General features: G+C 56.1%; 87 protein-coding genes, 1 tRNA gene and 2 pseudogenes (2 of these 90 cut by a window edge). 40 read left to right on the top strand and 50 right to left on the bottom strand.

Annotated elements, in window-relative coordinates:
- The 17 genes from HB393_RS02470 to HB393_RS02390 form a co-directional block, all read right to left on the bottom strand.
- Window positions 1-377, bottom strand: the 5' portion of a protein-coding gene (locus HB393_RS02470; protein ID WP_213803543.1) for a DUF6734 family protein. The gene continues 526 nt to the left of window position 1, outside the view; 377 of the gene's 903 nt are visible here — the first part of the coding sequence; the start codon lies at window positions 375-377; its stop codon lies beyond the left edge, outside the window.
- 32 nt (window positions 378-409) lie between these two features.
- The gene (locus tag HB393_RS02465) at window positions 410-2845 is read right to left on the bottom strand and encodes a DUF6519 domain-containing protein (RefSeq protein ID WP_213803542.1); all 2436 of its coding nucleotides are present in this window, start codon (window positions 2843-2845) and stop codon (window positions 410-412) included.
- Between the two features lie 64 nt (window positions 2846-2909).
- Window positions 2910-5219, bottom strand: coding sequence for a hypothetical protein (locus tag HB393_RS02460; RefSeq protein ID WP_213803541.1), 2310 nt, complete (start codon window positions 5217-5219; stop codon window positions 2910-2912).
- The gene (locus HB393_RS02455; RefSeq protein WP_213803540.1) at window positions 5216-8188 is read right to left on the bottom strand and encodes a putative baseplate assembly protein; all 2973 of its coding nucleotides are present in this window, start codon (window positions 8186-8188) and stop codon (window positions 5216-5218) included. The genes HB393_RS02460 and HB393_RS02455 overlap by 4 nt, the downstream gene beginning before the upstream one ends.
- A complete protein-coding gene (locus HB393_RS25600) occupies window positions 8185-10656 on the bottom strand; it encodes a baseplate J/gp47 family protein (RefSeq protein ID WP_213803539.1) in 2472 nt (823 codons plus the stop codon). Before HB393_RS25600 ends, HB393_RS02455 begins: the two co-directional genes overlap by 4 nt.
- Window positions 10653-11021: a GPW/gp25 family protein gene (locus HB393_RS02445; RefSeq protein ID WP_213803538.1), complete on the bottom strand. Its 369-nt coding sequence runs from the start codon at window positions 11019-11021 to the stop codon at window positions 10653-10655. Before HB393_RS02445 ends, HB393_RS25600 begins: the two co-directional genes overlap by 4 nt.
- Window positions 11022-11028: 7 nt before the next feature.
- Window positions 11029-11346, bottom strand: coding sequence for a hypothetical protein (locus HB393_RS02440; protein ID WP_213803537.1), 318 nt, complete (start codon window positions 11344-11346; stop codon window positions 11029-11031).
- 35 nt (window positions 11347-11381) lie between these two features.
- Window positions 11382-11888 (bottom strand): phage baseplate assembly protein V, encoded by a 507-nt coding sequence (locus tag HB393_RS02435; protein ID WP_213803536.1) that lies wholly within the window; start codon window positions 11886-11888, stop codon window positions 11382-11384.
- A gap of 23 nt (window positions 11889-11911) precedes the next feature.
- A complete protein-coding gene (locus HB393_RS02430; protein ID WP_213803535.1) occupies window positions 11912-13048 on the bottom strand; it encodes a hypothetical protein in 1137 nt (378 codons plus the stop codon).
- A complete protein-coding gene (locus HB393_RS25025) occupies window positions 13041-13406 on the bottom strand; it encodes a LysM domain-containing protein (protein ID WP_255550716.1) in 366 nt (121 codons plus the stop codon). Before HB393_RS25025 ends, HB393_RS02430 begins: the two co-directional genes overlap by 8 nt.
- Window positions 13407-13423: 17 nt before the next feature.
- Window positions 13424-14029 (bottom strand): hypothetical protein, encoded by a 606-nt coding sequence (locus HB393_RS02420; protein ID WP_213803534.1) that lies wholly within the window; start codon window positions 14027-14029, stop codon window positions 13424-13426.
- A 474-nt stretch (window positions 14030-14503) separates the two neighbouring features.
- On the bottom strand, window positions 14504-16456 hold the full coding sequence (locus HB393_RS02415; RefSeq protein ID WP_213803533.1) for an AAA family ATPase: 1953 nt from the start codon (window positions 16454-16456) through the stop codon (window positions 14504-14506).
- On the bottom strand, window positions 16453-17706 hold the full coding sequence (locus tag HB393_RS02410) for a DUF4255 domain-containing protein (protein WP_213803532.1): 1254 nt from the start codon (window positions 17704-17706) through the stop codon (window positions 16453-16455). Before HB393_RS02410 ends, HB393_RS02415 begins: the two co-directional genes overlap by 4 nt.
- Window positions 17703-18410, bottom strand: a complete 708-nt coding sequence (locus tag HB393_RS02405) for a hypothetical protein (RefSeq protein WP_213803531.1) — start codon at window positions 18408-18410, stop codon at window positions 17703-17705. Before HB393_RS02405 ends, HB393_RS02410 begins: the two co-directional genes overlap by 4 nt.
- On the bottom strand, window positions 18407-19141 hold the full coding sequence (locus HB393_RS02400; RefSeq protein WP_213803530.1) for a hypothetical protein: 735 nt from the start codon (window positions 19139-19141) through the stop codon (window positions 18407-18409). Before HB393_RS02400 ends, HB393_RS02405 begins: the two co-directional genes overlap by 4 nt.
- An 86-nt stretch (window positions 19142-19227) precedes the next feature.
- Entirely contained in the window at window positions 19228-19755 is a 528-nt protein-coding gene (locus HB393_RS02395) for a phage tail protein (RefSeq protein WP_213803529.1), read from the bottom strand.
- A 32-nt stretch (window positions 19756-19787) separates the two neighbouring features.
- Window positions 19788-21809 (bottom strand): phage tail sheath C-terminal domain-containing protein, encoded by a 2022-nt coding sequence (locus HB393_RS02390; RefSeq protein ID WP_213803528.1) that lies wholly within the window; start codon window positions 21807-21809, stop codon window positions 19788-19790.
- A gap of 558 nt (window positions 21810-22367) precedes the next feature.
- Between HB393_RS02390 and HB393_RS02385 the strand changes: the two genes are divergently transcribed.
- The 4 genes from HB393_RS02385 to HB393_RS02370 all read left to right on the top strand — a co-directional run bounded on the left by HB393_RS02385 (window position 22368) and on the right by HB393_RS02370 (window position 28160).
- Complete coding sequence (locus tag HB393_RS02385; RefSeq protein ID WP_213803527.1) at window positions 22368-24374, top strand: DNRLRE domain-containing protein; 2007 nt, start codon at window positions 22368-22370, stop codon at window positions 24372-24374.
- A 124-nt stretch (window positions 24375-24498) separates the two neighbouring features.
- Window positions 24499-25041, top strand: a complete 543-nt coding sequence (locus tag HB393_RS02380; protein WP_213803526.1) for a tail fiber protein — start codon at window positions 24499-24501, stop codon at window positions 25039-25041.
- Window positions 25042-25116: 75 nt separating this feature from the next.
- On the top strand, window positions 25117-25659 hold the full coding sequence (locus HB393_RS02375; RefSeq protein ID WP_213803525.1) for a GNAT family N-acetyltransferase: 543 nt from the start codon (window positions 25117-25119) through the stop codon (window positions 25657-25659).
- Window positions 25660-25784: 125 nt separating this feature from the next.
- Window positions 25785-28160, top strand: a complete 2376-nt coding sequence (locus HB393_RS02370) for an Ig-like domain repeat protein (protein WP_213803524.1) — start codon at window positions 25785-25787, stop codon at window positions 28158-28160.
- A gap of 75 nt (window positions 28161-28235) precedes the next feature.
- Here HB393_RS02370 and HB393_RS02365 read toward each other — a convergent pair whose 3' ends face one another.
- Both HB393_RS02365 and HB393_RS02360 read right to left on the bottom strand, forming a co-directional pair.
- Window positions 28236-28622 carry a cupin domain-containing protein gene (locus HB393_RS02365; RefSeq protein ID WP_213803523.1) on the bottom strand — a complete coding sequence of 129 codons (387 nt, stop codon included), beginning with the start codon at window positions 28620-28622 and terminating at the stop codon, window positions 28236-28238.
- 16 nt (window positions 28623-28638) lie between these two features.
- Window positions 28639-30780: a transketolase C-terminal domain-containing protein gene (locus HB393_RS02360; RefSeq protein WP_213803522.1), complete on the bottom strand. Its 2142-nt coding sequence runs from the start codon at window positions 30778-30780 to the stop codon at window positions 28639-28641.
- Between the two features lie 130 nt (window positions 30781-30910).
- Between HB393_RS02360 and HB393_RS02355 the strand changes: the two genes are divergently transcribed.
- Window positions 30911-31864, top strand: a complete 954-nt coding sequence (locus HB393_RS02355) for an NAD-dependent epimerase/dehydratase family protein (RefSeq protein WP_213803521.1) — start codon at window positions 30911-30913, stop codon at window positions 31862-31864.
- A gap of 25 nt (window positions 31865-31889) precedes the next feature.
- On the opposite strand, the gene HB393_RS02350 is transcribed toward HB393_RS02355, so the two are convergent.
- The 3 genes from HB393_RS02350 to HB393_RS02340 form a co-directional block, all read right to left on the bottom strand.
- Window positions 31890-32918 carry an SMP-30/gluconolactonase/LRE family protein gene (locus HB393_RS02350; protein WP_213803520.1) on the bottom strand — a complete coding sequence of 343 codons (1029 nt, stop codon included), beginning with the start codon at window positions 32916-32918 and terminating at the stop codon, window positions 31890-31892.
- A 165-nt stretch (window positions 32919-33083) separates the two neighbouring features.
- A complete protein-coding gene (locus HB393_RS02345; protein WP_213803519.1) occupies window positions 33084-33875 on the bottom strand; it encodes an IclR family transcriptional regulator in 792 nt (263 codons plus the stop codon).
- 14 nt (window positions 33876-33889) lie between these two features.
- Window positions 33890-34966, bottom strand: coding sequence for a sugar phosphate isomerase/epimerase (locus HB393_RS02340; RefSeq protein ID WP_213803518.1), 1077 nt, complete (start codon window positions 34964-34966; stop codon window positions 33890-33892).
- A gap of 266 nt (window positions 34967-35232) precedes the next feature.
- Between HB393_RS02340 and HB393_RS02335 the strand changes: the two genes are divergently transcribed.
- Window positions 35233-36009 carry an SDR family oxidoreductase gene (locus HB393_RS02335; RefSeq protein ID WP_213803517.1) on the top strand — a complete coding sequence of 259 codons (777 nt, stop codon included), beginning with the start codon at window positions 35233-35235 and terminating at the stop codon, window positions 36007-36009.
- Window positions 36010-36074: 65 nt separating this feature from the next.
- Complete coding sequence (locus HB393_RS02330; protein WP_213803516.1) at window positions 36075-36827, top strand: SDR family NAD(P)-dependent oxidoreductase; 753 nt, start codon at window positions 36075-36077, stop codon at window positions 36825-36827.
- 60 nt (window positions 36828-36887) lie between these two features.
- Here the strand turns inward: HB393_RS02330 and HB393_RS02325 are convergent, their stop codons facing one another.
- The 5 genes from HB393_RS02325 to HB393_RS02305 all read right to left on the bottom strand — a co-directional run bounded on the left by HB393_RS02325 (window position 36888) and on the right by HB393_RS02305 (window position 49358).
- On the bottom strand, window positions 36888-39158 hold the full coding sequence (locus HB393_RS02325; RefSeq protein WP_213803515.1) for a PQQ-binding-like beta-propeller repeat protein: 2271 nt from the start codon (window positions 39156-39158) through the stop codon (window positions 36888-36890).
- Between the two features lie 53 nt (window positions 39159-39211).
- The gene (locus tag HB393_RS02320) at window positions 39212-40555 is read right to left on the bottom strand and encodes a Gfo/Idh/MocA family oxidoreductase (RefSeq protein ID WP_213803514.1); all 1344 of its coding nucleotides are present in this window, start codon (window positions 40553-40555) and stop codon (window positions 39212-39214) included.
- Between the two features lie 253 nt (window positions 40556-40808).
- Window positions 40809-42986, bottom strand: a complete 2178-nt coding sequence (locus HB393_RS02315; RefSeq protein ID WP_213803513.1) for a tetratricopeptide repeat protein — start codon at window positions 42984-42986, stop codon at window positions 40809-40811.
- Between the two features lie 550 nt (window positions 42987-43536).
- Complete coding sequence (locus HB393_RS02310) at window positions 43537-47142, bottom strand: TonB-dependent receptor (protein WP_213803512.1); 3606 nt, start codon at window positions 47140-47142, stop codon at window positions 43537-43539.
- Between the two features lie 269 nt (window positions 47143-47411).
- Window positions 47412-49358: an FG-GAP-like repeat-containing protein gene (locus HB393_RS02305; protein ID WP_213803511.1), complete on the bottom strand. Its 1947-nt coding sequence runs from the start codon at window positions 49356-49358 to the stop codon at window positions 47412-47414.
- A 132-nt stretch (window positions 49359-49490) separates the two neighbouring features.
- On the opposite strand from HB393_RS02305, the gene HB393_RS02300 reads away from it, so the two are divergent.
- A complete protein-coding gene (locus tag HB393_RS02300) occupies window positions 49491-50600 on the top strand; it encodes an SMP-30/gluconolactonase/LRE family protein (protein ID WP_213803510.1) in 1110 nt (369 codons plus the stop codon).
- Window positions 50601-50700: 100 nt separating this feature from the next.
- Entirely contained in the window at window positions 50701-52284 is a 1584-nt protein-coding gene (locus HB393_RS02295) for an aldehyde dehydrogenase (NADP(+)) (RefSeq protein ID WP_213803509.1), read from the top strand.
- Between the two features lie 109 nt (window positions 52285-52393).
- On the opposite strand, the gene HB393_RS02290 is transcribed toward HB393_RS02295, so the two are convergent.
- From HB393_RS02290 to HB393_RS02280, 3 genes are read right to left on the bottom strand one after another with little or no spacing between them, the layout of a single operon-like run.
- Window positions 52394-53218 (bottom strand): fumarylacetoacetate hydrolase family protein, encoded by an 825-nt coding sequence (locus tag HB393_RS02290; RefSeq protein ID WP_213803508.1) that lies wholly within the window; start codon window positions 53216-53218, stop codon window positions 52394-52396.
- A 6-nt stretch (window positions 53219-53224) separates the two neighbouring features.
- Window positions 53225-55234, bottom strand: coding sequence for a YjhG/YagF family D-xylonate dehydratase (locus HB393_RS02285; RefSeq protein WP_275951532.1), 2010 nt, complete (start codon window positions 55232-55234; stop codon window positions 53225-53227).
- 25 nt (window positions 55235-55259) lie between these two features.
- Window positions 55260-56582, bottom strand: coding sequence for an MFS transporter (locus tag HB393_RS02280; RefSeq protein ID WP_213803507.1), 1323 nt, complete (start codon window positions 56580-56582; stop codon window positions 55260-55262).
- A gap of 333 nt (window positions 56583-56915) precedes the next feature.
- Here HB393_RS02280 and HB393_RS02275 point away from each other — a divergent pair, with 333 nt between their 5' ends.
- Both HB393_RS02275 and HB393_RS02270 read left to right on the top strand, forming a co-directional pair.
- A complete protein-coding gene (locus HB393_RS02275; RefSeq protein ID WP_213803506.1) occupies window positions 56916-57776 on the top strand; it encodes a HipA family kinase in 861 nt (286 codons plus the stop codon).
- Window positions 57763-58182 carry a hypothetical protein gene (locus HB393_RS02270; RefSeq protein WP_213803505.1) on the top strand — a complete coding sequence of 140 codons (420 nt, stop codon included), beginning with the start codon at window positions 57763-57765 and terminating at the stop codon, window positions 58180-58182. Before HB393_RS02275 ends, HB393_RS02270 begins: the two co-directional genes overlap by 14 nt.
- A 43-nt stretch (window positions 58183-58225) precedes the next feature.
- On the opposite strand, the gene HB393_RS02265 is transcribed toward HB393_RS02270, so the two are convergent.
- Window positions 58226-58684: a hypothetical protein gene (locus HB393_RS02265; RefSeq protein WP_213803504.1), complete on the bottom strand. Its 459-nt coding sequence runs from the start codon at window positions 58682-58684 to the stop codon at window positions 58226-58228.
- Window positions 58685-58951: 267 nt separating this feature from the next.
- On the opposite strand from HB393_RS02265, the gene HB393_RS02260 reads away from it, so the two are divergent.
- Both HB393_RS02260 and HB393_RS02255 read left to right on the top strand, forming a co-directional pair.
- Window positions 58952-59926, top strand: a complete 975-nt coding sequence (locus tag HB393_RS02260) for a glycosyltransferase (protein ID WP_213803503.1) — start codon at window positions 58952-58954, stop codon at window positions 59924-59926.
- 514 nt (window positions 59927-60440) lie between these two features.
- Window positions 60441-61298, top strand: a complete 858-nt coding sequence (locus HB393_RS02255) for an AraC family transcriptional regulator (protein ID WP_213803502.1) — start codon at window positions 60441-60443, stop codon at window positions 61296-61298.
- Between the two features lie 117 nt (window positions 61299-61415).
- On the opposite strand, the gene HB393_RS02250 is transcribed toward HB393_RS02255, so the two are convergent.
- Entirely contained in the window at window positions 61416-61895 is a 480-nt protein-coding gene (locus HB393_RS02250) for a hypothetical protein (protein ID WP_213803501.1), read from the bottom strand.
- 456 nt (window positions 61896-62351) lie between these two features.
- On the opposite strand from HB393_RS02250, the gene HB393_RS02245 reads away from it, so the two are divergent.
- The 4 genes from HB393_RS02245 to HB393_RS02230 all read left to right on the top strand — a co-directional run bounded on the left by HB393_RS02245 (window position 62352) and on the right by HB393_RS02230 (window position 68840).
- The gene (locus tag HB393_RS02245) at window positions 62352-64010 is read left to right on the top strand and encodes an SGNH/GDSL hydrolase family protein (RefSeq protein WP_255550714.1); all 1659 of its coding nucleotides are present in this window, start codon (window positions 62352-62354) and stop codon (window positions 64008-64010) included.
- Between the two features lie 154 nt (window positions 64011-64164).
- Window positions 64165-65133 carry a quinone oxidoreductase gene (locus HB393_RS02240; protein ID WP_213803499.1) on the top strand — a complete coding sequence of 323 codons (969 nt, stop codon included), beginning with the start codon at window positions 64165-64167 and terminating at the stop codon, window positions 65131-65133.
- Between the two features lie 146 nt (window positions 65134-65279).
- Window positions 65280-67748, top strand: coding sequence for a TonB-dependent receptor (locus HB393_RS02235; RefSeq protein WP_213803498.1), 2469 nt, complete (start codon window positions 65280-65282; stop codon window positions 67746-67748).
- Between the two features lie 123 nt (window positions 67749-67871).
- Window positions 67872-68840, top strand: coding sequence for a hypothetical protein (locus tag HB393_RS02230; RefSeq protein WP_213803497.1), 969 nt, complete (start codon window positions 67872-67874; stop codon window positions 68838-68840).
- A gap of 22 nt (window positions 68841-68862) precedes the next feature.
- On the opposite strand, the gene HB393_RS02225 is transcribed toward HB393_RS02230, so the two are convergent.
- The 3 genes from HB393_RS02225 to HB393_RS02215 form a co-directional block, all read right to left on the bottom strand.
- Window positions 68863-69960, bottom strand: a complete 1098-nt coding sequence (locus HB393_RS02225) for a Gfo/Idh/MocA family oxidoreductase (protein WP_213803496.1) — start codon at window positions 69958-69960, stop codon at window positions 68863-68865.
- Between the two features lie 147 nt (window positions 69961-70107).
- Window positions 70108-71781, bottom strand: coding sequence for a chaperonin GroEL (groL, locus tag HB393_RS02220; RefSeq protein ID WP_213803663.1), 1674 nt, complete (start codon window positions 71779-71781; stop codon window positions 70108-70110).
- An 87-nt stretch (window positions 71782-71868) separates the two neighbouring features.
- Window positions 71869-72168 carry a co-chaperone GroES gene (locus HB393_RS02215; RefSeq protein ID WP_213803495.1) on the bottom strand — a complete coding sequence of 100 codons (300 nt, stop codon included), beginning with the start codon at window positions 72166-72168 and terminating at the stop codon, window positions 71869-71871.
- Between the two features lie 361 nt (window positions 72169-72529).
- On the opposite strand from HB393_RS02215, the gene HB393_RS02210 reads away from it, so the two are divergent.
- From HB393_RS02210 to HB393_RS02200, 3 genes are all read left to right on the top strand, one after another.
- Window positions 72530-73528, top strand: coding sequence for an aldo/keto reductase (locus HB393_RS02210; protein ID WP_213803494.1), 999 nt, complete (start codon window positions 72530-72532; stop codon window positions 73526-73528).
- Window positions 73529-73649: 121 nt separating this feature from the next.
- The gene (locus tag HB393_RS02205; RefSeq protein WP_213803493.1) at window positions 73650-74243 is read left to right on the top strand and encodes an Ig-like domain-containing protein; all 594 of its coding nucleotides are present in this window, start codon (window positions 73650-73652) and stop codon (window positions 74241-74243) included.
- Window positions 74244-74250: 7 nt separating this feature from the next.
- Complete coding sequence (locus HB393_RS02200) at window positions 74251-74979, top strand: SDR family oxidoreductase (protein WP_213803492.1); 729 nt, start codon at window positions 74251-74253, stop codon at window positions 74977-74979.
- An 18-nt stretch (window positions 74980-74997) separates the two neighbouring features.
- On the opposite strand, the gene HB393_RS02195 is transcribed toward HB393_RS02200, so the two are convergent.
- The 3 genes from HB393_RS02195 to HB393_RS02185 all read right to left on the bottom strand — a co-directional run bounded on the left by HB393_RS02195 (window position 74998) and on the right by HB393_RS02185 (window position 77921).
- Window positions 74998-75789, bottom strand: coding sequence for a CpsB/CapC family capsule biosynthesis tyrosine phosphatase (locus tag HB393_RS02195; RefSeq protein ID WP_213803491.1), 792 nt, complete (start codon window positions 75787-75789; stop codon window positions 74998-75000).
- Between the two features lie 65 nt (window positions 75790-75854).
- Window positions 75855-76553: a phosphoribosylformylglycinamidine synthase subunit PurQ gene (purQ, locus tag HB393_RS02190; protein ID WP_213803490.1), complete on the bottom strand. Its 699-nt coding sequence runs from the start codon at window positions 76551-76553 to the stop codon at window positions 75855-75857.
- A gap of 21 nt (window positions 76554-76574) precedes the next feature.
- On the bottom strand, window positions 76575-77921 hold the full coding sequence (locus tag HB393_RS02185) for an alpha-amylase domain-containing protein (protein ID WP_213803489.1): 1347 nt from the start codon (window positions 77919-77921) through the stop codon (window positions 76575-76577).
- Window positions 77922-78047: 126 nt separating this feature from the next.
- On the opposite strand from HB393_RS02185, the gene HB393_RS02180 reads away from it, so the two are divergent.
- A complete protein-coding gene (locus tag HB393_RS02180) occupies window positions 78048-78539 on the top strand; it encodes an AI-2E family transporter (protein WP_213803488.1) in 492 nt (163 codons plus the stop codon).
- A gap of 21 nt (window positions 78540-78560) precedes the next feature.
- On the opposite strand, the gene HB393_RS02175 is transcribed toward HB393_RS02180, so the two are convergent.
- Both HB393_RS02175 and HB393_RS02170 read right to left on the bottom strand, forming a co-directional pair.
- A complete protein-coding gene (locus HB393_RS02175) occupies window positions 78561-80336 on the bottom strand; it encodes an ABC transporter permease subunit (RefSeq protein ID WP_213803487.1) in 1776 nt (591 codons plus the stop codon).
- Window positions 80333-81685, bottom strand: coding sequence for a nitrate/sulfonate/bicarbonate ABC transporter ATP-binding protein (locus HB393_RS02170; RefSeq protein ID WP_213803486.1), 1353 nt, complete (start codon window positions 81683-81685; stop codon window positions 80333-80335). Before HB393_RS02170 ends, HB393_RS02175 begins: the two co-directional genes overlap by 4 nt.
- A 195-nt stretch (window positions 81686-81880) precedes the next feature.
- Here HB393_RS02170 and HB393_RS02165 point away from each other — a divergent pair, with 195 nt between their 5' ends.
- Window positions 81881-82264 carry a response regulator gene (locus tag HB393_RS02165; RefSeq protein WP_213803485.1) on the top strand — a complete coding sequence of 128 codons (384 nt, stop codon included), beginning with the start codon at window positions 81881-81883 and terminating at the stop codon, window positions 82262-82264.
- 12 nt (window positions 82265-82276) lie between these two features.
- Here HB393_RS02165 and HB393_RS02160 read toward each other — a convergent pair whose 3' ends face one another.
- Both HB393_RS02160 and HB393_RS02155 read right to left on the bottom strand, forming a co-directional pair.
- Window positions 82277-82912 carry a putative colanic acid biosynthesis acetyltransferase gene (locus tag HB393_RS02160; RefSeq protein WP_213803484.1) on the bottom strand — a complete coding sequence of 212 codons (636 nt, stop codon included), beginning with the start codon at window positions 82910-82912 and terminating at the stop codon, window positions 82277-82279.
- A 26-nt stretch (window positions 82913-82938) separates the two neighbouring features.
- Window positions 82939-84126 (bottom strand): glycosyltransferase, encoded by a 1188-nt coding sequence (locus HB393_RS02155; RefSeq protein WP_255550713.1) that lies wholly within the window; start codon window positions 84124-84126, stop codon window positions 82939-82941.
- Window positions 84127-84406: 280 nt separating this feature from the next.
- Here HB393_RS02155 and HB393_RS02150 point away from each other — a divergent pair, with 280 nt between their 5' ends.
- From HB393_RS02150 to HB393_RS02125, 6 genes are all read left to right on the top strand, one after another.
- Complete coding sequence (locus tag HB393_RS02150; protein WP_213803483.1) at window positions 84407-85825, top strand: UDP-glucose/GDP-mannose dehydrogenase family protein; 1419 nt, start codon at window positions 84407-84409, stop codon at window positions 85823-85825.
- Window positions 85826-86003: 178 nt separating this feature from the next.
- The gene (locus HB393_RS02145; RefSeq protein WP_213803482.1) at window positions 86004-86939 is read left to right on the top strand and encodes a UDP-glucuronic acid decarboxylase family protein; all 936 of its coding nucleotides are present in this window, start codon (window positions 86004-86006) and stop codon (window positions 86937-86939) included.
- Window positions 86932-87612, top strand: a complete 681-nt coding sequence (locus HB393_RS02140) for a hypothetical protein (protein ID WP_213803481.1) — start codon at window positions 86932-86934, stop codon at window positions 87610-87612. Before HB393_RS02145 ends, HB393_RS02140 begins: the two co-directional genes overlap by 8 nt.
- Before the next feature lie 74 nt (window positions 87613-87686).
- Window positions 87687-88166, top strand: a complete 480-nt coding sequence (locus HB393_RS02135) for a hypothetical protein (RefSeq protein WP_213803480.1) — start codon at window positions 87687-87689, stop codon at window positions 88164-88166.
- A 16-nt stretch (window positions 88167-88182) separates the two neighbouring features.
- On the top strand, window positions 88183-88644 hold the full coding sequence (locus HB393_RS02130; protein WP_213803479.1) for a metallophosphoesterase family protein: 462 nt from the start codon (window positions 88183-88185) through the stop codon (window positions 88642-88644).
- A gap of 151 nt (window positions 88645-88795) precedes the next feature.
- Window positions 88796-89968, top strand: coding sequence for a phosphatidylserine decarboxylase (locus HB393_RS02125; protein ID WP_213803478.1), 1173 nt, complete (start codon window positions 88796-88798; stop codon window positions 89966-89968).
- A 34-nt stretch (window positions 89969-90002) separates the two neighbouring features.
- Here the strand turns inward: HB393_RS02125 and HB393_RS02120 are convergent, their stop codons facing one another.
- Window positions 90003-90851, bottom strand: coding sequence for an ABC transporter permease (locus tag HB393_RS02120; protein WP_255550712.1), 849 nt, complete (start codon window positions 90849-90851; stop codon window positions 90003-90005).
- 407 nt (window positions 90852-91258) lie between these two features.
- Between HB393_RS02120 and HB393_RS02115 the strand changes: the two genes are divergently transcribed.
- From HB393_RS02115 to HB393_RS02095, 5 genes are all read left to right on the top strand, one after another.
- A complete protein-coding gene (locus HB393_RS02115) occupies window positions 91259-92524 on the top strand; it encodes a glycosyltransferase WbuB (protein WP_213803477.1) in 1266 nt (421 codons plus the stop codon).
- 441 nt (window positions 92525-92965) lie between these two features.
- Window positions 92966-94051: a GDP-mannose 4,6-dehydratase gene (gmd, locus tag HB393_RS02110; RefSeq protein ID WP_213803476.1), complete on the top strand. Its 1086-nt coding sequence runs from the start codon at window positions 92966-92968 to the stop codon at window positions 94049-94051.
- A gap of 5 nt (window positions 94052-94056) precedes the next feature.
- On the top strand, window positions 94057-95040 hold the full coding sequence (locus HB393_RS02105; protein WP_255550711.1) for a GDP-L-fucose synthase: 984 nt from the start codon (window positions 94057-94059) through the stop codon (window positions 95038-95040).
- 113 nt (window positions 95041-95153) lie between these two features.
- Entirely contained in the window at window positions 95154-95975 is an 822-nt protein-coding gene (locus HB393_RS02100) for a CAP domain-containing protein (RefSeq protein WP_213803475.1), read from the top strand.
- A gap of 240 nt (window positions 95976-96215) precedes the next feature.
- Window positions 96216-96290, top strand: a tRNA-Asn gene (locus HB393_RS02095).
- A gap of 582 nt (window positions 96291-96872) precedes the next feature.
- Here HB393_RS02095 and HB393_RS02090 read toward each other — a convergent pair.
- From HB393_RS02090 to HB393_RS02080, 3 genes are all read right to left on the bottom strand, one after another.
- On the bottom strand, window positions 96873-97049 hold the full coding sequence (locus HB393_RS02090; RefSeq protein ID WP_213803474.1) for a hypothetical protein: 177 nt from the start codon (window positions 97047-97049) through the stop codon (window positions 96873-96875).
- Between the two features lie 339 nt (window positions 97050-97388).
- Complete coding sequence (locus tag HB393_RS02085) at window positions 97389-99410, bottom strand: ATP-binding domain-containing protein (protein ID WP_213803473.1); 2022 nt, start codon at window positions 99408-99410, stop codon at window positions 97389-97391.
- A 1065-nt stretch (window positions 99411-100475) separates the two neighbouring features.
- Entirely contained in the window at window positions 100476-101003 is a 528-nt protein-coding gene (locus HB393_RS02080; RefSeq protein ID WP_213803472.1) for a TonB family protein, read from the bottom strand.
- Between the two features lie 305 nt (window positions 101004-101308).
- Between HB393_RS02080 and HB393_RS02075 the strand changes: the two genes are divergently transcribed.
- Complete coding sequence (locus HB393_RS02075; protein WP_213803471.1) at window positions 101309-102133, top strand: alpha/beta hydrolase; 825 nt, start codon at window positions 101309-101311, stop codon at window positions 102131-102133.
- A 136-nt stretch (window positions 102134-102269) separates the two neighbouring features.
- Here the strand turns inward: HB393_RS02075 and HB393_RS02070 are convergent, their stop codons facing one another.
- The gene (locus HB393_RS02070; protein ID WP_213803470.1) at window positions 102270-102833 is read right to left on the bottom strand and encodes a TetR/AcrR family transcriptional regulator; all 564 of its coding nucleotides are present in this window, start codon (window positions 102831-102833) and stop codon (window positions 102270-102272) included.
- 110 nt (window positions 102834-102943) lie between these two features.
- Between HB393_RS02070 and HB393_RS02065 the strand changes: the two genes are divergently transcribed.
- Window positions 102944-104353 carry an amidase gene (locus HB393_RS02065; RefSeq protein WP_213803469.1) on the top strand — a complete coding sequence of 470 codons (1410 nt, stop codon included), beginning with the start codon at window positions 102944-102946 and terminating at the stop codon, window positions 104351-104353.
- A 1146-nt stretch (window positions 104354-105499) separates the two neighbouring features.
- Window positions 105500-106204, top strand: a complete 705-nt coding sequence (locus tag HB393_RS02060; RefSeq protein WP_213803468.1) for a Crp/Fnr family transcriptional regulator — start codon at window positions 105500-105502, stop codon at window positions 106202-106204.
- Here the strand turns inward: HB393_RS02060 and HB393_RS02055 are convergent.
- Both HB393_RS02055 and HB393_RS02050 read right to left on the bottom strand, forming a co-directional pair.
- Window positions 106184-106395 (bottom strand): annotated as a pseudogene (locus tag HB393_RS02055) (cold shock domain-containing protein). The gene HB393_RS02060 and the pseudogene HB393_RS02055 overlap by 21 nt on opposite strands.
- A gap of 517 nt (window positions 106396-106912) precedes the next feature.
- Window positions 106913-108580, bottom strand: a complete 1668-nt coding sequence (locus tag HB393_RS02050) for a GGDEF domain-containing phosphodiesterase (protein WP_255550755.1) — start codon at window positions 108578-108580, stop codon at window positions 106913-106915.
- A gap of 785 nt (window positions 108581-109365) precedes the next feature.
- Here HB393_RS02050 and HB393_RS02045 point away from each other — a divergent pair.
- The 4 genes from HB393_RS02045 to HB393_RS02030 all read left to right on the top strand — a co-directional run bounded on the left by HB393_RS02045 (window position 109366) and on the right by HB393_RS02030 (window position 114736).
- Window positions 109366-110802: a TULIP family P47-like protein gene (locus HB393_RS02045; RefSeq protein WP_213803466.1), complete on the top strand. Its 1437-nt coding sequence runs from the start codon at window positions 109366-109368 to the stop codon at window positions 110800-110802.
- A gap of 36 nt (window positions 110803-110838) precedes the next feature.
- Window positions 110839-112380, top strand: a complete 1542-nt coding sequence (locus HB393_RS02040; protein ID WP_213803465.1) for a TULIP family P47-like protein — start codon at window positions 110839-110841, stop codon at window positions 112378-112380.
- A gap of 76 nt (window positions 112381-112456) precedes the next feature.
- Window positions 112457-113791 (top strand): TULIP family P47-like protein, encoded by a 1335-nt coding sequence (locus tag HB393_RS02035; RefSeq protein ID WP_213803464.1) that lies wholly within the window; start codon window positions 112457-112459, stop codon window positions 113789-113791.
- A 696-nt stretch (window positions 113792-114487) separates the two neighbouring features.
- The gene (locus HB393_RS02030) at window positions 114488-114736 is read left to right on the top strand and encodes a hypothetical protein (protein ID WP_275951531.1); all 249 of its coding nucleotides are present in this window, start codon (window positions 114488-114490) and stop codon (window positions 114734-114736) included.
- 86 nt (window positions 114737-114822) lie between these two features.
- Here HB393_RS02030 and HB393_RS02025 read toward each other — a convergent pair.
- A pseudogene (locus HB393_RS02025) lies at window positions 114823-115343 on the bottom strand (ISNCY family transposase); it runs 852 nt beyond the window's last position.

The raw sequence follows: 115343 nt of genomic DNA, 5'->3' as shown, positions 1-115343 counted from the left end.
TGTTCGGGCGACTGGGCTACGACCGGGGCCACCTCCAGATGCTGCGGAAGGCGTTTCCACAAGAAGACGTCTGAGTCGATGTGCAGGAAGGGACGGTCCTGAAGGTTATATGCAACCAGTTTGCCGAGAGCCCACCAGCCAATATCAACGTGCTGGAGGCGGTCGAGTTCCGTGCTGACCTCGGTGAAGGACAGACCGAGTTGATCGACAAGAAGGCGTTTACCCGGAGTATCGGTGATAAGGACTGTCTCTGGATAATGCTGGCGAGCGGTGTGCAAGGAAAGTCCCCAAGCGAGCATGTGATGGAGAGGCCGTGCCCATATCTTGCCTTTGTAAGCATTGAAAGGGTGACTCCAGAAGGACCAGACAGCGCGCATTGAAGCATCTCCATTCGTCCTGATCTGTAAGGTTAGCGAGGAATTTCAATGGGAGGAGGTGTGCCGGTGAGGGTGAAGTTCGCTGCCTGACTGCTCGTAAGAGAGACGGCGGAGACGAGACTGGCGGTGAGAGTGAAGGTTAGAGTATTCCCCAATCCGGTGGCACTGGAACCAGGGTTGGCGATGACGTTGATGGGAAAGGAGACTGCCGACTGATTCTGGCCGATCACAACAGAAGGCTGGACGTTGACGATGGAGCCGACTCCGCTCACTCCGGTAAGAGTAAGAGCGACCGTAGTCGCGGCAATGGCGGGGTAGGTGACCTGAAGAGTGGCCTGCAATGTAACAGGCGTCTTGCCTCCCGGTGGTATGAGGGCGATTTTGCCGCCGGTTACATTGACCTGGACGGCGGGGTTATTAATCGTAAGGCTTGTGAGGTTGAGCGTAGGAGCAACGAAGAACCAGCTTTCGAAGTCGCTGGCCTTTTCGTCGTTAGTGGAGGGGAGTTGGAGGTCCATGCGGGAAGTTCCATCGGTACGGGTGGCGGGAGTACCGAGGACTGCGCCATCGAGGTATAGCCGGTCACTGCCATTCCCAGCGAAGATGTTGCGTCCCGCGAGCTTGATTCGGATACGCCCAAACTCTCGGAAGGGAGCGCCGGGGAGCAAAAGAGCATCGAGGAAGAAGAGTGTCTCCCACTGAATGGCGGGTGCGTTGGCGAAGGGGATATTCCAAAAGATCTGGTTGCTCTTGACTGTGATCTGCGAGTCGATGACGGTGAGACTGTGCAGAACGGTCGGTTGAAAGCCCACGCCCGCGCCGACGAAACTCCGAGCTTGGTCGGCGCGGGCAAGAGCTGCTTCGAGGACGACGCTGAAGATAGATGGATCGACAGTGCTGGTAGGTGGTGAATTGAGGGTGATCGTAAGACCTCTTGCGGCGAGCTGATCGAGAGTTATCACGTCGTCGTTGTTCCAGTCGATGGCCGTTACGTGGAGAGCTTTGGATTGCGTGTTGACCAGTTCGGTGAGCGGAGAGAACAGGCTTCGGCAATCCTGTACGACTGGCTGCTGCGATTTTGGGTCCCAATGAATGCAGGCAAGTGGAGCGCGATAGATGGGAGTTCGATGCGGCTGCTGGAAGGCGGCATCATCGGAGCCGCATGGAGGCCAATCGATGGCGCCCGAGGCAGTTCGGGCAGGGATGAGCCAGAAATCACCGGAGGCGTAGTCGCCCTCAGTGAATTGAATCTGGATACCGTTTTCCAGACCGATCCAGGTTCCAGGAGAAAGGGGAATTCCTGTGGCGGTGAGGGTTGCACCGTTCTGATCCCATCGCCGTAGACGGGCGTTTTTCGTTCGATCGACCTTTGAAGCGGGCGCGGTAGTGGTGATGGTGCGCCGCTCGGGAGTAGTGCTCTGTATCTGGAAGAGATCTCCAGGCTGGTTAGGAGCTATGCCGAATAGGTCAAGGTCGTCCGTGAGTTCCACCCATTGACCCGGACTGAAGCCAAGATTGGCATCGGGGCCGAGGCTATCGACTTTTATGTCGGAGCCGAAGACGTCGGTGACCGCTGTGACGACGGAGCCGTTCTCCCGCGACCACTTGAAGGTGGCCTGGGATCCGGTGCCGCCGTGATGGATTTCGATGCGGTAGAGCTGGTTTTCCAAACCGCGAAAGCCCGCGGAGGGGGTAGGCTCGCAGGAGCAATCAGAGCCGCCGTCATTCGTCTGTGCGGTGAGACGACCGCTGGGCTTGGTCTGCGCGGGAAGAGTCATGGAGGCGCAGCAGTCGAGCGCAGCTTGAGTCGTCTTGCTGGACTGCAGGTCAACTGTGGCTCTGTCGGCGAGGGAGACGGAGTTAAGGACAGCGCGTTCATCGACGACCGTAACGAAGCGTTTAATATCTTTGAGAAGCCCCGGCCGGTTCAGAAGATCATCGATCGCGGAACTGACTTGTGTCTGCGGAGCAGCGAGGGAGGCTACGACACGCCAGACGGTCTGGCGACGGACAGTCGTATCAGCCTGTCCGAGCGCAGGTTCTAGCAGACAGGGATCTTCGAGACTTGTAACTAAGCGTTGCCAGACCTCGAGAAAGAGCTGGAGCGACGCGACCTTACCGTTACTGAGTTGGTTGAGTAGATCGGATGCTGAGTTCATAGGACCCAGGAGAAAGGGCTGCGCGCTGTAATCGATCGGTGCCGGGCTTTCGCAGAGGATGCCATGAACGTAGTATCGGCCCGCACCGATAGAGATAGAGCTGCCAGAAGCGGAGATGGCGAAGCCTGCATCGTGAATGGGACCGCCGAAGGGTCCTATCATGTCGATGACTTCGGTGTCACGGATGTGTTCGAGGATAACGCTCTGTTCGTTGGCGTCGGCGTCGAGTGCGACGCGGCCCTGCTGCTCAAGGACGGCAGTGTAGTTTTTTTTCGGATTGAAGCGAATACGACTGAAGTCGCCTTTCATGAGACTTTCTCCTTCTTTCTTAGCGGTGCACATGCAAACGAACAGGCCCGATGGAGATGCAAGGTTAGATCAGTCCTGCGCCAATACCGATGAACCAGACCTCGTCCAAGGCGTCGTCGTCGCAGCAACTGGCCTTTCGCGGCAGCCCGTACGCGGACGGAAAGGGAATGGGATGTATGAGAGCAGACCGGCTAGGCTCAAGGAAGACACCAGACTCCAAGCCGAAGGGAAGGAACTCGGGGGCACGCAGTTGGACGTTGCGGATGGCTTCGGTCTCTTGAAGCATGTTGTATGCGCCCATCTGCGAGCCGTCTGAAGCGCCTGTCCAGATGGCGAGAGGGACATCTCCAGAGAGCAGTCCGTAAGAGGGATGGCCGTAGTGAAGAGTTATAAACTTCGGCTCGAACGCACCCTCCTGAGCGACTGTCTCAGGCAGGCAGCGATAACGGCGTGGGGTGAGCGAGTCAGACGGAACAAAAGAGAAGCGGACGCAACCGCTCTGACGTCGACTGCACCAGACGGCAGCAGCCCATGGGTCGTTACGCGCGCGGCGGGCGATGAAGATGGTGTTGGAGGCGAGCTCCATAGTGTTAGTCCGGACCTTTCCAATGATGGTGGAGTCCTCGACGTGAAGATCGGCTCCCTCGTCGATGAGATCGGAACCGGCGTACGCTGCGCAGCAGGGGCTGTCTGCATCCACGAAGCTGGAGCAGATGCGAGTTATTCCACCGAGAGCAGTAGCTATAGGGCCGGAGATCGAGCGGACGAGTGAGAGGTTCGCTCCAATCGCTTTGTTGACAATGCTGGGCTCTCCGGGCTGGAACTGCGCGCCGGAACTCGTGAGCCCGAGTCCAGGGACGAGGGTGCAATCGAGCAGTGACAGGTCGACGGGATCCCCCGAGAGAGTGATGGAACCAGCAAAGCAGATGCCGCTGAGGAGAACCTGACCAATGGGTTGCTCTTCGCCTTTGGAAGTGAAGCTCCGAGCGCCTTGAACTGCGATATTTCCATGGACCGTGGCGCGGGAGTTGTTGAAGTTCAACATGACCTCGCCGGTGTTTGTGGTGTTGAGGTGAGCAGAAAGGATCATGAGACGGCTGGTCGCCGGTACCGTAACGACGGGAATCTCAGGGCCGGTAAAGAAAGACTCGAATTCGGGAAGGACGATTTGGCCGACCGATCCTCGAGGTGCGAGGTTCCAGGCAGCGATCGCATCAGAGAGCGTGGGTGTCGCGGGAGACCCGACGAACGCAGTGAAGCTGAAGTGAGCCTTGATAAGATCCGCGAGGCTTACCGTGCGATCGTAAGAGCCACCACCGATCTCGGCGGGAAAGCCGTAGTTGAAGCTAAGGCGAAGGTCGGAGGGAACAGGAACTTCTGTACCGAATGCGATACGGCCAAGAATGGGATCAATGGCGATGCGGCTGGCCGGAGTGCAGTTCCACCGCCCGGTGATGGATGCGGGATCGTTGGACAGATCCCGAACGCAGATGCTGGCTCGATCAATAAGGACTCCGTCGAGAAAAAGAGCGAGGCTCTTGTCGGGACCATAGATCTGGGGTGTGTCGCTCTTCTGATCTGCATGAAGTTCGCGACGGGAGATGGGTTGGGGAACGTCGAGCCTCGTGGTGACGCGGCTGAAGGACTCGCGTTTCAAGAGGGTGTTGAAGATCGGCGCATCCTGCCCGAGCGGACTGAATTTGTAACGGCGATCGTCCACCCGGAAGGCTGGTGCATGTGTGACAGGAAAGCTTTGCCAACGCCAGAGGTAGATGCCGACGTCGGGAATATTGAAGCGGCCAGGACCGTGAAGATCCACTTCGAGCGGTGTGGCATCGGGGGTGGGGTGAGCACGCAGGCGTGGAGCGATGCGGCGCACATCGACGGTTCGATTGAGTCTGTCAAAGGCGGAGCCCATAGTTTCGAAGTGCTCGCCGCGACGGAGATCTGTCGTTGCAACGTGGTGTGGCCGGACATTCCGCATGCTCTCCGTCGTGATGAGACGTTGGAAGTACTCTACGGCGGCGGCAGGGCGGCTTGATACATCCATCGATACCTGCTCGAGAGCAAGGAGGGTGCCTTTGCGGCGGCGGTAGCCGATGGTGTTAGCAATCTCCGCGCGACGGCCAGAGAGGACTCCGGCGATCTCGTAGATCGTGCTTGAACCGACGAGGTCACCGATGTAGGGAACGACCCAGGGTGCGCAGGTCTCGATGAACTCGTCGTCATAAAGCTGACGAATATTCTCTTCGAGCACCGCGCCCTGCGCGGCGATGACGGAGAAGAGAGCAAAGAGAGGCGATCCGTTTTCGACATCTCGCGTGCGATAGATGGCGGGAAGAAGAGCATACATCTGTTTGGCATCGAAGCTCATGACCACACTCTCAGGTTGGCGATCGAGGCCGGATCGAGGAGTAGCATCTCGGCGGGGGACGGGACGGTGTTGCTACCGGTGCTGGGTGCGGACGCTCGGAGGACGGGCGCAAGGGGCGTTGTAGATGTGGCGCCCTGCCGGTTGAAGGCGGTGAGCTCAAGCGCGATGACCCCAGGGACTTGCTGGATGATCTGGATGATCTCGCTCTGCGCGACGCCTTGTCCAAGTAAGCGACGTTCGAAGGCGAAGTTGGAAGTAAGGTCGTCCCAGACTTGCGCGAGGACGAGGGTGGGGTCATAGTTTGCGCGGTCTACGCGGATGCTGGCACCGATCTCAAACAAGATCGGATAGAAGGCAGCCGCCTCGATAGGAAGGTACGGATTGCCGGATGAGCGAAGAGCCTTTACGAGGTTGAGCAGCGTCGGATCATCCGCTTTAAGAATGGCACCTCCTGCACCTGCAATGGTGAGGAAGATGCCACGGTTCCGGCCGAACCAAGTCCATGTCGCAAGAGCGGTAGCGATGCCCGCGAAGGCCAGCGCGAAGTTCTGATAGTCCTCGAGCGAAACGACGCGTTCGAGGGTGAGAGTGTGAAGCGGTGCACTCTTGCGGGCTGCTTGTGCAGTATCCGGATCGGCTCCACCGCTTGCAGGATCTGGATTGACAACGGCGCTCAACCCTTGGGGTCGATCGACAGCTTGTGAGAGCTGACCCGCGACGACCATACCCGCCGCGCCGACACCCTTGCGGTAGGTGGTACGGATATTGAGCTGCCCCGTGGGAGGACGTGCGCCTTCGACGCCATCGCCGAATTCGACTACAACCTTGCCGTCATAGCCGATGTGCGTAACGAAGACGCGATCAGCAGGATGAGAAGAGAGAAGATTGTCGACGTTGCCCCACTTCAGATTGTTGACCCACACTTCAAGTGTAGATTGCGCCCCGCTGCCGATAGGTGAACTCAGGAAGGTAAGGGGAGATTGCTTGAGGGCTAACTTAAGGTGTGGATTGGTGGCGTCTCCACTGCCAAGGATCTCGTGCATGGTCTCGCCATGTGTGGCTAAGACGACGTTTGCGTTCACGGTGACGGTCGAGCGGTCATAGATTCGGTCGAGTGGTTCGCTTAGGGTCAGCGTCGTGATAGCGCCGGAGATGGAGGTTTCGCTGATAAGGACGGACTCGCTGACGACACTATCTTTCTTGCCGGCGGGAAGAAGTTGCAACGACGAACTGCCAGGATGGAGGGAACCGGCGACTCCTTCAAGCGTAAGGACCTGCCACGTCGTATTTCCGGCAACGTCGATGGTTGGAGGGAAAGCCTCGACGATGAAGATCTGGCCCGCAGTAACGGGTAGACTGCCTGAAGTGTGATCTGGAACAAAGGAAGCCCCAATGGCGATAGATAGAGTGAGGCGGAGACGCTTGCCTGAGATGGCGATAGCATCGCCAGAGTGGATGCGTTGCCCCCCAACCAGGTCAATGTTGGTGCCCTCCATCGGCCTCAACATATGTTCTTGCCTTGGGTACAAACTACCCAGATCCCAAGAGATAAGGGGCGGCGCCGCAGGGATGAGTAGATTGCTCTGAACATAAGCGGTGGTATTCCGAGTATCGGTGACGATGCTCGCGAGGACATCATCCTGAGAGACCGAGGTGAGGGAACTGACGAGTTCGTCTAACCTGCGTTGCTGTGGGGCGGTAACTTCGCTGACGAAGTCAGAATTATGCCAGCGCAAAGAGTTGAGTCGAGTATCTTCGAATTGACTAATTTTATCGACAAGCCGATTGAGAGACGCGACAGACTGCGAGTTGTTGACGAGCACCTGGCCATCATCCAGTACGAGATGCGATGTCTTGGAGGTAAGGGTATAAAAGTTTGGTCCCGTCTCGGTGGCGTCGGTGATCCGAAATAGAGCGGTGTAGCTTCTAGAGACGAAGACGGCCCATTGAGACTCGCCATTGTGGACAGGTGCTAGACCGGGGATGGAGCTATCGAGATTGATCTCACCACTGTTGCGGGAGTACTGAAAGGTCCAGTCGTCACCTACGTCTTTGACATCGGGAAATCCGGGAAGGGTCTTGGACTGTGCAGGGTTACTGCTGCTGTTGAAGATCGACCAGGGATTCGGAGCTTGTGAGCCGAAGAGCGCAGTCTTCTTACGCAGAACGTAGAGAAACGTATCACTGCCCGAGGGAAAGCTATCGGCGATGGGTTGGTTCCATTGGACGAAGGTGTTTCCGGAGACCGGGTCAAGAGTGACGGCAGAGATCAGATGGAAGTCTGCAGGCCCAGAGGATAGGGATGTGTGAAGGCTGTCGCTGACGAAGAGAAGCGCGTCTCCCACTGAGAGATTATTGGCATTGCCAGCGATCCATGTGGAAGTGTCGCCGGGTGAGATAGTCCATGGCAGAGTCGTCTGCGGAGAGATTGCATTTGCAGCGATGGTGGCGGTGACGTCTGCGGAGGTCTCAAAGGTCTGGGGCTTCTCGCCGGGACCGGGAACACTTTGAACGCGGCTGCCTGCTGGGATGAGAACGTTGTCCGGTGAACCAGGCGCGTCATTGAGCGTATAGGCAAGGTACGCGGATGCCGAGACCCCGGGTGAAGGAACGAATCCGACGAGAGCTGCGAGGGAAAAGACGGAGCGCTGGTCCAACGCAGTCCGTAAGAAGGCTTCGTTCGCAAGCCGCTCCTGATAGAAGCTGAGGATGTCCGCCACGACTGCGTAACTGTCGATGAGAGCGACGGTGAAGTCAGAAGGATCGCGAGTCCGAAGCGCACCGAGAGCGAGGAGTTCAGGATCAGAGAGTGCCGCGAGCATGCTGGCGTTGAAGCTACTGTACGTGCCAACGCGGTAGGCGATGCGGGAGAGGCCGGAGCGATTGAAGATGAGTTGCGGAGTCTCCGGACCCACGCCAGCGCAGCAGCCACAGAGCTGCGGGAGATTTGATTGGCAAGCACCGTTCATTTGCCACCATCCATAGCGAGAGCGAATAGACCGTGGTCGAGGCGATTAGGATCGTTGTCGCAGCGGGCGATCTCAAGACGGCGCATGACCAAAAAGCCCGTTGAAGTGCCGTCGATGGATGGATCGTCCATGCGGCTAAAAGTTGCGAGAGTGACAGAAGTGACCCCTTCGACGGCTTGTGCCGCAGCTATAAGAGGGCTCGCGTAGATGGTTTCCCCAAACGTAAAGTGCTGAGAATTAAGAAGGCCGGACTGTCCGCTGCATTGGTCGCCGGTGATGAAGAGGTGCATCAGCGCGTCGCTTACCTCGCTGCGAAAATGTGTTGGATCAACGCAAACGTTCAGGGTGATACGAAGGCCGACGATGATAGCGCCCTCTATGGCAAAATCTGTACCTGTCATACGGAAGAGATTCAGACGCTTCTTTGTGTCGTGGATGAGACCAGGCGATGGAGCTGCTACAGAGGCGGTATCGATGGAGATGAAGGCGGTGTACCAGCTTCCGGTCCATCGCAAGGTGCCACGAGCTTCGGCGATGGCTGGATCGAGGATGGCCACGGCGGCGTAGTCGTCTTCTGTCACGGCGCGGAACTGCGTCCGAAACGCGAACGGTGCACGCTGGCGAATAGAGACGATCGACTCGGGATCGACACCGCCGGCGGCTGCGAGAGGATTGCGCACAATCTCGATGCCAGGGACATCAGTGAGGATATGGCCGATGGTGTCCCGGCCTATGTTGCCAGCAGCTCCATTTCCAATGCGATAGCGGGCGGTGAACGACATTCCAACCTCTGCGGCAGCGCCATTGACTCCGTCTCCAAAGCGAAGAAAAGTGGTCCCGTCTGCCTCTATTTCGGCGACGCAGCCGCGCTGAGCCTCACGAGTAGAGAGTAGATCCTTGACGACGGGCCAATCGTTAGCTTGGTCGTCCCGGATTTGTAACTGCGGGCGGACAGTTAGATTTGTGGGGGTACTGAAGAACGCAGATGCAGGTGCGGAGGGGTTGAAATCAGCCGCAAAGGTGAGTGGAGTTCGAAGAAGCTTCGGAAAGTAACGCGAACGTGCTGCTTGAACCGGACTATCGGAGTCGCAGGTGCAGCTTGAACCTTCAACCGGCGTGGATGAAAGTGGTGGAACCGCCTGTAGTTCTTCGAGATCAATCCATGTTCCATGGTCGGCGGGAACCATGTTTCCGCGAGCCACACTGATGTCTGAAAGCGGAGGTGCCTTAGGCGGGGCGTCGGCCGTGGAAGAGATGCAGAGCGGAAAAGGAAGAGCATCTTCAGGAGCCCACCACACACGGGTGATCGCAGCGCCGGTAAGTGGATCGGAGAGTACGCGGTTTGCGAAGTCAACCGTCTGGACGGCGGTCAGACGGACGACCCAACGCTTCGATGGGTCCGCATCGTCGGGATCACCGGTGTGGGGGCCAAGAACTTCTTCAAATAGTAAGACGGATCCGGGCTGGAGAGTGTCGATGGTGTTGACGAAAGTTGTCTCCGTTGTTCCTACAGGCAGGCAGCAACCAGAATCTCCCCACGTATAAATTTTAATTTCATTCTGCTGTTGATACAGCTTCGTCTCTTCCATCGTGGCGAAGGCAAGAGAAGAGTCGGTTGTAAGCTGTCGAGCGTGTAAGCTCGTTGGCTCAATGCTGGGAGGGAGACTAGGAATGCGTGGGAAGAGGCGCGTGCCCGCTGGTAGTACAGTGCCGGTGCCTGCGGCCCTGAGATAGATCCATGTGCGAGCATTTGAGCCTTCGCTGATCTGATAGTCGACGAGCTTTGCATGACGACGCATAGAGATGCGGCTACGCGCAGTGCCGATGTAAGCTTCGGTTCCAACGGCGTCCTGCTGGTAGCTGAGACTGTCTGCGGTATAGGCAAGAGTCTCAACCATAGCCATACCTAGATCGGAAGCATGGGTCTCGGTCCACTGCGGCGAGAGGACGGCGAGTCGATCGAGAAAGACCTGGCGGAAGGCCTCGTAGTCTTTCGCAAGATAGTTGATGTCTGGAACAGCTTTGTGTTCTGGAGGACAGCAGTTATCGGGAAGGCAGTCGGAGACCGTGGGGCAGTCCGCCTTAAAGGAGAAGTCAACGGCTGAGAGTTGTGGATCGACTCCGTCGGGAGGATCAGCGGTCGCGGCGTTGGCGTGGAGCGAAAGATTATAAGTCGAAAAGTCTCCTCCGTTTACAAGTTCAACTGTGAGGAGGCGAGGATTGTTCGCAGTAGGTTGTTTGATGGAGACGATGGTCGCGAGCGCCTGAGAGGAAGCTCCTCCTGAAATGCGAATCTCGTCGATGGAGAGGTAAAGAGGGCGAGCGTCTTTGAGAAAGGTAATGAAGAGGAGTTTGCCGCAGTCGCAACTTGGCTCCGCGCTGCAGACCTCTAGGAAGTCGATGCCATTCAGCGTCGGGTGCTGCAGAACTTTGGAACGGCGACTCTTTTGCGAGCAGAAGAAGATCACTGGGCTATACCTCCACCATAGACGAACTGCTCTGTATGCAACTGCTGCGTCTGGATGAGTATGTAACGCACGGTGATGAGAAGGGTCGAGTCAATAGCCTCGACTACGACCTCTTGAACGCGAATGAGATCCGACAGCCACTGCTGAAGCGATGCCTGAATCACCTGTTGCTGCGCAGCAGCGAGGACATCGCTGTTGGGGGAGAAGACGAGCTGGGCAGTGCCGGTTCCGAAGGTCGGACGGTTAACGCGCTCACCCGGCGAGGTGAGGAGGATCTGTTCAATCATGTTCCGAACATGGCCGGGCAGGTCGATCCGTGCTGTCCAGCCGCTACTATCGAATTGGTAAGGGTATCGGAGGTTCATGGCGGACTCACATCGTAGTCACACGCAACTGCATGACGACTGGCAGCAGCGGGGTTCCGTTGGGAATGGAGACGGCTTGACCGGACTGGACAACAAGCGGCTGGCCGAGTGAGAGGACGCGTGTCGTTCCAGTGACCCACTGCGCTGTAACGCAGGGCGGTAGGGGCGGAGGAACCAACGGACAACCCGCGACGACCCACGGAACAGAGATGAGAGCGGTCGGTTGCCCGCTGACGAGGACGCGAGGATTCGGAGCAGTGGGCATGGCCTGACCGCCGTGACTGCATAAAACGGTGGCACCTTGATGAAGTAGAGCTCCTGGCATGCTGGTATCTCCTCTCGTGTTGCTTGTGTGTTCTTTCAAATAACTTGTAGAGCGCCAGCGTTGACGGTGACGGACGGACCGGTCATAACGATGGTGGCTCCCTGTCCGTTGCTGATGGTAATTCCGATGTCGGTGATAGAGATAAGAGCGCCGGTGACGGACTTGAGAAGGATGCCGCCAGTCGGTCCGGGTGTGTCGCAGATCATGACGGTGTTTTGACCTACAGTCTGAAGAACTATGGACTGAAGAGCAGGTGGTGTGGCGAGTGCAAGCGCAGGCACCTCCGCAGCAGAGCCCCAGAAGCCTCCTACCCAGATGGGGTAGTCTGGGTTGCCCTTTTCAAATTCGACCCAAACGCCTGTTCCGATGGTCGGAACGACGAAGAATCCGCTCTGAATACCGGCAAAGGGAACGCAGGGCATGGCCCAGGTCGAAGGCAGAACGTTAGAGACATCCGGAACCTGCACCATGATGCGGCCCATCTGCATAGGGTCGATGTTGTTGAGGACTGTGCCACGATATTTGCCGTAGAAGGTTGCCACAAGATCCTTTCCCGTAAGTGAAGCTAGATAGGGAGCGCAGGTACAAACGGAGTGTTGGAGATAAGTGCGTTGCGGGTCAGGTTGAACTGCTGTTTATACTGCCCACGATGAATAGTATGTGTAACGCTTTGAACGTAGTGGAGACCGTCGTACGCAATGCCCGCACCGCGTACAGCGACGAGCTCGCGAGAACGAAGGATATGGCCGTAGCGAAGAACATCGAGAGATCCGATGCCTGTGACAACGTCCCCTGTTTCGGCAGCTTTCGCGATACCTAACATCAGGGCTTGGGGTATAGACCGATTCGCGGTGTCGTGAAGGAACTCAACATGCTGCGGTGGAGGAACAACGACGCCGAGTGGGGGATTGAGAGGGTTAGCCGCTGGAATTGGAACGGGGATAACGAGCTTCGTCTCTTTGTTCTGCAGGAAGACGATCGGAAGAACCGGAGTCTGTGGCTGATAGCGGAAGTTAAGGCTCTCCACGTTAGTCCAGGTATCCATGTTTACGTTGAGTGCCGGCTGCGGAAGACCTATCTTGATCTGCGGCCCCCAATAGGCCCGGCTCATGCCGGGGAGAGGGCCAGGCGAGATGTAGAAGGTATAGCCGATCTCCCTCGCTAAATGTTTGATGTAGGTCAGATCGGTTCCTTGCTGGATTGGGATCTGATCGATCGGGATGGGGATATCTGGCGCGAGTGCAGGAATCACATTGGGGATGAGTCCGAACATAGCGTACTTCGCAAGCATGGTAAGTACGCGAACGTCCGGACCCATCCCAGGATAGGGAAGACCGGAGAGGTCGATAAGATCCATGACAGAACAGAGGTCGTGTCCGCTGACGCGAAGGGTAGAGGATCCCTGCGAGGCGCCTGGGACAACCTCGTGGTGTTCGATGATGCCGTCCACGATGACCTGTGGAATGCCGCCTATCGTGACCATAAGAATCAGCCGGAGAAGAGGGATCGGAGAGCCCGAAGCGAGAAGAAACAGAGTTTGTAACGGGGATCGGTTCGAAAGGGTGAAGCCAAGCTGGAAGCCGCTTCTGTCGCTCGCGGACTCAGTCACCTCGACAGAGGTGAGGGCGTCAACCAGCGGCTTTGGTGCTGGCAGGGCCTCAATAGGACCTATCAGCAGCGTGAGAAAGAGGCTGCTAGCCATTGCGAGCTCCCGCAGGGATACCAGAGGCAAGAGGAATCTTGATTGTGCGACCAGTCTGTGCAGTAAGCTGTTCTGGATCCGTCGCGGCGTTAACGTCGCAGATCATCCAGAACAGGAGTGGGTCACCAAGATATCTGGCGGCGAGCACGTCGAGCCGGTCTCCTTCAACAACGTTGTGTTCGATGATGGAGGTATAGACGTCAGGCTGTGGAAGGATGCGCCGCTGGAGATAGGCAACCTCCGTGCCGTTAGGGAGTGTGAGTGTAAGAACCGGCGAACCGTAGTAGCGGCTGCTCGGATTGGTGGGTGCGCCTGTGCCGGCAGCGGATTTGACGATCGATGCGAGAGCAGCTTCCATAATCTTTCCTCTTTGTCTCAACCAACGAGAGCGGCGAGCGCTTCTTTTCCAATTTGGTGGACCATATACAGAGCTCCTGCAGGATTGAGGAAACCCACATCATTGACGTTCAGGATGCGCATACCGAGTGAGACGCGAGCGCGAATGGGATTGAGCTGCGGGTCGAAGGCTTCTTCGGTAATCTCGATATCTGTGATGCGGACGGGCGTGATGCGCGATTTGCTCCAGACGAAGAGAGTAAGTGCGGATTCCATAGGTAGGATCTCGATAGTGCCGAGAAGTGTCAGGGCCTCATTGAGGATGAGCTCGGAGCTCGATGGATAGACAAGCAGTTCAAGTGCAGCGAGCTGGGGCTGGATACCGAACTTGAGCGTATTCGCGTCTCCTGCTGCAAGAAGATCTGTAGCGTCGATCTCCGCGACACATTTGATGGTTTCTACGGGTGGGCCTTTCAGACGAAGGACCTCGGAGCGGTCAGGCTCTCCTCCGACCGTCTGTGGATGGAGAGAGCGCGTAATAGACTCCGGGTTGTACTGCAGACTGATCCCGCCGAGCGGGACACCCGTGGTGGCGTCGAGCGAGAGGATTGCACCTTTTTGCAGCCTGGGCGAGATATTCGCCATAGTTATACTCCGGGCTAGATAGAGAGCGTTAGGATTTTCATTCCGTTGCTGTGGAGAGCGGTAATTGAAGCGGGAGTAAGCATTACGGACTGCGATCTTGTATTCGCTCCCTGCGCTCTGCCGAGGAGATCTTCCGGAGAATGCTTTGAGCGAGCTGCGAACCGACCTGCTCGGAAGAGGCATTAGAAGGTAGCTCTCCGCCATCCAATTTGAACGGAGCATGGAGATCGTTTAACGCTCGAAGACTGCCCCAGTCGAAGTAAGGTTGATCACGAGTGAGGTCCAAGAGGTGTCGCTGCATGGATGCAATTACAGCCTTGGGAGCGGCCTGTGTAAGGCCCCCGAGGGTGAGGCGATCGATGCGAATATTGAGAATTGTCGCACTCAACGGAGCAGGAGCATGTGGTGACGTTGTATTCGGACTCGCTGGAGACGTGGAACGAGCGACTGAATGATTTCTTTGTTCCATGCGGTTCATTCCCATCCTCCTATCTCGGATGGTGTGAGCGGCTTTTCAAGCTTTGCGTACTCCGTGCGAGAGGCGCGCAAGATATGATCCATTCCAATGGAGCTATTTTCGTCGGCAGCCAGGAAGGCGGCGCCCGTGGCAATGTTCCGTATGATGCCACCGGGAATATTGAGTTGCGCAAGGCGCTTGTAGTTGAGTTGTGCAAGCGGAGCCTTAGCAGGAAAGATGTGTTGCCAGATGCGCTCCCGCTGCAGTGCTTCGGGAAACAGAAACTGTACGATGAAGCGGATGCGGCGCAGGAAGGCAGTGTCAAGCGCCTGCTTCATATTGGTGGTGAGGATAGCGACGCCACGATAGGACTCCATGCGTTGTAAGAGGTAGCTGATCTCGAGATTAGCGTAGCGGTCGTGGCTGTCGCGGACCTCGCTTCTCTTCCCAAAGAGAGCATCGGCCTCATCGAAGAGCAGAATCGCACCGCTCTCATCGGCGGTGTCGAAGATGCGCCGGAGGTTCTTTTCAGTCTCACCGATGTACTTGCTGACGACGGAAGAAAGATCGATGTGATAAAGGTCGAGAGACAGCTCATTCGCGACAACCTCGGCAGCCATTGTCTTGCCAGTACCACTCGGGCCGGCGAAGAGAGCGGCCATCCCCGAGCCCCGAGAGTACTTCGCAGAGAAACCCCAGGTGTTCTGAACAATCGAACGATGGCGGACCTGAGTGACGATCTGGCGGAGAATTTCGAGCTGTGCATCGGGAAGGATGAGGTCCTGCCATACGGCTTTTGTTTCAATACGCTGGGCAAGACCGTTAAGGGAGCGGCGGGCCTGTGTGCGGCAGGCTGTCCAAACGACGTGGAATATCTCTTGAGCGGAAGCCTCCTCAAGCAAGAGAGCATCCTGGACTAAGGCTGCAGCGGCATGGATGGAAGAAGCGTTGAGAGCAAAGGCATCGACCATGGAATCGAAACTACCGTTCATCTGTGAAGCAAATGGTCCGAGCGTTTGTAACCATAGGGATCTTCGCTGAGTCCCATCCAGAGGTGGAACGTTAAGCCGGATGGCCTTGAGCTGTTCGAGATCTGAGCCTTCGCGGACCTCGATCGCAACGGGCGTTTGTAGTAGAGCAATGAAAGAAGCAATCGTCGCGGTGGACCGGGAAGTATCTGAAGCCTCCGTACCATCAGTACGGATGTAGAGAACTGCACGAGTGAGAGCCGCTTCACGGGTCCAGGCGCGTGCGAGCTGGTCACGTTCGTGAGGAGAAGAGGGAAGATCGAAGGCATCGATCTGGAAGGGATGCAAGTCTCCGGCATCGCCGATTTGCTGAAGAAGTTGCTGTCGATCGTCGGCGCAGCGACCGATCAGAAGAAGAGGCTTAGATGCCTGTGTCGTGCCGGGGATTATGGTCCAGGCGCGAAGTGCTAATGAGACAAGAGGCGCATAGGCCTCAGAAGCGGAGACCAGGACTGGCAGCATCGGTCGTACTCTGAACTGCAGAAAGCTGTCGCTGGCTGGCGTGCGCATAAGGAAATGAAGAATACGTTCGTCGATACGAAGTGCGCCTCGAAGGAGACCTGCAGAGGTATCGACGTGGATCAAACTCCATTTGCGGAGCGGACCATCCGTACTAAGTGCGCTCCAGTGCGGCGAGGAGAGAGTGGCGAGAGCGAGCCCGAAGGTAGGCGAAGGATTTGACAGTTCCGGTTGCTGTATTGCACAGGCGCTCGCGAAGCGGCTCTCCAGATCGAAGCCAGCGCAAAGTAAAAGCACATCGCGCTCAAAGGGGGATAGCGAGAAGGTACGCACGAGATGGCCGAGAGGAGACGAGAGATCGGCGTGCGACTCGGCAGCATCTGGATTAATCCCATGGTTGGTGGAGGACGCGAGCGCAGCGTAGACACGATCGAGCGCGGTTACAAGATCGGTCTGTTGCACGTCCAACGCGGCTGCGCTCATGGAGTCACCGTCACTTGTGGAAGGTACTGGAGCGTAAGGCTATCGAAGGTAAGCCTGCTTTGCGATCGATCGATCTGCACGCGCAACGGCTGAGCAGATGTGGGAACGACAAAATCTGGAGGAATTGAAACAGCAAGAGAATTGGTTGTGGCTGGCCCGCTCGTGGGACGTGCAGGTATAGGGATTGCGGAGTCACCAATTAGCAAGACAGCCTCCTGCGCACGCCCGACTGGAGGCGTCACGCCGACTGTCAACGTGGCCCCTACGGCGACGCTGATAGGAGGAGTAGTAGTAATGGTGGGAGCAAGAAGGAAGGGCGTGGCGCTCGACGAAAAGCCCGGATGGGGATCCGATGCGGCGACACCAAATCGCACATTACGCATAATACGCAAAGTACGAACGCCAGCCTGTAGCGTTGCGGGAATGCGGACGCGAATAAAATTCGGCTGAATGGTCTCAGGCGCGATGCCAGGCTCATCATCGAAGATGATAAGTGAGTCGGAAGGTGAATCCCCAATGAAGTTACGGCCGGAGATCGTAAGTAACTCACCAGCGCCCACCGGAGAGGGTGTAACGCTGTCAATGATTGGACTCTGCCAGGGAAGTGCGAGGACGTTGCGTGACTGCACGGGTAGATTGGACTTGAAGGACTTCTTCTCCTCAATCAGAACGACCGAGATCTGATACGAGGTCGTGGGTCGGTAGTGTGTATTGAAGGCCATCCACAGACGAGAGATCTCCTCGTTTGAGAGCGAGCCAGGCGTGATACGAATAGATTCGACCTGAGTGGCAAGCGTGGTTGTGACGATGAGTTGAAGCTCTGGACTGAGAGGACCAGAGAGCAGTATGGCGTTGATGGAGTCCTCAATCAATTTGCGCGAGAGAATCGGAGTTTCGTGAAAGACCTGCATGGCCCAGGCAAGAAGAATCTCCGGATCGAACTCGTTCTTTCCATAAGCACTGATGAGGTAGTGGAGGTCGAGTGCCAGGGGCGCGTTGCTAGTGCGGCGTCCTTGGCTATCCAACGACGGAAGAGCCGCATTACGAGAAGCCGCATTGATACTGGCGTAGTACATGAAGAGATTGATCTGCGGTTGTTCCTCAGCACCCGTGGGGACGAGGTCAGGGGAGAGAGAGGTTACAGGGCTCGACACACCGATGATAGAACTGGGACCGCCCGCAGTAAGGGCGCTGGAAAGAATCCAGCGCATCACAGCGCTGACGCCACCGACAGCAAGATAATCGCTCATCTGCTGACCCCGTTCGATCTTCCGTGATCGAGGAAGTCAGCCAATGTGACGTGCGGAGCCGGAGCCGGCCTCGCTGCAGGTTGAGCACCTTGAACAGCCCGGACCTCAATGTGTCCAATCGATATGTTGACTTCAGTGGTTATTGGAGATGCCAGAACCACGGGCTGCGGTGGGCTTGGACGTTGCGTTGCCTGCGGATCTGCGGGACGAGTCGTCCTCGGAGAGACCATCGGATCTCGATCTCCGATCGGAGGAGCCGCCATCGTGATAGAGGGTAGGGAAGCCTGGTCGATGATCGACTGTGGCACAGGAAGAACCGTAGCTGCTTGGACGGGTACGCTGGGTGCCGCAGCAATTACTCTAGCCTCCTGATCGACCGATACGATCGTGGGTTCGGGAAGCTCATGAGGTAGTTGAATCACAGCCGAGGCGTGGGCTGCATCGTCCTGCTGGAAAGGATGGCTTCCTGGCACGAACTTCTCTTTGGTCTCGGGAAGTAGGGAACCAATCTGCTGAGTCGGAGAAGATGCATCCAAGTTGACACTCTCGGGCAGGTTATTCCGAACACCATCTTTTGGGGTCGCTTGCACCACAGTCTCACTCGGAGTGTATGCCGGACCGTTGAACAGTGGAACTGCAACAGGCGCGATGGGCGAGATTGGCTGCTGCATCCGAAGAAGCATCCGGTCGATGAGGCGGCTCATAGCATCATCTCCAGGTACGCATTGCGGCGGTTGGGGCTCATCGCGAGAATGCTGGCCTCAGCCCAACCGTAGGCGCGGGCAAGCTCATGAACCTCTCCTAGAAGACTCGTAGCCGCGTGGCGAACCTCGGCCCACAGAAAGCGTGCAATATCGAGATCGACACTGCTGGTGATGGAACACTCAGCACACTGCAGATGGACGATGACTTCCGTTGCGAATTCCATGCGGTCGAAGGCATCGAGAGCAAGCTCTTCGAATATTTCCTCGTCAAGCGCCAAGAGGATGTCATCCTCTGAATGTGCATCGCTGCTGGCGATACATCTGGCGAGCAGGTGTTTACGTGCGGATAGGAACGAGCCAATGTTTACCGTTACAAGATCGTAGAGCGATGCGGGACGGATGAAGAACGCAGTATCGCCAAGCCTCTGTTGCTGCGGCAACGCCAACACAGCTCGTTCCAGATCTTCCATGACCGATGCGACCGGTAGTGAAAATTCAAGCCGTGCATCGCAAGCCGGACACAGTAGAAAACCTTCGAGTATTGGGCCGAAGCTGATGCTCCGCAGCCGCAGCAAATCGAGGAGGGTGGTATGCAGTGTTTGCTTTGAAAGCTGGTCCGAGGATCGATCAGGCATCGACGTCGAGAGCATCGCAAGAATGCGGCCAAGATAGCCCTCCTGCGCGCCAGTCTCCCACACTGTCAATAACATCTCTCCGCTGAGTGGACGCATATCATACCGCCAAAAGGAAATTCTATTCCCGAAGTCGTTAAGCTAAGTGTTCAACGTTCCTTGCGTGCCCAATGTCATCGCGGAAGCTAAGCCCGGTTCGAGGTGAAGCTTGGCTCGGTCGGCTCGTTCACAGCGAGGTCTCTCTCCCAACCTTCGTTCTCGAGCTTCAGGTGTTGAATTGCAACTGCGTTGGCATTGGCATCAAGATCTGGAATCGCCTGATACTCTGAGACCCAGGCGCGATAAAGTTTGTAGCTAATGGCGAGCTGGCCGGCCTCGTTGTAGAACTCGATGATCATGTCTTTTCGGAAGTCCTTAAGAGAGATCTCCGCGCCGAGCCCAGAGCCGATCTGCCAGACCTTCGCAGCCCACTGCTCGAAGTCTACATCGTGCGTAACCCCGCGTTCGAGCGTGATGGCATCGAACTCGGTACGTCCAGGCGATTTGCGGCTGGTGCTGGGATCGCCGCCCTCACGATGCTTGACTACCTCCGTGGTGCGCTTCAGCGAAGACACCTTGCTTACTCCTGCGACGTAACGGCCATCCCACTTCACCCGAAATTTGAAATTCTTATAGGGATCGAAACGCTGTGCATTGACGACGAACTCTGCCATGATCTATCTCCTCTTGCTATGAGTGAAGGCGTTCAGACCTGGAGCTGCCCAGCCATCTGTTGTATCTGAATGATGACGAACTCGGCTGGCTTCAAGGGAGCGAAGCCGACAAGCACGTTGACGATTCCATGGTCGATATCACTTTGCGTCGTAGTAGAACCGTCGCACTTGACGAAGTACGCGTCATCTGCGGTCGTTCCTTGGAATGCTCCCTTGCGGAAGAGATCGTGCATAAACGAGCCGACGTTCAGGCGGATCTGCGACCACAGTGGTTCGTCGTTGGGCTCGAAGACCACCCACTGCGTTCCCCGGTAGAGACTCTCTTCGAGGAATAGGGCGAGTCGCCGTACAGGCACATACTTCCACTGGCTGGATAGAGCATCGGCTCCAAGCAAGGTCCGTGCTCCCCACATCACGGTGCCATATACAGGGAAAGTACGGACACAGTTGAGGCCAAGCGGATTGAGCGTACCTTGCTCAGAATCGCTTAGCTTATAGACCAGTCCCTGAACGCCGGAGAGTGTAGCCTCAGTGCCTGCCGGTGCCTTCCAAACACCGCGTGTTGAGTCGATCCGGGCATAGAGTCCCGCTGTAACGCCAGACGGAGCGAACGATCGAAGTTGAAATCCGTTCAGAGGATCGGCCAATCGCACGCGAGGAAAGAAGGCGGCGCCGTTCGCGTCGTGTACCGCAAGCGCAGTGGACTTCCAGTCGACGGCACCCGAAACAGTGTGGACATTGGGCGGAGGGTCGATGAGCAAAAATGCTCGCTTTTGATCGCAGAGAGCGATCGCCGCGGACCAGATGGAGTTCGGATCCCCGATGGTGTTATCCAGTGAGAACGGATCGCCAGCGCTGGCGCGGGTTGCGTCGGGAATGCAGAGTAGATTGAAGAGATCGACTTTGAGGAGAGCATAGATACCTGTGAAGCTTAGGGCATCTCCAATGAGATCCGCCGCTCCCGGCAGACCAGAACCAGCAGCGCCAGCAGTGGAGGAAGTCTGACTCCCTCCCCATCCCCCGCCGGTGCCATTGCCGGTGCCAAGTGCATAGTGCGCAACGTTGACGCCGACTCCCGCTCCGGAGAGACCCAGTCCCGGGGCAGCATCCGCAAAAGCAGGAGGATTAGGTGGAGCAGGGAAAGTAATAACTGCATCGGGGAAGTTAGGCAGCAACGCATTCACGCGGATGCCCTGTCCTCCAGTAACAGGAGCGACCGAACACTGTACAGAAGCGCCTGGAATTTTAACCGCGAGTACATTGTTGATAACCGTCTGCAATTGGGCCGCGAGGCCAGGTAGAGTCTGAGGAATAGGGGATCCGGCCGAGAAGACCTTGATGGGCAGAGGAAGCGGTGCGAACGGCGCAGGAGAGGAGACACTAAGGGCTATTCCGAAATCTCCACTTGCTACTGCCGTCGCTGCGCCACCTCCAAACGCTGTGTTGACGAGGGCTGTCGTGATGACGGTACCCAAAACCCCGGTCGGGACCGGGGCGCCACTTACAGGTCCTGGAAAGGCCACCTTTACGAGCTGCGAGCCATTGTCCGGGTCGTTGACGATCGCTTGGACGAAGTTCGTCTGGGCGCTATTGAGCGATAACTGCTGAAAACGCTCGACCGTCCCATCCTGAAGATCGGTGATGGTGAGATTGAACGCAGTTGCGTCCTTCGTGTGATCGATCCCGTTGTAGTCGACGTCGATCAGAATTTGACCATCGGCCCACGTCCCGCTCGACAGAGCAGTGAAGGTAATCCCGTGGAAGACTACATTGGCCCCAGTCGCACCAGTACGAGGAGTGCGAACGATATATGCATCCGTCCCTCCGTTGGCAAAGAACTGTTGGACCGCGTAACTAAGTTCGCTATCAGATGCGAGTCCGCCGAAAAGGCGGTCAAAGTCGCTGAAATCGAAGATATGCTCAGCACGGTTGTCGATGCCCTTGGCGGTATAACCGACGAAGGCTGCAATGGACGTAGCTACACCAGCGATGGTGTGCACTGGGCTGGCGAGCTCGCGAATGTAGACGCCAGGAAATGTAGGAGAACTGGCCATGAAATGCCTCGTCTCAAGAATTGTCTTATTGGGCCCGGGAGGAAAGGGAGGTCATATAGCTCTGCGCCGGCCCACGCGTGCATGACTATCTATTACGTCAACTACGTCTGCGAATTATCACGAGACTCAAAGGACACGTCAAGCAAAAAATGCATATTAGCAAAATACTCTAGAAACAATATCAAGAGGCCAGCCCTGGGAGGGACAGAGATCTCATAGCATCTTGAGCGGAATCACCATCTTTCAAAAGCCTCTCGCATTGCAAGGGGCTCTCAGTATGTGCCTATTCAATCTAAAGACAAAAAAACACCGAGAGTAATATGGACCTTTGGTGGGTCGAAAAGATTATTAGAAATAACTTGCTTTTCTATTCTTTCAGGCATAGTGTGGGCCAGCAATTTGAACCGCTTCGATTTGCGCCGTGATAAATGCCATAGGCTCTCACGCATAGATCTACCTTGATCCGCTTCTCTCCGGCACCACATCAGGACTACGCACCCGGCCCCGTCATATGTACCGCTGGGCTGAACCAAGTCGTGTCTGTTAGGAGCGTACGCCATGAAACCTCTCGAATTCCTTCGCTTGACTGTTTGCCTGGGCATTGTTCTTTGTGTTCAAAAAGCAGTGGCCGTCGATGTGCCTCTCATCGGCGATGCACATGTGAACTCCGCTCACTCATCGATCCGGTACGGTACGCTTTCGAATCTTTATGTCGGGAATGGCAATACAGCATTTTTAATGTTTGACCTGTCTTCGCTACCGGCTTCGACGCTCTCTAGCCAAGTCACTCGCGCCACGTTGACTCTCTTTGTAAATCGCGTTTTTGTTCCCGGCACAGTGACAGTCTCTCCGGTCACCGCAGCTTGGAATGAGTATGCCGTCAACTACGCGACAGCGCCTGCAACCGGGAGCTCCATCAACAGCTTTCCTATATCTTCATCGGGACAGTTCATCTCCGTGGATGTAACAGCGCAGGTCCAGGCATGGTTAAACACCGCAGGGAGTAACAACGGATTGGCATTAGCATCGACCGGAGCTAACGTCCTCTTCGATAGCAAAGAGAACGACGAGACCTCCCATGTAGCTCGACTCGACGTCACGTTGGTCAATCAAGGACCCATCGGTCCGCAAGGAGTTGCCGGCCCTGCCGGTGTAGGTGTGGCAGGTCCTCAAGGTGCAACAGGCCCGACTGGTGCTGCTGGTCCTCAGGGGACGACTGGCGCAGCAGGCGCACAAGGCCCCCCGGTCAGCTTTCAGGGAGCCTGGTCGAACGCCACCACCTATGCTGTGGGCGACGCGGTCTTTTACAGCGGGTCCAGCTATATCTCGCTAGTAAGTGGCAACACAAATCATCAGCCCGACATCAGTAACCCTCAATGGTCTTTGTTGGCGGAGCAAGGGGGAACAGGAGCCCAAGGAATTCAAGGGGTAGCAGGGCCAACTGGGTTGACAGGTCCGATCGGGCCTACTGGTCCCCTAGGGCCCACCGGTTCCACTGGGCCGGCAGGTCCGCAAGGAATTCAGGGAATTCAAGGGGGAGAAGGGCCGACGGGACCCACAGGACCCATCGGACTAACCGGCCCACAAGGCCCTCCAGTCAGCTTTCAGGGCACATGGTCGAATGCCACCACTTACATCGTGGGTGACGCCATCCTCTACAACGGCTCGAGTTATATCTCACTCGTAAATGGCAACTTAGATAACCAGCCGGACATTAGTGCCGTTCAATGGTCGCTCCTTGCGCAGCAAGGTGCTGTGGGATCCACCGGAGCAACAGGAACAGCGGGTCCCCAGGGTATTCAAGGAATTCAAGGGACACAGGGAGTCGCCGGCCCAACAGGATCTATCGGCCCCGCCGGAGCCACTGGGTCTGTTGGGCCACAAGGTCCGCCGGTCAGCTTTCAGGGTACATGGAACATAGCAACGATCTATGCACTCGGTGATGCAGTTCTTTATAGCGGCTCCAGTTATATCTCCTTGGCCGCAAATAACCTTGGCTTCCAACCCGATATCAGCAATGCGAAATGGTCTGTCTTAGCGCAGGCAGGAACTGCAGGAGTAGCAGGTCCAACCGGACCCCAGGGACCAACTGGCGCAACAGGAGTTGCAGGACCAACTGGTCCGGCAGGTCCGACAGGACCCGCTGGCGCAAATGGAGGGATCAATTCTGTGACCTTTATCTCCACATTTGTGAATCCCACGGTCACTACGACGCTATATCAATCTCCGGCCTCGACTGTCGGTCTAGGTACAGCGCAAACCAGCATCTCTGGTGCCACAACCTCAAACTTCGTGACGATGCCTATCGCGTGTACGATGTCGGCTCTTAACGTGGGAGCTAATAATTACTTCACTACGGGTGCGGATACTGAGACGATCATTGTCTACAAAAACTCCGTCGCTACGGCAATGACATGCTCTGTAACGACAAACGGCAACGGATCGAGTTGCGCGGATACAACAAATACCTTTGCCGTGGCCGCCGGAGACACGATCTCACTTGCGTTTTCACAGACATCAAGCGCGCCATTCAACAAACTAAGCGTGAAACTCGTCTGCCAATAGTACACACAAAGATCAGCAAATCGGGCCAGTCAGTATAGATGCAATGGATCGACCGTCGTTCGGCCCGATCTGATTGTTTAGGGCAAGCTTTAGCACAATAAATTAAGCAAGTGAGGAAACAATTATGGCAGAACCATTTCTTGGAGAGATAAGAATGACAGGCTGGAACTTCGCGGCCAACGGATGGGCACTTTGCAACGGGCAATTGTTATCCATCAATTCGAATACCGCATTGTTTTCGTTGCTTGGTACAACATATGGGGGAGACGGCCAATCTACGTTTGCTCTACCAAACCTGCAAGGCCGTGTGCCTATCCATCAAGGCAATGGCGCAGGACTTAGTCCCTATAGCATGGGTGAATCTGCCGGAGACGAAGCGATATCGCTGCTAATAAATCAGATCCCTCAACATAATCATCTGGTCGGAGTAAGCAATCTCGGGGGAGCGGTCGCCGATCCAACGAATGCTTTTCTGGCACAGGGCAACTCCGGCTCTGATCGAGCTCCAGTCTTAGTCTCTGACTATGTCTCCACGCCCCCGACAGGAACGCTCGCACCAACGGCAATCTCGATGGTGGGAGGGAGCCTGCCTCATAGCAATATCCAGCCTTTTTTGTGTATCAACTTCATCATCGCCTTACAAGGTATCTTCCCATCGCGAGCTTAGCTGGATATGTATTCCAGCTCGCGCCTTCGCACGCTTAGAGACCCAAAACCTTAGCCATTCTCCCTACCGTGATCTATGACAACGGCAGATAAAATTCACGAAGCAACCTATCATCTGCGGCAGGCCAACAGTGCCGATGGGGAGTTCCTGCTAATGCTCTATGCCCAGCAGCGAGCAGCAGAATTAGATATTTGCGGAATGAACACAGCGCAACGCCAGATCTTTGTGCAAATACAATTTAATGCCCGTCAGTCCAGTTACGCGACTTACTACCCAACGGCCTCTGACCAAATTATTAGTTTAGAGGATGGAACTTCCATAGGACGAGTACTGGTAGATCGAACGGCACACGGAATGTGTCTAGTAGATATCGTCCTGCTTCAGGAACGTCAACGCCAGGGTATTGGCACAAAGGTGATTCGATCCTTGCAAAGAGAATGCAAAGACTCAAGGTGGCAACTGAAATTGAAAGTCGCGAAGGGAAGTGCCGCCGAAAGATTCTATCGGAGACTGGGTTTTCAACTTACTGACGAAGATCCATTCCGCAGGCAGATGGTTTGGATAGGAAGTTTAGAGGATGCAGACAATGAACCCACGGCGGGAAGGCAACTATGCTAACGACGTGGTCCATAAAAACTCTTGCGGCAAACCAGAAGAGGCCGTGGAAGTTAATAGTTAGGAGAGTAATCGACGACGTCTTACCGGTCGCGTTAGCTCTAAGTGTAGTGGCGTTCGGAATTGCGATGAACGCTCAAACAGCGCCGATAAACAATATACAGGCGACGATGGCGCCCTTGGCATCACCCGCCGGCATTGCATATGATCGCGCAGGCAACCTCTACATCGCGGATCTGAGAAACAACATCATCCGGAGGGTAGATTTAGCAGGAATTATTACAACAGTGGCGGGCACAGGAGAGCAGGGTTACGCAGGAGATGACGGGCCCGCTACTAAAGCATTACTCGATTCGCCAACGGGCATCGCAGTGGATGCATCCAACAACATCTATATTGCCGACACCCACAACAATCGCATCCGCAAAGTGACCGGTGGCAATATCTCCACCATCGCTGGCACAGGCCTAGCGGGCTTCTCTGGGGACAGCGGAATAGCCACGCTGGCCGCGCTGAATCATCCCGCCGCCCTCGCCGTGGATGCGAGCGGCACCCTCTACATTGCCGATACCGACAACCACCGGATTCGTAAGATCAGTGGGGGAACGATCACAACAATCGCAGGTAGCGGAGACCAGAGCTTTTCTGGCGACGGCGTGGCGGTAGCTGCGTGGCTCGACTCACCCAACGGCGTTGCGGCGGATGCGAGCGGCAACATCTATATCGCAGACACGCACAATCAACGAATACGGATCGTCAACAACGCCGGAACAATTTCGACTCTGGCCGGTAACGGTGACAAAGCCTACGCCGGGGACGGAGGCCAAGCAGTCGATGCTTCTCTTGCTCGTCCTCGCGGTCTAGCCATCGATGCCTCGGGTAATATCTACATCGCGGACAGTGATAATCACCGCATTCGTTTCATCGCAACGACGGGCAATATCACCAGCGCTGCGGGAAATGGTTCTCAAGGAATGGCGGGCGATGGAGGACCGGCAATAAACGCGACTTTAGATACGCCTCGTGCGCCCTCCGTCCAAGCGAACGGAGTATTCGCTCTATCGGACACCAACAATCAGATTATTCGCGAAGTAGGCTTGGATGGCATCATTCATACCATCGCAGGAGTAAGTCCTCAAGTAAGCGGAGGAGAAAGTCTTATACTCGACGGACCTTCCACGGTTGCTTATGGCAGCGGTTCGTTGACGGCGACCTTTAGCAATGCGAACCTGACCGCTACGGGGCAGGTCGCCCTACTAGACATTACCACCGGCTCTACGCAGGTCGGGTCAGCCACCTGGAACGGGAACACGGCCGCAATAAGCACTTCAACTCTGTCCGCAGGGACACATCGCTTAGTGCTGAACTATGATGGCGACGCGCAGAACTTACCAATAACAAGTAGTGTTTTCGTGCTCACCGTCTCGACACTACCGACTGTGGCTATGGCTACCGGTGTATCCCTGCAATACGGACAAATTATCCCGACTATAACGGGAACACTCAGTGGTGTCCTCCCTCAAGACGCCGGCAAAATAACCGCCGTCTTCACTACGACAGCCACAGCTACATCGCCAGTCGGGCAATACCCAATCACGGTGGCGCTCGCAGGGTCTGCGGCAGGGAACTACACCGTCACTCTCAGCACCGGTTCGGGCAGTGTTCTCATCGCGAAGGCGGCGAGCAGAATTACACTAAGCTCGACAAATGCCACGCCGTCCGTAGGATCGACAGTTACATTGACCGCCCAAGTGAACTCCACGACATCTGGAGTGCCGACGGGAAATGTCATCTTCCTCGATGGAACAACTGTGCTGGCCACGACCACGCTCAATTCGACCGGGTCAGCAGCATATACATCAAGCGCGTTCGCGGTGGGACCCCATAACATCACCGCCGTCTATAGCGGTGATACAAACTTCACAGCGAGCACGTCGACAGCAACGATAGTGTCTGTCGTTCTTGTGCCAGACTTCGTCTTTGTCTCGACCGGTAGCTCCACCCAGTCCGTCTACCCAGGGCAAACAGCGGTCTATAACTTCGCTCTACAGCCGCTGAGTGGCAGCTCGCTTTCAGGGATCTCATTCACTGTGTCCGGATTACCCGAGGGTGCGACAGCAGTCTTCAATCCCGGAACTATATCTGCAGGCAGTTCTGCGACGTCAGTTGCCTTGTCGATCAAAACCGCTGGTCTTCATGCGGCAAATACTAAACCTACACAACCTCTACACCTGCCGCTTCTATCCCTGAGTGCGACTATGTTTTTGGTACCTCTATGGCGCAATAAACGTATTCGTGCAATCCTCTCTGCGAGAAGATGCACTTTACTAACAGCGCTTTTTGCCGCACTCGTAGGTACGGCAATCCTCGGAGGACTTACCGGCTGTGGGAGTAGCGGCTTCTTCGGACAACCAACAAAGACCTACAGCATTACCGTTACGGCATCAGCGGTCGGCACAACAACCTCACAACATAATGCTGTTGTTACACTGATCGTTCAATGATCCATGCCAAGCCATAGATATAGCGGTGGATATGATCGAGGTGTCACGATCTTTTAACTGTCGCGTCGCCGAGAGCTAGGCTGGAAACTCAATATCATCGAAGAATTTGTAGTTATCTAAATCCGTTGCTGGGGCAAAGAAGCAAGCAACCTTCATAACTTCGTCACTTGTATTTTGCAGCATATGAATCTTTCCTTGAGGAAAGAGAACGGCACACCCTTGCTTCACATCCCCTATCTCTCCCTCGATCCAGACCCGGCCACTCCCTGAGAGGAGATAGATCACCTCTTCGCCCTGGGGGTGGGAATGTGCGGGCTTAACCGTCTGCCCTGGCTGCACTTCGATCACACACATACTGCACTGACGCGCATCGGTAGTATCTTTAGTCACGACCCAACGCAGCATCCTCCCGGGTAAGTCCAGGGCGCCGACTTCTAGTTCATCCACAATAGGTAGTGCCATCTGATCCTCTAACTTACTATTCGTCGTTTTCAAGAACAGCAGCTTGAATGGTTTTGGCGATCAGTGCCGGAGTGAGCTCGAAAGCTTCCACTAATTCTTCATACGTTGCAGAGTGAATAAACTGCGCCTTCCCCTCTGCACTCAGCGTATTGACGGTAAGAACTCGTTTCAGCGAACCCGTTGCCTGAACGCGATGTTTGTAGATAACCTTCAAGAAGTTCTGCCATAGGTAGCCGTTGTTTTGTTCCGCGAAGAGCAATATTTTGCCGGAGTTATACAAAGCAACGAGAAGGTCTTCATCGACAGAAGGCATATCCACAACTGTGACACCTATACCATTCTCTGAGCAAAGCTTGGCTGCCGCAACTGCTTCATGCACTCCCCGGCCGCTGCTGATCACCACGGCAGAATCGTTCTCCTCTTGACGCAGTATGTGTCCCTTGCCGAACTCGAAGGTGTAATCGCCACTATAAAGCACAGCAGAGCCCGTCCGCATAACGCGAACATAGACAAGCCCTTGGTTGCCACCCATGATCCACTTCATAATAGATAGCATCTGTTGGGGACACGACACGTCAATAATCCGGAGTTGCGCGACAGCGTCAAAGGTGGTGGCGTCATCATTCCCCATATGAGTCGCGCCGTTGGTACGAGTCTCAAAGTTCGCCGCCGTCGCAAGAAACGTGAGATCTAGACCGTGGCCTTCGCTCAACCAGCCGTCGTTTGATCCTATCGCCTCTAGCCGCTCCTGCTGTCCAACTGCGATTCGCCGAAGCACCTGCCAGTTGAAGAATGGGCAAAATGTACTCGTCCAAGTGTTGTAACCCATGGCCGCGAACGCCTCGCCAACCAGCATCATGTTGGCTTCGGCAACCCCGACATTGAGCGCACGACGTTGATCGACCGCCGCAACCCCAGCTTCCAGGCCACTGGTCGATGCAAGATCCGAATCAATGGAAACAACCCGGCTGTCACGCGCGAACACTTTCATCGCAGCCGTTACGATCTCGGCGGCACTGTACTGCTTTCCTAAATCGAGCTTAGGCAAAGCAGCATGGTCAAATCGGATCTGCTTCTCGCGAACAGGAACTCGTTTGGTCAGTACAGGACCTATCACGGAAGGGAGTGCACCTTTAGCGATCTGTCTGACGTCAAGATGCATCGTCTCTGCAGTATTGCGAAGCAACTCGGCAACACGCTTCCCCTCAGGACTACTCTCCACTCTTTCCAAATGGACAAGGAACTCATCCACCCGTTCGGCGCGACGCTGCTCCTGAAGCGCGATCTCCTGCACGATGAGCGGCTCCGACATCGTAACTTTATGTTTATTCATAAAGTCAGAAAAAGCGCCGTATCCTTTGGTCGTATTGCAGATAATCGCGGTAGGCTTTCCGTTCCTTGGACCGAAGCGAAACTGTTCAAGTGCAGCGACCACGCCGTCAAACTGGGTTGCATCGACATCATGGGTCTGCCAGCCATACGACCGAAAGACTTCGTTCAAATCCGGCATCGGGAAGAGCGTACGATTATGAACATCAAGCTGTCCGTTATTCCTGTCGACCAACACGCAGAAGTTGTCCAGATGGTTCTGGCCAGCGTACATCGCAGCTTCCCAGCACGACCCCTCTTGAAGCTCACCATCTCCCACCATTGCGTAAGAGTCGAAACGTGGATTGATTCGGCCAGCAATCGCAAAGCCTCCCGCTACACCAATGCCCTGACCCATAGGGCCCGTCGCAATGTGAACTCCAGGAAGAACAGGCCCTGGATGACCATTCAAGAGACTTGCATGCGAACGCGATCCTCGCAATATCTTCTTGTCGAAGTACCCAAGCTCCGCATAAATAGAGGCCAACGCAGCGACGGCGTGTCCCTTGCTGAGAGTGAAGATATCCTGGCCGCGGCGGGTAGGGTCTTCAATATCCAGCCTCAAAAATCCGCCATAGAAGAGTGCTACAAGGGGAATCGTCGCAGAGAAGGCGCCACCCGAGTGGAGCCCACCATCCACCGCATCCCTACTCTGCTCCAACGTAAGGATGCGGATATCCGAATCCTTGATGGCGAGCAATTTGAGAATGCCTGCACGGAGAAGGTGATCATCATGGAGAAAAAGCGGAAGGTCGACGCTGGACGTGGGAGTAGATAATGTTTTCGTCATGCGTAGGTAGAATCTTTCTCGAAGAGTATGGTGCATTCATAATTGCGTATCATGCAATGCATCTTGCGTAAACAAGGCAGAGTATAGGCTCGTAAATAGAATGCAGTCAAGATCCTTGCGAGGAAATAGCATGCGTGTCGTCATCATCGGTGGAACGGGACACATCGGTAGTTTTCTTACTCCAATGTTGGTCGAAGCGGGTCTTGAGGTCTTCTGTGTAAGCCGCGGACTCAAGAAGCCTTACAGGCAAGACAAAGCATGGCAAAAGGTTCGCCGTATCGATCTGGACCGTACCTCTGAAGAAAAGGAGGCCACCTTCGGCGAGCGAATCGCCGCCTTGGACGGAGAGGTAGTCATCGATCTGACCTGTTACACGCCAGAGAGCGCAATGCAGTTGACGGAAGCACTAAGCGGTCGAATCGGCCACCTCCTGCAGTGCGGAACAATCTGGGTTCATGGCCATAGCGTCGAAGTCCCCACGACCGAAGAGGCGCCTCGTTCCCCATTCGGAGAGTATGGAATACAAAAGGCGGCAATCGAACGCTATCTTCTACGCGAAGCACAGGAGAATGAGCTTCCAGTGACCGTCTTGCATCCTGGCCATCTCGTAGGTCCAGGTTGGAACCCGATTAACCCGCAGGGTAACTTCGATCCCAACGTCTTTTCAGCGATCTTGCGGGAAGAGGAGATTACGCTTCCTAACATCGGCATGGAGACCGTCCACCACGTCCACGCGGAGGACGTCGCGCAGGCATTCGTCGATGCGATCACCCACCGGGACCAGGTACTCGGTGAATCTTTCCACGTCGTCTCACCCGCGGCGTTGACGCTGCGAGGCTACGCGGAAGCCATGTTTGCGTTCTTTGAACAGCCTGTAAAACTTCAGTTCCTGCCCTACGAACAATGGAGCAGGGCGGTGAGCGAAAAGAACGCACGCACCACCTGGGACCACATCGCGCACTCGCCCAACTGCAGCATCGTAAAAGCTCGTAACCTGTTAGGTTACGCACCACGCTACAGCTCGATTCAAGCGATTCAGGAGTCCGTCCAGTGGCTCAGGGAAAACGGCATCGTCAGCGCATAAGCCGAACAAACACTAAAAGGCAAGGTCAAACGCGGCGGTCGTTCCAATGCACCATCGGCAGGCCGGGAATCGGCGCCCGCAGATAAGGAACGCGTGTCCCTTTGAGCGACCCAACGTACAAAGTCTGCAGATCAGCTCCGCCAAAGGTAACGCTGGCCATCCACGGAGCAACACCTCGCCCCGTAGCGAACAGAACCTCTTCCGTCACGCTACCTGCGAAGAACTGCTCCTCCAATGCCTTCACTTTCACCGGATCGCCTTCATCAAGGAACACGCGAAGATCGCCCTGCGGAGTAATCGCCCACAGCTTGTCGGAGTACACACAAGTTCCCCATAAATTGCCGTAGCTATCGAAGGCAATGCCGTCTGGCCAAGCTCCCGCGCCAAGGCTGGATGGACCGAAGACCTCACGATCGCCAAGGCTTCCATCCTCTCTCACCTTCATGCGGCTGATGCAGCCTCCAGTGGTCTCTGCCACATACAGATATTCTTCCTTGGCATCCATTCGAATCTCATTGGTAAAGTGAAACCCACTGGCGACGATACGAAATTTCCCGTCTACATACCGTGCAATATATCCGTCATCCAGATCAGGCTTAAGAGCATGCATCCAATTCTTGATCTTCGTAGAAATCGTAATCCAGATACGATCCTGCGAGTCTCGCAGCACGAAGTTCACCTTGCCGATCGCTTCTCCATCGATGCTATCCGCAAGAACCTTCGACTCTCCACTTCGGCTCATGATCTCCAGACGATCCGTCCCAAAGTTGGAGATGAGGATGTCCCCGTTACGCGCAAAGGCTAGGCCATTCGGGAGAGTGCCAGTAAGATAGCGTGAAGCTTCGCTCTCCGCACTTTCAAAGTGCTCAGAGATCCTCTGGGTCACAATCTCCTGCGTCCCGTCGTGGCGCAACCGCACCACCCCGCCGCGCGAGTCCGCGGTCCATAGCGTTCCATCTTGCTCGGCCAAAATGCACTCTGGCCTCTGCAGTCCTTCGCCGAGAAACTTCAGCATGGATGGGTCAATGCCGAAATCGAGGATAAGGTTTGACATAGAAGACACGAAACCTCCTGAGCTAACTTCTTGCGTATTGTGCAATTCAGATTGCAAGAATACTACAACCGCACAAGAATGCACGAGCGCAAAAAGATCGAGCCCCGAATCTCTTCGGAGCCCGATGCAACACAAAAAAACTGGAAGGGAAGGAAACAGCGCGATCTATTCCTTCTGATCCGGAGGGCTTAGCAATGCGCCGATATCTTCCGCGACCTTGCATATCTTTTTCGCATACTTCGGATATTGCTGCTTCAGAAAACGCGACTCAGGAGCGGAGATGCCAATGGACCCCACAATCGATCCGTCCGCCAGCCGTATGGGCGCCGCAACACAACGCATCCCTTCGTTGTACTCTGCCTCATCCGTAGCAAATCCGCGCTTCTTGATCTCCAGGCACTCCGCAGCCAGCGCTTGAATACTCGTGATCGTGCTTTGGGTGTACTTCTGAAGTTGGGATGGCCCGAATTGTGATTTTAGCTCCCGCTCATCGGCGTCCGCCAACAAAGCCTTGCCATGAGCCGTGCAATAAAGCGGAACCAACTCGCCCGTCTGCCCGGCTACAGCAATGACGTGGTTCGCATGCGCGGAGTCGATAAAGAGGGCATTCTTGCCCTCCCGCACCGCCAGGTGCGCCGTCTCATTCAGTTCGTTGGCGATCAGTTTGAGCTGCTGGTGTGCCACCCGCACCAGCATATTGCTCCAGTCATACTGGTGGGACAGGGTCCACATGGCCGAACCCAGAATGTAGTCTTTACGACCTGCCGGGCAGGCCAGAAAGCCTCTGCGACGAAGCGTCTGCGCGAGACGAAACGCGCTGCTGCGGTCGATCTTCAGGAGTTCGGACAAATCTCCCAGAGAGACCGGCTGCTTGGAAAGCGCAACCACATGCAGGATCGTCAATCCGCGGTCGAGGCTCTGAATAAAAGGTACTGGCGATGTCTTTTTTGCGGGCATACTTGGCAAAGCTCTCACGCCCGAAGTTTAACCCCAATCTTCTTCAAGTAGGCCTGACTTTCACCGGCAAGCTCAGAAGGCGGAGTCGACGACGGGTTCTTCGGGTCGTTATCGAGTTCTACCATCACCATACCACTAATTGTCCGGCCTGCCATAAGATCCAGAATGGCGGGAACATCGACCTTTCCCTTCCCAAGCGGACAGTAATAAACCAGGCTCGGGTCTTTGCCGTCAAAATCCTTCAGGTGCATATGCTGCACCAGCGGAAGGTAGTCCTTGACGACCTTGACAGCGTCCGCGCCACCCTTGGTAAGCTGGCCCACATCCGGACCGAACTTCAAGGTACTATGATCGATCGCGTCGAGCGTCGCGTAGGTCTCGTCGCGCGTCTCGACACAAGTTCCGGTGTGCTGATGGAGCACCGGCGTCAGGCCCTGATCCACAATAGCCTTTGAGGCTTCATTGAGGGTTGCTACGATATTCGCCTTGTACTCGGCAAACTTGTAGCTGTCACGCGGGACCGGGTTGGGCCCCAGAACGAAAATCCGGCCGCCACTCTCTTTGAGGAGCTTGGACCACCGAACCGCCTTTTCGATCGTCTCCTGCCGGCGAGTAGAATCCGTGAGATTGAGCGTGCAATACCCCGAAATAAGAGGAATGCGATTCCGTTTAAGCACGGGTCCAAGACCGCCCTTGCTATCCCACTGCGCCAGCACATCCCCGAAGGTCTCGAAGCCATAGAAGCCCAGTTTCGCGCAACTGGCAATAGCATCCTCCACCTGCGAATTCGCCCAGGTGATACCTGTATAGCCGATAGGAATCTTGCTGAAGGAAGCTGCCAGCAACGAGCCCGGCAAGAACGTGGCCGCGGCAGATCCAATGGCGATTTTGGTCATAAAGGTGCGGCGGCTTATCGCAGAGTTCACTGGAAGTTCGCTCCCGGAGTTTGAATTAGGCATATATTTGTATTGCGCTCTGTGCAAGGTAATCTGCGCTTTACGCAACAACTCTGAACCGGCAGGGAATTGCTTGTCAAGTGTCTGGCTGTATGAAATACAAAAAAAGTGATGTCCAACATTGTAAAAAGCCATATCGGTACGACTCTGGACAATCTTCTACTGCCAGCCATAGGCACTTCAAGAAGAGGTCTCGTTACCTCCTTGACGATTGTAAGAGGCAACGGTAATATTTTGGCTTGATTGCAGCATACGCAATAGAAAGAGCGCTAAACGCAACATGGAAATCGGCAGCCCAGGGATTCACCTTGACTCGAGCCAACAGCAATATATAGAGAACTACTTCGATGTGCCAATTCGAGAGCGCGGCTTGAGACGATCCGCGGAGGATAGGTAAGCGCATGGATTATTCAAGCTTTGGTTTGAAAGACAAAATAGCAATCGTGACCGGAGCCTCACAGGGGATCGGGAGAGCCATCGCCCTGGGTCTTGCTGAGGCTGGCGCGCATCTGGTGCTCGCCAAGCATCCGGGTCCGCGCATGGAGGAGATCGAAGCCGTAAAGGCTGAGATCGTAGCCTTGGGCCGCAGAGCCATCATCGTGCCGACCGACGTCGGCATCGTCTCCGAGGTGCAGGCGCTCATGGATCGCACCGTTCTGGAGTTCGGACGCATCGATATCCTGGTCAATAACGCCGGATGGACGGGTACTAACGATGCGTTGGACGTAACCGAAGAAGAGTTCGACAAGACCGTCTCGGCCTCTCTGAAGAGCGTATTCTTTGCCTCTCAGGCAGCAGCCCGCGTCATGCTTCCTCAAGGCAGCGGACGCATTATTCAGATCGGCTCGAACTTCGGTGTCGTAGCATTTAAAAAGCGTGCACTCTACGCCGCCGTGAAGGCCGCCGTACATCACTTGGCAAAGGGGTTGTCGCTGGAGTGGGCCTCCCAAGGGGTGCTCGTTAACGTCGTCGCACCCTGCATCACGGAGACAGAATCCCGCAAAAACATCTTGGAGAAGCCCGGATATAAAGAATGGGCGACCCAACAAATGATTCCCCGCGGACGCTGGAATCAGCCGGAGGACCTCGTCGGCGCAGTCCTCTTTCTCGCCAGCCCCTTCGCAGACATGATCGTGGGACACACCTTGATGGTGGATGGCGGCTGGACGATTCACTAGCAAACGCTGAAGCTCTCTTTGCTATAAGACAACATAGGCATGAAAACAGGGCTATAAGGATCAATATGAAACTGCAAGGAAAAATCGCTCTGGTTACCGGTGCGGGACAGGGCATCGGAAGAGGTATCGCCGAGGTCTTCGCCCAGGAAGGCGCGGATATCGTTATCAACGACCTATGTGCTGACGAGCGAACCGAGCAGGTAGCGGAGACGATTCGTGCCATGGGTCGCCGTGTGCTCGTCGTCAAGGGAGATGTCTCCAAACGCGCTGACGTCGAGCGCGTCTTCGATGAGGCGCAAAAGCTCGGACCAGTCGACATCCTCGTGAACAACGCTGGTATCGAGACCATCGTGCCCTTCCTGGAGCTCACAGACCAGCAGTGGGAAGATGTGACCAACGTCAACCTGAAGAGCGAGTGGATGTGCGCCCAGGCCTTCTGTAAGCGTGCAATTCAAGAGGGACGAAAGGGCGCCATCATCAACATCGGATCGATACAGGCAGCTCGCGTCCTGCCTGGACGAACCCACTACGCCCCGAGCAAGCTGGCCATCGAAGCCTTAACCAGGAACATCTCCGCCGAAGTCGGACAACAGGGGATCCGCGTGAACTGCATTCACCCCGGACTCATCGATACCCCGATGATTCGTTGGGTCCTGGAGAGCCCCGATATCCTCCCTCAAGTCGTGGCGCAAATCTCCTTGGGCCGTCCTGGCCTGCCCCACGAGATAGGCCAGGCAGCGGCCTTCCTGGCCTCCGAAGAGGCGAGTTACATCACCGGTCAGTCCCTCTACGTGGACGGCGGTTGGGTAGGCAAGTAAACAACAGCATCATCTGAACGGAACCCAAAGAAAGGTCGGCCAACGAGGCCGACCCTCAAACTACTTAGCCTTGGTCTTCACCTCAGGCAACGCAAAGACATAATACCCCTGTGTCTGTTTAGGAGCACTGTCCGCCCCCGAGCTACTGCGAGGCTGTCGGTTCTCTACAGGAGCCTCCACGTTCGGCCTGGCGCTGATCGCCACATACTCACGTCCCCCAACCTCGTAGACCGCAGGAATCCCCTCAGGACCGGCAGGAAGCTCTATCTCCCAGATCTGCTTGCCAGAGTCCTTGTCGTAGATATGCAGCTTATTGTCCGATTTAGTCCCCGCAAAGATCAGCCCACCAGCCGTAACCACCGGCCCACCCCGAGGCCAATAGCTACCCGTGCCATGAATCCCCTTGGCTGCCAATGCCGAGATCTCTCCCAAAGGGATCTGCCACTTGATCGTGCCCTTGTTCATGTCATAGGCCGTAATCGTAGACCACGGAGGTCCAATAGCAGGCAAACCCTCAGTCGAGTTCATGTAACCATATCCGGTCCAATATCGCTGACCGCCCGGCCCCAGCTTCGGTTTATTCGATGGCGCAGGAGCCATCATTCGCGCCAGAATATCGCCCGGAACCTCTCCCTTGCTCGGGTCCTTCAAGTAAGCAATGAGATTGGTAATGTCTTCATCCATCAGGTCAGGAAAAGCCGGCATAGGCGGAAGCCCGTCATGGACAGCAGTACGAACCCGATCCGCTCCCGAGCGGCCGACGATATCGATCAAGGAAGGAATGGCCGGAGGCTGGCCCGCCCGCGACTCCGTATGGCACGACTGGCAGTTCTGCAGATAGACAATATGTCCCTGTGCCTCAGGAGTTCCCGTCATCTGCCGCCGCGGAGGCCGAGCCTCTAGCTTCAACAGCGACGGAGCCTCCTTCGATTGGATGTAGAAGGTCCCATTCGTCGGGTCGATCGCTCCCGTACCCCAGTTCGCGCCTCCATTATTGCCAGGAGTCTCCATCGTCGTGCCAAGACTCGGCGGAGTATAGATCCCTTCATTGCGCGAAGCCAGAACGATAGCCTTGATCTTCTCCCGCTCCTTCGGGTCGGCGATATACGGGTCCACCTCGTCAGCCGAAAACTTCTGCCGCGCAAAGGGCGGAACCACCGTCGGAAAAGGTTGCGTCGCCCAGGACTTCTCCCCCGGAACATCGGACTGCGGAACCGCCCGCTCCTCGATAGGAAAGACTGGCTTACCAGAGACACGGTCGAAGACATAAACAAAGCCGTTCTTGCCAGCTTGAGTAACCACGTCCATCTTCTTCCCATCCCGCGTAATCGTCATGAGCTTCGGCGAAGATTCAAGATCGTAGTCCCAAAGATCATGATGAGTCGTCTGAAAGTGCCAGAGGTACCTTCCGGTTCGCGCATCGAGTGCAAGCAGGCAATCCGAGAAGAGATTCGCCCCAATACGATCCGCTCCATAAAAATCGTAAGTCGGCGAGCCCAGCGGAAAGTAAGCTATCCCTCGCCTCTCATCGACGGTAATCTCACCCCAGGTATTCGTGCCGCCAATATACTTCCACGCATCCGGAGGCCATGTCTCATAACCCATCTCGCCCGGATGGGGAACCGTATGGAAGGCCCACACCTGCTTGCCAGTCAAAATATCGAAGGCACGAAGATCCCCCGGAGGCGACTCGTACTCCTCACCCGTAGCAGACCCCAAGATCAGCAGATTCTCAAACACCCGTCCCGGCGTCCCCGACTGAATCTGCCGAATCGTACTCGGCACTCTGCCCAACCCCTCACGCAGATCGACCGCGCCCTTATTGCCGAAGCTCTCGATAGTCTTTCCCGTACGAGCATCGATCTCCCGCAACATATTGTCCGTGGAGAACAGCAGACGACGGTCCGAACGGTCTCGACTCTCCCAATACGTAACGCCGCGATGAGAGATATTACGAGGCTTTTGGTTATCGTGAACCCATATCTCAGCTCCCGTAGTCGCATCTAGAGCGACAACGTTATTATCCTTGCCAATCACAAACATCATGTTGTCAACGACGATCGGATTGGATCCATACCGGAAACCATTATTGCCCGCAGGATAAAACCACACCTGCTGCAACTCGGAAACATTGCTTCGATCGATCTGCTTCAACGCAGAATACTGCGCCGAGTCCGCTCCTCCGAGGTAGTTGTGCCAGGTCGTATACGGCGCACTCCGTTCAGCGCTGGAGGCCCGCACCACGACAGAGGTACGATGAATGGAAACTCCAGCGACGACCCCGGCCATGAGGACCAGGCTCACAGATACATGCCACAAAGATACTCGCATCCGATTCGTATGCTCCTTACCAACACCCTGTAGTGAATCGCCTGGAATCGCGCTTAAGTCGGGAGCTTCCACCTTGCCCGAGTGCCATGATCGAACATCGAATTAGCCGCCGCTGAATTCGTAAAGCTCCGGGACTTCGGATCGAACCGGAGCGTCGTGCCCGCATGCTGAATAGCGATATTTCCAAGCAGGCATATCTCGGTTACAAGTCCTCCGTACTGCCAGTTAGCCGAAGGCTGCTTTCCATCCCGCGCCGCATCGATCCACTCCAACCAATGGCTCTGCGGACGCGCAATCGTCGCATCAGGACGCTTGTACTCGCGATCGACCTCCTCTGGCAGCAACCACACCTGCTTAGGCGCTCCAGGCTTGCTGTTATAGACGGGACCAAAGACCAGCGTTCCCTTCGTGCCATGCAATATGCCCCCACCCGTTGGAAAAGGTTCGCTCTTGTTCCAGCCCTTGGGAATCTCAGGCGTAGCGTATCCATACCACTTCAACGGCACAGCAGCGCGCGCCCCCTTAGCAGGGAAGTGATAGTTCACATGCGAGTAGCGTGCGAACATCTGTTGACGCGCCGCTCCAACATACCCAGGATCCGTATCGGCAGAGATCTCGTCGGGATAACCAAGGTCGAGCGCCCAGATCACCGGGTCCATAAAATGCGGACCATGATCCCCAAGAATGCCCGTCCCAAAGTCCAGCCAGTTGCGCCAACGCAACGGCAGATACATCGGGTTGTAAGGTCGCTCTGGAGCAGGCCCCAGCCAGAGATCCCACTTCACCTCGGCAGGCACAACAACCTGATCCTGGACGTGGGCAATCTCATCATAAGGCGAGGTATACCGCTGACCCGCCGTCCAGTCCGACTGCCAAACATCGATCTTCTCTATCTTGCCGATCGCGCCGTCGCGCACCCACTCCACGATCCTGCGGACATCCTCCGAGGCATGGCCCACAATGCCCGTCTGTGTGGCCTGCTGCGGATACTTGTGCGCCGCCGCGGTCATCGCTCGCACCTGTCCGATCGTGTGCGCAAGAGGCTTCTCACAATAGACATGCTTGCCCATCTTCATCGCCGTAATTGCGGCGACTGCATGAACGTGATCGGCAGTGCAAACCACCACCGCATCGATCTGCCGGTCCATCGACTCGAGCATGATCCGCCAATCATCAAAGCGCTTCGCCTGCGGATACTTCGCCGCAACCTCGGAGGCTAGCCCGCCACGGCCAGGAAGCTGTGCTCGCGTTCGCCAATCGACATCGCAGACAGCCACGATGTTCTCCCTGGCCAACTCCGTCAGATTCTGCGCGCCATAGTTGCCAATGCCAATAAACGCGATATTGGCCTTATCGTTCGCAGCAATACGCCGCTTACTGCGAGCCCAAGAAGGCACAGCGCCGTACGCACAAGCGGCTGCCCCTCCCGAGAGAAATGTACGCCGTGAGATATACCGGGAAGAGTTCAATCTTCACCTTCCGTAAAGCAGATAAGCCCGGCCAAAGCCGGCACTTTATGTTGCATAATACGCAATAATCATTGCGTTATTAGAGGACCCAAATACTAGCAATCGCAAAACACCGAAGTCAACATGAGATTGAGAGGAAACGCATCAATCGACACGCAATGCCTGTTGCCCGACAAAACAATCAACGGCGAAGCTGCTCCAAAGCCTTTTTAGCCGCCTGACTCACCTCTGAGTCATCACTCACAGCCGCCCGCGCCAAATGCTCCTTTGCCTCATCGAGCCTCTGTTCCCGCAACAAGGCCAACCCCAACCCAAGATGAGCATCCCCCTGCTCCGGTCTAAGAAGCAGGAGCCGCCGATACTCTTCAGCAGCCTGGGCAGTCTGGCTCTGGGCAGCCAGAGCATCCGCCAGATCGCCATGCATCTGCGCCGATGCCGGCTGCAAGCGAGCCGCCTCGCGCAACTCAGCGGTAGCCTCAGCAAGCGACCCCTTCAGGATCAGCAACAACCCCAGCCCATGGTGTGCGTCGGCATATCCAGCGTTAGCCTCCAGAGCCTTGCGAAAGTGAAACTCCGCCTCCTGCCAACGGTGATCGCCGGTAAGCAAGGTCCCTAGATTCTTCTGCGCCTCCACCAGATCAGGCTGCCAGCGAATCGCCTCCCGAAAAGACCTATCCGCGCCAGCCTTATCGTTCAGCCGCAACGCAAGCAGCCCTTGCAGATTATGCGCCTCGGCCCGCTCCGGATTAGCCGCCAGCGCCCGCGAGAGAGCCCCTTGTGCTTCGTTCGGCAGATCGCGCCGAAGATACGCATTCCCCAGATTCGTGAGTAAAAGATCGTCCTCCGGGTACTCCCCAACCGCACGCTGCAAAACTTCCAGCGCCTTGGAATCCTGATTCGTAGCGAACAAAACAGGAACCAACTCTCGGATAGCCGGAAGGTACTCTGGCCTACGCTTCAACGTCTCATCAAACCAGTGAATAGAAGCAGCAGGATCGCCCTTACGCCCATAAGCCTGCCCAAGTGCGAGATACGGCTCCGGCGCAGAAGGCTTCTCTCGGTCAAGCAAAGCTTGAAGCCGCGAAAGTCCCTGAGTCCCCTCGCCATCGTTCACCTGCGCCACAGCCAGATAGAGTTCCGCCTTCGGAGACCTCGCCACATCTGCGGGATAGTACGGAAGGACCTTGCTTCCAGTCTCCGCCTCGACCCTCTCCTCCATCGGCGCTAAGAGATCCCGCAACGGCTTATACCGCTGAATAAAGTGATCCGTCATCACGACATGGACGACATCCTCCGTGCGCCGTTTCGGCATATGGCAAGAGATACAGTTACTCCCCGTCGGCATCGCGACACGATGCGCCACAGATTCGTGGCAGCTCTGGCAAGCAGCCACATAGCTCTTCGTCGCCTCCTCTCCGCGAGGAATATCGTGAGGATCGTGGCACGTAAGGCACGTCATATCGCTCTTGAGGAAGCACTTTGATTTGCGCAGACGATACGCCGCATGAGCCACCTCGAACGTGTCATCCTTCGCATCTTTCTCCCGGTCGAAGTAAATCTTGTAGTCAGCCAGCGGCTGCCCCGGCCGATACGAAAGAAGCCCGCGATCATAAGCCCGAATCTCATTCGGCATATGACGGCTGCTGGTCTCCAGATGGCACTGCATGCAAAGCTCCATCTGCCCATCCCGCGTCAGCCTCTGCGGATTCACGATAGAGCTGCGAATCAACTTCTCGTCCGGTCGTCGCGCCTGCGCCGCCGCAACATGGGCCCGCCCCGGACCATGGCAGCGCTGGCAGTCGATCCCCTCCGGAAGCTTTGCAGGGAATAGACTCCGCTCAACCCCCGCATCGGACGTTGGGTAACCGTTATGACAGAACAGGCACTCCGGCGTAATCGCGCGGCGGATGTCCTCCTGATCCTTGCTGTCGTATCCAGGGCTCATAGCCCACGCCCCAGAGCGCTCCGTATACCAACTCACCGGCAGTTCGACGAGCTTGCCCTGTGACGTCCGGTGAAGATAAGTACGTGCATGGTTTCCCGAGCCAATGATGAAATCGACCTTCTCCTCAACCACATTCGTCTCTCTGCCATCGAAGTCGACGCTATGGCGGCGCTGAAAGAAGGCTCCATCTCGCTCGATCATGGTGTAAGACAGACCAGACGCCTTGTGATCGATCGAGTTACTTCGCGAGTAGTCTTCGATCACATTCTGCGCAGTGGGACGAGAGAACGACCGCCCCATGCCGGTCTTCCGGTAGGTCGCCGCTACATCTTCATGACAGGTAGCGCAGACCGAAGGATCGATATAGCCCGGCCTGTCAGCTTCAGCGCTGTTCGAACCAGTCAGACGAGCCAAAGACCCACGCCATAAATACCAGGAGCCTGCGACGATCAAGGCCACGACAGGCAAAACGAGCAAAAACCTCAGAGCCATCCGCGGAGACCGCGAAGAATCCACCACCTCTGTCGTCTGCGAAGAAATGGACGAAGCGCGCCTCCGCGTCTTTCGCGGCGGTCTCATCGTAGTAGCCCATTTCCCCAGCAAAAACGCATGTCAAGCCCCAAAACCACCTAACCCAAGCTGAAACATCAACTTACCAGTGGCACTTAAGTTATGGTCAATCCTTTAAAATAGAACTAGAGATTCAAAAAAGGCCCACCCGAGAGGTGGGCTTTTTTCGCTAGTCGTCTAGAAGGCGGCTAACTCAAGCTGGCTCACCTATTTGGACACAAGCGCTGTGGAATCAGGATTTTGCCGAGGGAAGCCCTCCGCATCCGTCTGATTCTTCGCCGCTTATACCCAGAGATGGGGGGCCCCCCTCGCAGGCATCGAGTGATGCTACAGGGATGGAGGGAGACATGGAAAGGGCCACGGCGGTTGTGCCAGTGGCCCTTCGCATGTCGGGTTAGAAGTTGATACGTCCAGCCAGTTGCAGTAGACGTGGGTCGTTAGCCTGCGCCGTAATCTGCCCCTGCTGGGTCGACCCGATGGAGGTATTTGGACCGGCGAACTGCACCCGGTTGAACAGGTTGAAGGACTCGACACGCAACTGCAGCACCACGCGTTCCGTGACATGCGTGTCTTTGAAGAGCGCCAGATCCCAGTTCGCGATACCCGGCAGACGCAACTGATTGTCCGTACGGGATTCGTTACCGAAGGTGAAGCGATCGGGAGACGTGAAGCAGCCCGTGTTGAAGTACTTATTCGCAGAGAACGCATCACCCAGTCTGGACTGCACCGGGCCATGAGTCTGCTTGTCGCAACTGGCCACGACGTTCGGACGAGTGGAGCCAGTTCCCGAATAAGTTCCAACATATCCGGATGAGTGTGTTATCCCCATCGGGAATCCCTTCTGGAACGTCGACACACCGTTGACACCCCATCCGGAGACCAGCTTGTCCATAACGCCTGTAACTCCGGCGAGGAAATGCTGGCCTCGTCCGATGGGAAGGTTGTAGACATAGCTGACCGTCAGCCGTTGCCGGGCATCGTAGCCGGACAGTGCATACTCGCCGTCCAGATTGTTGGTGTTCTGATATCCAGGTGCACCAACCGTCTCGAGCCACGAGGTAAGCGACTCAGCATTCCCCATCAACTTGGAGAAGCTGTAAGAGCCAAGCAGCACGCCGCCGGAGTTGAAACGCTTCTCCAGCTTCGCCTGCAGCGCGTTGTAGTTGCTGACGCCAACATAGTGGCCCGTGTTGTTGATGCCTCCGTATTGCGGAAAGGGCCTGTACAACTGCACCGACGAGATCGTCGAGTACTGTTGGTTGCCCTGCGCGAATTTGCTGCGGTCGAAAGGATTTGGAACCGTCTTCGTTAGGAAGCAATTTGCCGTCGGAGCAGTGTTTGCATTTGGAAAGCAAGTCGGATCCGAGTGCGCCTGGTCCAGAAAGTTCTTCGTAACCTGGTTGATCGAGACGCTGATCGGAAGATTCGAGCCATGAAGACCGGCATATGCGGCCTCTAAAGCAATTCCCAGTGGAAGCTGGCGCTGCACTGCAAAGTTCCACTGATACGTTGCTCCGTTTGCCTCGTCCTGCAGCAGGGTATTGGCGGAACCGCCCAGCAGCAACCGCTGATAGTTCGCATTGCGGCCAGGAGCTCCAGTGATTCCACTCGGAAGCGGATTATCCAGCGTGGCACTCGGAGTAGCTCCATTGTCCAGAGTCGATACCGGGTTATTGGTGATGTAAGAGAGCGGAGACTGAGCCGAAGACTCCGGAAACTGCAGCGTCGAGGGAATCACAAACTTGCCCCAGCCTGCCCGAATAACCGTCTTTTCGTTCAGACGGAACGCGAGACCGATGCGCGGAGAGAAGTTGGTAAAGTGTTCGCTGCGAAGCCCAACCGCTGGATGCTGTGGTGAATTCACCAGATCGTACGCGCCCGTAACGGGACGTCCGTTGACGCTGACAGCACCGAGAACAGGATTGATCTCGTTCGGGTTGAACGTCGCCAGAAGTTGGTGCCGCTCCCGGTAGACGCCCGGAATCTCATACCGCAGCCCGATGTTTATCGTCAGCTTCGGCGTGATGGTCCAGTTGTCCTGAACGTAGTAGCCCTGATAGTAGATCGTGTTGTAAGTCGGCGGAGCGATTTGGACGACGCTGGCAGTATTTGCCTGGTTGACCATGTAGCCCATCAGGAAGGAAGCGAACGGATGTCCGCTGGTCGCTGTGGCGCCCGAGGCAGCCGAAGCGCTCATGTTCGGATCGAACGCAAACGAGCCGCCTGGGCTGTTGTTCTGGAAGTACAGCATCTCCAGCCGGCGAAGATCGGCTCCAGCCTTGATGGTGTGACCTCGAATCGTCTTGCTGACGCTCGGAGCGATCACATAGTTTTGATTCGTTCCAAAGATGTAGCCAGTTCCAACGGCATTCACTGTAGGATTTGCCAACGCGATAGAAGGCACGGTAGTCGAGTTAGGAACGCCGTTCAAGCCCGAGATCGTCCCCATATAGCCGGGGAAGCCGAGCGAGGGCTCATTGAAGCCCAGGGTTCCAGGAGTACGGACATACGTCCAGCGAAGGTAGGAAAGGCGAAGGTCACCGATCAGCGTCGGATTGAAAAGATAAGTGTCTCCGAAGACGATCTGGCGAGTCTTGAAGGATTCAGGAGAGATTGGATCACCACCGATCAGCCCGTTGTTGAAGGGCATGGCTCCGATATTTCCCGAATTCCACTGGGTATAGCGGCCAAAGAGTCGCTGCTTGTCGCTCAGGGAAAAGTCGACGCGCCCTGAATACTGATCGTTGTTGCCGCCAGAACCCGCATAGCGGACGAAGTTATTGGTAACTGCGGAGCTGGTTGGCGCAGCCCAGTAAGGAAAGGCAACCAGGTTTCTCGCCACCGTGCTCCAACGCCCGGCAGGAATGATATTGCCCGGGTAAGGTGTGCGGGGACCGGTGTAGTTCGGGCAACCCTGCCCTCCGGCCACAGTGCCGCCGCAGGGATCATAGATCTGGACACCCAGTTCGCTAAAGTCGCCCTGACGCATCTTCAGCGTCGGAACCGTGTAGTTGTACAACCGCTTCTGGGCCTGGCGATATCCCTGATAGTCGAAGAAGCCGAAGAGCTTGTCTTTGATGATCGGGAAACCAATGTTCCCGCCGAACTGATTCTGGTGATAAGGATTCTTGGCCAGAACGTTCGCAGGATTGTTGGTGTGCTTCGCGAAGTAAGGAGTTGAGTTGAAGATCGTATTCCGGACGAACTCATACACCGTTCCGTGAATGGCATTTCCACCGGACTTGCTCGTCATGTTGACGACTCCGCCGGTATACATTCCATAGTCTGCCGTGTTGTTGTTCGTCTGGACGCGAAACTCTTGCACCGCGTCCTGCGAAGGGACGAGGCTGGTGATATTGCCGTAGGAGATATTTACTGGAGCGCCGTCATAGAGCGTCGAGCTCTGGTTGGCACTGCCGCCGCCAATCTGGTAGTTGCCGGCTGCAAATACGTTCTGGCCAGTCAAATTGCCGCCCGAGCTCCCCTGGGGCACTACGCCCGGGACAAGGCCAACGAGCGCCAGCACATTGCGGCCATTCAACGGGATCTCCGTGACGGCGCGTCCTTGCACTACTTGGCCAAGTGCAGCATTCTCCGATTGGATGATCGGAGCGGCTGAGGTAATCGTAACCTGCTCGGTTACAGCACCGATCACCATCTGGGCGTTGATGCGTGTGGCCTGTTCGACCTGGATCTCGACCGTACTGCGCGTATAGCGCTTGAAGCCTGTGGACTCAATATCTAACGAATATTGGCCCGGCTGAAGGTTGAGGATCTGATACTCGCCCGAGTCTGTTGTCGTGGTTGTACGTTTTTCGCTGGTTGCAGCGTTGGTCGCGGTGATGGTTGCATTGGAGACAGCTGCTCCAGTCGGATCACTTACCGTGCCTACGAGAGAACCGGTCGTATTCTGGGAATATGCTGGGAGTGCAATCAGTAGAATGGCCACCCACAACAGGGAAAGCCTTCTAAAAGCAAGCTTGTAGTTGTCGAACATCATGGTTCCTCCGAAGTCGATCTAACTGTACGCAATTTAGTTTGCGTATTACGCAACAAGTTATCTGGCGACGGCGGAAAAGTACCACTACCGTTTAAAGGAAGTCAAGGGACATTTTTTTAGGGTTGGAATAATCCAGATAGCTCGGGACTAAGTCTTTGAAAGGATGCAAGGTAAAGGAAAAAGCAGAGAAATCAGAACGTGCGGCAAAACGAAAGAAAGCCAACCTTTGCAAACCCGCCGCAAAAGTTGGCTTCCCATACTTCTTTCAGCTATTTCTTTGGGCGTTTGACCTTCGGCGTGCCCCAGAAGATATAGGTTCCGCTTCGTGTCGAGGTCACGATGTCGATCGCGCCGTCTCCGTTGAGATCCTTTGCCAGTACATCGGAGCCAACGCCGGATCGGTTATGAATGAGTTCCGGAACGAATCGTGCGCCGCCTGGAGCCTTACTGTCGCGTACGGTTCGATACCAGTACAGCACCGCCGGGCCATAGGGATCTGGATCGTAATAGTCATCCAGATGCGACCAATACCGCTTTCCGACGATGAAGTCCGGGATGCCATCGCCGTCAACATCCCCACTCGTCGAACCATGTGGCTCTGTGAAGACGACTCCGCCTGCGCTCTCAGCCGCTGTCCGGTTCATGATCACATGCTTGACGAACGAGATCTCTCCAGACTTCGATCGTTTCTGTTCAAACCAAGCCAAGCCCCATCCATGAGCTTGCATGGTCGTAACGACGTCGTTGAGACCATCGCCGTTCACGTCATAGACAACGATCTGCGAACCGCCCGCAGAGGTGCGTCCCCACTGGCCAAACGCCTCAGGATGATACTTCCAAAGCGCATTTCCGGCATCGCGAACAGGCTGTTCCCACCATCCGTAGGCACCGAGAATATCCACCTTGCCATCGCCGTTCACGTCACCTGTACCAATACCGTGCGCTGGCCATGGTCCGGACTCCGAGACTGTATGCACAACCCACTTGCCGCTCGGATTGGCTGGATCAGGCTTTGCATAGCGCATGTAGCCCTCGCCCACGTATACCAACTCAGGTCGTCCGTCTCCGTCGACATCAGCTAGCACAGTCTCCTCGCTGTCGATAGGCGAGACAACGGTGAACTTTTCCCATCGCCGCGATTCACCCTTTGGATTCACATAAAGGACCGCTCCATCCTTGCCGCCACCAGCATGGCTGGTGGTGAGAACATCTGGCCAACCGTCTCCAGTGAAGTCGTCGGCATGCTCAACCCAGTCATCCATGGAGTAGTTCGTAGAAGAGTTATATCCCTGAGCCGGATAGATCTCACGAGAACGTGTGTAGTCAGGACCGAAGTAGATAAAAGGACCCGAGACGACGTCGAGCTTGCCATCCCGATTGAAGTCCGCTGCATCCGCTGACCAGCCATAGTAGAAAGGGCTGAGCCGTTGCATACGAAAGCCCTTTCCGACCTGTTCCGCAGGGTCAACCTTGACTCCTATGTCGCGATAAGCAATCTCGCGAAACTGTACTTGGCTTTTGTCCCCCACATAGAGAGCGATCGGTCCATAGCTATTCATATCTTCAGTAGCGGCGCTTACTTGGCCACCTCCGTCATTGAAGAAGGCACGAACGATATCCGCATCCAGAAGTACCTCGACGTCGTTCCAGTCGCCCTTTTTGATGCCCTGTGCTGGACGCGACATCGGCATCGTTACTCCGGCAGGCCCGCTCCGTGGTGCAGGTATCCCGCGAGGCGGCCCACTCCTTGCGCTTGCGGGATCTGGTGGCGGCGGAGCAAATCGAATTTGTCCGCCAGCCAGCCGAAGCTTTTTGCGGTCAACCTCTTTTCCTGCAGCATCGATCGTCAGGTTGTAGGCGCCTAGCTCATTTCCCTTGATCGAGACAAACACGCCCTCGGTGCCTTTGCCGGTCTTGTGAGCTCGTAGCAACACACCGGTGTCACAATCCTCCTGGCATTTGAATTGGAGGTATAAACCCGCGTCTTGATAGGAGTGGTCGAGCATCAGCCAACCTGTCCCATGTTCGGCCGAGGCATCTCCTGTGATTTCACCATTAGAGGCACGCCACATCGCTTGACCGACCGGATGCCAACCAGCAAGACTGGAACCCTGAAATTGACTGTCTGGTGAGAAACTCGGAGTCTGGGCCCTGAGCGCAGGGCAGATGGAAAGAGCAACGAAGGTGACAAGCAAGCAGGATTGTTTTGCAAGCATGAAGGATTTCCTCGAGTCGGGATTGTTGAACAAATTTGGTGCGTATTATGCAAATACCATTGCGTAAAGTCGAAACATCATAGCATTTGGCTCACAAGGACAGCGAAGTTTGTAAGTAAAAGGAAGAGAGCGATGATAAACGCGAAATATATTCTGGTATGCGGTTTACTGCCGGCCATTGGCGCGGCTACAGGAATAGGAGTTCTAAACCCAGTCCATTCAAAGGACAGCTACGCTGTCTCCAGCAGGCCGGATGTAGTGGCAGATAATTTGATTTCTGCCAGGATCGAACGACTGGATGCTGCCCTTGACGACATCGTGCCTACAGATGCCAAGATTGAACTCCTGAGCACGGGCTTCAAGTGGACGGAGGGCCCTATCTGGACTCATGAAGGATTTCTGCTCTTTGCGGAGATTCCTAGTAATAGCATCCGTAAACTCGGGCCGGCAGGCAAAGTGAATGTCTTTCTACAGCCTTCCGGGTATACAGGAAGTGCGCCATACGAAGGTCCAGAACCAGGATCTAACGGCATGACGTTAGACCCCAGAGGAAGACTGACAGTGGCGGGTCATGCTGGCCGAAATGTCTGGCGGCTCGAGACGCTGGACTCCCATGCGACGAAGACCATCCTGGCAGATACGTATCAAGGCAAATCTCTAAATAGCCCGAACGATCTGGTTTACCGTTCTGATGGATCTCTGTATTTCACCGATCCGCCCTATGGCTTACGCAAACAGGACGACACTGATCCTCAAAAACAGTTGTCCTTCAACGGCGTCTATCGCATTTTGGGTGCGGTCAATCAGACGCAAAGAACTGCTCCTGATCGGTCGCATATACAGCTTCTTATCAAGGATCTGCCCCGACCGAACGGAATCGCGTTCTCGCCAGACGAGAAGTATCTCTACGTCTCTAATTCAGCTCCTCGTAAGTTCTGGATGCGTTATTCCGTCAACGCCGATGGGACACTAAGTAACGGGCAGATCTTTTTCGATGCGACCTCCGATACGAGGCCGGGAGCCCCGGATGGCATCAAAGTTGACCAACGAGGGAATGTTTACGGTTCTGGTCCAGGAGGTATCTGGATCTTTTCTGCTTCAGGCAAGCATCTGGGCACTATCCCCCTTCCGCGAAGTGCGGGTAACCTTAACTGGGGTGGTGCCGATGGAAAGACTCTCTACATTACGGAGAGCGACAACATTCTTAGCGTTCGGTTGAAGATTCCCGGCGTACGTCCTTAACTTCAGCGAATTCTGGCTGGCACATGACATACATGCGCTCGTTGCCCATTAAACGAGCACGAGAAGCCATGTAATAGTATTTCGGATACGGAGAATCTACATGAGTTTGACAGGCGAAACTTTGATTGGGTCACGTACGGTGGCGGGTACCGGCGTCGCAGTAAGAGGATTGAATCCAGCTACCAATGAACCGCTGGAGCCTACTTTTCCAGATAGTTCTCTGGAGCAGGTGAACGAGGCCTGTGAGCTGGCCGCAAAGGCCTTTGATGTATTTCGCGGAGCGCCTCTCGAAAAAAGAGCTGCGTTGCTCGAATTCATGGCTGAAGAGATTCTGGCCATGGGAGATTTGCTGATCGAGCGTGTCATGGCCGAGAGCGGACTGCCTCGCCAGCGTCTCGAAGGCGAGCGTGGGCGCACGGTCGGGCAATTGCGGCTGTTCGCCTCCGTTGTGCGGGACGGTCGATTTTTGTCGGCGACGCTAGACTCGGCCATGCCGGATCGCAAGCCCCTGCCAAGACAAGATCTGCGGATGCGAAAGATTCCGCTGGGTCCTGTCGCCGTCTTCGGATCGAGCAACTTTCCGCTGGCCTTTTCAGTCGCGGGAGGAGACACAGCAGCAGCACTAGCTGCAGGGTGCCCAATTGTTGTGAAATCGCATCCATCGCATCCCGGAACTTCGGAGTTGGTAGGAAAGGCGATTCAAAGAGCTGTTGCGAAGAGTGGTCTGCCGGACGGCGTATTTTCATTGATCCATGGCAGTGCGATGGATGTGGGCCAGATGCTGGTGAAGCATCCTGCGATCTGTGCTGTCGGCTTTACAGGATCGCGGCGCGGAGGGCTGGCGCTGGTAGAAGTCGCAGCGAAGCGGCCGGTGCCGATCCCTGTCTATGCGGAGATGAGTAGCGTGAATCCGGTATTTCTTTTGCCGAGCGCCCTGGCGGCTCGCGCAGAGACCATCGCACAAGGCTATGTCGACTCGGCGACACTTGGTGCAGGTCAGTTCTGTACACAGCCGGGGCTGGTGTTTGGAATAGAGAGCCCGGAGATGCAGTCTTTCATGACTGCCGCGGGCGAAAAGCTAGCCGCAAAGGCTTCCACCCCAATGCTAAACTCCGGCATTCGCGGCGCATATGCGAAGGGAGCTGAGACGCTTGCCAAAGACGGCGCACTCAGAAAAATCGCCGAAGGCCAGGACGCAGAAGGTGTCGGCCTTACAGGACGTCCCGCCTTGTTCGTGACTGAGGCGGCAGAGTTCGTGAAGAATCCACATCTCGCCGAGGAACTGTTCGGACCCTCTTCGATCATTGTGTTGTGCCGCAATGTAGATGAGATGGTGGCGATCGCAGAAGGGCTTGAAGGACAGTTGACGGCAACGTTGCAGATGGATTCTGGCGATTTTGCTGCGGCCAAGCGACTCCTTCCTGTGTTGGAGCGAAAGGCAGGGCGCATTCTGGCGAACGGCTTCCCTACAGGCGTGGAGGTCGGCTATGCCATGGTGCATGGTGGGCCATTCCCATCCACGTCTGACGGCCGTTCGACCTCGGTTGGCGCAACGGCGATCGATCGTTTTCTGCGGCCCGTCTGTTACCAGGACATACCAGACGAACTTCTGGCGCCCGAGCTTCAGGACGGAAATCCACTTGGAGTTTGGCGGCTCAAAGATGGAAAACTGATTGTGGGATAGATGTCGATAAAGTGGTAGATCGAACAATCCCTATATCGACCGCCTTGTTTCATCTCAAGAGAACACGAAGCGCAGACCCCGGCAGATGTTCGGGGTCTGTGCTCAAAGCTCAAGCCACAGTGTTCTTCAACGTGCCGATGTGCTCGATGGCGATATGGATCTCGTCGCCACTGGCGAGTGTGAAGCTGTCAGGTGGAACGACGCCGGTGCCCGTCATCAAAAAGGCTCCGTAGGGAAAGTGCATCTCGCGATAGAGATACTCCACCAGCGTATGTGGATCGCGTTTTAGCTCCGTTAGAGCAGTGCTGCCAGCAAAAGCGATCTCTCCGCCGCGTAAAATCTTAATCTGAATAGTGGTTGACTTGGGCAGCAGATCGTTGCTGAGTTGAATGCATGGGCCGAGCGCACAGGCGCCGTCGTAGACCTTGGCCTGCGGCAAATAGAGCGGGTTCTCACCTTCTATATCGCGCGAACTCATGTCGTTCCCGATGGTGAACCCGATGATCTTGCCCGTGGGATTGACGACCAACGTCATCTCGGGTTCGGGTACAGACCAAGTGGCATCCTTGCGAATTCGGACCTTTCCTCCCGTACCGATAACGCGCTGGCCAGTCGATTTGAAAAAGAGCTCCGGTCGCTCTGCGGTGTAGACACGGTCGTAAAAGGTGCCTCCGCCTGCATCCTTGGACTCCTCCATCCGCGCGTTGCGGCTGCGGTAGTAGGTGACGCCGGAAGCCCAGACCTCTTGGTTTTCGATCGGTGCGAGCAAAGCATCTTCTGAGAAGTCATCTGCAACCTCACCTTTCTTCACGACGGACGTTGCATAAGCAAGAATATCGTCATGGGAGATGAGGGAGTCCCACGAACCCTCAAGCTTGTAATAGCTGCCGTTGTCTTCGATGTAATTGTGGTTGCGGGTGCGATAGAGTTTCACGTCCTGTCATCCTTTCGGGTGAAGCGAGTCGGAGAGTTGCAGGGCTCGAGTGTTGTTCCCGAGTTGAAGACGTTCAAGAATCATCTCAGTGTCATATATGCACCCGCCCCATATGCCTCCGCTAGCCTGAACCAGAGCAGCCCAGAGGCGAGTATCGGCAGGCAGAGCAGGATGTGGGGCGAGATCAGGACGCGACTCTCGCAGTGAGAGACGCCTCCGCCCTTCGTCGGGAGAGAACATCTCCCCGTTCGCTTCGCCGACAAGATCGACAGTACCGTGTAGCGCCCTGCGATCGATGACGATCTCAATGACGTCACCATTCAGGACTTTACCGATAGGCCCGCCCGCGAGCGCTTCCGGCGAGACATGGCCCAGGCAAGCCCCGGTGGAGACTCCGCTGAAACGTGCATCGGTGATGACGGCAATGTGCTTGCAGTAAGGAAGCTGTTTGAGAGCAGAAGTTACTTGATAGATCTCCTGCATTCCGGCCCCGGCTGGGCCCCCACAGATAAGGACTATGACATCCCCCTCACCAAGATCGCCAGCCTTGATCGCCTGAATAGCGTCGGCCTCTGTGAGGAAGATGCGTGCGGGACCACGATGCCGATAGATCTCATTTTCATCTACAAGTGAGGGGTCAATGGATGTGCTCTTGATGACACAACCTTCAGGAGCAAGATTCCCGACAGGAAAGCAAACGGTAGCAGTGAGGCCGCGCTTACGTGCTGTATCGGCAGACATAATGACTTCGTCCGCATCGATACCATCCAGTTGGCGAAGTTGCGATTTCAGATCGCGGCGTCGAGAACTTTGCTCCCACCAGTTGAGAGACTCTTCCAAAGTCTCGCCTGTAACCGTCCTGACAGAAGTGTCAAGCAGACCAAGGTCCCGCAGATGAAGCATAACTTCAGGAACGCCTCCTGCCAGGAAGACCTGTACGGTGGCGAAGCCTCGGGGACCGTTGGGCAGCGCATCGACGATACGCGGGATTTGACGGTTGACCTGAGCCCAGTCCTCGGCGGTAGGACGTGTAAGTCCGGCAGCGTGTGCGATCGCGGGGACGTGGAGGAGGAGATTGGTGGATCCTCCGAAGGCCGCATGGATAACCATTGCGTTGCGAATGGCGGCGTCCGTCAGGATGTCGCGGGTTCCAAGGCTCAGTTGGAATAAGCGGAGCAGTGCCCGGGCAGAACGCGTGGCAGCATCAAGCCAAATTGGCTGACCGGAAGGCGCCAGCGCCGAGTGTGGAAGCGCAAGGCCTAGACCCTCTGCTACGACCTGAGCCGTGGCGGCGGTGCCGAGAAATTGACATCCGCCTCCCGGCGAAGCACACGCGCGACAGCCGATATCAGCAGCGTATTGAAGAGTGATCTGTTCCTGGGCGTATCGGGCGCCGATCGTCTGCACCTTCCCGGCATCTTCACCCGAGTCGGGCAACAACGTGACACCTCCGGGAACCAGAATGCTGGGATAGGTGCCGGAAGAGGCCAGCGCCATCATCATCGCTGGAAGCCCTTTATCGCAGGTTGCCACGCCGAGGACACCCTTACGTGTTGGCAGCGAACGCATCAATCGGCGCATAACAATAGCAGCATCGTTGCGGAAGGGAAGTGAATCGAACATACCCTCCGTACCTTGAGTGCGTCCGTCGCAAGGATCTGTGACAGCTCCGGCAAACGGAATTGCATGCTGATTGCGGAACTCCCGCGCGGCCTCCGCCACAAGAAGACCGACCTCCCAATGACCTGTATGGAAGCCCAAAGCGATCGGAGTTCCGTCGGCGGCACGCATGCCGCCATGAGTGCTGAGAATGAGAAACTCGGGATCCAGGAGTCTTGATGGTTCCCATCCCATCCCGGCATTCTGGCTTAGACCGAAGATATTGCCCGAGGGGGAAGTCAGCAGCATCTCTGGAGTAATGGGCAAAGACCCTTCGGGACCTGGGGCATGCGTCTTTACAGCTCCGAAATCGAAGCGATCGGTCTCAAGAACGGAGTTAATGTCGAACAAGGGCAAGGAGGATGGCTCCGGCGGTTTTGTATTACGTAGGTTCGGCTTGGCTGAGGTCGAATGGGCCAGCAGACTCGCTAGAGTTCGGTGAAGTCTTACGGATACACAGCATAAGCAAGCCAGAGAGCATCACGGAGAGCGACATGAGCAAAAATCCAGCGCGGGAGCTTCCGGTGCGCGCCTGCAACTCCCCCACAAGCCATGTGCCGAAAAAACCGCCCAGCGCCCCGGCGCTATTCACGGCTGCCATTACGCCAGCTGCAACATTGGACGGGACGATCTCAGGAATCATGGCAAAAAAAGGCCCATAGGGCGCATAGAGGCCACCCCCAGCAAGTATAAGACCGACGTACGCGAGCCAGAAGCTGTGGTCTGCGAGCAGGAAGGAGCCAAACAGAGCCGCACCTGCGAACAGGAGGGAAGGCCATACGAGTGATCCGCGACGCTCTGTCTTATCGGAGATATACGCTGTGATAATCATCGTAATAACGCCTAGCAAGTAGGGTACAGATGAAAGGAGACCGGTGGCTTGAATGCCGCTCGAGGAACCCTGGCGGATAATCGTGGGTAACCAGAGAACGAAGCCATAGATTCCCAAACTCCAGCAGAAATAGAGAGCGCAGAAGAGAATCACGTCGGGTCGAAACAGCGCACGTCTGAGGTTGGCAACGGGAGGAAGCTCTCTTTGCTCGCGCTCTAACTGCAGAATGATGTGTGTACTGGTCTCGTGCGAGATCCATTTAGCCTGAGAAGGTTTGTCTCGGACCAACGCGAGCCAGACGAACGCCCACAGGACAGACGGGATGCCCTCGATAATGAACGTCTTCTGCCAGCCATAGGACTGGATCAAATATCCAGTGATGGCGGACATCCACAGAATGGTGACCGGGTTGCCAAGAATCAGAAAGGTATTGGCGCGCGACCGCTCTTTCCGTGTGAACCAGTTGGTGAGAAGCAGAAGCGCGGCGGGCATGATGAGGCTTTCAGCGATGCCGAGCATAAAACGGTCAAGGGCGAGCAGCCAAAAATTTTGAATAACACCGGTGAGGGCCGCAAGAGAACCCCAAACGATAAGAGCAATGAAAATCAGGCGGCTAGCGCTACTGCGCCGTGCATACATCGCGCCAGGTATTTGAAAGATGAAGTAACCAAGAAAGAAGAGCGAGCCGAGTACAGCGGACCGCGAACCGCTGATATGGAGCGTCTGTGCCAGTCCGGCCGCCGCACCAAAGCCATAGTTAGCGCGATCAAGATAGGCAAGGCTGTACGTCACGAAAACCGCAGGCATGAGAATGAGCCAGCGTCTTCTGTGGTCTCTGCCAATGCTTGCGGGAAAGCCGGAGGTAGTCATCATGTCGCTTCTTAGTGCAGAGATGAGAGCGTCGGAACTTGAGACGACGATGGGTCAGCGAGAATGATTCACCCATGGCACAACCGTTATACCCGTATTGCAGCAAGATAGGAAATAGCCATCTTCTGCCTTGCTGAAGAGTTTTCTTGCGCGGGGTCTATTTGAGATAACCCAACAAAGTCTATTCCCCGAAAGAACATAGTTGGCGGTTCAGCATCTTTCCAATTAATACACGGAGAGATGCGAATCGAAAATACTAAGAAATGTTTACTACGAAATCCTCATGAACTAGGCACTTGTCGTTTACTCTCCAATGAGTCAATTGGGAGGATTTCGTTGGGTCTTGTTGAGATTAATCCCTTCCACATGGAAGAGTACCTTTGTTCTACTGTTTCTCTCTCTGCCGTCAAATTTGTTAGAAAAATGAAAGGAGGTTCTCAATCGATCTTGGTTCAATGTGATGACGGGAGGTTTTACGTCGTTAAGATGATAGGCAATCCACAGGGTGCGAACATACTCTCAAATGAGTTTTTGGGAAGCGCTATCGGAGCTGCCGTTGGTCTGCCCGTAACCGAAGGAAGGATCATTCACATCTCCAATAGCTTCTTGGACGGTGAACCAGAGGCTTGGTTCGAATCTCAATCCGGAAGGCGACGTCCTGATGCAGGCCTTCATTTTGGCAGCCTGCTCGTAGGTCAGCCGTTCGGTTCTGAGCGGCCAAACGAGTATTTTAGTCGCTCCAAAGTCTCGACAATCGCAAACCGTAACCGATTTCTCGGGATGTATATCTTAGATATCTGGGCAAACCATCAAGATAATCGCCAAGCTATATTCCTCCCTGGGGTGGACGGGCGATCTCAAGCGTTTTTTTTTATTGATCACGGCCATATGTTCGGAGGGCCGAATTGGATCTTCCAGGAGCGCCCGGGTGGAGCTCTTCACCTCGAAAGCTCTATCTATGACAGCTTATGGAACGACGATATCGTCTCTTCCTGGATTTCCCATTTTAGAAAAACCGTTCCCGAGGTCCTTAATAGGATCCCCTCCATCATTCCAGCGCGATGGTATAACGGAAACTTACAAAGGCTGGTAGATACCTTAACGCATCGTTTAGCACGCCTTACCGAACTCGTCGAGGCCGAGGCCACAACATCTCGACTGCTTATGCAGCGAAGTAGTGAAAATGAAAAAATGTGACTATCTAATTCTCGAATATGCTGACTCAGAACTTCGGGCACACGGAATACCCTTTATTGTGATCCTGCGTGGTCAGGATAATAATTCATGCGTGCTTACAGGATATGTTTTGCGAGGGTGGGAGACGAAGATCAGAGTGGCTTCTGATAAAGAGTTGGAGGATGTTGCAATCATTTTGGAAGATCTTCGGTATTACAGTAGAGCGGCACCGGCCTCGTCCGGTGGCCGGTTCTTTGATCGGTTGTCTTCTTTGAACGTTGGGCCGGTGCGGGAACGGGTTTCGGGTTCCTGCCATTTGGAGGAATTGGATACCGTTCTTCCGATATTTTTCGATGGAGAGATCGTGACCGTGCCCTGGCAACTGTTCTTCGATGAGTTAGCGGCTGTGGCGGGTTCGGTGGCGTAATTTGGTTGGTTTTGGTTGAGAGCTTGTCCGTTGCACTTGGCAGTTAGGTCTTTCCGCAGGCTGCGTGCAGGACTCTGGGTTTCTTCCACTCTTCGTCGGTGGCGAAGAGGACACAGCTTTGGCCTGTGTCGGTGTTCAGGCGCCAAGTGATGTTTCCCTGACGATAAAGTTGAAAGTGACCGGTGCCGGAGAAGACCATTCCGTTGGGCGGGTTGGGGTTGATTGTGTCGTTTGCGGGCGGTGTTGCGGCGTTGGCGGATTCGGGTTGGGCGGCTTGATTGGGTGGTATTGCGGATTCGACGGGCTTGGTTTCGGCGTTTTCGGTAGGGGTGGTTTCGGTTGACTCTTTGTCTTTGGTGGCTGAGGCTTTGGCGGCTGGCGGATCGTTCGAATACACGCTTCCGGTCGTGCCGGTTCGGCCAGCGTCGTAGCTGGAGTAGCCGCGGTACAGAAGTCCTACGACGATCAGGACTGCTACGATCACCAAAACGCGTCTTACCATCTTCGTTCTTCCGTTCCTGATTGGTCCCTAACTCTTTGATGCATCCTTTTGCGCATGCGCTCGGGAGATCCAATGATAGCAATGGGATAGCCTGCGTGGTGACGGTTGCAAGCAGTCTCTGTTCATCATCGCCTCTGGTGAGGCGATTCGGGGGTAGAATCTGTCGCGAACGTGGTTACTAAGTAATTACCGTTCGGCAGGGAAGTGACTGCTATAGAAGGCGATCCGAAGGAGACTTGGGTCTCGCTTTGGGAGTATCATTAATCTGTGCCGAAATACTCTATAGTCGTCCCGTTTCATAATGAAGAAAATAATGTCACGATGCTCTACGACCGGCTGAAGGCCGTGATGGAGCATGTGGGTGAGAGCTTCGAGCTGGTCTTCGTCGATGATGGCTCTCGCGACCGTACTTACCGGATGCTGGAGGAGATCGCAGCGGTCGACTCGCGCGTGCTGGTGATCAAGTTGCGGCGCAACTTTGGCCAGACTTCGGCGCTGGCAGCAGGCTTCGACCACTCGCAAGGGGAGTTTATCCTGGCGATGGATGGCGACCTGCAGCACGATCCGGATGAGATTCCCGGATTTCTAGCGAAGCTCGAAGAGGGCTACGACGTTGTCAGCGGATGGAGGAGCCAGCGCGGGGATAACTTCATCCTGCGGCGGATTCCTTCCAGTTGTGCGAACTGGCTGATGGCGACTTTGAGCGGCGTCCATATCCACGACTTTGGTACTACTTTTAAGGCCTACCGGCGCGAAGTGATCCAAAATATCCCGCTGTACGGGGAGATGCATCGCTTCATTCCGGCGCTGGCCTCCTGGTACGGAGCGAGCATCTGCGAGATTCCGATCTCGAATCCGGCGCGCGAGTTTGGCCAGAGCCACTACGGCATCTCGCGTACGTTCCGGGTGTTCTTCGACCTGCTTACGATCCGGTTTCTGCTGCGTTACATGACGCGTCCGCTGCATTTCTTCGGCAGCATCGGAGCCATGGGCGTCGTTACAGGCTCGGCCGTGGCTGCCTGGTTGCTGGTACTAAAGGTACTGACCGGACAGCACGTCATGCGCGAGCATGGACCGCTCTTCCTGGCTGCCAGCGTCTTCATACTTGCTGGGATACAGATGATCGGGATCGGCCTGCTGGGTGAGTTGCAGGTGCGTCACTTCCATACCGCTTCCCATCGCGCTCCCTATGCGGTGGACAGGATACTGCGGCTCCGCTCGGAAGAGAGCTTGATGCAGTAGGCTGGCGTCCCGCTTGGCGGGGTGCCCCCTTGCCTGCATGTAACCCGTTTGTTTGCACTGGCTTGCGCCGGCTTTGGGCTGCCAAATTCCTGCAAACAAATGGGTTACGTCCAAATATGAGAAACGAAAGCAGATAGACCCGGCTGGAAAGCCGGGTCTCCTGTTTTTCATCTCTAGTTCTATTCTATGAGTTTGGATCAAACTAACGTGCCACTTTTATGTTGATTTGAATCAGTGATTTAGGCCGTTTGGGGGCTTGACATGCGTTTTTATTGAGGAAAATGGAGAAAATAAAATAGTGATGAGATTGTGACTTCATTCCTTGCGTGGGTGATCGAGGAATGAAATGAATGGTTGGTATGGATTTTTTTGCGCCTTCTGCGTGTTGTTGTTTTATCAACGCTGACGCAGATCCCTTCGGATTTATTCCCGATCTTCCTCGCATCCGATGGACGACTGACCTGCCGCGGTCCTGCTACCGGCGTGTGAGAGACGATCACTGTTTGGAGGATGAATGAACCAGAAATTCGGGTTGAAGCCAAGTTCACTTTCCGGTGCACTTGAAACACTAGAACGGTCAAACTTAGTCGATGTCGTAGAGTTCGCCGCCCCAAAAGGTGAGATGGAGATTCCGGCAATCAATGGGGTTAGCCTCGCTTTATCGCTTTCCGATGTTTCCTGGGAGGACTCCCCGGACCGGAGGGCGCAGGACGCTGGTTCGGGTTCGGTGTCGCTCTGCCCGTTCAATCGGGCTCGAAACTTCAGGATCGGAGGCGCGGCGGAGTTTGCGGTGGTGGTGTTGCGCAATGAGACCGTGGACCAAGTGAAGCAGGAGACGCAACCGAATAGAGAAATTGAGCTTCAAGCACACGATCTGCTGGAAGACTCGATGCTGCGCCGCCTGATGAAGCTTCTAATCCATGAGAAGCGAAAGGGCTTTCCAAGTGGATTGCTTTTTCTGGACGGTATCGCCACGGCCTTGGCCAGCTATCTTGTCCGCAACTACTCTCTTACCAGACCCTTTGCCGTGGAGAAGAGCCTGTCGGGCGGGATGCCCCCCTCCATGCTGCGCCGTTGTATCGAGTTCATGGATGCTCATTTTGAGCGAGATCTTCGTTTGAGTGAGTTGGCGCAGGAGACCAAGGTCAGCACATCCCACTTGATTCGCAGCTTTCGGCAGAGCACAGGAAAGACTCCGTATCAATTTCTACTGCACCGGCGAGTGGAGCGGGCGAAGGTACTGATGCGCGATCCTCGTTCCTCCCTTACAGAGGTAGGTCTGGCGAGCGGCTTTGCCGATCAACATCATCTGGCTCGCGTCTTCCGACGAGTCACCGGAGTGACGCCGAGCAGCTATCGCCGCTCGCTCTAACATCGATTCTCGATTTCAGTTCTATCTTTATCGGTGCAGCTCTTTCTGTAACTACGGACGGGCGTTATTCTTTTTCAGGATTTGCTCCTGCCCACTCGAGTAGACGGCGCGCGCTTTCTAGCCTTTAATCGGCGCTGTAGCTGGATCCAGGACGCCTAGCTGGGCTAACACACTGGCATGATCCCAGTACAGATGCTCGCGGGCGATCTTGTTGCCTTCGAATGTGATGATGGCGACGATGCTAACCTCGACGAGTTTGCCGGTTGGAGGCACACCTGGAATAAACCAATCCATCACTCGATCGTGCGTGAATTTATAGACTGCCTCTTCGACGAGAATATTTTTTCCTGCGACTTGCGAGATTGGGATGGAGCTCATGTCGGCGGGTAACTGAGCGAGGAAGTAGTCGTGGTAATAGTTGTAGACTTCCTCCCGTCCTCTGCCTCCTGATGCGAGGGGAACCATGAGGACGTATGGATTGTCCGACATGGTGGCCAGTGAGGCTACCGCACTTTTCAGTACGAATTCGGCGTGGACGTGTTGCTGCCAGACTTCAAGTAGAGCCTGATCGACGTTCCTGGTTACTTCGTTCGCCATAACTGCTGTCTCCTTCGTGATCTGTGCGAGCCCTTGGACCTGCTGCCCGCTTCTCCATCACAACAGTTGGCGTGCAGACTGGAGTGTCCGAAACAGGCAGGACGTGGACGATCTGCTCATGAGTGCAGAGAGGCGACGAAGTATCGTCTTCAATTTCTTTATGCCGATTCGTTGATTCCAGAGCGACGAGATGATGGTCATCTTTTAGATGGATTTAAAAGGCCCAACTCTGGAATAGATCAAACCTATGGGTGTTTCGTAGAAGGAATTTCGGGAAGGTGGATTTTGTCGAGCCACCGAGCACAGATCTTCGGACTGTCTTTTTGCTTCTCTCAGGTACTGATCAGCGACACCAGTTCTTGTTCTAAATATCGATCCTCGTTTATAGCTTGGGCGTACTTGTTGTGTGGTCGCCCGCTCTCTCACGCATCGACTCCGAACATGAAAGGCCTGACCTTGAATCTCATACGAGATATAGCCTCGCTTGCGGCCTCCGTGGCACTCTGCCTCGCTGGCATTCCTTCCCTCGCACACGCACAGAGCTCCAGTCTCTCCGTCCTCCAGTCGCCGACCGTCCCAAGCGATGTGGTGTGGACCGGCACCTGGTCGGCTCCAATGCTTACTCTTCAACTTGCCAATGGCGATGGCAGTCCCAATACGCTTGCGCGGCAGACCGTACGGCAGAGTTTCCGCAGCAGCATTGCGGGAACCATGATTCGCGTTCAACTCTCGAACATCTTTGGGCTGCAGCCGGTTACGCTGAGCGATGTGCACTTTGCGAAGGCCGCTTCGGATCAGGCTATTGTTTCAGGGACAGATAAGGCTCTTACCTTCGGCGGCTTTGCCTCTGTCACGATTCCCGCAGGGCAGAGTGTGGAGAGCGATGCGATTGCCTACAACGTTGCCGCCTCTACCGACTATGCGGTCAGCATGTTCGTTCCGAATGCGATCGATCCGCAGAACGTAACTGCACACCGGCAGGCGTGGCAGCATATTTACTTTGCCGCTGGTGATGTCAGCGGCATTTCGACTATCGCCACTACCGGGTCTGTTGACAGCTATCTTTATCTCACTGGTGTGGATGTGGTGAATTCTGCCGCTACGGGAGCGGTGGTCGCACTGGGCGCTTCGATTACGGACGGAAGTAACACTACCTTTGGCGCAAATCTTCGCTGGGTCAATGACCTTGCGCTACGTCTGCAGGCAGCGGGACTTCAGGTGGGTGTGCTTGCCGCTGGACTCAGTGGAGGACACTTGCTGGATGATCAGGACTTCGGTGGGCCTTCTGCTCTGAACCGCTTTAATCGCGATGTCATCTCAAAGGCGGGTGTTAAGTGGGTGATCTCCTCCGATACGGCGATCAACGATCTGAGTTCGCACGCCGATGGTACTGGTCCGACTGCAGCTCAGCTTATTGCGGCTACTCAGCAGTTGATCGATGAGGCTCACTCCAGTGGGTTGAAGTTCCTTTGTTCTACACTCACTCCTAATGTTGGGCGACCCGCGGATCAATGGTCGGATGGCGCGGAGGCGATTCGCGAGCAGCTCAATACGTTCTATAAGAGCGCTGACAGCCACTGCGACGGCATCGTGGATCAGGATACTGCTACGCACGATCCGCAGATGCCGCTACAGTATCGTCCGTCCTTCAATAGCGGCGACTTTCTGCATCCCAACGACCCGGGAACGCAGGCGATCGCGAATGCCGTGAACCTGGGTTTCTTTACTCCTACGGGCCTGCCGCCGATCAAGGCGCCGACTCAGTGCGGTAGTTTATTACCTGGCGAAGGGATTACTCCGAATCAGCATATCGTGTCGTGTGATGGACGCTTTCAACTGTTGCTGCAGACAGACTCGAACCTGGTTCTGTCCTTCGGCAAGACGGTTCTATGGTCTTCCAATACGGCAGGGAAGAACGCTGCGGAGTTTACGTTCCTTGCGGATGGGAATGTAGTGCTTCTCGATACCACAGGCAAGGTTATCTTCCAGACGAATACGGCGGGTCTGTTGGGTACGACTTATATCGTCCAAAATGACGGGAATGTCGTGCTCTATGACGGTCCTGTGGGCGGTCCGAACAATCCTATCTACAATACGGGCACCTGCTGTCATTGATGCGTGATGGATGACCTTGTAGTCCGCCTCCGATTTCCACGTCGGGGGCGGACTATGAAGGTGCACAGGCAGACGAGCGATACTAGGGGAGCGCATATGGGCGATAGGTCCGTGTGGCTTTGAGATTCCATCTCCGAAAGGTATCAAGCTCACTATGAAGGCGATCCAGATTCTCCAGACGGGCGGCCCCGAGGTTCTCGAGGTGCGCAACATTCCTACTCCCAAGCCTGGTGCGGGTGAGGCGTTAGTAAAGACCCATGCTTGTGGGGTGAACTTCATTGACACCTACTATCGGGAGGGCCGGTATCCGGCGGAGTTGCCCTATGTGTTGGGCGAGGAGGCGGCGGGTACGGTGGCGGCGGTCGGCGATGGGGTTACGACGTTGAAGGAGGGGGACCGGGTGGCGTGGTGCAGCATTCCGGGGACGTATGCGGAGTTTGCGGTTGCGCCAGCGGACCGGTTGGTGCCAATTCCGGATGGCGTGAGTTTTGAGCAGGCGGCGGCTGCGATGCTGCAGGGGATGACGGCGCACTATCTGTCGCACTCTGCCTATCCGATTCAAAATGGCGATGAGGTGCTAATTCATGCGGGGGCGGGTGGGACGGGGCTGTTGCTGACCCAGATGGCGAAGGCTCGAGGGGCCAGGGTCTTCACGACTGTTTCGACAGAAGAGAAGGCGGAGCTCTCGCGTGGGGCGGGTGCGGATGAGGTGATCTTTTATACGAAGATGGACTTTGCCGCGGAGGTGAAGCGGCTGACGGAGGGGCGCGGGCTGGCGGTGGTGTATGACTCGGTGGGGAAGTCGACGTTCGAGCAGTCGTTGACGTGTCTGCGGCGGAGGGGGACGATGGTGCTGTTTGGTGGATCGAGCGGTGCGGTGCCGCCGTTTGATCTGGTTCGGCTGTCTACGATGGGGTCGCTGCACGTTACACGGCCCAGGGTGAAGGACTATATCGCCGAGCGGTGGGAGCTGCTGGAGCGGTCTACGGAGGTGTTGCAGGGGGTCTCGGCGGGAACGCTGAAGCTGCGGGTGGAGCATATCTATCCGCTGGCGGAGGTGGCGCAGGCTCATAGGGATTTGGAGTCGCGGAAGACTACTGGGAAGCTGATCCTGATTCCGTAGAGGTGAGGGGCTGAGGATTTTGACATCCTTGGCTGCATCCCTTCTACTTAAGGTTCAACTTATATCTTGCGGCGGTATGTGTTTGCCTGCCGTGAACTTCTACTTTTGTCCCGCGACGGAATGTTCGGGAAGCGCGGTGAGATTCGATGTCTTTTGTTTTGATTATGCCGGTTGCCGCTCGCTTTATGAAGACGGTTAGGCTGGCTCTTGTTGTGGCTGTTTTGATGTTTGGATGTGGAGTCTTTGCGCGGGCCGTCATCGTTCGCGGGACGGTTACGGATCCGCTGGGCGCGGTGGTGCGGGGTGCGCGGATTCAACTGATCCAGGGCGGCAAGGAAGTTTCGCACGGATTTGCTGGCGCGGATGGAACATTCGAGGTTCGCAGTGGGACGCAGGGCCGCTTTGTGCTGCTGACGTCGGCCCTCTCGTTTACGCCGGGGGTCAGTGCGGACTTTTATGGCGGACGGACCGATGTGGTGACGCACAATGTCACCTTGTCGGTAGCTACGGTCACTACGGCTGTCTCGGTGACTGCTACCGGGATTCCGACGCCGATCCAGCAGGTGAGCTCGGCGATCAGTCTCGTTCCGATGGCGGACTTGAGCACGCGGGTGGGGGTTGTGGATGAGCTGCGGCAATCTCTTGGGGTGGCTGTGGTTCAGACGGGGCAGACGGGTGGGGTTACTTCGCTGTTTGTGCGGGGTGGCAGTTCGACGGCGAATAAGGTGCTGATCGATGGGATTTCGGCCAACGATGTGGGTGGGGTCTTTGACTTCGGGACGGTGTCGAGTACGGGGCTTACCGGGATTGAGATGTACCGGGGGGCGAACTCGGCTTTGTACGGCACGGATGCCGGGGCGTCGGTGGTGAACTTCGTTACTCCGCGTGGCAACTCTGAACGGCCGGTGTTGAACTACTCTGGGGATGCGGGGAATTTTCATACGTGGCGGAACGAGGTGGCGCTCTCGGGGGCGCATAAGCGGCTGGATTACTACGGCGCTTATAGCCGCTTCGATACGTCGAACGCGCTGCAACGGGACCGGTACCACTCGTCGACCTCGGTTGCGAATCTGGGATATAACTTCACCACGAATACGCAGGGACGGTTCACTTTGCGGGATGGGGTGTCGGGTACTGGGCTGCCCTCGGCGCATGATTTTTATGGGATCTCTTCGGATGGAAAGCAGGCGGACCAGGACTTGTACTCGGGGCTTACGCTTGAGAATCGTCTTGGAGGGAACTGGCATAACCTGGTTCGCTACGGCATTGCGCGGAAGCGTGAGCAGCAGCATGCTTTCACGAATGTTGGGACGCCGATCACGTTCGATTTTGGCGATGGAAGTCCGTTCACGCTGTACTACGGGAATGTGGTCACGATTCGTGGAGCCAATGGATATACGGCTACGGGGCGGGCCTCGTTTTTTCTTCCGGAGCAAGACTCCGACTCGAATCGCGATGAGCTTTACTACCAGTCGGACTATACGTTTCCCTGGCATATAACGGCGCTGTTTGGCTTTCGGTATCAGAACGAACGCGGCAGTTTTGTGAGCGCGTTTTCAAGTGAGAAGATCCAGCGTACGAACTTTCAGTACACGCTGCAGTTTCAGGGGGAGATCAAGAACCGGTTCTTCTATTCGCTGGGTGGCGATGTGGAGAAGAACCATCTTTATGGCATTACGGGGACGCCGCGCATCGGACTTTCGTATGTGCCGGTGCGCCCGGGCAGAAAGTATTTTCGTGGCACCAAGATCCGCGCCAACGTTGCGACCGGGGTGCAGGAGCCGACGCTGGCGCTGGAGTTCGCCAGCCTCTACCGGCAGTTACTCAGCATCGGGGATACGGCGGATATTGCGAGGTTCCATGTAACTCCGCCGGGGCCTCAGCGCTCGCGCAGCTATGACATTGGAGTGGATCAGAACATCAAGGGAGAGAAGCTGATTTTCAAGGCAGGTTACTTCCATAATGTCTTCGATCATCAGTTGGAGGGCGTCGGTCCGGGGGCACTGGTGCAGAGCTTCGGCTACTCGCCCAACGTCGCGAATTCGGTGTTCACGCCTTATCTCAACTCGCTGGCTTTTCGCGCGCAGGGGTTCGAGACAGAGCTTCAGTATCAGCCGTTCACGCATGTCTTTTTGCGCGGCGGATATACGTATCTCGATTCTGTGGTTTTGCGTTCCTTTTCGAGCGATGCCTTCAGCAATGGGACGGCCAGCAGCAATCCCAACCTGCCCGGGGTTGCGATTGGGGCGGAGGGTCCGCTGGTTGGAGCGCGTCCGTTCCGGCGTCCGCCGCATACGGGCTTCTTTGCTGTTCAATATGCTTCTCCACGGTTCTCGGCGGCGCTCAAGGGAGCCCTGGCCAGTCGATCCGATGACTCGACCTTTCTCGATGGCTTCGATACCAACCTGGGTAATTCGCTGGTGCTGCCCAATCGAGACCTGGCCTTCGGCTATGCGAAGCTGGACTTCAATACATCCCTCGTCGTTAGCAAACACTTTATTGTTTTTACTGAGTTAGGCAATCTGCTTGGCCAACAGCATATCGGGCCCATTGGGTATCCAGGTCTGCCTATGACGTTTCGCAGCGGACTGAAGATACGGATCGGCGGTTTGTAGCCGCTGTACAGGTTTTCGGGAATATTCCTACTAAAACAGCTTCAATTACCTGTCTTTACAGGGTGTAAGTCTACGCACCCTACTACTTTTTGGTGCGTCTAATCAAGCAAGAAGGGAGTCCACATGACTCTAGTTCGAAAGTACGCTTATCTCCTGCCGGTCGCCCTGGCGGCGAGTTTGATCACTCCACTCCAGGCCCAACAGGAGGGTCCGGCTCCCACGCAGACTTTGGTTGGGGTTGACGCTAAGTCCCCGGTCATTCCTTCGGTGTCCAACACGACATTGAAGTTGAATAACCATCCTGAACCGCTTATCAGCCTCACGCGCGTCTCGCCTAGCTCCGCCCAGGTGGCGCTCTTGATCGACGACGGACTTCGCACCTCGGTGGGCAGGGAACTAGGAGCGCTGCGGAGCTTCGTGACCACGCTGCCTGCGGGCACGGAGATCTTTGTTGGGTATATGCAGAATGGCCGCGTCGTTCCTGCCCAGGGTTTTACGAGCGATTTGGCCACTGCGGCGCAGTCGTTGCGGATACCGCAGGGTTCGCCAGGGATCAGCGCAAGCCCTTATTTCTGCCTTTCGGATTTTGTAAAGAAATGGCCAGGGGAGGAGGGTGACTCGAACTCCAACCTCTCGGCTGGACCGGTTCACAAGGCACGATTTGTTCTGATGATCACCGATGGCGTCGATCCCTATAACGGGAGTACCAGCCTGCTCAACCAGAACAGCCCCTATGTCTCGGCTGCCGTCAGCGATGCGCAGACCAAGGGAATTCCGGTGTATTCGATCTACTTCTCCGATGCGGGTATTCGGGGCGGAAGGGCGAGCTTCAGCGGTCAGAGCTATCTGCAACAGGTTGCAGATGGAACCGGCGGACGCGCCTACTACATCGGCACTGGCAATCCTGTTTCCCTGGCGCCGTTCCTGACGCAGTTCCAACATGCCGTGGCTGAGACCTATGTGGCTACGTTCAACGCGCCGGCGAGCAAGAATCTGGTTCGAGTCAAGTTTGAGACGAAGCTTTCCAATACGAAGCTACGGACTCCGGAGGATGTTCGACCTGGTACGCACATTGTTGGGACTGGACAGTAATGCGCGTACCAGGATCAAATCGTTATAGGTTGTTGACGCCGGCAGCCCGATAGATCTCTTTCATGTAGCGCATGTCCCGAAGACCTTCCTCACCGGAGGTCTTCGGTGTCTGGTTCTTAAGGATGCACTCGGCCAGATGATCGGCCTCGCGGGTGAATTGCTTGGGGTCCCGCTCCGGGTTGGTCTCGTCCAGCGCTACGCGCTTGCCTTCGCTGTTGCGGTAGCTTCCGGTGAGGCGCAGGTCTTCGTATCCGAAGTTATCCATCTGCAGCCATCCCTTCGAGCAGAAGACACGGTAGTAGCCGGGCATGTCTCCTCCGTAGGTGGTGGTGCAAGAAGCGACGACACCGGACGGAAAGGTCATCGTCCAGGCGGTGTTCTCTTCCACGGTGGTGAACCTCCCGTCCTTATCGATGGTTGAGTTCGAGGCAGTAACGATTTGGGGTTCTTCGCCGGTGAGATAGCGGGCGGCGTTGAGCGAGTAGATGCCCACATCCATCAAAGGGCCGCCGCCGGAGAGCGGCTTGTCTTTGCGCCACTCGTTCTTGCCGATATTGAAGCCGTTCGCACTATTGATGGCTTGGATCTCTCCGAAGGTTCCGTCGCGGAGAAGCTTAATGGTCTTCAAGGTGAGCGGCTCGTAGTGCAGGCGGTAGGCGATCATGAGCTTGACCTTGGCGGCGTCGCAGGCCGCGATCATGGCCTGGGCGTCGGCGACGCTGGTGGACATGGGCTTCTCGCAGAGGACGTGCTTGCCGGCCTTGGCGGAGCGGATGGTGTACTCCGCGTGCATGCTGTTGGGCAGGGCGACGTAGACGGCATCGATGGCCTTGTTGCTGCGCATCGCGTCCATCTGCTCGTAGCTATAGATGGAGGAGGCGGGCACGCCGTATTGGGCGGCGATCTTCAGCGCCTTGTCGCGATGACCGCTGACCAGGCCGGTGATCTGGCAGACCGAGGAGTCTTTTACGCCGCGGAGGAAGTGATCCGCGATGCGGCCCAGGCCGATGACGCAGAAGCCTATCTTGCGTCCGGAGGCCTGTGCGAGAGCTGAGGGTACTGCCTGCGAGGCGAGTCCGAGCGCGCCAAGTTTTGCAAATTCACGCCGCGATAACGTCATATGTCTGATCTCCCGATCTTGTCAGTCTTTGAAATGCACCAACCAGGGACGAGACGTCCCATCGGGTGCATATTTCGCCCAAGCAAGCGTATCAAAAAAAGAAAGGCCCCGGATCGCTCCGAGGCCTTTCGTTTGTTTTGCGTAGGACTAGTACATGCCGTCCATGCCGCCGCCGTGCTGGTGTCCGCCGCCCGCTGCTTCCTTCTTCTCGGGGATGTCGGCGATCATCGCTTCGGTGGTGAGCATGAGGCCGGCGATGGAGGCCGCGTTCTGCAGAGCAGTACGGGTTACCTTCGTCGGGTCGATGACACCAGCAGCGACCAGGTCTTCGTAGGCGCCGGTTCCGGCGTTGTAGCCGAAGTTGGGCTCCTTCGATTCGTGGATCTTGCCGATGACGACTGCACCCTCTTCGCCGGCGTTGGAGACGATCATGCGAAGCGGCTCTTCGATGGCGCGACGGATGATGCTGGCGCCGATCTTCTCGTCGCCGTCGAGGGTCTTGATGAGGCTCTCGACCGCAGCGGTGCAACGAACCAGGGCTACGCCGCCGCCCGGGACGATGCCTTCTTCGACGGCTGCACGCGTTGCATGCATCGCGTCTTCGACACGGGCCTTCTTCTCCTTCATCTCGGTTTCGGTAGCAGCACCGACCTTGATGACTGCAACGCCGCCGACCAGCTTGGCGAGGCGCTCCTGGAGCTTCTCACGGTCGTAGTCGGAGGTGGTCTTCTCGACCTGAGCGCGAATCTCCTTCACGCGGCCTTCGACGTCGCCGTCATGTCCGCCGCCGTCGACGATGGTGGTGTTGTCCTTGTCGATGGTGACGCGCTTGGCGGTGCCGAGGTCCTCGATCTTGACTCCCTCGAGCTTGATGCCGAGGTCTTCGGTGATCGCCTTGCCGCCGGTGAGGATTGCGATGTCCTGCAGCATTGCCTTGCGGCGATCGCCGAAGCCGGGAGCCTTGACGGCCGCGACGTTCAACGTGCCACGCAGCTTGTTGACCACGAGGGTTGCGAGCGCCTCACCGTCCACATCCTCGGCGATGATGACGAGGGGCTTGGCGGTGCGGGCGATCTGCTCGAGCAGGGGAAGCAGGTCCTTCATCGAGGAGATCTTCTTCTCGTAGATGAGGATGTAGGGGTTCTCGAGGGCTACTTCCATGCGCTCTGCGTCGGTGACGAAGTAGGGCGAGAGGTAACCACGGTCGAACTGCATGCCTTCCACGACGTCGAGCTGGGTCTCCATGGTGCGGGACTCTTCGACGGTGATGACGCCATCCTTACCGACCTTCTTCATCGCTTCGGCGATGATGACGCCGATCTGCGAGTCCGAGTTGGCGGAGATGGTGCCGACCTGAGCGATCATGTCGCCGGAGACGGGCTTGGAGAAGGTGCTGAGAGCTCCGCCGACTACGACGCCGTTCTCATCGCGCTTGCCGATGATGGCTTCGACGGCCTTGTCGATGCCGCGCTTCAGGGCCATCGGGTTGGCGCCGGCGGCGACAGTCTTGACGCCTTCGCGGTAGATCGCCTGCGCGAGCACGGTGGCGGTGGTGGTGCCGTCGCCAGCTACGTCAGAGGTCTTGGAGGCGACCTCGCGGACCATCTGTGCGCCCATGTTCTCGAGCGAATCCTTCAGCTCGATCTCCTTGGCGACGGTGACGCCGTCCTTGGTGATGGTGGGGGAGCCGAACTTCTTCTCGATGACGACGTTGCGGCCCTTGGGTCCGAGGGTGACCTTTACCGCGTCAGCCAGAATGTTGACGCCACGCAGAATCGCCTGACGTGAATCTTCTCCGTGCAGAATTTGCTTTGCCATGATGATGCTCCTGTGCCGGCCTATGCCGGCGAAATTATTTGAAATGTTGCAGCACCGAGGTGCGTGTGGCTTGATGCGATAGGGTGTGGCTTACTTCTTGAGGATGCCGAGTACTTCTTCTTCGCGCATGATCAGCAGCTCTTCGCCGTCGATCTTGATCTCGGTGCCGGAGTACTTGCCGAAGAGGATGTTGTCGCCAGCCTTGACGTCGAGAGGGAATACCTTGCCCTCGTCGTTGGACTTACCCTTGCCGACGGAGATAACTTCGCCCTGCTGAGGCTTCTCTTTTGCGGAGTCCGGGATGATGATTCCGCCACGGACGCTTTCACCTTCTTCAATACGGCGAACCAGAATGCGGTCGTGCAGAGGTGTAAACGATGTTGTCGCCATTGCTTTAGCTCTCCTTGAGACAATTAGCTACGGGGTAGCCGTGATGTGGCAGACGGGGTGCCGCCTGCGGTTTTGGTGCACAACATTGGCCGCGTGATGCCTACCGGAGTCCGGGGACCCATGTTGCTGAAAATAAGATGGAAAGTGGCCCGAGGCCGGGTTCGAGTTCCGCTAATTGTTCCTTTTTAGCACTCTAGCCCTCCGATTGCTAAAGATAGCCACCTGAACTCGGCGTGTCAACTTCAATTGGATTAAATATGAGTGAATGTCACGCAGAAATTTCCCGCAGCATGAAAGTCCTGTGGCGATCCCTCGGCCGGCGCCCGAATCTTCTATGGGAACCCGGATCATCTAACAATTCATGAATATAGAAACTGTAAAACTGGGATCACAGGGCGCGACCGTTTCTCGTATGGGGCTTGGTTGCATGGGGATGAGCGAGTTCTATGGCGAGCGAAATGACGCAGAGTCAGCGGCGACGATCCTGAGATCGCTCGATATGGGTGTCACGTTTCTCGATACCTCGAACTCATATGGGCTCGGGGATAACGAGGAACTGGTCGGAAACGCCATCAAAGGACGTCGGGACGAGGTGTTTCTGGCGACCAAGTTCGGTTATCTCCGCTCCAAAGAAGACCCAACAAACCCAGGGATCGGCGGCAAACCCGAGTATGTAAAACAGATGTGTGACGCCTCATTGAAGCGGCTGGGGGTGGATTACATCGATCTGTACTACCAGCATCGAATTGACTTCGAGATCCCGGTCGAAGAGACGATTGGGGCGATGGCGGAGCTGGTAAAGGCGGGAAAGGTCAGGTATCTCGGTCTCTCAGAGGCGTCGGTGACGACGATCCGGCGGGCGCACAAGGTACATCCGATTACGGCGGTCCAGACCGAATACTCGCTGTGGGAGAGGCATGTGGAGGATGAGATTCTGCCGACGGTTCGGGAGCTGGGGATCGGTTTTGTGCCCTACAGCCCGCTGGGGCGGGGGTTTCTGACCGGCGCATACGCCAAACCGGAGGACTTTCCCAATCAGGATTCGCGAGCAGAGCGTTTCCCACGTTTCAGCCAAGAGAACTTGGATAAGAATCAGGTGCTGGTGAAGAGAGTGAGGGCGATCGCGGATCGCCGGGGCGTCAAGCCGGGTCAATTGGCCTTGGCCTGGGTGCTGGCCAAGGGAGAGGATCTGGTGCCGATCCCGGGCACAAAGCGGCGAAAGTATCTCGAGGAGAACGTGGCGGCTGTCGACATTCGATTGACCTCGAATGAGATCGCGGAACTCGAGGCTGCCGTTCCTCAGGCTGAGATCGCGGGGGGCCGATATGCTCAGGCGGGCCTGGCGCTGATCGACCGGTAATATCCTTCCTGTCGGCTCGACGTTGGAGATTCGATCCGCTGGCCCCTTTCTTTTGGGGCCAGCGGATTTTCCGGCGGGGTAGATGCCGGAGGGCTGCAGATTCTTCGACAGGCGGCGTAGAATGTCAGACATGCGTTGCACTCGTATTCTTGGATTGCCTCTGATTTTGGTGTTCTGCCTCTCCTTTGCCTCGCCGAAGCTGGTTCTCGGCCAGGACGACCAACCAGTGCGCCGCGGCCGGAAGTATAAGGCTCCGCCTGAGACCTCGCATATTGAGGTTCTCGTAACTAAGAAATCCAATGGCAAGCCGATTTCGAACGCAGCCGTCGTCTTCAATCCTTCCAAAGATGGCAAGGATATTGGCAGCCTTGAGGTGAAGACCGATCCCGAGGGCAAGGCCACCATCGACGTGATACCGACGGGCAGCACCGTTCGGGTACAGATCATCGCGAACGGTTACGCTACGTTTGCGGAGGACTATGTGGTGGCCGAGCCAAACCGGCAGATCGCCGTCGCGATGTTGCGTCCGCAGGAGCAGATCTCAGCGTACGAAGAGAATCATGGCAAGTCCTCTGGCCGCAAGGCTGGTGTGCAGGAGCCGGTGAAGCCGACGTCTCCTGCGACCTCTGCCAAGCCCGGCACGACGGCGGCACCCACTGCGCCAGCAACGATGACTCCTACTCCGCAGGCCTCTCCGGCTGCTCCCCCACAGTAGCCCGCGGATGACACTTCCGCTGGCAGGGAAGACTGTACTTGTCACTGGAGCGGCGAAACGCGTCGGCCGGTCGATTGCGCTCTCGCTGGCGAAGGCCGGCGCTAACGTTGCCATTACGTATCTGAAGTCACAGCCCGAGGCAGAGAATACCGTTCGAGAGTTGGCCGAGTCTGATGTCGAGGCTTTGGCGATTCGTTGCGACCTGCGCAATCCTGAGGACATACAGCAGACGATGGCGTCGGTTATCGAGCGCTTCGGGGGGATCGATTTACTCGTCAATAACGCGGGGATGTTCGGTTCGGCGGCGCTGGAGGATATCCAGGTCGAGCAGTGGGATGAGATGTACGCCACGAATACACGCGCTCCCTTTCTGATGGCGAAGGCGGCTCATCCTTATCTGCGGGCGGTGCGCGGTCGCATCGTCAACCTTGGATCTCTCGGCGGCGTACACCCGTGGGCCACTCATGCGCACTACTGCACCTCCAAGGCAGCGATGCATATGCTCTCGCAGACGATGGCCAAAGCCTGGGCGCCGGAGATCAGCGTGAACTGCGTTGCGCCGGGCATGATCGTAAACGGAGAGGTTGGAGCGGCGTATGAGCGGTTCGCGCTCAAGACTCCTATGCAGCGCAACGGGACGGGTGAGGATGTGGCGGCTGCCGTGCTCTTCTTTGCTACCGCTCCCCACTTCATTACGGGGCAGTTTCTTGCGGTCGATGGGGGCCTGGGGCTGTAGTGTCTTAGGGGAGCGGCGCTAGCGGCTGAATAGCTTGCGCCACCAGCTCTTCTCCTGGAGATCCTCATAGACGTGTAGAGGTTCCGCCTGGGAAGCCAGAGGCTTGCCCATAAAGACCGCGAGTGGATTGCCGATGCAGAGCGCGTGGGCGTAGTCCGATCCGTACCTTTCGGCGATCAACTCATACGCTTCGCGCATCTTTGGAGGGCGCGAGGTGGTGTTGTGGGCGTCGGTCGCGATGAAGTGGACCCAGCGGTCGGCCAGGAGCTGGTGGGCCATGCGCTGCGCCTGCTTGCCCATGTGGCCGAGCACGGAGCCGGCCGTCACCTGGATGAGGAGACCGCCACGGATCCACTCCACCATACGACGTTTATCGGATTGAAGGGTCGGGTTGCGTTCGGGGTGGGTCAGGATCGGGGTGAGCCCGACGACCTGGAGCTGGTAGTAGGTCTCGGTGAGTGCGTGCGAGATGCCGAAGTCAGGAAGCTCGACCAGAAGATAGCCAAGACCGTTGATGCTGAAGCGGGAAGGGTCGGGTTTTATCTCCTGGATGTTGTCGTAGGAGAGATGAAAGTCGCATCCACGGCCCAGCTTGAGGTCGATGCCTTCCTCATTGAGCTTCTGTTGCAGTTTCTCGATCTTTTCCGTTATCTCTTGCGGGTCGTAGAGGTAGTGGCTGTTCGCGTGGGGGGTGCACACCACATGCGTAATACCGTCTGCTACGGCCACCCGCGCCATTGCAACCGACTCTTCCAGATTTCTGGACCCATCGTCCAATCCCCACAACAGGTGATGATGAATATCAACCATACCAGGGTTAGGGTACCACCGTCACAGCGCTTCAGGGGTGTTATGAAAGGCCAGCGATGGCGCTCTTACTGCGCAGCAACGAGGCTTTGAACCATGGACTGGAAGAGCAGAAGACCGTCGGCAGAGCCTAAAAGACGCTCGCTGGAGCGGTCCGGGTGGGGCATCAGACCGAGCACGTTGCGGCCTTCGCTGAGGATGCCAGCGATGTTCTCGAGGGAGCCGTTCGGATTGGCAGCCGGGGTGATCTCACCCTCCGGAGTAGCGTAACGGAATGCGATGCGATCCTCGGCTTTGAGCTTGGCAAGGGTCTCTGCATCGCAGAAGTAGTTGCCGTCCATGTGTCCGATGGGCATCTGCAGGACCTGGCCGCGGGAGAGGCCGTGTGTGAAGGGGGAATCGGCGGTCTCGGTGCGCAGAAAGGTCTGCTTGCAGATGTAGTTCTGGCCTGCGTTGCGCATGAGCGCGCCAGGGAGGAGTCCAGCCTCACATAGGATCTGGAAGCCGTTACAGATGCCCAGGACGAGTCCGCCGTTCCTGGCAAACTTTGAGACGGATTGCATGACGGGCGCGAACTTGGCGATCGCGCCGGTGCGCAGATAGTCGCCATAGGCGAATCCGCCCGGGACGAGGATGGCATCGCAGCCTTGCAGATCTGCCGAGGCGTGCCAAAGGTAAGTGACCGGCTGCCCGGCGATCGCATCGACCACATGGTGGGTATCGTGGTCACAGTTCGACCCTGGAAAGACCAGAACGCCAAATTTCATGGTCTCAGAATATCATTTTGGCTATTCAAATACCGGCGCGTAGATGGCATAGCCGCGGGGCGGGGCAGGGAACTCTGCGTTTCCATCGCCGTCTGTGGTCCGCTCGTCGGGGTGAGCTACCTCGTCGTGACCATCCCACGCGACGGGGACGAACCTCTGGTTGGCCCACTGCGTCTTGACCGAGGTTCCCGACCACTGATCGCCCAGGTTGTTGAGTACATAGATCAATCCCACCTGTTCGACCTTCTCGTCCTTCCAGCCGATGCGCTGCATGATGTAGAGGTCCGGGTCCGCATGGAGGATCTGCGAGTCACCACCAGCGTATTTCTGGTGCGCCTGGATCAAGGCGTCGATCCCATTGGGCGTTCCGGGGCGGGCGAGACCGTTGTTGTAGTAGTCGTACCAGAAGATACAGGGGTAGCCTTCGTGAACCATGATGAACGAGTAGGCCATCAGCTTGTCGTTCACAATGACGTTGTCGCCCATGTCGTGATTGTCCACGAAGGTTGCGGCGTGCATGGGACGCTTCATGACGACGGCGCCGCCATCGGTCAGGTTGCGTAGATCGTAGTTGGGAGTATCGCAGACGTCCTTCAGCTTATAGCGTAGGGGAAAGTCGAAGGCGGCGATCTGATTGTCGGTCATATCGTTGACCTTCGCCAGCCAATCATCGATATCTTCGGTGCCGGACCAGAGCTCGGCTACGACGTAGGGGCTGAAGTCCGCGCCATCCTTGACGTAGCGGTACTTGGAGAGGACGCCGATCATCCATGAGCCGAAGCCCTTTGCGAAGTCGAAGCGAAATCCATCGAAGCCAAGTTCCTCGATCAGCATGCGCGCGTAGTTGAACAGCTCCGTGTAGACGACCGGGTTGCGATGGCAGAGGTGCGGGAAGCCGGCGAAGTTTTCGCCTTCGATCATTACCTGCTCATAACGGCTGGGATGGAAGCAGTTCCAATCGCGTGGGAAGCGTCCGCTCTTGGGAGCGAACTTGGTCCAGCGCTTTTGTCCGTCGAGCGGGTTGATCTCTTCCTCGTCTGCGCCGGAGTTGTGATTGATGACCATGTCGGCGTACAGACCGATGCCGTTGGCATGGGCCTTGGCGATGAGCGCCTCCAACTCGGCGCGATTGCCGAACCAGGTCTTGACGCCGCCCTTCTGGTCGAAGTCGCCGAAGTCGAAGTAGTCGTAGGGGTCGTAGCCGTTGGTGTTATTGTTGGCGGCCTTCGAGACGGGCGGGAGCCACAAGGCGTTGATGCCCGCTTTGCCCAGCTCTTCCACCTTCTCGGCGAGAAAGTTCCACCATTCATGCTCCTTGTTTTCGTGCTTGGGAGCGTCCCAGTAAAAGGCCTGCATCATGACTGCCATATAGTTCGGGTTCTCTTGTCTTTCTTGAGATATCGGCGCATCTGTGAGGCGCTATCTGCATCGTAGAAATAGTGGTGAAATATCAGGATTCGTTTCGTTTGATGCGCGGCGAAAGATGCAGGTGGTATGAACGATAAAGAGCTTGGTCTCACATCGTCTTCGGAGAAGGTCCATCCACTGAAGACCGTGGGTGGTGCGCTGATCGGCTGGTGGAGAGCCGCGACGCTCGATGCCCTGATCGTCGGCGTCCTGTGGTTCGTGGGGCTGGAGCTGATCGGGGTGCCGCTCGCTCCGTTGTGGGCTTTCCTGGGGGCTTTGCTGCAGTTTATCCCCACGTTCGGGGGGATGATCGCATTGATCGGGCCGGTACTCGCTGTGTGCTTCAGCGGCCGGGACTACTGGCATCTGGGTCTGGTGCTGGGCCTCTTTGGCCTTATCGCTGTCCTGGAGGGCCTGGTCATCGGACCCTACGTCCTGCATCGCACGACGAAGGTGCCATGGTGGGCTGCGTTCCTTGGACCGATCGTGTTGGGTATCGTGATTCCATTCTGGGGCGTCTTGCTTGCTCCTCCGCTGCTTGCGATTATCTTCGCCTTTCGCAGACCCACGCCGCAATGATTTGCAGGCGAAAGGGATGAATCAGCCTTCCAGCTTGTACCGCGTTCCGGCGAGCCGGTAGAGTGGCCGCCAGACCAGCCGGTTGATCGTCACCACCATCAACGCCATGACCATCGTCGCAAGCAGCAGAATCTGGAACTGGCCACTGTCGGTTGCAGCACTGATCTGCGCTCCGAGACCCACGGTCTGCAGCGTCTGGTTCTTTAACCGAAAGTATTCGGCGATGATGCTTGCGTTCCAGGCGCCCCCTGATGCCGTCACCATCCCGGTGATGAGGAAGGGGAAGATTCCGGGAAGGATGACCGTCTTCCAACGCTGTACGGTGGTGAAGCGGAAGAGCGTCGCCACCTCACGCAGGTCCGACGGAATCGCCATGGCGCCCGCGATGACGTTGAAGAGGATGTACCACTGCGTGCCCAGCATCATCAGCGCAATCGAGCCGATTCCGAGACCTCCGCCGACGCGAATCAGCGCCAACAAAATGACAGGGAAGAGAGCCGTCGCGGGGACGGAGGCGGCGATCTGCGCGATCGGCTGGGCGATGCGTGCCAGCCGCGGATGAAACCCGATGGCAACACCAGCGGGGATGGTCCATGCGGCTGCGAGCAGCAGCGAGACGTTCACGCGAAGAAAGGTGGCCAGCGCGCCCTTGAGTATCTCCTTGAACTGCGCGAACCGTACCTCTCGCAAGAGCCCCAGCGCATGGAACGCTGCGTAGCTTACAACGACGACCGCAAGCACGGAGATCAGGACGCGAAGCCAAGGGGAGCCCGGTCTGCTCGTTGAGCCGGAAGAGCTCTGCGCGAGGCGTTGTTGACGTTCCTGTGCATACCTGCGGTACAGCGTCTCGCTCAGCGGCGCGGTGGTAAGGCGTCCGAGGGAACGCAGTGCGGTGGAGTTCTGCACCAGATGCAGCAGCGGAGATTTGATGCGGGCTTTGCTCTCCACCTGCTCGAACTTGAACTTATCGCTCCACGCGATGATGGGCCGCCAGATGAACTGGTCGGTCGCGACGATGATAGAGACCATCGCCAACAGACCCCATGCGATGGCGACTCCGTTGCCTGTCCCGGCCGCCGTCTGAAGGTAGGAGCCTAGGCCAGGAAGCCGGAAGTCCCGCGGCCCGAGCACAAACATCTCGCACGCCATCAGGAAGAACCATCCCCCGGCGACGGAGACCATCGAGTTCCATACCAGGCCGATCGCGGCGTAGGGCAGCTCCAACTGCACCAACCGCTGCAGCCGTGAGAAGCGGTAGATATTCGCCGCCTCGCTCAGCTCGCGGGGGATGCTTTTGATCGACGAATAAAAGCTGAAGGCCATATTCCAGACCTGGCCGGTGAAGATGAGAAGGATTGCACCCATCTCGACGCCTATCTGTCGCGTAGGAAACAGAGCGACCATCGCCAACATCACTCCCGGCAGAAAACTCAGCACCGGAATCGACTGCAGGATGTCGAGCCCGGCGATCATCAGGGCTTCGAGCCGCTTGTTATACGCCGCGAGATATCCATAGCCGACCGCGAAGACCAGGCTCAGCAGATAGGCAAGGCCGATGCGGACGACCGAATAAAACGCGTACAACGGTAGCGCACGAGGGCTCTGTGAGATGACGATCTCCGGCTCAGAGTGGCCGAACCAATACTTTGCGATGACCACTACGCCGTAGAAACAGGCCAGACCGATGGCCGCGACGCAGAGGTCCAGCATGAACGGCCAGCTTCGCTTCAGGACCTGTGCCCGCGCCAGCGTCTCCCGGCCTCGAATGTAACTGAAGCTGTCCGGGAGCTGAATCACGCGTCCACCTCCGCGTTGGAGTGAGCATCGATCTCCTGTTGCAGCTTCGCGGACTGGATAAAGCGTCTACGTGAGGCGTCGAAGTCGAACAGCTCTGCATAGCGGCCCCAGTTGATGGCCGTCTCCAGTTGCCGCAGCGTCTCTTCTTCGCTGAACTGCTCGTCGAGCATGTCGTGGAAGAACTCCTCGGGGACCGTGCGGTCGCTCTTTGCTTCGATGGCACGCACAATCTGCCGCAGCAACAGGACATTTGTAACCGCGGCGGTACGGAAGAGCTGTTTCTGGCGCAGGATCTCGGAGTTGGCGTACTCCGCGCCGGTCGCTGTGATGGCGGCGTCGCCTTCGGTTACGGTCAAAAAGCCGAGCAGTTGTGCCGCATCGACGATGGGGAGAAGATCGTCGATTTCAAAGGCCAGATCGTCGGCCAGACGATAGATGTCGTCCTTCCCGTGGTGGTCGAGCACCAACTCCAGCAGGCCGGCGATTCCGCCCGGACGAGCGTGGGGCAACATCTGGTAGTGCATCTGGCGCTGATCGCGAACCCGCTTTCCAGTGGGCGTCTGCGGAAGCTCAGGGGGTTGGGCGTCCGGTTGCGTCAGCACCTTGTAGATGTAGTCGACCAACTGGGTAAAGGCAGTGGCCTTGCGGTCGCGCGGGTGTTGGAGGGCGACTTTGAAGTCGGTTCGCACATGGCCGGGGTTTCGGCCGAGCACGATAATGCGGTCGGCCAGCAGAACGGCCTCTTCGATATTGTGCGTCACCAGGAAGATGGCCTGGGTGGGAATGGTCTTCTTCTGCCAGAGCTCCAGCAGTTCGCTGCGCAGATTCTCGGCGGTGAGCACGTCGAGCGCAGAGAAGGGCTCGTCCATGAAGAGGACCTCTGGCTCGACGACCAGGGCCCGCGCGAATCCTACCCGCTGACGCATTCCTCCGGAGAGCTCCTTGGGGTAGGCTGCCTGAAATCCGTCCAGGCCCACGGTGTCGAGGATCTTGATGGTTCGTTTACGCCGCTCCGCGGGCTCCATGCCGCGGGCCTTCAAAGGCGCCTCCACGTTCTCGAAGACGGTCAGCCAGGGAAAGAGAGCGAAGCTCTGGAAGACGATGGACACATTCACATCGGCGGAGGCAATCGGCTGCTCGTGCCAGTACACCTGTCCGGCAGAGGGAGCGGAGAGGCCGGTCAACATCCTGAGCAACGTCGACTTTCCCGAACCCGACGGTCCAAGCAGCGCGACGATCTCTCCTGGAACAATCGACAGGTCGGTGGGCGAGATCACCTGAATGCGGTTCTCGCTGGGCTGTGCGTAGTATTTTTCAACACGCTCGGCGCGGATGATGGTTGTCTGCATATTAGGTTCTTGTATCGTGATCGATATAAAAAGTGTGTATTGCCGCGGTGTGAATAAATATTTTGCCGCGGTGCCGGGACAATCCACGCTGTGGTCAGCGTATCATCTATAAGTAGCTAAATTAGTGAAGCGATGCGCCTTCGGATTGCTTGTAAGTCACTATGCTATGAATCTAAAAATTTGGGGACAATTTACATGCCAGATCCAGTAGCCGCAACCACGTCCAAGCCGAAGGTTCTCGTCGCGGACGACGAACAGGTCATCGCCAATACGTTAGCGATTATCCTGAATCAGGCCGGCTTTGAAGCGCGAGCGGTATTTAGCGGAGAAAAGGCCGTCGAGGCGCTCGACACCTTTCAACCCGATATGCTCATCAGCGACGTCATCATGACGGGAATGACGGGCATCGAAGCCGCCATCATCACCCGTAACCGGATGCCGAACTGCAAGATCTTGCTATTTTCGGGCCAAGCCGCGACGGCGGACCTTCTGGAGAAGGCCCGTACGCAAGGTCATGAGTTTGAAATTCTGGCCAAACCGGTCCACCCTACGGATCTGCTCGCGAAACTGCGCGGTTAGTCCCTGCTGTCTTTAGCGCTTCCTGCTGAGAAGCGGGGCGTCGGGCGTGGTGTCGTCTTCGAGAAATCTCCGGCGCTCCTTCACCTTGAGGGCCGGAGCACCTGCATAGACCGTCCAGGGCTCGAGGTTACGAGTCGCGACTGAGCCTAGACCAAGCACCGCACCCTCCCCTATCTGCACCCCTGGAGCGACTGAGGCCCTCGCGCACACCCAGCCGTACGCGCCGATGTGCATGGCGTAAGCGAGCAGCGGGAAGGCTGGGTCGTCGTAGTCGTGGGTCGCGCCACAGAGAAACGCTCCTTGAGAGAGAATCGCGTGCGAATCCAACCTGACAGGCGCGGGGTTGTAGATCTCGACCCCATCTGCCGCCGTCACCTGGTAGGCGCAGGTGAGATTCCACGGTGCCCATACCTTCGAGCCTGGATAAAAATGGCAGTCCGGGCCCATCGTCGCGCCAAACAGGCGGAGAAGCATCGATCTCCAGGCATGAAATGGCCGTGGAGACGGGCGGTACAGAAGGAGCCAACAGATGTTCCATGTAAAGCGGCGAATGCGGTCGCTTAGCGGGAATGCGGGCCGCAGGTACGGGTCAGCCGCACTCTCCGCCGAGATATGCTCCGCCGCGTTGTAGTGAATTTCCTTCGCCATGGCGTTTGTGCTGGTTCTCTTGTCTTCTATGGGGTCGCGGGAACGATTGCGTTTTCAAAGAGCCGGATGATTGCCTTCGCGTTCTCACTCATATCGTAACGCTGTTGGAAGCACTCGGTGGCGCGTTCGGACATCTGCTGCCTCTCCTGTGCGGACATCCTGATCCAGCGCCTCAACAGTTGCAGCGTTCCGTCCGGTGTGTCGCGCTCCATCAGACCAGCCTTATCCTCGGCGATATCCTCCGCGATGTTCACCTTGTCTGCCAGAAGTACGGGGCGTCCACACGCGAGAGCCTCCGCAACCGCGATTCCGAAATTCTCCTGGTGCGAGGGAAGTATGAAGGCCTCAGAACCAAACAGGGAGCCCCATTTGGCGTCGCCCTTCAGCATTCCCGGCCAGTGTACGCGCTCGGTCAGGCCCGCAGCCGCAACGGCTTCCTTCAGCTTGGCGCTCCAGAGTTGTTGATCGGGGCCAGCCATGACCAGATGAAGCTCCGGATCGTCCGGGGCGATCTTCGCAAAGGCGTCGATCAGCATATCGCAGCCCTTCTTGCGATGGATTCGACCGAGAAACAAGAGATATCGTCTCCCTTCGACCTCCGGGCACAGATCGAAGAATGCCTGTTTCTGGACCTCGGGATCGCCTTTGGGGCCGCTTGCGCCATAGGGAACGACGTAGGGGTTCCACTTGTGCAGCCAGAAGCTTTTCTCGGCCAGCCGCTTCTCCGCCTTCGAGGTGAACAGCACTCGGTAGGCATCGCGAAGCACCCTGTATTCAAAGGGAATCCAATAGATCCACTTCTTGAGGTGCTTCAGTGGGAAGGCATAACGGAAGTATGGGTCGAGCATTCCATGAGCGAAGACCATATACGGCGTGTTGCCATTAAGGGCGCGCCAGGCTGCAAATCCGCAGTATTGCCAAAGCCCGTTGACCACAACTCCATCGAAGCGGTGACGGTTTGCCCGCAGCCATGGCAGTAGCTTTGCGTTGTAGCCGTAGGTGGTGTTGGTCGGTCCCAGCGCGTGGACAGGGAAGTCCAGATCGCAGAGATAGGGGGCCGCGGGATCGTCCAAAGTGACTACTTCGCCCACGTAACCGATGGGGCCATAGCTTAGAAGAACCCGCACGGATTCGGTCGGTCCACCCGACTCAGGGTTCAACGTCTCTATGATATGCAGAATACGCATAGGATTCGGACCATCATCTTTGAGCATAGCAGCCGTGATCCTTTTTCCTGGAAGAAATTCAAGTTTGCAAGTTGGACGAATGGGCTGTATTGCTCAGCATGTTTCTGTTATTGCATGCACCCGACCCGGTCCGTGGGCCTGGAATGCGCTAGAACAAGATACTCGGTTACATTTTCTCTGATTGTGTATAGATGCATCTTCGGTACACTCTGTTGCCAGGGCGCTTGAATCAATCGACGACAGGCGCTTGCGTTCAATTTGCTGAAACTCGGCTATGCTTAACGTGAGGAAGGTCTCAACTAAAACTATGGATCAAACGATCAAAATCGCTGTAGTGGGTTCGGGTTACGTAGGCCTTGTGGCCGCTGTCTGCTTCGCTGAGATGGGCCACGACGTAATCTGCGTCGATAACGACCAGGGTAAGGTTGCCGCTCTGCAGGGTGGAGACACCCTCATCCACGAGAAGTACCTTCCAGAGTTGTTAGAGCGGTATCGCAATAACAAGATTCGCTTCATGACCGATCTGGGCGAAGCCACCCGTGAGTGCGAGGCGATCTTTATCGCCGTCGGCACTCCGCAGAGCGACACGGGAGATGCCGATCTCTCCTACGTCGAAGCCGTTGCCTGCGAAATCGCCAGGTCCCTCACAAGCTACAAGGTGATCGTCGAGAAGAGCACCGTTCCTGTCTACACCAACGAGTGGATTCGCCGCGCCATCGAGCGCAATGGCGTCGCCCGCGAGCTCTTCGACGTCGTCTCCAATCCAGAGTTTCTGCGGGAGGGAACTGCCGTGGCGGACTTCCTTCACCCCGACCGGATCGTCGTCGGAGCCAACAGCGAGCGTGCCGCGGCTCTGCTGCAAAGGGTCTACGAGCCGCTCACCGGTGGCGAGTACTACACGCGTAAAGACACCGTGCCTGGTCCTTGCAAGGTCGATGCGCCTCCTCCGTTGCTGCTCACCTCGACCAAGAGCGCGGAGATCATCAAGCACGCCTCCAATGCCTTTCTGGCCCTCAAGATCTCCTTCATCAACGCCGTCTCCAACCTCTGCGAGGCCACGGACGCCAATGTGGAGCAGGTGGCGTTGGGCATCGGTCTCGATAGCCGCATCGGGCCACGGTTCCTCCGCCCCGGTATCGGCTACGGTGGGTCCTGCTTCCCCAAGGACGTAGCGGCCTTCCGTTCGGTCGCGGAGCAGCTTGGCATCGACTTCAGTCTTCTCTCGCAAGTCGAAAAGATCAACGTCGAACAGAAGAAGCGCTTCCTGAGCAAGGTGCGTTCCGCCCTCTGGACCTTGCGTGGCAAGCGCATCGGCGTCCTCGGCCTTGCGTTCAAAGGAGAGACGGATGATATCCGCGAGTCGCCGGCGATCGAACTGGTCGAGATGCTGCTCGCCGAGGGCTGCACCATCGCCGCTTACGATCCCGCAGCGATGAAGCGTGCGGCTGAGGCGCTTCCTCCAGGACCCAACCTCAGTTACGTCGAAGACTCCTATGCCGCCGCGAAGAACGCGGATGCTCTCGTCATCCTCACGGACTGGCAGGAGTTTGCCAAACTCGACCTGGAACGGCTCAACAAAACGCTGCGTTATCCTATCGTCATCGACGGTCGCAACCTGTTCGATCCTCGAGTGATCTCCGAGCATGGATTTACGTATCTCAGTATCGGGCGTCCGGCGGCTTATCCGTTGCGCGATCCTTCGACATCTCTTCCCGCGACCATATGATCTTGTCTAAGTTCCGCCGGTAGGGTGCCAAACGCAATACAGCCCATGTCTTCTCACTGACTGGTGTGCATCTGCGGGGTCCGGACACGAAGGGCCGGACCCTTGGACGTCAACATTTTTTTGCTCAGGAATCCCGGCAGTTCCACCGACCGGCGACTTCCACTGAGAAAGGGAACGCATGCCGCAGACTATTCTTGTGACCGGAGCCGCCGGCTTTTTAGGCAGCCATCTCTGTGATGTTTTATTGGCTGAAGGAAATACGGTGGTCGGGGTGGACGACCTGTCGACCGGCAACCTCGCAAACCTCGCCCATCTCGACTCCGAATCGCGGTTCAAGCTCATACAGCACGACATCTGCACGCCCTTCGATCCTGGCCCTGTCGACTTCGTCTTCAACTTCGCCTCTCCCGCCAGTCCGGTCGACTACGCCCGCCTGGGTGTAGAGACCCTGCGCGTCGGCTCAGCCGGCACTCTCAATACCCTCGAGATCGCTCGCAAGAACAACGCCGGCTACCTGCACGCCTCCACCTCGGAGTGCTACGGCGACCCAGAGATTCATCCCCAGGTAGAGACCTACTGGGGCCACGTCAACCCCATCGGCCCTCGCTCCGTCTACGATGAGGCGAAGCGCTTCTCCGAGGCCGCTGTAATGGCCTACCACCGCTACCACAACGTCAACACCCACCTGGTGCGCATCTTCAACACCTACGGCCCACGCCTGCAGGCCAACGATGGCCGCGTCATCTCCAACCTGATGATGCAGGCTCTCCGTGGTGAGGCCCTCACCATCTACGGCGACGGCTCGCAGACCCGCAGCTTCTGCTTCGTCTCCGACCTCATCGACGGCATCGTCCGTCTCTCGAAGTCATCCGAGACGCTTCCCGTCAACATAGGCAATCCCGTCGAGTGGACCATCCTCGAATGCGCGAAGGAGGTGCTGGCTTTGACCGGTTCCAAGGCCGAAATCGTCTTCAAGCCTCTACCGCAGGACGATCCCACGCGCCGCCGCCCCGATATCACCCGTGCCCGCACCCTCCTCGGCTGGGAGCCCAAGATCGCCCTCCGCGAAGGTCTGGAGCGGTCGCTGGAGTATTTTAGAGCCTGTGTTGCCTGAGCGATCCATCTCGTCTGATCGCCCACGCGGCAATAGCATAAGCCGAATTCTCACCCCCGTCCTCTTGGTAGCCTTAGTGGCTGCCGTGGCCGGGGTGTTCTCCTCATGTACAATCCAGGCCCAGCCCAGGGCGACTCCCGAACCCACCACTCCACCGGCTCGGAGCTATCACGATCCCCGTTCCGGAGTAACAATTCAGGTGCCCGCAGGCTGGAACCTCAGCCTCAAAGACGGGGAGACCAGCACCTTCCGGCTCGACGCCCGCTCCGCCCCGCACTCCACCCAGATGCGTGCGCTGGTCAGCATCGCGTTCAACCCTTATCCGGAATCTACCTTCAGCGGGGCTTTCTTTTATCTCAGCCTGAACCCGCATCTCTCCGCCCCTGACTGCGCCCGCCAAGCCACGGTTCGCGCCCCTCAAACGGCCTCCACCACCCAGATCGCCAGTGTGCCCTTCAGCCACGGATACGACGAGCACGGCGGCATCTGCACCGAAGCCCGCGACGAGATCTATACCGCCCTCCATCGCGGCACATGCTATCGCTTCGACCTCATCGTCAACTCCTTCTGTGGCGGTGATGTAAGCGGCGTACGCGACATGACCCCCGCGCAACTCGAAGCGGTCCGCCACCGCCTCGAAGCGATCCTCGCCACTGTCCAGTTCGACAAGTAACGCCAATCACAGGCCGAAAGCCAAGCACTGGCGTTATCAGATATGCTTGGGCGAGGCAGCATGAGGGAATTTGAATGCGTAAAAGTATAGTTTCACCCGCCGCTGCGACCAAGCTTCCCACCGATGACCTTTGGCGCGACCTGGAGCGGATCGCCCGAGTCGAGATCACCTCAGAAGACGAAGCCTTTCCCATCGAACACGCCCTGGGCAAGCACCCGACCACCGGCTGGCGTGCAGCCACGACCGGTCCGCAGGTCATACGGCTGTTCTTTGACGAGCCGCAGAACATCCGCCGCATCTACGTTCACTTCGTAGACCGCGCCGCCGAGCGTTCACAGGAGTTCGCCATCTACGCCGGATCCACCACAGATCTGCGGGAGGTCCTACGCCAGCAATGGAACTTCAGCCCCAGCGGCACGAACGAAGAGATCGAAGACTTCGTAGTCGATCTCGCGGGAGTAACCATGTTTGAGCTGCGCGTCGATCCCGACCGTAGCCACGACCCCGCCCAAAGTAAAAACTACGCCTCCCTCCAGACTCTGAAATTGGCATAGCCCGGATCGTCTCCAGATGCGGATCGGCGTTATCTCAGACACGCACGGCCTGCTTCGGCCTGAGGCTCTTGCAGCTCTCGCCGGAGTCGACCACATCCTGCACGCTGGAGACGTCGGCGATCCAGCCATCCTCGACGACCTCCGCCGTATCGCTCCACTCACCGCGATTCGTGGCAACGTAGACGTGCATGGCGCTTGCGCTGACCTACCCGAAACTGACTTCATCGAGCTAGACGGCAAGATCCTCTATCTAGTGCACTCGGAGAGCTGGCTCGACATCAATCCTACCGTCGCTGGAGTCGCAGTCGTCGTCAGCGGCCACTCCCACAAGCCCTCCATCGAAGACCGCAAAGGCATCCTGTATCTGAACCCTGGCAGCGCAGGTCCACGCCGCTTCAAGCTGCCGGTCACAGTCGCAATCGTTCAGATAGACGAAGCTCGCATCGTCGCCCGCATCGTAGACATCCTTGCCTCTTGAGAGAATCTCTCTCCGAATCGATGAACATTTTTAGGATGAGATGAATATCGATCCATCCCTCCTTCAATCGAATTTGATGGGATGCTCGACCACGCGACAAACTCTCTGCACGCGTCAATTTCTCTGACGCCATCGTTGTAAATTAAAAATCATGAGTAAGGCGTACGAGCAGGCAATAGCAACTTCATATCAGCCGCTAGTGCAAGAGTTTGTCGATATGATTCGCGCCAACGGATGGGAAGCTCTCTTCACAGAAGCTGTTCGACTTGCTCATGAGAGCGGCGCAGTGGAGATGGAACACCTCCGCACCTTGGAGGACTATCAACAGTTCCTCAATAACCTTTTACGTTGGGTGCCAAGCGAAAATTCCCAGGGCAGGGAGTTCTACAACCGTCTTGTCGGGATGTACTTCGTCTTGATGCAGCCTCCTGTATATAAACTGCAAAATGCGATTAAGCCTGCAGACACCGCTCCTCCCTTACCTCCGCTCTCGGCGTGGTTGGTTCGTTTTGCGCAGGAGTATGGAAAGTTTCTCGATACCCCGGAGTCTCTCACCGCGGAGTCGTTGGCCAGCTTCCGGAATGCGCCAAGCTTTCACATGGAAGACTTTCTGGAGCCCCGTGGCGGATGGCGTACCTTCAACGAGATGTTTGCCCGGTCTTTTAAACCGGGCCACCGTCCCATCGCAGCCATCACCGACCCTACCGTGATCGTGAGTCCTGCGGATTCCACCTACGACGGCCAATGGGAGATTGATGCCAATGCATCGATCTCCGTGAAGGGGCTATCGTGGAAGATCAGCGAGCTTCTGGAAGGCAGTCCATATAAAGACGCCTTCGCAAATGGAACGTTCATGCATGCCTTCTTAGGCCCCAACGACTACCATCGTCTGCATTCCCCCGTAGGCGGCACGGTCGTTGAGGCGCGGAACATACAGGGACAGGTCTACGTAGAGGTCACCGCCGTTCCGATCGATGCGGAGGCCGATGCAGGGAATGAGAAGCGTCTGAAGACAGCCCGCATGTTAACCGCCCCAAATACCGCTGGCTACCAATTCGCCCAGACGCGCGGGCTTATTATGCTAGACACGCCCATCGGACTCGTCGCCGTCATTCCGGTTGGGCTGTCCCTCGTGTCCTCCGTCGTTCTCACGGTAGAGGTCGGTGTCACGCTGCGCAAGGGAGAAGAGCTCGCCTACTTTCAGTTTGGTGGCTCCGATATCGTCCTCTTATTTCAATCCAAAGCCAATGTGAGTCTGCAGGCACAGGTAGGAACTCACTACAAGGTCGGAAAGTGCATCGGCAAAGCATATCCGGTGATATAAGAGCGAAGCTTGGAGACTCCGACAACATCGTTCCCTAGAGCCCCGCCGATAGCTGAGTTCGCGGGTCTAGATAATCCCGCAGTGCATCTCCAATCAAGTTGAACGAGAGCACGCACAGCATCACCGCCATCGCGGGAAAGAAGACCAGATGCGGGGAGTCAAACAGATGCGACCGCGCGTCGTTCAACATCGATCCCCAACTTGCCGCTGGCGCGGGAATCCCTAGCCCCAGAAAGCTCAACGTAGCCTCCGCGAGCACCGCGCCGGCCATCCCAATCGCGCCTTGCACGATTAAGGGCTGCAGGATATTCGGCAAGATGTGCCTATAGATCACTCTCAGATCGCTCGCGCCCAGTGCCCGCGCCGCCTCGACAAACTCTCGCTCCTTGACGGCCAGGACCTGGGCCCGCACCAGCCGTGCATAGGCCACCCATCCTGAAATCGCCAGCGCCAGAATCACATTCACCAGCCCCGGCCCCATAAACGCCACGAAGGCGATAGCGAGGAGAATCCCCGGTAACGCCAGAAATGCGTTCGCCACATAGACATTCAACACCGTATCCGGCCACCCGCCATAGAACCCCGCCACCATCCCCACGATAAGGCCCAGCGTCCCGGAGAGCCCCACCACACTCACCGCCACCACCAGCGAGATCCTCGCTCCATACAAGGTCCGCGAAAGGATATCCCGTCCCAACTCATCGGTCCCAAACCAGTGCGCCCCGCTCGGGCTTGCCAGCCGTCCAACCAGATCCAACTGTGCGGGGTCCTGCGGGGCCAACCACGGGGCAAAGAGCGCACACACCACGAACACTCCAAGCAGCACGAGACCGAACGCCGCCAGCGGTTGCCGTCGCATCTTCTTCCCGATCTCTAATCCCATACAGCCCCTCTTATCCCAATCATTCGATCAACCCCTAGCAATGTCAAAGCAAGCTCTCCTGCCGAATATCGAGGGATGCAGAGGGAATAAAGCTCGCAATCAAAGAACCGGCCACACATGTCTGAGCTTTTTTGCATCCTATCAACGTTAGCAATTGTTGGTTCGTCTGTATCTTCTTGTACGCATTTTGTAGCTATTGCAAGACGTCTAAAAATCGTATCGCGGAACATGCAACAAATATCGATGTCTGATTAGAACTCAAAAGCCTCACGATCTGGTTCTTCTGCTCGAACGCAGAGCATGTGCGAGTCGTAGTTACACTCTTCCCACCATCGGCAGGGAACTAGATAGGCGACGTTAGAATCGTAAACAAGGGACAGAAGTACCAATAACCATAAGGGAGTCGTTTGAAAATCCTGATCTACGGGCTTAACTACGCCCCTGAACTGACAGGCATCGGGAAATATACCGGCGAAATGGCCTCCTGGCTCGCCGCTCGTGGCCACGAAGTTCGCGTCGTTACCGCCCCACCGTACTATCCCGCCTGGAGTATCCGTGAAGACTATCGCGGCAAGCTCTACCGCACCGAAAGACATCCCGGCGAGCCCGTTGTCTACCGCGTTCCCCTCTACGTCCCATCCATACCGACTGGCCTCAAGCGCATCGCCCATCTCTTCTCCTTCATGTTGGGCAGCGTCCCGGTGATGGTGAGGCAGGCCTGGTGGCAGCCGGACATCGTCTTTACCGTAGAGCCGACCTTCTTTGGCGCACCCTTGGCGTTGTTGGTCGCCCGCGCCTGCGGCGCTGCCTCATGGCTCCACATCCAGGACTTTGAGGTCGATGCCGCCTTCGACCTTGGTCTGCTCCCCGCAGAGGGCCCAATCCATGCCCTTGCCCTCGGTATGGAAGAGTTCTTCACCCGTGCCTTTACCCGTGTCTCAAGCATCTCCACCAAGATGCTCGAGCGGGCTCTCAACAAGGGGATTCCTTCTACCCAGGCCGTTCTATTTCCCAACTGGGTCGATATCGATACGGTCCATCCCCACGAAGATGGTCAACCCAACTCCTTCCGCGAAGAACTGGGCCTGCAGGATAAGATCATCCTCCTCTACTCCGGCAACATGGGCGCCAAGCAGGGCCTCGAGCTTCTTGCGCCTCTGGCCGAGGCCTTCAGCGAGGGCGGTTCCCACCCAGATAGCCGCGTCCACTTCCTCTTCTGTGGCGACGGAGCCTTCCGGCCCCAGTTGGAGACTCTCGTCGCCCATCGTTCCAACGTCACCCTCCTGCCGCTCCAGCCTCTCAACCGTCTCAACGAACTCCTCAACGCCGCCGATATCCATCTTCTGCCCCAGCGTGCCGGAGCAGCCGACCTCGTCATGCCCTCCAAACTCACTGGCATGCTCTCCAGCGGACGTCCTATCATCGCCACGGCAGACCCCGGCACCCAGGTGGCCCAGGTCGTAGCTGGCGGCGGCCTCATCCCTCACGCCCCCTGCGGAGTAGTCGTCCCCGCGGAGGACGCCGAGGCCCTCCACGCCGCCACAGCACGGCTCGTCGACGACTCTGCCCTCCGCGCCACCCTCGGCAGAGCCGCCCGCCGCTACGCCGTCCAGCATCTCGGAAAACAGCAGGTCTTAGAGCAGTTTGAACAAAGTTTGCAATCCATCGCTTGAAGTCATGGGATTTGCGCCCAGCGCTTTCTGCTTTTCTGGCAAAATCTTGTCAAGTCCCATAAAAGTCTATGTCTATAAAAACAAAGCGAATAAAGACAAATAAAAGTGGCATTTTAGTTTTCCCGGGTTGTTAGAATAGAAATAGAGGTCAAGGAAGATCCACCCAATGAACCCTAGTCTCAATTACATGAAAACGACTGCGGGTAACAGAGAGAATTGCCCATAAGTGATGCTATTGCTTGATTTGCAGAAAGTCTTTTCGAATCAGTCGTTTGGCTGGATAGTCCAAAGCCAAGCTGAGTTGAATCAGGACTTTGCGCAAAGCAACCGGGGGTGGGGGAGGGGTATCTTAGGGAGGACGCCCCGGCCGAACCACGAGCGTACGAATGCTCTCAAGTAGAATCACCAGAGCCGCCAAGCGTCAAAAAGGAGAATTTACACTTGAAGAAAGCCCTTATCACCGGAGTCACCGGCCAGGACGGCGCCTATCTCGCCGAATTTCTCCTCGCCAAAGGCTACGAGGTTCACGGCGTAAAGCGCCGCGCCTCCCTCTTCAACACCGCCCGCATCGACCACATCTACGAAGATCCGCATAACCCCTCGCCCCACTTCATCCTCCACTACGGCGACCTCACAGACTCCTCGTCCCTCATCCACATCGTCCAAAAGGTCCAGCCCGACGAGATCTACAACCTTGGTGCCCAATCCCACGTCCAGGTCTCCTTCGAGCAGCCCGAGTACACCGCGGATGCCGACGCCCTGGGCCCGCTGCGCCTCCTCGAAGCCATCCGCATCCTCGGCCTCGAAAAGAAGACGAAGTTCTACCAGGCCAGCACCTCAGAGCTCTACGGCCTCGTCCAGGAGATTCCACAGAAGGAAACCACGCCTTTCTATCCCCGCAGCCCCTACGCGGTCGCGAAGATGTACGCCTATTGGATCTGCGTGAACTACCGCGAAGCCTACGGCATCTACGCCTGCAATGGAATCCTCTTCAACCACGAGTCGCCCCTCCGTGGCGAGACCTTCGTCACCCGTAAGATCACGCGTGGACTCGCCCGCATCAAGGTCGGCTTGCAGAAGCAGCTCTTCCTCGGCAACCTGGACTCCAAGCGCGATTGGGGACACGCCCGTGACTACGTCGAGATGCAGTGGTTGATGCTGCAGCAGGATAAGCCACAGGACTACGTTATTGCCACCGGAGAGCAGTACACCGTACGCGAGTTCGTTCAGCGCTGCGCGAAGCTGCTGGAGCTTGACCTCAAGTGGCAGGGAAGTGGAGTCGACGAGAAGGCTCTCGACGCAAACGGCAACATCGTCGTCGCAGTCGATCCACGCTACTTCCGGCCTACTGAGGTCGAAACCTTGTTGGGCGATCCCGGCAAGGCGAAGCGTGAGCTTGGCTGGACGCCCAGAACCCCCTTCGCCGAGCTCGTTCGCGAGATGGTGGAAGCTGACCTTAACACCGCTAACCGTGATGCTCTCGCGGTCGCCCACGGCTTCGATGCCTTCACCGTTCGAGAGACATAGGATCCATGACTGCAGGCACCTCGACCCCTCACATGAAACTCGACGACCGCATCTACGTCGCAGGCCACCGCGGCCTCGTCGGCTCAGCCATCGTGCGATCGCTTGAGCAGAAGGGCTATACCAACCTCATCACGCGCACCCGCGCCGAGCTGGATCTGCTAGACGTGGGTGCCGTGGAGAAGTTCTTCGAGGAGACAAAACCTGAGCATGTGGTGCTCGCCGCTGCGAAGGTGGGAGGGATCCTAGCCAACAACAACTATCCTGCGGACTTTATCCGTGACAATCTCAAGATCCAGAACAACATCATCGACTCTTCCTATCACGTCAACGTAGATAGATTGCTCTTCCTCGGCTCCTCTTGCATCTACCCGAAGCTGGCGCCGCAACCCATGCCCGAGTCCTGTCTCCTCACAGGGCCACTCGAACCCACCAACCGTCCCTACGCCCTCGCAAAGATCGCAGGTATCGAGATGTGTTGGAGCTACAACCGGCAGTACGGCACAAAGTACCTCGCCGCGATGCCGACGAACCTCTACGGATCGAACGATAATTTCGACCTGAATAACTCTCACGTTTTGCCCGCGTTGATTCGCAAGACCGCAGAGGCAATCAAGACCGGATCTTCTGAGCTATCTGTCTGGGGAACTGGCACCCCACGCCGAGAGCTTCTGTACTCCGACGATCTCGCCGAGGCTTGCACCTTCCTGCTAAACCTCGATGAGGACCGTTATAACTCTCTCCTGCTGGAAGATGCTCCACCGCTCATCAACATCGGCACTGGCGAAGATGTCACGATTCGCGAGCTCGCTGAGACCGTGGCCCGAGTATTAGGGTTCACAGGTGAACTGGTCTTTGACACCACGAAGCCCGATGGAACGCCGCGTAAGCTCATGGACGTCACACGCCTCCATAACCTTGGCTGGCACCACACCACGAGCCTGGAGCAGGGAATTCGCCACACCTGGAACGCTGTTCGCGACTCCCTCTAGGTCCACCTTTGTCCGAAGACTGCCCCGGAAGTGGTATTTATCCCGGGGACCCTGCTGCCTAGAATCACCCCTATAGAACGCATCGGCAAACAGCCATGCAGGGGTCCGATTCCATGCGACAAATCAAACCATTCCGTCGCATCCTCCTAAAGTCGACCCTCGTTCTTTCTCTTCTTCCTTGCGCCCTCCAGAGCAAGATCCAGGCAGCCGATACCTCCACTCCCGCCTCAATGGCCGAGCAGTATCTTCTCGCTGCAGCCAATCGCGAGCGTCAGAGCCGCGGACTGCAGCCTCTTCGCCGCGACCCCGTACTTGCACGAGCTGCTGCCTTCCACGCCCGCCAGATGGCCGATCATGCAGATATCTCTCACGGATTCCCCGGTGAGCCGGAGTTGGCAGATCGCGCGGCAACTGCAGGCGTTCGCTTCTCCCTCATCTCCGAGAACGTCGGCGAAGCTCCGGACTCTACCGAGATTCACGAGATGTGGATGCAGTCGGAAGGTCACCGCGAGAATCTACTCGACCCGAACGTCAATGTTGTTGGCATCTCTGTGATCGTCCGTGACGATCAGTTCTACGCTGTAGAGGATTTCGTCTCCACGGTTGAGACCCTGAGCATCAATCAGCAGGAGACCGCTGTAGCCAACATCATCGCCAGCTCTGGAGGAGCTATCGGCAATACACTCGCCGTGAACACCTCAGAGCCAGCGATCCAATCGGCCCGTCAGACCTGCTCGATGCACACCGGCTATGCCGGATCTAACAGGCCGTGGTTTGTCATGCGCTACACTGCGGCCGACCTCAACCATCTTCCTAGTCCTCTCCAGGCTCGCCTGGGCTCCGGCAAATACCACCAGGCAGCGATTGGAGCATGCTCCTCCCGCGATGGTGGCCCCTTTAGCACGTACAGCATCGCGGTCTTGCTCTACCCGTAGCACTGCAGCGATATTCGATTCTCTCTATCGCTTCGCTATGTTGAGCTCGTGCTTCGATCGAATTCCAGTGTCCAGACGTTCAAGACACATTGCGGTTCGATGTGCTCGTATATCCACCCATCATCTTTCAGTTTAAATCTGCTCCCCACGTTCCTTGCGCTGTGCTTTTTTGTTATAACTAATACAGCGCAGTTGCGCATGATGCCATGCGATGCGGTTCCAATGACCGCACCAAAGTATTCCTGAGTAGCTCAATGGCAGAGCATTCGGCTGTTAACCGAAGGGTTGTAGGTTCGAGTCCTACCTCAGGAGCCATATTTATCAAGCACTTGGAGACCTCCTCTCCTAAACTTTACCAAATTGCTTTTGGATCCTGAAAAAGGCTCCGGAAGGCGATTCACGTTGCGACCCGTTAAACCCATGCTTTCTACTGCTGGCGTCCAGCCTTCTAGCACCTTCGAGGTATGAGAGTTCACCGCCCGCATGACATTCTTTTCGACGACCTGCACGTACACGTTGCCGGTCGTCGTGATGCTCGCATGGGGTAGTGCGCCCTGCGCGTCCTTGAGCGTACCGTGACCGGAGAGGTGGAGTTCCCAGGGAACGTCGCATAACCTGAAAGGTAATGAGACGAGCTGGTATATCCAACCGATCTGCGATCGGCTTGATCCGCCACATGAGGAAGTTTTTGAAGTGGCGGGGCACCGCTTGGCCTGTTTGCTTCCCGCGACCGAACGTGGGAAACATCATAGCCTCCTGCGACGGGTCCGAGCAGATTCTTCGCCAGGCCTCAATGACCGGACGTACGGGTTCGGGAACTGCAAATGGGAGATCGACTCGCCTTGGTCTTGAGACGCCCTTCATAGAACTGCCCCTCGACGGCGGTGCCGTAGGGCATCAGGGAGACTCCCGTCCATGACTTCCATTGAATCCCATCGCCTCACTGGCATGGGGTCCACTAAAGATGGCAACGAGCATGAGGCAGAGGTCCCCGAGGTCTTCGATCGCTCCGAGCAGCCGAAGCATTGAATCGATGAGCATCACCGGCTTTTCCGAAATCTTCGTGATCGGCATGGTAATGTCTTCTCCCGGGTCTTCGGCAAGGAACTTTTGCTTCCTTGCCAGGTGAGTGATTGCGCGGATGTTGTTAAAGCATCTGCACACCACCGAATCGGAGTAATCCTCGAGGCGATCTGTTAGATCTCCCTTCTTCGATATTGCCACAGCACGTTTAAGCTCACAACTTGGGTGCTCGATACCGCGAAGAACAATACGTTGAACTGTAGCGCTGTAGTCGTCAAATCTCTTTGATAGCTAATCAGGTTACAACATAGACGCCTCTGAGACAATTTGGTCTATCTGAATGCATTAATAGAAGGGCAGAGATCGGCTTGCAAGCCGATCTCGTCATCCTTAGTTCTGTTTAGAGGCGAATACCAGCCCCTCTAATTCAGCGGGTATATTTCTTTTGACAAGGGCTCCGAACTGAACATCTACCATTTGGCAAATTGCCTTTTCTGAAGCCACAACCTTAAGCTTTGGATCCGAAACTAGCACCCCTTCGCCCAGCGCCGGATGTCTAACGCGATCTCCTCTGTGAAGGCGTTTAGTCACAAGGTTTGTAATTGAGCGGCTCACCTTAGAGACAAGCGGTACGGCCGCATTGGGAGGGGTCAGAGCTGGCGAGGGTGGCGATATCGCAACACGAGCTAGTTGGGGAGTACTCAGCAGCTGTGCGACAGAAGCAGCCTCCTCAGCAAGGGTTCCGTTTTCCTTTAGACCGGACACATAAAGCTTCATCTTGCAACGTGTTGATGCTACGTAGAATAGGGCTCGTCCGGCCACATCCGTCGAAAACAAGTCGGCCCCAATTACGAAGACTACGGGCGAATCGTAACCTTTGGCTGACTCCACCGTAGTCATGGTAAGGCAGCTCTCGACAAAGATGAACTGGTCCTTCGCTGGATTGTCCGAACGGCCAAAGGGCTTCAAGACTCTGGAAATGCTTGGACACGCCTTCTTGAATTTATAGTCAAGATCTTCAAAGGGCGACGGATCGCAAAAGAGGATCAAAATGTCGTCCGGGTTGACATTCTGGATTTGTACTAGATCTGAGACACTCCGAATCAGCCATTCCTTTTCATCCTCTCGTGTTGAGAACAAGCTGACGGTGGGTGCGGACCCTTCTACGCGGTCAGCGAAGTTTGCCTGCCAGCGATCAGGCAGCTCCTCAACCAAGCCATTTTCCCGAAGGTAAGCGACGTCAGCGAAGATCTTTGTTAGAACCCTCGTTTCAGCCTTAACCCCCAGCAGCAGATTGAATGCGAAGTCAATAATTGGCTTGCTGTTTCTAAAGCAAGTCTTCATCACATACGTTCTGCGCCCGGTGATCTGAATTCCGAGTTTGCTCCATGTGGGGCGAGGACGCCCGTAGACATTCTGAGCATCATCGTAAAAGATCACAATGTTCTTAACCCCAGTCCTAGCGTCTGTTCGGAGTAGCCTCATTAGAAACAAGTATTCCTCGTCGAACAGATCCTGCCCTTCATCAACATAGATAGCGTCATAAAGCAGCTTGTCGTATGCTTCCTTGTCACTGCGAGCAAGCACATCTAGCTGTTGTGAGTAATGCGTAGCAAACATGGCGGCAACGCCCTCAGGTGGTTCATGGCCGTATCTTTGGTACGCTAACGGACCTCCTTGCGATCTGGATAGCATCCATTGCAGCTTGTTCACGCTGTAAATATCAACGCAGTCTGGTGGGTCTCGATAGGTTAGAGAGCGAAAAGCATCTTCAAAGTGCTTGCGGAGAAAAGGGACCAATGATCGATTGAAACAAACGATTGCGAAGCGCTTGTTCTGGTTCTTTGTATCAAGAGTGAACTGAACGCTGTTTATGCTGCGGTCCAATATTTGGGCGAAATTCCTTACAAGCACCACTGATTTGCCACTCCCAGCAACACCGCGCACCAGTTGAGGGCGCCCATCGAACTCGGCCTCGATCAGCTCGATTTGTTCAGCTGATAAGCGTTTATCCTTCAGTTCAAACTTGTCGATAACACTGCCCAGCGTGGCCGTGTGCGGATCAACCGAGCGCCGCTGCCTCGCCCTGATTAAATTCGAGCTACCCAGGGCCTCGCGAACATGATTGAGCTGCTCCGTGGAGTAAGGAAGACGGTACCCAGCCTTGGCTTTCATGTACACCTCAAGGCGAGACCGTAGCGCAACGGGATCCACTAAATCCTCTTTGAGGAGAATCTCAGAACCCGCTATTGTGCCCTCAAAGTTCTTCTGTCGCCACTCTGCTCTTGAGATATTAGGAAGTGCGACCACCCAATCGAAGTAGGGAAGATCCTTCTTGGGAAGATTTCTCCGCTGAAGAACACGACGGGCAGCCTTTTGGATTTGTGCCGAGGCATCTTGGCTTGGTTCCAAGGGTTGTGAGCCTCCTCGTAGCCCGCTACTCGTCGAAAGAATGTACCAGCCTCGATACGCGAGATCTCGCCGATCACCCAACCTTTGACCTCCAGTAGAAAACAGCCGAGAAGGGGATGCAGGACAAGAACATCAGTTGGTCTCGCATTTTCATGGAGAAGGCGGTCAGGGGTTCGGGGTTCCGCGAAAACCCAACCGGCTGCATCATTACGAAAAGCGTTGAGGATAGATATGGCTACCCGCGCGTGAGCCTCGTTTACAATGAGTTCGACAGATTCAAAGGGAATTTGAGAGGTGCGGGCTGCACTAACAAGCTCTGTCTGCCACTCGTTCATCAACTGTCGTCACCTATTCCCGAAATCTATGCACTACGACGTTATAGCAGCCAGAGTGCGATCATGAGCACCAACGATAAGTTGCATGTTATATGTGGGTATACTCGACCGGCGCTTTCGCCTGCTTGCGAATTGGCAACGCAGGTAAACTGCCAAGCGAGGTGAACCTTGCAGAGAGACTAGTACCAATGAAACGCAAAAGACACTCGGTTTGTTAGCGCTCGATATCTCAGCAACCCTTTCCACACTCGGGAACAGCCCTGTCTCTATGACAGCGCACTGTGCCCCGTGTTCATCTCGTTCTTCTTTTAGCCTCTTCAGAATGTGAGTACATCATGGCCAGGAGTGGAAGCTGCACAAACAGCCGTATATTTATGCAGACCCAAAAGATTTAGCTTGCAATCTGACGGCTCATCCATCGTTGGTCTCCTGTCTTTCCGAAGCAATAGCCCCGAAGGACGACGGCCTGGCTGCCCCCCGGGCCGCTTCCGATGTGTTGTCCGCGCGGGACAGTTCTTACTGCCTTTTCAGCCACATACGCCATCGCCCCATGGCCAGCAGTTCCTGCTCGATCACTTCGAGCCGATGCCTCTGGTCAGCCGTCAGGATGGCAGGCTAAATCGTCATCGAGCCCTGTGGAAGTTCCTTAAGGCCGTCTGCATTGGAGGCTGCGGCATCATCTCGGCAGACAGCAAATGCTCCAAGGCTTATGCCATTCTCGCATCCGACTCTATGAGTCCTTTGCGACCTTCGCCCGCACGCCATATCGAACCCGCAGATCTAGGTTGGGACCGGTAAATGATTTCGGGAGAGATGGCAACGCCTTTACTTGCTTTAGAGAGTTCAATGCTGCGCGCTCTAGAGCCACGTTGCCACTGCTGCCGTCTAAGCGCATCGCGTTCAGCGTGCCATCCATGTTGATGCTGATGCGAATGGCAGTGAAACCATCTTTATTGATTGGTGATCCAGGCCCTTGAATAGCTGAACTATTCCATGAATCCGAAAGAGTGTGGATCAGTTGTTGGGCGTAGGGACCAAAGTCCACCCCATGCGTGTCTGAGAAGAAGCTGATGGCTAGTGTCCGGCCAGACGGCGTGGCGATGTTGTTGACTTCGTTCTCTGTCGCGAGGAGAGAATTCGACACTTGGTCGCTCTGGGCTAGTAGGCGGTTGCTATTGGCACAGAGGCCGAAGATGCTCAGTACGATCAATGCACTTCTCGAAGACTTCCCAATCCAGATAGGCAATCCAAGCGTCATAGCATTTCTCCTCGCTGTGAAGGCTGCAGTCATACCCGTCGCAGGTGTGATCGTACAGGGAAGGGAACAAAACGTGGAATAAGGATGGCCAAGAAATAGCAAAAAAACTCATTGATTTCCGGAGCTCAAAGGAAGCAGGGCATGAAGGTGGTTCGGCGTGATGATCGTGCGCTCTCGCATGCAACATAGCTCCCTGGTTTGCTAGATTGCCGAGGTTGCTATGGACAATAGCCATCGTTCTCTAGTCATGTGGCTGTGGTTTAATTTAATGAGTTGCGTTAGCCATCGATTTTAAAAGGAGTCACATGCCCGCCATCACAACCAAGGACGGTATCGAGATCTTTTACAAGGACTGGGGTTCAGGTCAGCCCATTGTATTCAGTCATGGATGGCCATTGTCGGCCGATGATTGGGACACGCAGATGTTGTTCTTTCTGCGCCATGGTTACCGTGTGATCGCGCATGACCGTCGCGGGCATGGCCGTTCAACCCAGACTGGGGATGGTCACGATATGGACCATTATGCGGACGACCTAGCCGCTCTTACGACACATCTCGACCTGAAGGACGCCATCCATGTGGGCCATTCCACCGGAGGCGGTGAGGTGGCGCGATATCTGGGGCGGCATGGCGAAAGCCGCGTGTCCAAAGCGGCGCTGATCAGTGCTGTGCCTCCGCTCATGGTGAAGACCGCAGCCAATCCGCTTGGTCTTCCCAAGTCCGTGTTCGACGATCTGCAGGCGCAACTCGCTGCCAACCGTTCGCAGTTCTATCGGGACCTGCCAGTCGGACCTTTTTACGGCTATAACCGACCGGGTGCGAAGTCCTCGGAGGCAGTGATACAGAATTGGTGGCGGCAGGGAATGATGGGTGGCGCCAAGGCGCACTATGACGGCATTGTGGCCTTCTCCCAGACTGACTTTACGGAAGACCTCAGGAAGATCACTGTGCCTGTGTTGGTGATGCATAGCGAAGACGATCAGATTGTGCCTTATGTTGCCGCTGGGCCGCTGTCTGCCAAGCTGTTGAAGAACGGGACCCTGAAGACCTACAAGGATTTCCCGCATGGCATGCCTACTACGCACGCAGAGACGATCAATGCCGATTTGTTAGCGTTCCTCAAAGGCTGAGAGAGTTGTGCTAACTATCAATCAGTGCAAGTAGTTGTATCGCCAAGACGGCCGGCGGAATCCAATACGGATTGTCGCCGGTTCGTTATACAGAGGATTGCCGAGGATGATGCCGTTTCACATTACGAATCGGCGCTTAGGCAGGAAGCAATCCTGCTGTGCGGTAACTTTCGATCAGGTTATCGTAAAGCGTGATGTCTGCCCGACTCCTTGCCACTAGTTGAGCGCCCACTATTCCAGAGTAGATAGCACGCGCTCGCTTCTCGGCTTCCCTGTGGCTGACAACTTTAGCGGCAACCAGCATCTTCTTAAGCCATGCAATATTGACGTCAGCAAAGGCTTGAACTTCGGTTTTCACCAAGTCGGGCAGATCGTCGAATTGCGCCGACATAAAGCTACAGAGGCAGATGCGATTCTCGTTCTCCAATGATGCGCGAAAGGTTTCAGGGTAGTGGCGCAGGGCTTCCAGCGGCCCCGATGAGTTCTTCGTCAGGGATTCAAGATCAGCCGCCGAATCCTCCCAGTAGCGCTTCGCTACCGCCACAGCCAGATCCGCCTTGCTAGGGAAGTGATAGTGGATACTCGCAGCTTTGATGCCCACCTCTTGTGCTAAATCACGAAAGTTCAAACCTCCGTAGCCGTGAGCCTGGCCGACAAGCCTTGCGGCGGCTAGTATATCTTCGCGAGTATTTGCGCTCATAACAACCCTTCCATCGCTGTGCAGCAAAAAAATCTTTCATTATTGAATCTACCATGTGGCAGGTTGAATCTCAATATTGCCTGTCTAGTGGCAGGTAGAAAGGTAAAACAATGAGTACTGAACTCACCTATTCCGACGCAACGAAGCTGGCCGAACTGATCCGCACACGCGAGGTCTCTCCGGTCGAAGTGATGAAGGCACACCTCGATCGCATCGAGGCCCTCAACCCCAAGGTCAACGCAGTCGTTACGATTGCCAATGATGCACTCGAGTCCGCCAGGGCAGCAGAATCGGCTGTACTGAGGGGAGATAAACTGGGACCCTTGCACGGTGTGCCATTCACCGTGAAAGATTCGATCGACACTGCGAACGTGCTGACTCAACGCGGTTCGCTCATCTTCAAAGGACGCGTGCCCGAAACCGATGCCACCAGCGTTGCACGCATGAAGAAGGCAGGGGGCATTCTACTTGCGAAGACCAACCTTCCTGAATTCTCCTATGGCGTTGAAAGCGACAATCTGCTTAGCGGCCGCTCGAACAACCCCTGGGATCTGACTCTTACGCCCGGTGGCTCAAGCGGGGGCGAGTCGGCGGCGATCGCGGCGGGCATGTCTCCGCTTGGCCTCGGTACCGACCTCGCGATCTCCTTGCGTGGTCCGGCAGCCCATACCGGCATTGTCTCGCTGAAGGCGACGCACGGGCGCGTCCCGATGACAGGCATCTGGCCGCGTGTGCCGCGTCGTTTTTGGCATGTAGGCCCGATGGCCCGGAGCATTCGCGATCTGACGCTGGCCTTTTCGCAGCTCGCTGGAGCTGACGGATTCGATGGAGCCTCCGGCAGCGCGGTCCCGTTTGATGCCGGAGTTGTTGGTTCAAGCAAGCGTCCGCTTCGGGTGGGCTGGCTGGTAGAGCCCGGCTTTGGACCGATCGCCCGCGATGTTGCAGCGACCGTGGAAGCTGCCGCGGACGCGCTTAAAGGCTTCGGTCACTCCGTCGAGCCTGTGCGCATCCCCGCGCTTGAGCGAGACTTTGCGCTGGATGTGTTCAGCCGCCTGCACGCCCTGGAGATGAAGCCTGCAGTCCAGGAGGCTACAGCCGGTCGCAGGGACGATGAGCTCTCCTCTATGGCAAGATATGTGTTGTCGCTCCCCGATACGCCGATGAAGGAGTACATCGATGCGGAGCAGGCAGCGGAGCGGCTGAGGGATGGCTATGCGGAGTACTTCAAGAAGTACGACGTATTGCTCACTCCGGTAGTGCCGACTTCCTCTTTCAAGCATGGTCAGGAAGAGTTGGAGATCAACGGCCAGACCGTTGGCATCATGGGCATCATGTCCGCGACGTCGCCTTTGAGTGTGACTGGCCTGCCGGGCGTTTCCATGCGGTTCGGCACGAGCAAGGAAGGAATGCCGATCGGCGTACAAATCGTTGGCAACTGGCAAGCCGAGGCCACGATTCTCCAAGTAGCGTCGCTTCTGGAGCAGGTAAGCCCCGTAAGCGGCCTACACCCGAATATCTAAGACGCAACTCGTCAAGAGGGAGCAAGCAGGAACGGACGAACTGCACCTGCTTGCTCCTTTTCTTTTGGTGCGGAAAGCCGGGAAGGCTGAGCGGGTGGCTACTCCAGATGCAGCCATTGCGTGAGCAAACTAGGCACTAGTCATTTGACCCTGCGAACGGACCCAAGGCTAAAGCAATAGTTGATTGCCGCCCACGCCAAGACGGAGGAAGACCCGGTGCAGTTTTACCTGCAATTGAGGACCAGTTTTACCTGAATGGACGGACGGAAACCGCACCCTTCTACTTTGCTGTTGCTGCTCAATTGAAATGACAGGGGTCAACGCCCAATAGAAATGCCAGTATATAAGTCCGTAGCCGTCGTGCGGTGCGTAATGTGGGAATCGCCGCTTTTGGCGATTTCCAAGGGCTGTGGGAAGAGGGGGAGCGAGGACAGCTTCATCGTCCTCGCTTCCACGCTTTCCATCAGACCGGCATTTCCACCGCGTTTTTTGGCAAAACCGCGAAAATAGATCCCAACGGCACTTTGCAACTAGAATCTGGAACGGAGGCGGTAGTCTTCGGGTCGGGGAAGCCTTTGTTTCCGTAGCACTGCATACGGACAGTTCTATGAGTGACTTGGGCGATTTTGCGCTAGAGATTTTAGCCTCTGGCCAGAAGGAGCCTGGCGAGAAGCGCATCTACAGAACTAGGACCGACCACTCACGGGGTAATCAATTCATCTACTGTCGGCGAGAAGAACTGAACCTTCAATTCGCAGGCAATACGTCATGTTCGCGGCTACCGCGTCTGCTTCTGCGGGCAACGTGGCCTCAAGGCCTCAAGTCCGTCTTGGGTTTGCACAAACCTGAGCGGGGCCTTTGTGCCGAGCAGCGTGACTCGTTCTACTTTAGCCTTCCCTGTTAGGAGCGAGGCATACGAGCGTGCAGCAGAGGGTGCTTATATCCAAAGGCGTAAAGTGCGCTGGAGCCCAGGGTGAAGCGGAAGTCGGCTTCACTCGGAGCAAGCGTGAGTTTCGTAAGTGTCGCATTGCTGAAACTTGTCTGAAGCGATTGGTAAAAATTTTGCTGGTCATCCTCCTCCAGAGGTGGTATGGCACACGTAAGTGCCACATTGTTATAAGTGCCACGTTGTTAATAGAGGTCAATATGAATATAACCATCATTAAGAACAAGATCCTCGGCTCCCTTGACCCGGAAATAATTGAACGTCTTCAACTTAGATCTTTGCGCCTGCCATCCGGCCATCAGATCGAGGACCCCGGAGAGCCCATTGATCAACTCATCTTTATCGAGAAAGGCATCGGCTCAATGACAACTACATATGGCGATGGCTTTCAGGTCGAGATGGGTCTTTTCGGCTATGAGTCAGTCATGGGAGCTTCTGCTCTTATCGGAACTCGCAGAAGTATCCATAAGGTGTACATGCGAATGAGCGGCTATGGCTTTTCCTGTCGCATTGATACCGCCATCTCCGAATTCGCTCGTTTCGGACGTTTTCACGACGTGGTTCTTCAATATATTCAGGCTCTACTCATTCAAGCCTGCCAATCCGCCGGATGCAACGCTCATCACACCGTCTCTCAACGCCTATCACGCTGGCTGCTGTTGTGGGATGACCGTTCCGATAACCCTATCCTCCCCCTCACTCATGAGTATCCCGCTGGCATGTTGGGTAGCAACCGCTCGACCGTCAGCTTGGCTGCGGAGCACCTTCAGAATGAAGGCCTCATTCAATACAGCCGAGGAAAGATCGTCATCCGAGACAGGCCAGGGCTTGAAAAGTATTCCTGCGAGTGTTATCGCATAGTCATGGATCACCTCGATGACGATCTAGAAGCGGTCCAGAGCTAGATTCATTCGCGGGTGATACGCCCTGTTTTTCGAAGACTGAGGGTTAGGCCGAAAATCGCTAAACCCCTGGGAAGACACGGTGAGGGAAGCTTGCGGGCCATTGTTCCTTGAACGATGTCGAATGCAACCCGGTAGTTTCCTTTGAGCGATTTGTATCCGCCGCATTGGATCGAGCTGTAGTGTGCAAACACATCGTTACCGCCATCGTGTCCGAGAAAACCGTAGCCTTTTGCATTGTTGAAACGATTTCACTATACCTTGAGGCTGGGACTATGAATTCTCCTTGGCCAAAGCTTAGTAAATCTGGGCATTTACTTTACTCTCAGATTGAACGAGCTTCCCTACGATTGAAACGAGCTTCGCCGGTCCATCCATAGCGTCGAGGATAGTTCCCGGAAACAGGGCATGGCCACTCTCCGGACCCACGGTCAAAATCAGACTCCTTATCCGCGGCCAGGGAAGGGTGAGGGCGATAGAGCGTCCGCACTCTTCCATCGAGAGAGAGTGGCACAAAACCAGAAGATCGGTCTGTTCGGTAGATAAGATACGCTCAAGAGCATCGAGACTCGTCACCATTCGAACTCGATGACCGGAGCGTTCGAGAACCAAAGCTCTCGTTTCGAGCAAACGCGCATCATGTCCGTACAACAATATGGAAGATATCAAGACATATACCTCATAGCGAGGTGACTGCGAAGGCTTCGGAACTCAGAGCGATATCGCTTCTGGGTCGACCGGACGGGACAGTAAAAAGCCCTGAACGGAGTCACAATGAAGCTTCCGCAAGACCCGCATTTGATCTTCCACCTCTACCCCTTCAGACACTATCTGCATTTGAAGGCTGTGACCCATTGCGATGATTGCCTTTACGATTGAGTAACTCCGACTCGACTCTGAAAGCCGTTGTATGAACGAGCGGTCGATTTTGAGCGTCGAGACAGGCAGACGCTGGAGATGCTGCAATGACGAGTATCCAGTTCCAAAGTCGTCGATGGCGAAGCGGATACCTAAATTCGCAAGACTGATCATGCGTTTAGCGATTTCGTCGAAGTTCAAGATCGCGCGTTCGGTGATTTCCATTTCCAGCCATGTGGGATCAATACCAAATTCTAGGATGGCTTCTCGAACCTCGTCGGCGAAGTCGTCACGCATGAGTTGCAGGGGAGACACGTTCACTGCTATGCACACCGGAACTTCCCGATCGCGGTTCCATATCATCAGTTGACGACAGGCCTCTTGGATAACCCACTTGCCAATATTATGGATTAGCCCATTCTCTTCGGCGAGGGGGATAAAGCGATCAGGGCTGACGAAGCCGAGGCTACCGTGAGGGAGCCGAATGAGAGCCTCCATCCCGCGAATCTGACCACTCATAAAATATTGTGTTTGATACTGAAGGTGAAACCCTCCAGACGAAAGGTTTTCACGCATATGATTTTCGATCCCAATATTTTCAGACATCACAGTTGTTATCGATGCGGCCATCGCGTGGCGGTTACCGCCTGCTCGTTTTGCCCGATACATGGCAGCATCTGCACTCCTCCAGAGCACTGAATCATCTGTCCCGTGATCGGGAAAGACAGACATCCCAATACTTGCGCTGAGGCTGATGCTGTGCCCTTCTACCTCTAACGGTGACGAGAAAATCTGCAATAACGCCTTGGCAACCACCTCCGCCGCCTCTACGCTCTCCACCTCTGCTAAGACCAGAGTGAACTCTTCTCCGCCGGTACGAGCTACTGTATCCATTCCTCGCATTCGGCGCACCAGCGTGCTTCCAACTTCTTTCAGACACTCGTCTCCTATCGCGTGCCCGTACCAGTCGTTTATCTGTTTGAAGCGGTCGAGATCCAGGCAGATAAGCCCGGCACGGCGGCCATTCTTCTTGGCAGCATTGAATGACTCGGCCATCCTTTGTTTGAGTAGTATTCTATTTGGTAAGCCCGTAAGATCGTCATGATGAGCCAGTCGAACAAGTTCTTGGACTGAGTGCATCTCGGTTACATCTTCAACCACAACATATCTAGCTTGTTTGCCACGATAACGGAGTTCACTGACGTGTAACTTCACGGGAATCAGTGTTCCATCTTTGGTCGTACTGACCGTCTTTTGTTCGATGTCGATGAGCTTTGTATATGGGCCGTGTTCGGCCTTAGAGAGGTCGCTTTCGGGGAATAGGTCATTGACCGTGAGCGAAAGGAATTCTTCTTGGGTATAGCCGTATAGATGGGTGGCATGCTCATTGACTTCTAAGAAGCGTAACGATTCCACATCATATATCCACATCGGCAGCGGATTGCTGGCAACCAAGATAGGAGTAATATGCGAGGTCTTACGGACACGAGCTTGTTCCTGCCTAGACCTCTTCGGTGGCATCATAAAATGCAGTTGGGACCGTGAACAGAATCCAGAGACAACATGAGAGCAACTGCCAGACAAAATCAATGCCCCAAAAGTTGTATTGCTAGAGATTGTCCAAAAGAGGTACCGCGCCGAGCGCTCATTAGAACAACGGGTGCGTGCGCCTCATACACGGCGATCCGGAAGGCATCTTTCGCCTTCGTCTTGCTCATTTCCTTCAGGCACTTTTATTGCCAACTTAAGGATTCATTACTTACGACACATGGCTCCGAAGACAACAGATAGATCCAGAAGCGAAGCTCTGTGGCTTTATTTCTAGCAACTGAAAAGTCTCTTGACAGGAATCGATTTTGCTCGGACTATAGGGAGCACAAGAGCGCTCTATCTTTTGCTCGCCGTCAAACACAGAGTAGTACCGGCTTCTATTTGACCCTTTTTAACTCAGCTCGTAAGTTCTCGTTCGTGCTACTTACCGCGCGTGCGCTGGTCTTATGTCAATTACTCCCAGGCTTTCCAGGAGATACATAGCTGTGTCGTAAATGCTCGACAAGTTGCCAATAAGAGCCGCTTAGCGGCTTACTCATAGCTTTAGTTACCTATTGGCTTGGTCCAGCCGCTCATGGGGCCGGAGGCAAACCTAAACTTCTACATACCGCTGTTCTAACGTGACGTGCAATATCAGAGGAGGCACTATGACTTACGCTGTGAGCTTAGATCTAGACTCGGTGGCTAGCAGAAAGCAATTAGGTCTGCCCCAACTTGAGACAGGGTGCGCCCCTATGTTTCGGCGGCGTGACACGATGTCGACCGATTTCCGGGACGGCGAAACTTCAACGCTAGGCTGGGACAGTTCTTTTGCCATCTGCCTAAAGGATGTCAACGCGGCCATCGCCAAAGACAAACGCTGGCCGACTAGCTTCGAGATCCTGATCGATCCGCAGGAAGATTATGCGATGAAAGGAACCTTCGGACCCTGGCAGATGACGCAAGGTGGGAGCGGCGGCATTGTCATGCTAGCGATTCCAATCGCAACCGGTGCGATGACGATCAGTCAGGACGGTTCGATAGTCAGCTATCCAATGGACGGATCGGTTGCGATTGTCTCTGTAAAGCTACGGTATGTGACGGCACCGCTCTCCGCCCAGCCACTCGAGAGCTCGACGGAGCGGATGTCGCTGATGACCGATCCGCAGGCTCGCAGCGTAGCCGATCCCGCCGTCGTGCTGCACGGCTTCGAATTTCTAGACCCAGCGCCGTCGCCCTACGTGCAATTGCTGATGAAAGCGGGGATGGAAACGTGGTTCAACGATAATATCGCGTTGTTTGCGCATGTGTTCGCAGTGGTCAGCTTGAACGATGTAAGCGGCGGGGCCTTTCAGTGGTTGAAGCCGACCTACAGCGCCTACGCATATCTGGACGGCGCGACGGAGGAAGACAGCTTTTTCGGGGTGATCAGCATGACCGAGAACCGCAGTGTGGCTGGATTGGCGAACCAGCTTGGTCCTAACTGCGTGCCCAAGGGGAGCCCGGCGGGATTCACGATCGGGATGGCGCGGTATCTCGAGAAAGTGATGCTCCCCAGCCTGACGAAGGCGTTTTCCAATGCAACTACGTCGACCTTCACTTTGGTGGCGAACAACCGGCTGATTGTGAATACTGAGTCGTTCAAGCTGAACCCGGTGAAAGTAAACGGCACGTCATATACGCCACAGCTGGAGATCTTTGAAGCGCAGGTTCTGGGCGAAGAAATGCAAATCCATGTTCGCACCAAGATACCGATTTCTCCAGGAATTCGAGCGATGGTGGACTCCGTCGCTTACCAGAAGATCGTTCTGGTGCAAAAGCCTGACGGCGGCCAAACCCTGGATTTCAAGGATGGAAGACCGACGGCGACAAACCATTGGATCGAGGTGGACGACGGGGTAAAGATCACGCAGATCGTGGTCAGCATCGTGGGAGCGGTTGCCGGCGTCGCGGCGGAAGCTTTTGAAGCGACCGCGAAGGTCATTCTGGCAGCCGTACTTATCACGATCGTTGCAGGCGTGGCGAGTCTTATTCCTGACTTGATTGCGGAGGTTGCAGGCGGAGGCGCCGCCGCAGTCCTGCCGCCGATCGGAGGCTTCGCGCAGGGTGCGACCGGAACGGTACAGTGGCCCGACGCCGGGCAATTTGAGCTGGCGCAAGCCGGCCTCAATGGAGCGTTTCAGTTTGGCGGAACCCTTCAGTTCACCTTCTAACCAGAACCACTACACCAAAGGAAAGGACTTTCCGAGATGAGCGAAATACTGGAACACCCAAAGCTTGCCACAAGCCTCGAGGCAGTTGGCCTTCCGGCGAAGCCGCGCGCATGGCGCCACTTCCAACCACGTTCCCTATTTACCGCAGCCGACACAGGAGGGGAAAGCACCACCTTAGGGTGGGACACAACGTTTGCCATCCGTTTGCCGGATGCCAATAAGGCGCTGGCGAAGTCCAGCAGATACCCGAAGACGTTCGCTATCGTCGTCGACGAGGATGAGAACTATGGCGTCGAGGGCGAGTTCGGAAGCTGGCAAATCTCGCGTGGCGGCAGCGGGGGCATCCTGTTCATGTCTGTCCCTATCGCCGTGGGAACTATGACGAATGGGACAAAAACCTACCCCATGACCGGCGCAAACGTGTACATCTCGATCAAGCTCAAGTATCTGCCTGGAAAGCCGCCAACGGAGGCCAACCCGCTCCTGGAACCGATGGATCTGAACGCCGATTCAGAATCGCGCAGCGTGGAAGATCCTGCAGTGGTGATCCAGAACATGACATTCTCGGGTAAGCAGCCGACGACCATCGTGCAACTGCTTATGAAGGGAGCCCTGCAGGAGTGGTTCCTGAAAAATCTAAGCACCTTCTCGTACGTCTTCGCTACCGTCAACCTAAATGAGATCGCCGCACAGGGAGAGTTTCAGTGGCTGAAGCCGACTTATACGAGCTATGCATACTTCGAACCTGAAGACCCCAAGGCGTCGGAAGACGATTGCGTGTTTGGCGTCCTGAACATGACGACCAACAGCAGCCCGGACAGTTTGAGCAAGCAGTTGGCTCCTTATTCCATTCCTGCAGGGCAGCGTTCCGGACTCAACATCAGTATGGGCCGGTTCCTGGGCAATGTCATTTTGCCAGGGCTATATAAGGGGTTCGACGGAGCCACGACATCCAACTTCAAGGTCTCTTCAGACAACCAGATGATTGTGAACGTCGGCTCGCTCAAGATGGCGCCGGTCCGCAGCGGGTTGATCGACTATACCCCGTACGTGCAGATCTTCGAACTGCAAGTCAAGGGGGAAGAGATCCAGATTCACACTCGCACTAGTATCGACATCTCACCCGGAATCGTCGCCTGGGTAGACACGATCACTTACCAGAAGATCGTTCTGATCAACAAGCCTGACGGCACCCAGACACTTGATTTCAAGGAGTCTCGGGTTCCGGTACGAAACCAGTGGATTGAAAAAGAGACTTGGGTCACGATCACGGAGATCATTGTCGCGATCGTCGGCGCAGTGGCTGCAGGAGTGGCAGGAAGAATTATCACTGCCGTAGTTCCGCGAATCATTGCAATCATCATCATCCTAGTAATCGCCGGCCTAGCCGCGGCTACGCCCGAGTTGATCGGGCTGGTCGCGGGAGGTGACGCCGCCAACGCGCTTCCCGCGATTACCTTGCTGATCTCGAATGGAAGTAGTTCCGTCAAATGGCCTGACTCCAAGGCTTTCAAACTTACCTCGGCTGGATTGAACGGTGCTTTCCAGCTCGGAGGCGATCCGCAGTTCGGTTCTTAAAAGGGGTCACAGGGGGACTGATGCTGGTCCCCCTTGGCCAATCACCTAAGACACGCAGTGTCCAAGGAGCAATTTCATGCAGACTTTCGGCTGGGATACCGTGTTTCTGATCAGCAATCGTCGGGTCAACCAGGCTCTGGCGACCAATCTTCAATCTCTCCTTCCCACCTTTGAGGTAGATCTGGGTTCCGACCCCACGATCCATGCTGCGGGCAGCTTTCTCTCCTGGGAGATCGTTGAAGGGGGCGACGGAAAGTTACTCTTCTTCAAGCTCACGATCAAGAAGGGCACGATGGAGATCGGGACGATCAATCTTCCGGAGCATGTGAAATCGCTCGTTCCTGATCTGGAGACGTTTGCAAACGCAAGCGAGACCGTCATCGACGGCGTGGCTATCGTGCTTTCTCTCTTCCTGCGGATCATGCCAAAGCCCGACGCCTCTTTGCAGGAGCTGGCTTTCTTCCTGGAGCACGTCGCGTATGCTTCTCAGGATTCGCACAGACCGGGCTTCGTCACCGTAGTCAACGTTATCGATCCTTCGGGAAAGCTCAGCGTAAGCCACAAGACGCTGCTTGGCGCGTCGATTGCAGAATATGTCGTACGCAATGCGCAGAAGATTGCCTTCGCATTCGCAAGTATCAACCTCGTACCACCAGGCACGAATAGCTGGCTCACGCCGGTCGAGTCGGACTACACGTACATGGAGAAGATTGGTTCCAGCGATGGCTACATGGCCATTCTCAGCGTGACCACGCGCCGCCCGATCGAGAATCTGTCGAGAACGATCGATCAAAACGCCATTAATAGCAGCTACACTGGCAGCTTTCTGATTTCCAATACGATGTTCCTGCGCAATGTCATTCTCCCTGCTTTGCCCACCGCTTACGGAACGCAACCATCGGTATTTACTCTTGACGAGGATAAGGGGCTGATCCGGAATACACGTACGTTCGAGACCAAGTCGGTGAAATCGGGTGCAATCACGTACTACCCGGTTATCAGTAGCCTTTCCGTGTCCACGAATGGCGAAGGTCTGGAAACCTCGATCAGCGGTTCGTGCGATCTTAAAGGCGGTATCAGCATGACGTTCGGGATCAAGGCACGTAATCGATCTCGATTTGATGCTTCGAGCAAGACGATCACCTTTCTGTCTGACCCGAACCCGGAGAGTTGGCACTCCGCCGATATTCCCTGGTATTACTGGTTTCTCGGGCCGATCGCGGTGCTCATTACTGAACTTGTTGTGAAGCTAATCGCAGACAGCATCGCTTCACAACTGGACTCTCTTGCCCGCGAGGCTCTATCCATCACGAAGAATCCTCCTCAATCTGTGCATTGGACCGGCACTCAAATACTGGACGTAAAGGTTGCTGGAGTAAACGGAGCCTTTTTTATGATGGGCCAATGTTGAAGGTTGATTCACTGAACTTCGAGCTGAAATCTATAATCTTTGCTACGAAGTGATAGGTCGCTGGAGTAGACCGAGTGGTTGTGGTGTCGGTTTACCTCGCACCTGTCGGCGTTTTGAGAGACTCCTGAGATTTAGAAACATGAATATTCGATTAGGCGGTTCTGTTCAATTGTGCTCACAGCCGAGATGGCATCAGTGGAAAGGCCGTCATCCTCGACCGGCTAGTCCTGGAAGACGCTCCTGTAAGTGCTATCGCGCCGTCAAGACTCATCTCGATAATTATCTGGAGGTGGAACAGAACGAGATTAGTGGCCGTTAGCCTTTGTGGCGCTGCTGAGTTCAGGAACGCGGGCAAAATCGCTTTCGCGCACGCCTGTTAAGATGCCAGGTTCGACCTATTTGCAGATTGACGATACATAACCTGGAAGAACCCAGGATCAGCGCGTGAAGGTAGTAGACCATGTACCTCAATGAAGAGCGGGGCCGGTGATGTCTAAGGGCCGTAAGTTGTGTTCAAAGTGCCAGGTTGGTTTTTTGAGAAGGGTTAAACGCGAGGGAATTGTCGACGCGAAGCTCTCGGAATGGTTTGGGTTATACCCTTGGAGGTGCGTTGCTTGCAAGAGCCGCGTCCGAATCAAGTCGAGGGATGAGAAGAGGCGCTCTACAGACCCAGAGACGGATTAAATACGATCAGTGGTGCAATTCGCTGGGCCATACGTTTCAACGCGTATGGTCTTCTACTTCCTCATCATGTTTTTGGTGAGCTTCTGGATCGGCAAGCAGCTAGGCGCGAACTATGCGCAGTTGGCAACGCTCTCCCTTACAGCGGCCAGAAATAACTTCGAGCTGGCCATCGCCGTTGCGGTCTTCGGACTGAGCTCCGGTGAAGGTTCGTCGGAGTCATCGGGCCTCTCATCGAAGTACCCGCGCTCATCGGATTGGTGAACGTTGCGTTCTGGATGCGCAGGCGCTACTTCGCGTCCGACAAAACGAACTTCATCGCCGTTCCTGTCGAAGATAGGCCAAGGTCGTCAGCCCGCCTGTTCGACCGGGCTTGATGTAGAACCTTCTTTCACAGATCTCACAGGGATTTTCGGCACGTAGTCCGGGCCGTAGATCTGCCGACCTCGCTTCTGGTATCCGCCCTTCTGGCTGTTCGTCTTCACCTTCGGCTTGAAGTACGAGTCTCGCTGTTCCTTGATGACGGCAAGAGCGTGGCCCAGGCGCTTGTTCTCGACGATCGCTGTGTGACTAATCCTCTGATCCTTACTGAAGACGCGGTAGGGAAGCAGGAGACCTTCGTACGAACTTCCAAGCGGCCATCAGGGAAGTCGTAAACGTCGACATACTTGCCATCGAGTCCTTCGGAGAGAGAATTTCGCTCCAGGATGATCCGCTTGCGGTCGTACGACAAGGTCAACTGGCTTCCGACATAGCGTTGCTCGCGGTGGCACAAGATGTCGGTCAGTTTTTCCATGGAGATCGATAGAGGCCGATGCAGATCCTCAGGACGGGCGGAAGAGATAGCAAAACGCGCATTGAACTGGGTCAT

Origin of the sequence: Granulicella sp. dw_53 (assembly GCF_018449545.1) — a bacterium.
Taxonomy (GTDB): domain Bacteria; phylum Acidobacteriota; class Terriglobia; order Terriglobales; family Acidobacteriaceae; genus Edaphobacter.
Note: the sequence above shows the minus strand (reverse complement) of the source record. Positions and strands in the feature narration are given on the sequence as shown.

Coding starts and splice junctions, on each gene's coding strand:
- HB393_RS02465 (WP_213803542.1), bottom strand. CDS start 2,845: ATGAAAGGCGACTTCAGTCGTATTCGCTTCAATCCGAAAAAAAACTAC.
- HB393_RS02460 (WP_213803541.1), bottom strand. CDS start 5,219: ATGAGCTTCGATGCCAAACAGATGTATGCTCTTCTTCCCGCCATCTAT.
- HB393_RS02455 (WP_213803540.1), bottom strand. CDS start 8,188: ATGAACGGTGCTTGCCAATCAAATCTCCCGCAGCTCTGTGGCTGCTGC.
- HB393_RS02445 (WP_213803538.1), bottom strand. CDS start 11,021: ATGAACCTCCGATACCCTTACCAATTCGATAGTAGCGGCTGGACAGCA.
- HB393_RS02440 (WP_213803537.1), bottom strand. CDS start 11,346: ATGCCAGGAGCTCTACTTCATCAAGGTGCCACCGTTTTATGCAGTCAC.
- HB393_RS02430 (WP_213803535.1), bottom strand. CDS start 13,048: ATGGCTAGCAGCCTCTTTCTCACGCTGCTGATAGGTCCTATTGAGGCC.
- HB393_RS25025 (WP_255550716.1), bottom strand. CDS start 13,406: ATGGAAGCTGCTCTCGCATCGATCGTCAAATCCGCTGCCGGCACAGGC.
- HB393_RS02420 (WP_213803534.1), bottom strand. CDS start 14,029: ATGGCGAATATCTCGCCCAGGCTGCAAAAAGGTGCAATCCTCTCGCTC.
- HB393_RS02415 (WP_213803533.1), bottom strand. CDS start 16,456: ATGAGCGCAGCCGCGTTGGACGTGCAACAGACCGATCTTGTAACCGCG.
- HB393_RS02410 (WP_213803532.1), bottom strand. CDS start 17,706: ATGAGCGATTATCTTGCTGTCGGTGGCGTCAGCGCTGTGATGCGCTGG.
- HB393_RS02405 (WP_213803531.1), bottom strand. CDS start 18,410: ATGAGCCGCCTCATCGACCGGATGCTTCTTCGGATGCAGCAGCCAATC.
- HB393_RS02400 (WP_213803530.1), bottom strand. CDS start 19,141: ATGCGTCCACTCAGCGGAGAGATGTTATTGACAGTGTGGGAGACTGGC.
- HB393_RS02395 (WP_213803529.1), bottom strand. CDS start 19,755: ATGGCAGAGTTCGTCGTCAATGCACAGCGTTTCGATCCCTATAAGAAT.
- HB393_RS02390 (WP_213803528.1), bottom strand. CDS start 21,809: ATGGCCAGTTCTCCTACATTTCCTGGCGTCTACATTCGCGAGCTCGCC.
- HB393_RS02385 (WP_213803527.1), top strand. CDS start 22,368: ATGAAACCTCTCGAATTCCTTCGCTTGACTGTTTGCCTGGGCATTGTT.
- HB393_RS02380 (WP_213803526.1), top strand. CDS start 24,499: ATGGCAGAACCATTTCTTGGAGAGATAAGAATGACAGGCTGGAACTTC.
- HB393_RS02375 (WP_213803525.1), top strand. CDS start 25,117: ATGACAACGGCAGATAAAATTCACGAAGCAACCTATCATCTGCGGCAG.
- HB393_RS02370 (WP_213803524.1), top strand. CDS start 25,785: ATGAACGCTCAAACAGCGCCGATAAACAATATACAGGCGACGATGGCG.
- HB393_RS02365 (WP_213803523.1), bottom strand. CDS start 28,622: ATGGCACTACCTATTGTGGATGAACTAGAAGTCGGCGCCCTGGACTTA.
- HB393_RS02360 (WP_213803522.1), bottom strand. CDS start 30,780: ATGACGAAAACATTATCTACTCCCACGTCCAGCGTCGACCTTCCGCTT.
- HB393_RS02355 (WP_213803521.1), top strand. CDS start 30,911: ATGCGTGTCGTCATCATCGGTGGAACGGGACACATCGGTAGTTTTCTT.
- HB393_RS02350 (WP_213803520.1), bottom strand. CDS start 32,918: ATGTCAAACCTTATCCTCGATTTCGGCATTGACCCATCCATGCTGAAG.
- HB393_RS02345 (WP_213803519.1), bottom strand. CDS start 33,875: ATGCCCGCAAAAAAGACATCGCCAGTACCTTTTATTCAGAGCCTCGAC.
- HB393_RS02340 (WP_213803518.1), bottom strand. CDS start 34,966: ATGGCTTTTTACAATGTTGGACATCACTTTTTTTGTATTTCATACAGC.
- HB393_RS02335 (WP_213803517.1), top strand. CDS start 35,233: ATGGATTATTCAAGCTTTGGTTTGAAAGACAAAATAGCAATCGTGACC.
- HB393_RS02330 (WP_213803516.1), top strand. CDS start 36,075: ATGAAACTGCAAGGAAAAATCGCTCTGGTTACCGGTGCGGGACAGGGC.
- HB393_RS02325 (WP_213803515.1), bottom strand. CDS start 39,158: ATGCGAGTATCTTTGTGGCATGTATCTGTGAGCCTGGTCCTCATGGCC.
- HB393_RS02310 (WP_213803512.1), bottom strand. CDS start 47,142: ATGATGTTCGACAACTACAAGCTTGCTTTTAGAAGGCTTTCCCTGTTG.
- HB393_RS02305 (WP_213803511.1), bottom strand. CDS start 49,358: ATGCTTGCAAAACAATCCTGCTTGCTTGTCACCTTCGTTGCTCTTTCC.
- HB393_RS02300 (WP_213803510.1), top strand. CDS start 49,491: ATGATAAACGCGAAATATATTCTGGTATGCGGTTTACTGCCGGCCATT.
- HB393_RS02295 (WP_213803509.1), top strand. CDS start 50,701: ATGAGTTTGACAGGCGAAACTTTGATTGGGTCACGTACGGTGGCGGGT.
- HB393_RS02280 (WP_213803507.1), bottom strand. CDS start 56,582: ATGATGACTACCTCCGGCTTTCCCGCAAGCATTGGCAGAGACCACAGA.
- HB393_RS02270 (WP_213803505.1), top strand. CDS start 57,763: ATGAAAAAATGTGACTATCTAATTCTCGAATATGCTGACTCAGAACTT.
- HB393_RS02265 (WP_213803504.1), bottom strand. CDS start 58,684: ATGGTAAGACGCGTTTTGGTGATCGTAGCAGTCCTGATCGTCGTAGGA.
- HB393_RS02255 (WP_213803502.1), top strand. CDS start 60,441: ATGAACCAGAAATTCGGGTTGAAGCCAAGTTCACTTTCCGGTGCACTT.
- HB393_RS02250 (WP_213803501.1), bottom strand. CDS start 61,895: ATGGCGAACGAAGTAACCAGGAACGTCGATCAGGCTCTACTTGAAGTC.
- HB393_RS02240 (WP_213803499.1), top strand. CDS start 64,165: ATGAAGGCGATCCAGATTCTCCAGACGGGCGGCCCCGAGGTTCTCGAG.
- HB393_RS02235 (WP_213803498.1), top strand. CDS start 65,280: ATGTCTTTTGTTTTGATTATGCCGGTTGCCGCTCGCTTTATGAAGACG.
- HB393_RS02230 (WP_213803497.1), top strand. CDS start 67,872: ATGACTCTAGTTCGAAAGTACGCTTATCTCCTGCCGGTCGCCCTGGCG.
- HB393_RS02225 (WP_213803496.1), bottom strand. CDS start 69,960: ATGACGTTATCGCGGCGTGAATTTGCAAAACTTGGCGCGCTCGGACTC.
- HB393_RS02215 (WP_213803495.1), bottom strand. CDS start 72,168: ATGGCGACAACATCGTTTACACCTCTGCACGACCGCATTCTGGTTCGC.
- HB393_RS02210 (WP_213803494.1), top strand. CDS start 72,530: ATGAATATAGAAACTGTAAAACTGGGATCACAGGGCGCGACCGTTTCT.
- HB393_RS02205 (WP_213803493.1), top strand. CDS start 73,650: ATGTCAGACATGCGTTGCACTCGTATTCTTGGATTGCCTCTGATTTTG.
- HB393_RS02200 (WP_213803492.1), top strand. CDS start 74,251: ATGACACTTCCGCTGGCAGGGAAGACTGTACTTGTCACTGGAGCGGCG.
- HB393_RS02195 (WP_213803491.1), bottom strand. CDS start 75,789: ATGGTTGATATTCATCATCACCTGTTGTGGGGATTGGACGATGGGTCC.
- purQ (WP_213803490.1), bottom strand. CDS start 76,553: ATGAAATTTGGCGTTCTGGTCTTTCCAGGGTCGAACTGTGACCACGAT.
- HB393_RS02185 (WP_213803489.1), bottom strand. CDS start 77,921: ATGGCAGTCATGATGCAGGCCTTTTACTGGGACGCTCCCAAGCACGAA.
- HB393_RS02180 (WP_213803488.1), top strand. CDS start 78,048: ATGAACGATAAAGAGCTTGGTCTCACATCGTCTTCGGAGAAGGTCCAT.
- HB393_RS02170 (WP_213803486.1), bottom strand. CDS start 81,685: ATGCAGACAACCATCATCCGCGCCGAGCGTGTTGAAAAATACTACGCA.
- HB393_RS02165 (WP_213803485.1), top strand. CDS start 81,881: ATGCCAGATCCAGTAGCCGCAACCACGTCCAAGCCGAAGGTTCTCGTC.
- HB393_RS02160 (WP_213803484.1), bottom strand. CDS start 82,912: ATGGCGAAGGAAATTCACTACAACGCGGCGGAGCATATCTCGGCGGAG.
- HB393_RS02155 (WP_255550713.1), bottom strand. CDS start 84,126: ATGCTCAAAGATGATGGTCCGAATCCTATGCGTATTCTGCATATCATA.
- HB393_RS02150 (WP_213803483.1), top strand. CDS start 84,407: ATGGATCAAACGATCAAAATCGCTGTAGTGGGTTCGGGTTACGTAGGC.
- HB393_RS02145 (WP_213803482.1), top strand. CDS start 86,004: ATGCCGCAGACTATTCTTGTGACCGGAGCCGCCGGCTTTTTAGGCAGC.
- HB393_RS02135 (WP_213803480.1), top strand. CDS start 87,687: ATGCGTAAAAGTATAGTTTCACCCGCCGCTGCGACCAAGCTTCCCACC.
- HB393_RS02130 (WP_213803479.1), top strand. CDS start 88,183: ATGCGGATCGGCGTTATCTCAGACACGCACGGCCTGCTTCGGCCTGAG.
- HB393_RS02125 (WP_213803478.1), top strand. CDS start 88,796: ATGAGTAAGGCGTACGAGCAGGCAATAGCAACTTCATATCAGCCGCTA.
- HB393_RS02120 (WP_255550712.1), bottom strand. CDS start 90,851: ATGGGATTAGAGATCGGGAAGAAGATGCGACGGCAACCGCTGGCGGCG.
- HB393_RS02105 (WP_255550711.1), top strand. CDS start 94,057: ATGACTGCAGGCACCTCGACCCCTCACATGAAACTCGACGACCGCATC.
- HB393_RS02100 (WP_213803475.1), top strand. CDS start 95,154: ATGCGACAAATCAAACCATTCCGTCGCATCCTCCTAAAGTCGACCCTC.
- HB393_RS02090 (WP_213803474.1), bottom strand. CDS start 97,049: ATGCCGATCACGAAGATTTCGGAAAAGCCGGTGATGCTCATCGATTCA.
- HB393_RS02080 (WP_213803472.1), bottom strand. CDS start 101,003: ATGACGCTTGGATTGCCTATCTGGATTGGGAAGTCTTCGAGAAGTGCA.
- HB393_RS02075 (WP_213803471.1), top strand. CDS start 101,309: ATGCCCGCCATCACAACCAAGGACGGTATCGAGATCTTTTACAAGGAC.
- HB393_RS02070 (WP_213803470.1), bottom strand. CDS start 102,833: ATGAGCGCAAATACTCGCGAAGATATACTAGCCGCCGCAAGGCTTGTC.
- HB393_RS02065 (WP_213803469.1), top strand. CDS start 102,944: ATGAGTACTGAACTCACCTATTCCGACGCAACGAAGCTGGCCGAACTG.
- HB393_RS02060 (WP_213803468.1), top strand. CDS start 105,500: ATGAATATAACCATCATTAAGAACAAGATCCTCGGCTCCCTTGACCCG.
- HB393_RS02050 (WP_255550755.1), bottom strand. CDS start 108,580: ATGCCACCGAAGAGGTCTAGGCAGGAACAAGCTCGTGTCCGTAAGACC.
- HB393_RS02045 (WP_213803466.1), top strand. CDS start 109,366: ATGTCGACCGATTTCCGGGACGGCGAAACTTCAACGCTAGGCTGGGAC.
- HB393_RS02040 (WP_213803465.1), top strand. CDS start 110,839: ATGAGCGAAATACTGGAACACCCAAAGCTTGCCACAAGCCTCGAGGCA.
- HB393_RS02035 (WP_213803464.1), top strand. CDS start 112,457: ATGCAGACTTTCGGCTGGGATACCGTGTTTCTGATCAGCAATCGTCGG.